Origin of the sequence: Rhodococcus sp. PvR044 (assembly GCF_040548995.1) — a bacterium.
GTDB lineage: Bacteria > Actinomycetota > Actinomycetes > Mycobacteriales > Mycobacteriaceae > Rhodococcus_G > Rhodococcus_G oryzae.
Genome location: NZ_JBEPSX010000002.1, coordinates 111,294 through 224,200, shown reverse-complemented (window position 1 = coordinate 224,200; position 112,907 = coordinate 111,294). Strand labels below are relative to the sequence as shown.

The following is a 112,907-nucleotide window of genomic DNA, read 5'->3' as shown; positions in this document are numbered from 1 at the left end:
GTGCCGGAGGTGTCGGCCCTGCCGGTCCGCAGGCGCCGGTCGATGTAGTTGACCAGGTGGGTGAGCGGGATCGTCAGCGCCAGGTAGAACAGGCCGGCGGCCACCAGCGGCGACAGGTTCCCGGTCTGCGCGTTGAGGTCGCGCCCGACGGCGAAGAGTTCCCGCTGGGTCGCCAGCAGGCCGAGAAAGTAGATCAGCGAGGAGTCCTTGATCAGCGAGATGAACTGGTTCATCAGCGCGGGCAGCACCCGGCGGACGCCCTGCGGGATCACCACCAGGGTCATCGCCCGGCGGTAGCTGAAGCCGATCGCGCGGGCCGCCTCCAGCTGCCCCGGCTCCACGCTCTGGATGCCGGAGCGGAAGATCTCGCCGATATAGGCGGCTGCCAGCAGGGCCAGCGCGGCGGCGCCGAGCCAGTACGGGTTGTTGCCGGTCAGGCCCTTGACCACCGGTCCGACGCCAAGGCCGATGATCAGGATGATCACCACCGCGGGCAGCCCGCGGAAGACGTCGGTGTACACCCGCGCCGGCCAGCGCAGCCAGCGGGTGCGCGAGATGCCCGCGACCGCGAGCAGCATGCCAGCCACGGTGCCGATCACACCCGAGGTGACGGCGAGGATCACCGTGTTGGGCAGGCCGGTCTTGAGCAGGTCCGGGATGGCCTGGCGGTACAGATCCCAGTCGAAGAAGGTGGCGCCGAGCTGGGCGAGCGTCGACTGCTGGGCGGTCTGCGACTGCTCGGATCCCGGTGTCTCCGGCTTGGCCAGCGCGGCGAAGTCAGGCAGCTCCGGCTCCGGCGCCGCCTTGCTGCCCGGCTTCCAGCCCTCGGGCAGCTCACGGGGCACCCAGTCCGAGTACAGCGACGCCCAGGTGCCGTCGGCGATCACCGCGTCCAGCCCGGAGTTGAGCGCGTCGATCAGGGGCTGGTTGTCCTTGTTGACGGCCCAGCCGACGAAGTTGTTGAGGCTGAAGGTGTTCTGCACGATCGAGGTGGGGTCGCCGGGCTTGATCGCGCCCTCCGCCTGCTGGGACGGGGCCACCCACGCGTCGATCTGGCCGGTCTTGAGGTTCGCGTACGCGGTGTTGTAGTCGGGGAACTTCACCGGGTCGAGCCCAAGCGTGTTCACGACGTAGTCGTCCTGGACGGTGCCCTGCACGACCCCGATCCGGGTGCCGGCGTTCAGGTCGGAGAACCCGTGGATGGCGCTGCCGTTCGGCACCACCAGTGAGAAGTAGCCGAAGTCGTAGCCATTGGTGAAACCGACGGTCTTGCGCCGCTCGTCGGTGGTGGTGATCGAGGACGACCCGACGTCGAATCGGTTCGTCGCGACCTGGGAGAGCAGCCCGGCGAACTCGGTGCCGGAGAACTCGATCTGCAGGCCGAGCTTGGCGGCGACGGCCTTGAGCAGCTCGTTGTCGTAGCCGGTGAAGCTTCCGGAGGAGTCGACGCAGATGCTCGGCGGCGCGTCGGACAGGGTGCCGACGCTGAGCTTGCCGGGGGTGGCCAGGCCGAGCGCGCCGGTGTCGATCTGGTCGAGCGGCTTGGTGGTCGGTGTGGTGTACCGATCCTCCGTGGCAGTCGCGGCGGCGGCGTCCAGGTTGGTGGGTGCGGCCGAGGCGCTGCCGACGCCGGGCGGGGCGCACAGGTCGGTGGCCGAGGTGGCCGAATCGTCGCCACCACCGCACCCGGTCAGCGTCAACGCGAGCAGCGCCAGCAGGGCGATGAGCACCCGACTCTTCACGACATGTGGACGAACCATGCTGAGGAGCCTAGCGGCGCCGGGGTCAGGGACCCGGGAACCTTTCTGTTCGGTGAAGGGGGCTGCTCAGGCCAGGCCCTCGATCGGCTCGGGCAGCCGGTCGGCGCGCCAGCGCAGCGCCTCCATGACCGTGGACAGGTCGTAGTCGGGTCCACCGGTACCGACGGTGAACAGGGTGACGCCCGCGTCGAGGAAATCCTGCGCGGCCTCCGGGCCGGGCCAGGCGACCGACCGCTCGATCCGCGCGGGTTCGCGGCCGACGGCCGCGCAGTGCTCGGCCAGCACCTGCGACTTGTGCCGCAACGCGTCGAGGTCGGCGAAGCTGTGCCACACGTCGGCGTACTCGGCGACCAGGCGCAGCGTCTTGCGTTCGCCGCCGCCGCCGATGAGGACCGGGATGTGCCGGGTGGGGGCCGGGTTGAGCCTGTCCAGCCGTGCCGAGATCCGCGACAGGGTCTCGCCGAGCAGCTTCAATCGGTGCCCCGCGGTGCCGAACTCGTAGCCGTACTCGTCGTAGTCCTTCTCGAACCAGCCCGCCCCGATGCCGAGGATGAGCCGCCCGCCGCTGATGTGGTCGACCGTGCGGGCCATGTCCGCGAGCAGGTCCGGGTTCCGGTAGCCGCCGCCGCTGACCAGCGCGCCGATCTCCACCCGCTCGGTCTGCTCCGCGAAGGCGGCGAGCATCGTCCAGCACTCGAAGTGGGCGCCGTCGGGGTCGCCGTAGAGCGGATAGAAGTGGTCCCAGGTGAAGACGATGTCGACGCCCGCGTCCTCTGACCGCAGTACCGCGTCGCGGATCAGGCCGTAGTCGGGGGCGTGTTGCGGCTGGAGCTGGACGCCGATGCGAAATCCGTGGGTCATCTGCACTCCTGACTCGTCGAGGAAGGCCGGATCCCACGGTAGTCCGAAGGGCCCGACCCCGCAGTCCTCCGCGACCGTTCAGGCGCAGCGCGTCAGAGCTGCGTTTCGCGCCGCGCGATCCGTGGCAGGCGAAGGAGCGGGAGCGGCCGGTGGGTGGTGACGATCCAGGCCTCGTATCCGTTCAGCGCGAGCAGGACCGCGAGGACCAGCGCGGCGGTGGCGATGGCAGGCAGCAGCGGCGCCGCCACCGCGATCGCGCAGCAGGCGAGGGCCGCGGCGGACCGCTGCAGGGTGGCCGCCCCGAACATCCGCCACCGGGCGTAGCAGAACCCGAACAGGTACAGCGCCACGCCGGGGGCGAGCAGCAGCTCGGGGAACGAGTGCGGCACGGACAGCGGATAGGCGAGCAGTTTCTTCAGGCCAACGGCGATCATGATGATCGCGGTGACGTAGATGAGGTGGGCGTAGCTGAAGACATCGGTGACGATGCGAGCCTGCTCGGGACTGTGCTCCAGGCTGTGGCGCACGGCGGGGGCGCCGTAGTGGAAGTACGTCCACCACAGCAGGACGATGATGAGGAACGCGAGCGCGAAGGCGGCGTAGGTGGGCCCGTCGAGGTCGATCCCGGCGGCCTGGCCGCCGACCGCGACCACCGTCTCGCCCAGCGCGATGATCAGGAACAGCCCGAACCGCTCCGGCAGGTGCGCGGTCTCGATGCGGACGTGGTTCATGCCCGCGGGCAGCACCCGCGGGGCGATCAGTTCGATCAGGGCGGCCGCGGTCCACGCGGCGATCCGCCATGGTCCGTCGAGGAAGGCGCCGAGCAGGAACAGCGGCGCGGCGACGAAGGCGGCCACGGCGAAGGGCTCCAACCGGAGTCGGGCGGACCCGCCGGGAAGTCGGCAGGAGAAGGCCCACAACAGGAGTCGGAGCACGACATAGCCGGCGGCGAAGACAAGGGCGCGGTCGCCGAACGCCCCTCCGACGGCCACCGACATCAGGAGCCCACAGCCGGCGACGCTGAAGAGCGCCACCCGGCCCAGCGCCCGATCCACGAGGTCGCCCGCCCGGTTCGCCAGCAGCGTCGCGCCGACCCACCCCCACCACAGCGGCATGAACAGCAGCATCAGGCGAGCCGCCTCGCCTATGTCGTGCGCGCCTGCCAGGGCGGTGGCGATCTGGGTGACCGCGAAGACCCAGATCAGGTCGAAGAACAGCTCGGCCCACGCGACCCGCTGCTCGGGTGGAGGTTCGGTCGGAGCGTCGGCCACCGAATCGGCGCCGTCGAGTGCTGGCTGGTCCACGCGGTCTCCCCCATCGCCGACTGGTACGGCGACGAAGTTTAGGTGCCACTCATCCTGGGCGGCAACGGCTCTCCGATTTGTCGACGGACGCCTACTGTGTCGGGATCAGCACGGGCGGGCGATCGTGTCCGCAACCGACGGGGAGGTCACAGTGAACACGGAGCGTGTCGAGTTTCGCGCGGAGGACGGCACCGGCCTGGTGGGAATCCTGCGCCGCCCGGCCGGGGCGACCAGGGCGGTGACCTTCACCGGCCCGTTCACCGGGGTGAAGGAACAGGTCGTCGGCACGTACGCCGACGCCCTCGCGCGCGCCGGATTCGCCACGCTGGTCTTCGACCATCGGAACTACGGCGAGTCCGGTGGTGTGATCCGCAGGCACGAGGACGCCGCGGGCAAGCTGACCGACCTGCGCGCGGCCGTCGGCCACCTGGGCGCACTGGGATTCGGACGGATCGGCCTGACGGGCGTGTGCCTGGGTGGCGGGTACGCACTCAAGGCCGCCGCCCAGGATCCCCGGGTGGCCGCGCTGGCCTGCGTGGCGGGCGCGTACCCCGGTGCCCCGGGCAGCTTCGCCCGTCGCGGCGGTGCCTACCGAGAAGCGTTGCGGGACATATGGGATCACGCATGGACCGAGGACGGACAGCCGGTCTATCAGAAGGCGGTGACCGATGACGGCGGGCCGGCGGCGATGGCGGGTGCGGAGCCGTTCGAGTACTACGGCACGGAACGCTCCTACAGTCCCCACTGGGAGAACTCCGTCACCGTCGCGTCGGGGTATCAGACGATGACGGTCGACACCCTCGCCGCCGCCGACCTGATCTCCCCAACCCCGCTGCTCGTGGTGCACGGCACCACCGATGAGTTCTGCAGTCCCGAGGGCGCTCAGGCGGTGTACGACAGGGCCGGTGATCCGAAGAAGATCGTCTGGCTGCCGACCACGAACCACATCGACCTCTATGACATCCCGGAATTCGTGAACCCGGCCGTCGACGAGCTCACCGCCTTCTTCTCGGAACACCTCTGACGCACGGGTCAGCGCGCGGATCAGGCGCCGAGGTCCCCCTCGTGTACCGCGACCGCCCAGCGTTCGATCAGGCTTCGGATCTGCTCGGAGTCATCGGTCATGATCAGTCCTTCCCGTTGAACCGCTGTGTGAACCGCGGTGCCTGCTCGCCCCGCAGCCGATCGTGTGGAAGCCTCCGTCCGCAGAGGGCGAGGAGGATGTCCTGCGCGTGTCCGGTGACGGGCGTTCCCGACCCGATGGCGAAGTCCAGGTCGGTTGCCCGCAGCTCGACACCGCGCAGGTCGGTGCCGAAGTACTTCAGGTTCTTGGTCGACAGGCTGCCCAGGACGACGCGCAGACGGTCGGCGGGCACCGTGCGGTCGAGCCCCAGCGCGGTGGTGATGTCGAGGCCGTGGATCATGTCGTGCGACAACGCGCCCTCGTAGCCGCCACCCGGCGGCTTCCATGGATGGTCCACGTTGTCGCGGAGCGAGGCCACGAGTTGCCCCGAGGTCAGCTCCGCCGCGTCCCTCCTTGCCGCCCGGTCGGCCATCCGGTTGAAGTTGCCGCCCGCCTTGGCGATCCCGAACACCACCCGCAGCATCGAATACCGGTACGCCATGGTCATGTGCGAGACGACCTCGCGGACCCGCCAGCCCTCGCAGAGCGTCGGGGAGTCCCAGGCCGCCTCGGGCAGCCCCGCCAGCAGGTCCGCCAGCTCCGTCCGCTCCGCCGCGATCATCGGGCGGATCTGCTCCTGCGTCAGGTCGCCACCGGTCATCGCACAATCTCCTGCCATCGGGCCCATCGGGCGTGTGAACAGGTAGACCAGCCTCGACGGCGGAACTCATCGGCGCGCTCTGCGATACTGGCCGCGCACCACCCTCAACTCGGATCGTCCGGCACGTTCCTGCCGGTGAAGGGATCGATCGACACCCATGGCGACAGTCACCTACGACTCCACCAGCTGCGTGTTCCCCGGCTCCACCACGCCGGCCGTGGACAAGCTGAACCTGCACATCGAGGACGGCGAGTTCCTCGTCCTGGTCGGCCCGTCCGGCTGCGGCAAGTCCACCTCGCTGCGCATGCTCGCGGGGCTGGAGGAGGTCGACTCCGGCCGCATCCTGATCGGCAACAAGGACGTCACCGGCACCGAGCCGAAGGACCGGGACATCGCGATGGTGTTCCAGAACTACGCGCTGTACCCGCACATGTCGGTCGCCGAGAACATGGGCTTCGCGCTGAAGCTGGCGGGCACCCCGAAGGCGGAGATCCGCCAGAGGGTGGAGGAGACCGCGAAGCTCCTCGACCTCTCGCAGTACCTCGACCGCAAGCCGAAGGCGCTCTCCGGCGGCCAGCGGCAGCGCGTCGCGATGGGCCGCGCGATCGTGCGCCAGCCGCAGGTGTTCCTCATGGACGAGCCGCTCTCCAACCTTGACGCGAAGCTGCGCGTGCAGACCCGCACCCAGATCGCGCAGCTGCAGCGCCGGCTCGGCACCACCACCGTCTACGTCACCCACGATCAGGTCGAGGCGATGACGATGGGCGATCGGGTCGCGGTGCTCAAGGACGGGCTGCTGCAGCAGTGCGCCTCGCCGCGCGAGCTCTACTCCCGGCCGGCCAACATGTTCGTGGCCGGCTTCATGGGCTCGCCCTCGATGAACCTGTTCACCCTGCCCGTCACGGACGGCGGCGTGCTGTTCGGCGAGACCGTGATCCCTGTACCGCGCGGCGCCCTCGCCCTTGCGCACGAGCCGGAGGTGGTGCTCGGCATCCGCCCCGAGCACCTGGAGTTCTCCGACCGGGGCATCCCGATGGAGGTGGACGTGGTCGAGGAGCTCGGCTCGGACGCCTACATCTACGGCCGGACCACCCTCGCAGGCGCCCCGCACGAGGTCGTCGCCCGCGCCGACTGGCGCAACCCGCCGCAGAAGGGCCAGCAGGTCCGGCTGCACGTCGACCCCTCCGAGCTGCACTTGTTCTCCGCTGCGGACGGCCGCAGGCTCGACTAGATTCCTGACCGATTCAGGTTCGACGTAATGTCTCGGTTCGGCGGTGTTCCGTGCCACAGTAGGCAACGACACGGGCATCGGCGTCGCGCGTTTCGTGCTGCGCCGAACCGACCGATCCGATCCACCGACTACCGGGGAGATACTCCATGGTTCTGAATACGAAGGCGGTCCGCCGTGCGGCGGTCGCGGCAACCGCCGCATCGCTGCTCGCGATCACCGGTTGTTCGAGCGACAGCGGCTCGGGCTCCGGCGATGCCTCGGCTGAGAACACCGGCGGCCGTGGTCCGATCTCGTTCGCGATGGGCAAGAACGACACGGACAAGCTCACCCCGGTCATCGCGAGCTGGAACGCCGCGCACCCGGACGAGAAGGTCGAGCTCAAGGAACTCCCCGGCGAGGCCGACGACCAGCGCGACAAGCTGGTCCAGTCGCTGCAGGCCGGCAACTCCGACTACGACGTGATGGCGCTCGATGTCACCTGGACCGCCGAATTCGCCGCCAACGGCTGGCTGCAGCCGCTCGAGGGTGACCTGGCGATCGAGACGTCCGGTCTGCTGCCCGCGACCGTCGCCAGCGCGACCTACCGCGACAAGCTGTTCGCGGCCCCGCAGAACACCAACGCGCAGCTGCTCTACTACCGCACGGACCTGATGCCCACGGCGCCGGCGAACTGGCAGGCGCTCACGGACAGCTGCGCCACGGCCACCGCCAAGTCCGTTGACTGCCTGGTCACCCAGCTCAAGCAGTACGAGGGCCTGACCGTGAACACCACGCAGGCGATCAACTCGTGGGGCGGCTCGGTCGTCGGCCCCGACGGCCAGACCCCCGAGGTCGAGTCGCCGCAGGCCAAGGCAGGCCTGCAGTCGCTCGTCGACGCCTACGCGAAGGGCCAGATCGCCAAGCGCTCCACCGGCTTCACCGAGGAGGAGACCAACCTCGCGTTCGTCGGTGGCGAGTCCATGTACGCCTACAACTGGCCGTACATGTACACGAACGCCGAGAAGGACAGCTCCAAGGTCAAGGGCAACGTCGCGGTCGCGCCGATCGTCGGCCCCACCGGCCCCGGCGCGTCCACCCTTGGCGGCTACAACAACGGCATCAACGTGAACTCGAAGAGCAAGCAGACCGCACGCGACTTCGTCGCGTTCGTGCAGAACCCGGAGAACCAGCAGTCCTTCGCGGACGCGTCGTTCCCGCCGGTGCTCGCGTCCGTGTACGACGACGCCGCGCTGATCGCCAAGTACCCGTACCTGCCCGCGCTCAAGTCCGCGCTGGAGAACGCCGTGCCGCGACCCGTCACGCCGTTCTACAACGCCGTCACCAAGGCGATCCAGGACAACGCGTACGCCGCCATCACCGGCAAGATGAGTGTCGACCAGGCGACCGCGGACATGTCCGCGGCGATCTCGGCCGCGTCCAAGTAAGTCAGTAAGGCCAGGGCCCGGCTCGGGCCCTGGCAGTTCGAACACGAAGAGAACCAGGTACACCAACGATGGCTGACTCTGCTGGGCCACGGCAGGCAGACGAGGCTCGCGCCGCGGCCGGAGTCCTCACCGACTCCGGCCGCGACGTCAGCGCCTCCGGGCGCGAGGTACCCGACAGCGGGTATCCGGGTCACGACGACATAGCACCACCACCGCGCAAGAGAGACCTGCGGGCGGTGTGGCTGATCGCGCCGACGATGGTGATCCTGGCGATCGTCATCCTGTACCCGGTCCTGCGGGCCATCTGGCTCTCGTTCCAGGCCGACAAGGGCCTCGACCCGGTGACCGGCACGTTCACCAAGGGCGGCTTCGCCGGCTTCGACCACTACCTGATGTGGCTGACCCAGAACTGTGGTTCCGGGATGGGGTCCTGCCCGCCCGGCACCCTGGGCGCGGACTTCTGGCCGTCCGTCGGGATCACCTTCTTCTTCGCGGCCGTCACCGTGACCATCGAGGTCCTGCTGGGCCTGTGGATGGCGACGATCATGGGCCGCACCTTCTTCGGCCGTTCGCTGCTGCGGGCCGCGGTGCTGATCCCGTGGGCCATCCCGACGGCGGTCACCGCCAAGCTGTGGTTCTTCATCTTCGCGGAGAACGGCATCGCCAACAAGATCCTCGGGACCGACATCGCGTGGACGACGGATCCGTGGGCATCCCGGTTCGCGGTGATCGTCGCCGACGTCTGGAAGACCACGCCGTTCATGGCGCTGCTCATCCTGGCCGGTCTGCAGATGATCCCCCAGGACGTCTACGAGGCCGCCAAGGTGGACGGCGCCAGCGCCTGGCAGCGGTTCACCCAGATCACGCTGCCGCTGGTCAAGCCCGCGCTGATGGTGGCGGTCCTGTTCCGCACCCTCGACGTGCTGCGCATGTACGACCTGCCCGCGATCCTCAACGGCGACAGCGGCGCCACCCCGACCACCACGATGTCGATCCTGGTGGTCGCGGACATCCGCAACGGCAACTTCAACAGTGCGTCCGCGCTGTCGACGCTGGTGTTCCTGATGATCTTCGCGGTGGCCTTCATCATGGTGAAGTTCCTCGGCGCCAACGCGGTGCGCACGCAGGACGAACAGCGCAAGGGAGACAAGTAGTGATGGCGGGACGGCACCGCAGCGACGAGCTGGCGAAGTCGCCCTTCGGTCGCGGCGACGCGCTTGCGAAGTCGCCCATCGGGCGGGGCCCCGAACAGGCCGCGCCGATCGAGCGCCGCAGGCGGTCCCCCTGGCCGAGCGTGCGCACCTACATGGGTGCGGCCATCATCCTGATCTGGGGGCTGGCCCCGTTCTACTGGATGGTCATCACCGCGTTCCGGGACGTCGACCACACCTTCGACACCACCCCGTGGCCGACCTACGTCACGCTCGACAACTTCCGGGACGCGCTGGCCACCGACAAGGGCAACGACTTCCTCGGTGCCATCGTCAACAGCCTCATCATCGGCGCCGCGACCACCGCGGTGGCGATGATGCTCGGCATCTTCACCGCGTACGCGCTGGCGCGGATCGAGTTCCGCGGCAAGTACGTCGTGACCGGCATCATCCTGGCGGCCTCGATGTTCCCCGGCGTCGCGCTGGTGACGCCGCTGTTCCAGCTCTTCGGTGACATCGGCTGGATCGGTCACTACCAGGCGCTGATCGTCCCGAACATCTCGTTCGTGCTGCCGCTGACCATCTACACGCTGACCTCCTTCCTTGGCGACCTGCCGTGGGAGCTCGAGGAGGCGGCCCGGGTCGACGGCGCCTCGCGGGGGCAGGCCTTCCGGAAGGTGATCCTGCCGCTGGCGGCGCCTGCGTTGTTCACCACCGCGATCCTCGCCTTCATCGCGACGTGGAACGAGTACATGCTGGCGAACATGCTCTCCACCCGCGCGACCGAGCCGGTGACGGTGGCGATCGCCCGGTTCGAGGGCCCGGACTCCTTCTCTCAGCCGTACACCGCGGTGATGGCGGCGGGCACCCTGGTGACGGTCCCGCTCGTGATCATGGTGCTGATCTTCCAGCGCCGCATCGTGTCGGGTCTGACCGCGGGCGGCGTCAAGTCGTGAGCCGCGGCTCGTGAAGAACCGGGCGCGGCGTCGCCAGCAGGTCGAGATGCTGATCGGGATCCTCGGGTTCTTCACGGTCATGGCGTTCATCGCGGCGGTGGCCGGGATCGTGCGCGGCGAGGCTGGTGTCACCGAGTCGCTGGTGCTGGCCGGCTGTGCGGTGTTGCTCGGGCTGGCCGTCGCGGTGTGGCGACGGGTGCGCTGACCCTCATCCGTCGCGGGTGAATCTGGTGGCCCGTCCAGTTCGGCTCGGCGGAATTGTGGCGCGTCGATGGCCACGCCTGTTTACGAATGTCAGGATGCAGGGAAGACTCGGTCTCCCAGACAGGAATCCTGCATGTGAGCTCGCCCGCCAGCAATGCCCCGACGACCCCGCCGCCGCCCGAAGAACCGGGTGGTGGCGACCCGCCGGGTGATGAGCCCACTCCCCCGAAGCGGAGCAGGCGCCGCCTGTTCCTGTGGATCGCGGCCGGGCTCGTCACGCTGCTGGTGGTCGTGCCTGCCGCGGTGTTCGCTGTCGGCTACTGGCAGGCCGAGGTGCCGCATCCCTCGGACATGCGTACCAACCAGGTGGCGACGATCTTCGCCACCGACGGTTCGACGATCACGAAGGTCGTGCCGCCGGAGGGCAACCGCACCGATGTGGAGCTCGCGCAGATCCCCGAGCACGTCCGGCAGGCGGTCCTGTCCGCCGAGGATCGGGATTTCTACACCAATCCCGGTTTCTCCGTCTCCGGCTTCGCCCGGGCAGCACGCGACAACATCCTCGGCAAGGCCAGCGCGGGCGGCGGCTCGACGATCACCCAGCAGTACGTCAAGAACACCCTCGTCGGCGCGGACCGGAACGTCGTCCGCAAGATGCGTGAGCTGGTCATCTCCTCGAAGATGGCCCGGCAGTGGTCCAAGGACGACATCCTCGCCGCCTACCTGAACACCATCTACTTCGGTCGCGGCGCGTACGGCATCGCGGCCGCGTCGAAGGCCTACTTCAACAAGCCGGTCGAGGAGCTCACGGTCGAGGAGGGCGCCGTGCTCGCCTCCGTCATCCAGAGCCCGTCCAGCCTCGACCCCGAGACCAACCGCGCCAGGCTCGAGTCCCGCTGGCGGTACGTGCTCGACGGCATGGTCAGCCAGGGCCAGCTGTCGAAGGAGGCGCGGTCCGCCGCGCTGTTCCCGGCGGTGGTGCCGGCGAGTCAGCTGGTGGATGCGAACGCGGCGCGCGGACCGGAGGGGCTGATCCGGGCGCAGGTGCTCGCCGAGCTGGCCGCGGCCGGGATCAGCGAGCAGCAGCTGAACACCGAGGGGCTGCAGATCACCACCACCATCGACCCGAAGGCGCAGGACGCGGCGCTGGAGTCGGTGCGCGAGACGATGGCGGGCGAGCCGCAGGAGCTGCGCGCTGCGGTGGTGTCCATCGATCCGCGCAGCGGTGCGGTCCGCGCCTACTACGGCGGATCCGACGGTGCCGGTTTCGATTTCGCGCAGTCGCCGCTGCAGACCGGGTCCGCGTTCAAGGTGTTCGGGCTGGCCGCCCTGCTCAAGGAGGGAAAGGGCCTGCAGACGATGTTCAACAGTGCCCCGCTCACTGTCGGTCAGGTGGAGATCACGAACGTGGGCGGCGACGGCTGCGGGACCTGCACCATCGCGCAGGCGCTCAAGCAGTCGCTGAACACCAGCTTCTACCGGCTCACGCTGTCGATGGAGAACGGCTCGCAGAAGATCGCCGACGTCGCGCACGAGGCCGGCATCCCGAAGCAGATCCCCGGCGTCGAGGGCGAGAGCCTGACCCAGAACGGCGGCCCGCCGGAGAACGGAATCGTGTTGGGGCAGTACCAGTCCCGTCCGATCGACATGGCATCCGCGTACGCGACGCTTGCCGCATCCGGGATCTACCATCAGCCCTACTTCGTGCAGCGGGTGGTGACCGCGGACGGCGCCGTACTGCTGGATCGTCCTGCGCCGCAGGGGGAACGGCGGCTCGATGCCGCGGTGGCCGACAATGTCACCCAGGCGATGCTCCCGATCGCGGTCTACTCGAACGGGCACGCCCTGTACGGAGGGAGGCCGTCGGCCGCCAAGACCGGGACCGCGCAGTTCGGTGACACCGGGATGAACAAGGACGCGTGGATGGTCGGCTACACGCCGTCGCTGTCCACCGCGGTCTGGATCGGTACCGAGCAGTCGCAGGCGATCGTGAACCAGTGGGGCGGATCGATTTACGGGTCCGGGCTGCCCTCGGACATCTGGAAGGGCACGATGGACGGCGCGCTGGAGGGCACCGACTTCGAGTCCTTCCCGTGGCCGCAGCCCATCGGTGGCCAGTCGGGTGTGCCCGCGTACTCGGGTGGCGGCACCGGTGATGGTTCCCGCACCAACACGGGTGGCTCGGGACAGCAGGCGCCGCTGCCGCAGGCCCCGGCGGCCCCGGCTGTCCCGGATGGCGCACCCCCGGTCGAGGCCCCGGCCCCGCCGGTATTCGTGCCGCCCGCGCCGCTTCCGCCGCCGCCCCCGCCGCGGAATGTGGAGATCCTGCCTGGCATCGTCATCCCGCTGCCGGGGTAGGCGCTTCGCACGGGCGCGCGGGTGCCCCAAAGGCCCCCCGAACGGAATTCGTTCGGGGGGCCTTTGGATGGCTGCGGTGTTTAGTCGTCCGCTCCGATGATGAAGGCCTCGAGCTCGGCGCGGGCCTTGTCGTCGGCCATCTGGACCGGCGGGCTCTTCATCAGGTACGCCGACGCCGGGTAGACCGGTCCGCCGATGCCGCGGTCGAGCGCGATCTTGGCGGCGCGGACGGCGTCGATGATGATGCCTGCCGAGTTCGGCGAGTCCCAGACCTCGAGCTTGTACTCCAGGTTCAGCGGGGCGTCACCGAAGGCGCGACCCTCGAGGCGGACGTACGCCCACTTGCGGTCGTCGAGCCACTCGACGTAGTCCGAGGGGCCGATGTGGACGTTGCGGTCGTGGACCTTGCCGGCGAGTGCACCGGTCAGGTTCGACGTCACGGCCTGGGTCTTGGAGACCTTCTTGGACTCCAGACGCTCGCGCTCGAGCATGTTCTTGAAGTCCATGTTGCCGCCGACGTTGAGCTGGTAGGTACGGTCCAGCACGACACCGCGGTCCTCGAACAGCTTCGCCATCACGCGGTGGGTGATGGTGGCGCCGACCTGGCTCTTGATGTCGTCGCCGACGATCGGGATGCCGGCGTCCTTGAACTTGGCGGCCCACTCCGGGTCGGAGGCGATGAACACGGGCAGGGCGTTGACGAACGCGGCGCCCGCGTCGATCGCGCATTGGGCGTAGAACTTGTCGGCATCCTCGGAGCCCACCGGGAGGTAGGACACGACGACGTCGACCTTGGCCGCCTTGAGGGCCGCGACGACGTCGACCGGCTCGAGGTCGGAGACCTCGATGGTCTGTGCGTAGTACTTGCCGATGCCGTCGAGGGTCGGGCCCCGCTGCACGGTGACGTTGCTCGGCGGCACGTCGGCGATCTTGATGGTGTTGTTCTCGCTGGCGAGGATCGCCTCGGAGAGGTCGAAGCCGACCTTCTTGGCGTCCACGTCGAACGCGGCGACGAACTCGACGTCGCGGACGTGGTACTGACCGAACTTCACATGCATCAGGCCCGGCACGGTGGCCGTCTCGTCGGCGTCCTTGTAGTAGTGGACTCCCTGGACCAAGGACGAGGCACAGTTCCCCACGCCCACAATGGCCACGCGCACCGAGGTGCTGTTCTCACCCATGGTCGGGTTCTCCTTCTTTCTTGGGTACTGCTGTCGATGTTTGTTCGGCCACGATCAGCTCGTTGAGCCAGCGCACCTCGCGCTCGCTCGACTCGAGACCGAGCTGATGCAGCTGCCGGGTGTAGCGGTCGAGGGAACCGGTGGTCCGCCCAACGGCCTCACGGAGCCCCTCGCGGCGCTCCTCGACCTGACGTCGCCTTCCCTCGAGGATCCGCATCCGCGCCTCGGCGGGGGTGCGGCTGAAGAAGGCGAGGTGAACGCCGAAACCGTCGTCCGTGTAGTTCTGCGGACCGGTGTCGGCGACCAGTTCGGCGAACCGCTGCCTGCCGGCAGGGGTCAGCTCGTATACGCGGCGGGCACGTCGCATGGAGGCACCCGTCGGCCCGGCGTCCTCGGCGATCAACCCGTCGGTCTGCATGCGGCGCAGTGTCGGGTAGAGCGAACCGTAGGAAAAGGCGCGGAACGCGCCCAATAGGCCGGTCAGCCGCTTGCGCAGCTCGTATCCGTGCATGGGTGATTCGAGGAGCAGCCCGAGAATCGCGAGTTCGAGCATTACTGCACCTCCTGAGTCACCTATCGATTGATGCGACAGCAAACTATATCGCGCCGATATATAGGAGCCTACGACAAGGCGCGTTTGTGTGACAAGGCGTCACGGCTAGACGTACGCTCCGGGCCGGGCTAGTCCGTCGCGGGGTAGATCGAGAAGACCTCCCCGTCGAACCCCGCGGTTATGTGTCCGGACGTGCCCATCCGCCCGTCGGACAGGTACATCGACACCTCGGGGCCCTGGTCCCCGTTCTCGACGGACATGTGGATCGAATCCGGTGTTGCCACGCCCAGCGTCTGCGGGGCGCCGAGCAGCAGCCCGACCACGGCCGGAATGTCGAGCCGGGCCAGATCGACCGGGATCGTCTTGGGGTCCCGACCGGTGCGGGAATCGGGCTCCTGGAGTCCGTCCCGATAGTCGATGTCCTGGGACATGCCGGGCGCCCCCGGCTGGGCGCGCTGAATCCGCGCGTACTCGGGATAGATCGTCGCCTCGTCGACCACCGCGTCGCCGTATCCGGCGCGCAGCTCGTCGATCATCTGGGCGAGCCCCGGAGCGGACAGCACGTTCTCGGGGCGGTCGGGAGCGTCCGCGTCGCCGTCACCGCCGCCGATCGCGAAGAAGACGACGGCGCCGAGCGCCGCCACGGCCCCGATGGCGATGGCGAGGCGCGGGCGGAGGTGCAGGCCGAGGCCGGGGCCGGTCGGCGGGAGGGGCAGCGACCCCTTCAGCTTGTCGGGGATCTGCAGGTCCGACACCAGCGCGTCGAGCTCGGCGAGGGTCCGGGCGGCCATCGCCGCCTTGGTGCGGTCGCGGTGCTCGAAGTCGGAGAGCTGGCCGTCGTCGTGGGCGGAGTCGAGGAGCCCGCACACGTCGACGCGGTCGGTGTCGCGGGCGCGCATGCGCAGCGAGGAGTTGCTCGGCACCCGCCGAGCATAGGAGCGCGCTGCCGATCAGCTGGGCGTGGACACGCGGGTTACCTCCCCCGTGGGACTCAGCTCCAGGTAGCCGCTCGCGCCGGTCTCCTCGTTGTCCACGTAGATGGACACCGTCGGGTCGCCCTGTTCGAACTGCATCCCGATGTAGTTGATCGCCCCGCCCGGGACCCGCACCGACTGGGCGGCGCCGAGGAGGTGGCCGGCCAGGGCGTCGAGGTCGACGCTCGCCAGGTCGAACGGCGGATCGTCGCTGGTGTGGCTCGACACGCTGTCGGGGTCGAAACCGCCGCGGAAGGTGTAGTCCTGCTCGCGGTCGGGTTGGTCGGGCATCATCCGCGTGATGCTGACGTAGTCGCTGCGGAAGTTCGCGTCGTAGACGAGGGTGTCACCGAATCTCTCCCGATATTTACGGATGAACTCCTCGATGCCGGCCGCCGTGAGGGTGTCGATCGGCGCGATGACCCTCGGTGCGACGTCGGCGTACTTGTCGGGCGCGGGCGCTGCGGGGGGAATCGGTGCCAGCGGCGCGACCGGCGGGGCGGCCGTCGCGGGCGCGGGATCGGGGCCGTCCTGGTTGATCAGGATCAGCGCGACCGCTGCGGCGACCACCACGGCGATGCCTGCCACCAGCGCCCCACGGCGCGGCGGCGCGGGCCGGTCCGCCGCGCTGAGCGTGTCGGTCAGGGCCGTCGGCAGCTGCAGGTCGGTGACCAGTGACTCCAGCTCTCTGAGAGTTCTGGCGGACATGGCCGCTGCCGTGCGCGACTTGTGCTCGTCGAAGTCGAGCTGGCCCTCGCCGTACCCGGCGTCGAGCAGCGTGCAGGTGTTCGAGCGGTCGATGTCCCGCGCTCGGGTCGTATTGCGGCTGGCCACGGTCGAAATGATAGGAGAAGCGGCGCGACGGGGTCCGGCAGCCGGGTAGTGGCGCGATCGACAGTGCCGATTCGCGATCCGGCACTGGCACGGCGCAGCCACTGGTCGGGCGGGGTGCGCCGCGGGTGTCGGCCCGGCGTGTCGCAGCTCGCGCCGCCGCCAACCCGAGACCTCGCACGATTGCCCACGTACTCTGGTCACGTGCGATTGCAGCGGCAGGTGGTGGACTACGCGCTACAGCGGCGATCCCTGCTGGCCGAGGTCTACTCCGGCCGGACGGGTGTCGCCGAGGTGTGCGATGCCGGTCCCTACCTGCTGCGCGCGGCGAAGTTCCACGGCAGGGGCTCCGACGCGACCTGTCCGATCTGCAGGAAAGAACAGCTCACCCTCGTCTCGTGGGTGTTCGGCGACAGGCTGGGCCCGATCTCGGGTTCGGCACGTACGTCGGAGGAGCTGGTTCGGCTGGCGACGACCCAGGAGGAGTTCTCCGTCCACGTCGTCGAGGTGTGCCGCACCTGCAGTTGGAACCACCTGGTGCAGTCGTATGTGCTCGGAGCGGCCCCCGCCCCGAAACGGGCTCGCCGCCCCTCGGGTGCGCGTGCGCCGAGTCGCCGCATTGCGAGTGAGTGAGCACCACCAACCCGCCGAACGATGTAACTGACACAGCCGTGTCTACGTGAGCACTGGAGATTCCTACGTGAGTTCCCCCTACGACAACATGCAGGGTGGTCGACCCGCCGGACAGCCGCGGCCGAGTGGCCCGCCACCGGGGGGCCGACCGCCGGGGTACTCACAGCCCAACGCTCAACCCGGATACCCGCAGGCCCGGCCCAACCAGGCGCCCGGGTATCCGCAGGGCGCGCCGCCGCGCCCCAACCAGGCCGCCGGGTACCCGCCGCCGAACCAGGGGCAGGTCAACTACGCCGCACGTGGCCAGGCGCCCCGCCCCGCGGCGCAGCGGCCTCCGGCTCAGCGCCCCCCGGCACAGCGGCCCGCCGCGCCCCGCACCGCGTCGGGTAGCGGTAACGGGCCCGGTGGTCGTCCCCCGGCGGGCCCGCCGCCGAAGGGCAGGGGTGGCTCGTCGGGCGGTCAGCCGCCGAAGCCGCCGAAGAAGAGCAGCTCGAAGCGCTGGAAGATCATCCGCCGCACCGTGATCAGCCTCGTCGCCCTCGGACTGGTGGTGCCGCTGCTGACGTTCATGGTCGCCTACACGGGCGCCGACGTGCCCAAGCCCGGCGACATCAAGACGAACCAGGTCGCCACGATCTACAACAGTGACGGCACCTCCGTGATCAGCACGATCGTCCCGCCGGAGGGCAACCGCACCGACGTCACCATCGACCAGATCCCGCCGCACGTGCGCAACGCCGTGCTCTCGGCCGAGGATCGGGACTTCTACACCAATCCCGGGTTCTCCGTCTCCGGCTTCGCCCGGGCCGCGCGCGACAATGTCCTCGGCAGGGAAGACGCGGGCGGTGGCTCGACGATCACCCAGCAGTACGTGAAGAACGCGCTGGTCGGTGACGAGCGCGCTCTCACCCGCAAGATGCGCGAGCTCGTCATCTCCTCGAAGATGGCCCGGCAGTGGTCCAAGGACGACATCCTTGTCGCCTACCTGAACACCATCTACTTCGGCCGCGGCGCGTACGGCATCGCGGCGGCATCGAAGGCCTACTTCAACAAGCCGGTCGAGGAGCTCACGGTCGAGGAGGGCGCCGTGCTCGCGGCGAGCATCCAGCTGCCGTCGCTGCTCGACCCCGAGACGAACCCGACCGGCGCCGAGAGCCGGTGGGGCTACGTCCTGGACGGCATGGTCAGTGCGAACACCCTCAGCGCGGGCGAGCGGGCGGGCGCCAAGTACCCGCACACGATCTCGCAGTCCGAGGTCGACAACGGCGTCTCGGCGAAGGGTCCTGACGGCCTGATCCGTAGCCAGGTGATCAAGGAACTCGCCGCGAACGGCATCAACGAGCAGGTCCTCAACACCGAGGGACTGCAGATCACCACGACCATCGACCAGCAGGCCCAGCAGGCGGCGGTCGACGCGGTCAACAACAACATGGAGGGCGAGAAGCCCGAGCTGCGCACCGCGGTCGTCTCGGTCGACCCGAAGACCGGCGGGGTGAAGGCCTACTACGGCGGCGCCGACGGCGCCGGCTTCGACTTCGCCCAGTCCGGGCTGCAGACCGGTTCGTCGTTCAAGGTGTTCGGGCTCGCGGCGGCCCTCGATCAGGGCATCCCGCTGTCGAAGATGTACGACAGCGGGCCGCTGACGATCGGCGGCATCACCATCACCAACGTCGAGGGCGAGTCCTGCGGCACCTGCACCATCGCCGAGGCGCTCAAGCGGTCGCTGAACACCAGCTTCTACCGGCAGATGATGTCCATCGAGAACGGCCCGGAGAAGATCGCGGACATCGCGCACAAGGCCGGTATCCCCGAGGAGATCCCCGACGTCAAGGGCATCACCCTGCAGGAGCCGAACGGGTCCTCCGAGTACGGAATCGTGCTGGGCCAGTACCAGTCTCGTGTGATCGACATGGCATCCGCGTATGCGACCCTGGCCGCCTCCGGCGTCTACCGCGCGCCGCACTTCGTGCAGAAGGTCGTCACCGGCGACGGCACGGTGCTGCTCGATCGCGGGCCCGCGCCGGCAGGCGAGGCCCGGCTCAAGCCGGCGGTCGCCGACAACGTGACGTCCGCCATGCAGCCGATCGCGGGTTACTCCCGCAACCACGGCCTGGCAGGCGGGCGTCCGTCCGCCGCGAAGACCGGCACCGCGCAGCTCGGCGACACCGGCCAGAACAAGGACGCCTGGATGGTCGGCTACACCCCGTCGCTGGCCACCGCCGTGTGGGTGGGCACCGAGCAGGGCCTGCCGCTGCAGAACAGCTACGGCGGACTGATGTACGGCTCGGGGCTACCGTCCGACATCTGGAAGGCCACGATGGACGGCGCGCTGAAGGGCACCGACGTCGAGACCTTCCCGAAGCCCGAGGCGATCGCCGGTCAGGCAGGCGTGCCCGCGTACACCGCGCCGTACGTGCCGCCGAAGACCACGGCCGTCACGCCGAGCCCGACGCCGGCACCGGGGCTGACGCTGCCTCCGGTCATCATCACCCCGCGCCAGGTGGAGGTCCTGCCCGGCGTGACGATCCCGCTGCCGGGTCTGGCGCCGAGGCCGACCACACCGCCCGCGACGGTCGATCCGGGTCCGTCGCCGGGCCAGCCGACGCAGGACGAGGTCGAGGCCGAGGACGGTCTGAGCCCGGGAGCCAACGCGCAGGGAGGCAGCCCGCAGGGAGCGCCGATCCGGCCGAACCGATAGCCGATCGGTAACGTCACTGCGGTGGCCGAGCAACCTGACGACAGCACCGTGACGGTCGTTCCGCATGCTCCACCACAGGAGCCTGCGGGCGGCGCGGTCATCGCCTCGCCGGGCCCGTTGGCGGACGACTGCCGGTCAGTCGTGGACCGGGACCTGCCCGGGCGCACCGATCCGATGGTGGCCGAGCTCAGCGGCGTCATCGGCGGACCGGTCGGGCGGCACGCGCTCGTCGGCCGGACCCGCTTCCTCACCCCGCTGCGGGTGATCCTGCTGCTGGCGGTCGTCTTCCTCGCCCTCGGCTGGTCCACCAAGGCGGCGTGCCTCCAGCAGGCCCCGAACGGGCCCGGCGGTGCGCTCGGCCTGGACTGGAGCGGCAGCCGCCAGTACACCGCGCTGTGCTACTCGGACACGGTGCCGCTGTACGGCGCGGAACGGCTCGACGAGGGCGCCTTCCCGTACAAGAAGTCGTGGGAGGAGAAGGCGGGCGACGGGTCCACGCAGGTGCGGTACATGGAGTACCCGGTGCTCGCGGGGCTCTACCAATACGGCTCGATGAAGGTCGCCAAGGCCTGGGACGCGGTCTCCTGGTTGCCAGGGGCGCTGCAGGTGGTCCTCTACTTCAACGTGGTCGCGCTGGGATTGTCGCTGGCGTGGCTGGTCACGGTCTGGGCGACGGTGCTACTGGCAGGCAGGCGGGTCTGGGACGCGGCGCTGGTCGCGGTGTCCCCGCTCGTGGTGGTGCACGCGTTCACCAACTTCGACCCGCTGGCGACGGCGTTCGCGGCGGGCGGCCTGCTCGGCTGGGCGCGCAGGCGGCCGGTGCTGGCAGGCGTGCTGCTCGGGCTCGGCGGTGCCGCCAAGATGTACCCCCTGCTGCTGCTCGGTCCGCTGCTGGTGCTGTGCCTGCGCGCGGGCAGGATGCGGCCGTGGTGGCAGGCCGTTGCGGGCGCGGCCGCGGCCTGGCTGGTGGTGAATCTGCCCGTCGCGCTGCTGTTCCCGGCCGGCTGGCGGGAGTTCTTCCGGCTCAACTCCGAGCGGGGCGCCGACCCGGACTCGATCTACAACGTGATCTCCTCGTTCACCGGCTGGCCCGGTTTCGACGGCCCGCTGGCCGGCGGTGAGACCCCGACGAATCTGAACGCGGTGTCGCTGGTGCTGTTCGCCGCCGCCTGCGTCGGCATCGGGTACCTGGCCCTGACCGCCGCCCGCAGGCCCCGCGTCGCGCAGCTGTGCTTCCTGGTGATCGCGGCCTTCCTGCTCACCAACAAGGTGTGGAGTCCGCAGTACTCGCTGTGGCTGGTTCCGCTCGCGGTGCTCGCGCTGCCGCATCGTCGAATCCTGTTGGCGTGGATGACGATCGATGCCCTCGTCTGGGTGCCGCGGATGTACTACTACCTGGGCGTCCAGAACAAGGGGCTGCCCGAGCAGTGGTTCACCGCGACGGTGATTCTCCGGGATGTCGCGGTCGTCGCGCTGTGCGTGCTGGTGATCCGGCAGATCCGCCGCCCCGAACTGGACCTGGTGCGCGAAGCCGGGGTGGACGACCCGGTCGGTGGTGTCCTCGACGGCGCCCCGGACCGGCCGCCGGGGTGGCTGCCGTCCTGGCTGCGCCCGCGGGACCGGCGCGGCACGCAGGCGTGGTCGGAGGCGCCGGTTATTCGCTGATCCGCGCCTCGAGCTGGGCGCGGGCGAGCGGCCAGTCGTCGTCGATCATCGAGAAAAGTGCTGTGTTGCGCCAACTTCCGTCCTGGCGGCGGCGGTGTTTGCGGAGCAGCCCCTCGAACTCGGCGCCGAGCTTGGCGATCGCGCCGCGCGAGTGTGCGTTGAGCTCGTCGGTGTGCCATTCGATTCGCACCGCACCGAGATCCTCGAAGGCCCGGCGCAGCAGCAGCAGCTTGGCCTCCGGGTTGATCCGGCCGCCCTGGGCGGAGCGGGAGAGCCAGGTGTAGCCGATCGCGAGCGACTGGTGCAGCGGGTCGATCTGGTAGTACGAGGTGGTGCCGACCACCACGCCGGTCGCGGTGTCGATCTGGACGTACGCCAGCCGCTGCGGGTCGTCGAGCGCGTGGGAAATGTACTCGGTTGCGTCCGAGACGCTTTCGATCGGGCGCCAGGTCCAGTGGAACAGTGTCGGGTCGTCCGCGGCCCGGTACAGGTCCTCGGCATGCGCGAGGGTCAGCGGCTCGAGGCGGACGTATTCGCCGGTGAGCGTGGGCTGCTCGAACCAGGGTCCGGTCATGACGCCGCCGTGAGGGCCGGATCCCGATGACCGAGGCCGTGCCGCGGGCCCGCGTCGGCGCCCGCGGCGTCCCATCGCGGGCGTGCACGGAGGAAGACGAAGAACAGCACCACCAGCAACGCCGCGCGCCCCCAGACGCCGAACTGCACGACGAACTCCATCACGGACGCGTCCGATCCGCTCGCGAGCTCGTAGAAGTAGCGGAACACCCCGATCCCCATCGCCAGGTCGGCGAGCAGGTAGCCCCCGATCAGCGCCCACGGCACCCGCAGCAGCACCAGGAAGGGGATCAGCCACAGCGTGTACTGCGGCGAATGCACCTTGTGCAGCAACATGAAGCCGCACAGCATCGCCGCGCTCACCGCGATCCAGGGGTAGCTGCCCTCGCGGCGATACCGGCGCAAGCCGAGCCAGAGCGCCAGCGCGAACGACGCGGCGATGAGCAGCGGTGAGGCCAGGCCGACGAAGGACGCGTAGGCGCTGTCCGGGCCCTCGACGCCGCCGAACAGCTGCCGCACCCCCCAGTACCAGATCGAGTTGGTGGTGATGTCGGCCTGGCGATCGGACTGGAAGGTGAACGAGGCGAGCCAGCCGGGATAGCCGGCGAGCGCGAACGGCAGGTTGATCGCGATCACCGTGCCCGCCGCAGCGGCGGCCACCATCAGCGCACCCTTCGGATCGAACCGGCCCCGCACCGAGGAGGGCAGCTCGGCGCCGTCGGCCCCGCCGGTGAACACGAAGGCCATCAGCGGCAGCACGAAGGCGCCGGGGTAGATCTTCAGGCACAGGCCGATCGCGAGCAGGACGGCGGCGCCGATCGCCCTGGTGCGCAGCGGGATCCGCTGGTAGTACACGACCACGAAGATCGCCGCGGTGGCGGCCGCGACGACCGGCAGCTCCCAGTTGTGGAAGGCGTAGAGGACCAGTGGCGGGGCGGCCGCCCACAGCAGCGCAGGCCAGCCCGCGAGCCGACCGAGCATCCACGCGGTGGCGAGCCCGAACGGCACCAGGATCAGCGCCGAGTTCAGCAGGAACTCGGCATCGTTGTGTGCACCGATCCCGCCGAGCCACATCAGCAACCCGCTGAGCACGGGGTACTCGACGGTGCCGCCGGTCAGGAATCCGTCCGGCGTGATGCCGCCCGTGAGGTAGGGGAAGACGTGGTTGTCGATGTCGCGGCCGAGCCAGAGGAACTGGATGTCGGAGTAGCAGAAGTTGCTGTCCTTGAGCCGGTCGAAGACGAGGCTGCGGCCGTTCTCGGCGAATGGGGCGCCCGCGCACCTGGCCTTGTTCAGATAACCGAGGGCAAGGGTGAGCCCGCACAGCAGCGTCACGGTGACCGCCACCGCCGGTGTCCCTGCCTGGGCGCGCGTCCGCATGGTTGTCAGCCTAGGTGGTCCAGGCCGCGGGAGGGATTCCTCCGCCCTCGTAGCCGTCGCCCGGACGGACGCGATTTCGCAGGTCAGGGGCCGCTCGTGTAACCTGCATGGGTTGCTGACGCAACGACCCTCCTGTCACGGATAGTCCGTGGCCGTTTCACTAGTCCATAGGAGGTGATGAGGTCTTATGCGTCATTACGAATTGATGGTCATCCTTGACCCCAGCCTGGACGAGCGCACCGTCGCTCCGTCGCTGGATACGTTCCTCAATGTTGTTCGCCAGGACGGCGGCAGTGTCGACAAGGTCGACGTTTGGGGTAAGCGCCGTCTCGCCTACGAGATCGCCAAGCACAGCGAAGGCATCTACGCGGTGATCGACATCAACGCGACCCCTGCCACCGTGAACGAGCTGGATCGTCAGCTCGGCCTGAACGAGTCGGTGCTCCGCACCAAGGTTCTGCGCCACAACAAGTGATTTCTGTCTGCGCCTGGCCCTAGGCTCGGCGCAACAGGATTCCACACACTGCAGGAGGAACCCACATGGCAGGCGACACCGTGATCACCGTCATCGGAAACTTGACGGCTGATCCCGAGCTTCGATTCACCCCCGCGGGGGCCGCGGTTGCGAACTTCACCGTCGCATCGACGCCCCGCACCTTCGACCGTCAGTCCAATGAATGGAAAGACGGCGAGGCGCTCTTCATGCGCTGCAACATCTGGCGTGAGGCCGCAGAGAACGTTGCCGAGTCCCTGACTCGCGGTTCTCGGGTGATCGTGAGTGGACGGCTCAAGCAGCGGTCCTACGAGACTCGCGAGGGCGAGAAGCGCACTGTCATGGAACTCGAGGTCGACGAGATCGGCCCCTCGCTCAAGTACGCCACGGCCAAGGTCAACAAGGCCAACCGCGGTGGCGGCGGAGGCGGCGGAGGGTTCAGTTCCTCGGGCGGTTCGGGCGGCGGACGCCCGGCTGCCAACTCCGGCGGCGACGACCCGTGGGGCAGCGCCCCGCAGTCGTCCGGCTCGTTCGGTGGCTCCGGTGGTGGAAACGACGAACCCCCGTTCTGATCTCCGCTCTGGCGACAGCGCCGGGATCTGATGCGAACGAACATTGAAAGTACGGAGAAAGACAATGCCGAAGCCGCCGTTGCGCGACAAGGTGATGAAGAAGAAGGTCTGCTCCTTCTGTAAAGAGAAGAACACGCAGATCAACTACAAGGACACGACGCTGCTGCGTAAGTACGTCAGCGACCGCGGCAAGATCCGCGCGCGCCGTGTCACCGGCAACTGCGTCCAGCACCAGCGGGACGTGGCCGTTGCCGTGAAGAACTCGCGTGAGGTCGCTCTGCTTCCTTACGTCTCGACGGCTCGCTAAGGAAAGGGAAGACATGAAGCTGATCCTCACTGCAGACGTGGACAACCTCGGTGCGCCCGGCGACACCGTTGAGGTCAAGGACGGTTACGGCCGTAACTACCTGCTGCCCCGCGGTCTCGCGATCGTCGCCACCCGTGGCGCCGAGAAGCAGGTCGACGGCATCCGCCGTGCGCAGGAAGCCCGCGCCGTGCGCGGACTCGACCACGCCAAGGAGATCAAGGCCGCGATCGAGGGCCTCGAGAGCGTCTCGCTGACCGTCAAGACGGCCGGCGACACGGGCAAGCTGTTCGGCTCGGTCACCGCCGCCGACGTTGCCGGCGCCATCAAGGCCGCCGGTGGCCCTGTCGTCGACAAGCGCAGCCTCGAGCTGCCGAAGGCGCACATCAAGGCGACCGGCAAGCACGCCGTGGTTGTGAACCTGCACCCCGACGTCGTTGCCAAGTTCCACCTGAACGTGGTCGCCGGCTAGTCCGACCCACGTTCGCCCTCGGGGCCCCGCGGACCTATGGTCTGCGGGGCCCCGAGTCGTTTGTGGATAACTTTCCGCGCGTTGTGACGGGGTCCCAAGACAAGCGTCCAGTTCGTGTGATCGATCACTGTGATGCAACTCATATTGCGAGGTCAGCGCGTTTCGGCAACACGCCCGGATGCCCAACCCGTGGGACACGCCGAAAGTATTTTCATCCACAGGTGCGTGAATAAGAAAAGGTACGATCACCTGCGCAGATGGGAAGTAGTCACACAGTTATCCTCAGGTTGTCCCCAGGGCGCTAACACTGGTCAACTGCGGTTTCCACAATTCATCCACAGTTGTGTACACAGCCCGTGTTGAACGAGCCGGTCCGGATGCCTAACGTCGTGCGCGCGCGTCCTGCGGCGGCTGTGCCGGACCCCGATTTCGGGGGTCGGGATCAACCTGTCGGTCCGGGCGCGTATGTATTGCGTGTGGACGCACCGGACGGCGTGGCCGACCGGGCGTCGAGGTTTGCGGGAGAGGACGGTTATCGCGTGGCGGTTGTCGATGATCGGGGTCACTCGGACTACTCGGAGCCGGCTGAGCCGCCCCGTGAGGATTTCGGGCGCCAGCCGCCACAGGACATGGCGGCCGAGCAGTCCGTGCTCGGCGGCATGCTGCTGAGCAAGGACGCGATCGCGGACGTGCTCGAGCGGCTGCGGCCCGGCGACTTCTACCGGCCCGCCCACCAGAACGTCTATGACGCGATCCTGGACCTGTACGCCCGCGGCGAGCCCGCCGACCCCGTGACCGTGTCGGCCGAGCTGGAGCGTCGTGGCGACCTGCGCCGGGTGGGCGGCGCGCCGTATCTGGTGACGCTCACCCAGACGGTGCCCACCGCCGCGAACGCCGGCTACTACGCCGAGATCGTCGCGGAGAAGTCGATCCTGCGCCGTCTGGTCGAGGCCGGCACCCGGATCGTGCAGTACGGCTACGCCGGGTCCGAGGGTCAGGACGTGGCCGAGGTGGTGGACCGCGCCCAGGCCGAGGTCTACGACGTCACCGAGCGCCGCACCAACGACGACTTCGTTGCGCTCGAGGAGCTGCTGCAGCCGACGATGGACGAGATCGACTCCATCGCCAGCCGCGGTGGTCTCTCGCTCGGCGTGCCCACCGGGTTCACAGAGCTCGACGAGGTCACCAATGGCCTGCACCCCGGGCAGATGATCATCGTCGCGGCCCGCCCCGGTGTCGGTAAGTCGACCATCGGAATGGACTTCCTGCGGTCCTGCTCGATCAAGCACGGCATGGCCAGCGTCATCTTCTCCCTCGAGATGGGAAAGACCGAGATCGTCATGCGTCTGCTGTCGGCGGAGGCGAAGATCAAGCTCGCCGACATGAAGTCCGGCAAGATGAACGACGAGGACTGGACCAAGCTGGCGCGGCGGATGAGCGAGATCAGCGAGGCGCCGCTGTTCATCGACGACTCCCCCAACCTGACCATGATGGAGATCCGCGCCAAGGCGCGCCGGCTCAAGCAGAAGCACGACATCAAGCTGATCGTGCTCGACTACCTGCAGCTGATGTCGTCCGGCAAGAAGGTCGAATCGCGTCAGCAGGAGGTCTCCGAGTTCTCCCGAAGCCTCAAGCTGCTGGCCAAGGAGCTCGAGGTCCCGGTGGTCGCGATCTGTCAGCTCAACCGTGGTCCCGAGCAGCGAACCGACAAGCGCCCCATGGTGTCCGACCTCCGCGAGTCCGGCTCGCTCGAGCAGGACGCCGACATGGTCATGCTGCTGCACCGGCCCGACGCCTTCGAGCGGGACGACCCGCGCGGCGGAGAGGCCGACATCATCCTGGGCAAGCACCGTGGTGGTCCCACGGCAACGATCACGGTCGCGCACCAGCTGCACCTGTCGCGGTTCGTGGACATGGCGCGGGGCTAGCCCTTTTGCGTCGTGTAGGTCCCGGAGCTAGTTGGCCTTTTCCGGGCCTATATGTCCAGCACTTGTGTTGTCGCCGAGCGTGCGGGGTTTTGGGGAAGCCGAAGCCGCAGTCGGGTGCCGCCCAGCGGACTCTCGGACAGGTCGGCGGTGCCGCCGTGCAGTGCGGCCTGTTGAGCGATCAGCGCCAGACCGAGCCCGGAGCCCTCGGCATGCGCGGTCGACCCCCGGGCGAATCTGCCGAACAGCGCCGCCCGTTCATGCTCGGGAATGCCGGTGCCGTCGTCGTCCACCGTGATGTCGACGCCCTGAGCACCGCTCGCGGCGAGTGTGATCCGTACCCGGTCCGCGTTGCCGTGGCGGACGGCCATTGGTGATCGCGTTGTCGAGCACCAGTCGCAGCCCGGACGGAATGCCGCGCACGACCATCACATCCGGACCGCACAGTTCGATGTCGACGTCGGGCAGCCGGCGCGCCGACTCTTGCACGCAGCGATCGGCGAGTTCGACAAGGTCGAATTCCTCGTGGTCGGCGGCGTCGGACAGTTCGCCCACGGCCAGTCGCTCGAGGTCCGCGAGCGTCGTCTCGACCTCACGCTGCGTGACGAGCAGGTCGCGCACGACCTCGGTGCGCTGCTCATCGGACAGTGGCATCGTTGCGAGCACCTCGAGATCGGTGCGCATCGAGGTGAGCGGCGTGCGCAACTCGTGCGCGGACACCGCGGCGAAGTCGCGGGCGGACCCCAACGCATCCTCGGTCCGCTTCTGTGCCACGGCGATCCGGTCGAGCATCAACCCGATCGCATCCGAGAGCTCCTCCGCCTCCCGTGCTCCCCGCACATCCGGCCGCCGCGCGCCCGGATCGCGGCCGATGGTGTGCGTGGCGGCAGCGAGCCGCTGCAATGGCCGCACGGCGCGGCCGGCGAGCAGCCAGCCAAGCCCCGCCGCCACCGCGATCGCCACCCCCGCGGCCGCCGCGACCTGCCACTGTTGTTTCCGGATCGCCACGGTCAGTGCATCCTCCGGAACGGAGACGGCAACGTAGGTGTCCGCGGCACCGCTGACCGGGACGTCGCGGGCACGTACGGTGGTCCCGTCCACAGATTCCGTTCGCAGTGTGTCGGGTTCGGCGGCGTGGTCGCCGGGTGCGGTCACCGCCGGTTCGGGGAACGTCGTGCTCGGGAGCACCGCGGTCGTAACCCCACACCAGGCGCATCAGCTGCGTCCGGCTGAGCACGATTCCCGTGTTCTCGGCGAGCACACCGAGCAGGTCGAACTCGCGTTTGGTCAGGTCGATTCGGTGTCCGCCGACGTGGGCACGGCGCCCCGGCAGGTCGACCTCCAGGGCTCCGACGCTGACGATGCCTGCCGGGGTCGGTGTGCGGGGTGCCCGCCGCAGCAACGCGCGCAGCCGCGCCACCAGCTCGCCCAGCTCGAACGGCTTGGTCAGGTAGTCGTCCGCGCCAGCCTCCAGTCCCGCGATCCGGTCGCCCACCGAGCTGCGGGCGCTGAGCACGCAGATCGGCACCTCGTTGCCCATCGCCCGCAGAGCGGTGACCACACCGACGCCGTCGAGCCCGGGCATGTTCACGTCCAGCACGAGCGCGTCGGGGCCGGTGGCGACCACAGCGCGCAGCGCGGAGGCCCAGTCGTGCGCGGTCTCGATCTCGAAACCGGACAGGCGGAGCCCCCGCGTCAGGGATGAGAGGACCTTGGAGTCGTCGTCGACGATCAGGATGCGGGCGCTGTCAGTCACCTGATCCATCGTGCCCGAGCGCGGTACAGCGAGGCCCTGCCGTCCGCGGGCACGCACCGGCCAGCAGGCCTGCAGGCCTGCACCGCGAGTGTGACGCCGCCGTCCTACCCGTCCGTGCCCACGGGCTGCCTAGCCCTCGCCGCGGGTCTCGGCGGGGGTTGTGGCCGTGGCCTCCGTCACGGTGAGCTCACCCTTCGCGACCAGCGCGTCGATCTCCTCCTGGCTCAGTTCGGGGGCGATCGAGGCCTCCCCGATGGTCGGTGTGTCGGACTGCGTGGCCGGGACGGGCTCCGCGGCGGGGGTGCCGACCGAGGTCGGTGCGGTCTCGGAGAAGGAGCCGCTGGCCCAGGCAATGCCGGGCACAGCGATCGCGGCGGCAGCAGCGATTCCGGCGGCGACGATGGCTGCTCGCCGACGGGTGGGGGTGTTGGCGATGATCTTGCGCACGGGTGATCTCCTCGTTCGGGTCGTGGCTCTGGTGGCCTCGACATCAACGAACTTATGAGCGGAAAACTCGGCGTTGCTTAGCGAAGTCTTAGAGGTTGGTTAGAGAGTCGTGCCCCGTACAGGTTCCGCGCTTGCGGGTGCAAGAAGCGACCCTTGATCCCGGTGCGCAGCAGCGCATTTCCTGTGATGCCGACCGGGCACGCCCGTCGCTGGTCCACCAGGTCCGGGGGCGGGTGAGGCACGATCCCGAGCCGGGACCCTCCTCATCGACAACGGAACCTGCTTCAACTCCTTTTGGCCGGGCAACGCTCCCACGGGATTCAGCTACCGGCCGTGGACGCCGACCACTGCCGGTACCCACATGATTAGTGTCACCCAGAACGACAGGCCGGGGTCGGAGACCGTCACGATCAATCCGTGCCCCCACGACGCCCCGGTGCCGACTCCGGAGACGCCAGGGTGCGGGAGCGGCGGTAGCCTCGCCGCCTTCAACTTCGGCAGGCTGGGCAGGATTCTGACAGCCCGGGCCACGAACCGGAGTAGCACAGGGTGAAGGTGCGCTGGCGATCGTTGCCAGGGTGCCCGACGGGGTGATCCTTGGATACCCGGTTCCCGAGGGGCCTGCGGAAAAGGACATCTGCAGCCGGAATTTCGGGGACAAACGTCGTGGAACTTCTTGAAAGTCGCAGGCCGATCGGACAAGTAGATCCGGAACCTACATTTGCAACACTGCTTGTAGCTTCCGGATCTAGTTGGCCTTTTCCGGACCCAGATATCCCGCACTTGTCATGATTCCAGCCTATTTGTCCCTTGGAACTGCAACTCTTCCTATGTCGGCAAGCCAACGAGGCGATCGTCATTGTCTTCCTTGCGGAGGGATGCGAGAAGGCACAGTATTCCGGGCATGGGATTCTCGCTGATCTTTGTCCGCGTCCAGGGAGACGAGAAGCGCGACGCGGATCGCGATGCCGTCGCCGCCTTCCTCGAGGCGCGCGGCCTGCGCGCGATGGACAGCGACGGCCAAGGTTCGCTTCTGGTCGATGCGGACGGGCAGGCGCTCTTGTTCGACGGCCACCGGACCGACCTGTACCTCGACCCGCTCGATCAGGAGGAGCCGCTGAGCGGTGGGATCGATCACGCCTCGCTGTCGGAGGAGGAGACGACGTTCATCTATGAGCTGTGCGTCGCGGCGGGATTCCTCATCGTCAATCCGCAGGGCAACCCGACCTATGTCGTCGCCGGCGCCAACCATGCCCCGGGAGACGTTCCGGATCAGGAGGACATGGACTGGGTGAACAGCGCTGCCGAGCTGCGGCAGGCTCTCGCCGGCAAGTTCGACGACTTCCGCGATTGGCGTGACCGCGTGGTCGCGCAGTACTCGGACGGGCGGGCCGACGGCGAGTAGCGAGCGCCAACCCGGCGGCGTACGGCGGCTACTCGATCCGGGGATCCGCCGTCCCCGGTCGCTAGGCTGTCGCAAATGTCGATGAACTTCATGCTGGGCTTCGTGCCGAACACCGACCTCTCTGCCTTCGGCGTGGACGCCGACTCGACCATCGACTTCGACGACGCGAGCCGCAGCACCGCGGCCGGCCCGTCGGCCGCGCAGGTCGGCGCGCACGTGGTGCTCGTGGATCCCGGTCTCGATCTCCAGCAGCTTCCGCAGCTCTCCGAGCCGCCCGCGGGAACGGTGCTCGTCACCCTCGGTGGCACGAGCGACGTCTACGTGGTCCAGTCGTTCGGCGACGACCCCCGCCTCCGAGTACTTGCCGAGCGCGAGGTCGCCGAAGACCTCGGCGCCCCGATCGACGCCGAGGCGGTGTTCGAGACCGAGGACGACCCGGAGGACGCGCACCTGGAGTTCGTCTGCCGCCTCGCCGGAATCACGGTCGGGGAGCTGTGGAATCTCGAGTGGGCGCCGCTCGCGTCGGGTAGGGGCGGGTTCTTCGGCCGTCTCTTCGGTCGCTGAGGCTCAGTGCGGATCGCGCTCAGGCACGCGGCCGGGGTCTGCCCGCGGTAGTCGGCGCGAGGCGGCGATCACCTCCCGGATGACGCGGTGATGAGTCGAATTCCCGGTTGATTCGGTGCATTCCGGCTTGACCTTCACGTAGCGGCAACTTCTACGGTCGAAGACGAGGCCGGACGGACCGGCCTCACGGAAGATGGGAAGCGCCATGAGCTGGTCGATCGCGGATGTGGCGAGGATGTCGGGCGTCACCGCCCGCACCTTGCGGCACTACGACGACATCGGACTGCTCGAGCCCGCCTACGTGGGCACCAACGGCTACCGCTACTACGAGGATGAGCAACTGCTGCGCTTGCAGCAGATCCTCGTCCTGCGCGAACTCGGCCTGGGCCTTGCCGAGATCGCCGAGGCGGTCGACTCCGAGCCGGACACACTCGCCGCCCTCAAACGGCAGCACATCCGCCTACTCGGAGAGCGCAACCGCCTGGCGCGGATGGCCGACACCGTGGCGCACACCATCGCCGAACTCGAAGGGAAGACGGAAATGACAGTCAAGATCAATCGCCCGGAGAACCTGTTCGAGGGCTTCGACAACACGCAGCACGACGACGAGGCCCGCGAACGCTGGCCGGAGGAGTTCGAACAGTCTCAGCGCAACGCCGCGACGATGACTGCCGAGGACGTCGAGCGCATGCAGCGTGAGATGACCGCGGCGATGATCCGTATGGCCGAGTTCATGGCCGCCGGCACCCCGGTCGTCGACGTGGCGGTCCAAACGGAGATCCACACGCAGTACCAGGGCATCTGCCGCTTCTGGACCCCGAACCGGGACGCGTACAAGTGTATGGGGCAGATGTACGTGGACGACGAGCGGTTCAAGGCGAACTACGAGAAGATCGCCGAGGGCCTGGCCGAGTACCAGCGGGACGCGATGGTCGTCTACGCGGACGAGCGGCTCGGCGAGTAGCCCTCGGCCCGGAAGCCCGGGGTATCCCGGAGAATGCAGCGTCCCCTCCGCGGCCAGTGCGGAGGGGACGCTCCCATTGTCTCGGCAATCAGGCCGGAACCGACGGCGTGGGCCGTCGACATCTGGAAACCCATCATCTCCCGTCCTGCAATGCGTCCACTCGGCCCGTAACGCCAAGGCGCTCAGCAGAATCGGCAAACACGCCCCCGAACTTTTGTCGCCGTCGTCTGAGGCGGTTACTTGTCATCGGGTGCGTCGGAATCGCGCACCGTATAGCCCTGTTCGCGCAAGATCTTGATGACCTCGGCGAACGACGAGATCCAGTGGTGCAAGGGCGGAGGCAGCATCGGCAGCGGCAGCGCCGGTACCGGCCGCCTCGGATTCTGACCGCCCGGGCCGCGAACAGGAGCAGCATATGAGCACAAGCAGCAATGCCCGCCGAATCGGCTGGGGCACAGTCTGTTTGAGGGCGGCAGCCGCCACGGCCGGGCTCACGGCGGCGACCACGTCGGCGGATTCGATCATGACCATCAACACCCCCCGCCGGTGGCTTCGTGGTGGGTACCGGCGTGTACATCGATGGGACGGTTTCCCCACGGTGCTTTATCTCCCGTGGGAGCGGGTGACCTTCCGTGACAACGGGACCTAGTCCGGGAGCCCATACCGACCGTGTGCCTCGGCATCGAGGGCCGGCGCCCCTCCGCCCCAGAACCATGCGGGTGGAGGGACGGCAACGATCGCTGCTCAGGTGCCCGAGAGGGTGATCCTTGGATGCCCAGTACCCGAGGGCCTGCGGAATAGGACATCGGCAGCCGGAATTTCTAGGGCATTTGCCGTGGAAGATCTTGAAAACCGCAGGCCGATCGGACAAGTAGATCCGGAACCTACACCCACTGCCGCGGACACGGAAACTTGAGATAGAAATCGGACATTTCCGGATTGTTGAGACAAGGCCTCGGTCGCCATCGCCCGAATCGCGAGGGTCACGAAATCGAAAGATTGTGTGAGGGCGTTCTCGGGGGGTCGGTTGGCCAAGTCTGGCTCTGGGACGTTGTGGTGAACTTGGGACCGAGTGGAAGTGGGTCCTGGATAGGGAGCCCTCGCAAGATCAGCGTGCAGGACGGGTAACCAGGACTAGTTGATGGCAGTTGACTGACGTATCCGATCGGCTCGCTCACCGGAGTCCCGCTCTGTTTGCTGATCGTCAAACAGGACAGTCAGTAGGGGTCTTCGTCCATACGTTTCCACCCGGCGATACGCGCCCGGCACAGCGCCTCCAGTGCCTCGTGCTCGGCGCGCCAGCGGGCATGATCTTGCGCTGTTCCTGGCCACGTCTGTGAGCGCCGATCTACCTCGGCACGGAGTGTGTCGATGGTGCCGCCATGCCAACATCCGACCGATAAGTTGTGGCCGGCGGCGGTGCGGGTGAGAGTCGCGGTGACGGACTGGGAGCCGATGGGATATACGACGAGGATGTCCTGGCGCTCGGTGACAGTTGCTCGGCCGTGCACCTCCGCGCGGCCGGATACCCGCGCGTCGCCGGACACGTCCGCGTTGCCGTACACGCTGGCATTGCCTTCGACCTCCGCATCGCCGAATATCCTCGCCTCGCCATGCACCGTCGCATCTCCAGACACGTCCGCGTTGCCGTACACGTTGGCGTTGCCGTACACCTCGGCGTCGCCGTATACCCGCGCGTCGCCGTGCACCCGCGCGTCTCCGGAGACCTCCGCGTTGCCCGACACCCTCGCGTTGCTCGAGACCTCCGCGTTGCCTGAGATCTCCGCGTTGTCAGATACCGACGCGTCGCCAAACACCCTCGCGTCGCCTGACACCCACGCGTACCCAGACACATTGCGCTCGCATTCAACCCATCCTCCGACGTCGCCCTTGCGGACGCAGTACCGTGTCATGTCGCGTGTGGCGCGGATGCGATGCAGGTTGTGGCCGAAGTAGTTTCGCGTTTCGTCGGTCAGCTCGAAGTGCTTGCCGGTCATGTCGTCCTTCGCTTCTGGTCTCAGTCCCCACGCACAGCCGGGGCACAAGACGACTCGCTGGCATGAGGAGGCTGGCGGTGAACATTCTCCCCGGGGCCTCCATTCCGCAGCTCTCGAACCCGTGTCGCGTTCAGCGATCGTTAGACAGGACGGCCGGTAGAAGGGGAACCCGAGAGTTCAAGCGCCCTCGCGGCCACCGCCAGTAACGATGCGCCTGCCCCAGCGGACATACAGACTGTCCGTTTCTTTCGCAGGGGGTAGATCTGAATGAAGCGCTCATTTCTCGTCCGAGCTGGCGCAGTGGCCGTCGGACTCGCGGCGCTCGGCGCGGGTGTAGCGGCGCCGCAGGCGAGTGCGGCGGAGGCGTACGTTCCGCCGCCCGGGTACGAGCTGAACATGAGGTGGTTCAAACTGCCGTGGGAGCCCAGCAGGTCGTGGGACAACAACTCGAACCTGCTCAGTCCGTTCGGCACTATCGACATCTACTGCTACACCTACCCGGGGGCCGTGACCGGCCCGCTTCCGCTCGACTGCTTTCAGCTCGATCCGTGGCGGCAGACCCATCAGGTGATGCGGGTCCCGTTCTCGCAGAACTTGCACACCATCAATCCGGTCCCGACCCCGCCTGGCCTGCTCCCAGGGACGCTGGGATCGTCCTGACACGTGAAGCGCCCAACCGTAATCGGTTGGGCACTTCACGGTTCGCCCTGAGCGCCGCGGCCGGAATTCTCTCACCAGCTCCGGCACGGTCGTCTATGACTCTCAGGGTGCCGTCAGCCGTCCTGTCCGGCGATCGTCAAACAAGGACGCACGTTGAGGCCGCGAATCCGGGGCGTGCACGGGTGGAACCGCTACTGGTATGCGAGGCGGAGTACCGCGAGCATACCGGCGGAGCCTTCGTCATCCGAGCTGGAAGGGGCTGCGCGACAAGGCACCCGGGGAGGTCAAAGTGCCATGCCCGGGGCATGCCCGGGGCGTCCATGGTCAGCCGACGCTCGCATAGAAGGGCTCGAGTCCCGTCAGTAAATCGTCGATCAACGCGGCAACAGCGTCCACCTCGTTCAGGTGGATCACCTTCCGTGTCGTCGTCGGCTTGTCGAGCTTGTAGGTGAGTTCGGTGTAGGGATGCTTCGACATCCCCATGTAGACGCAGTACGGCCGATCTTCGATCCGGGTGTAGGTGACGTCGATGAAGAGCTTCCCACGAGTCGCCGAGAAGACCAGTTCCACGTCGTGGTGCGCAGCTTCTGTTTCAGTCAGATTGTTGACGACAACCGTCCAACTGGAGAGCCGGAGAGGAATCAGGTCCTTGTTGAGTGGGTTGAGGAACCGGAGGAGCAGGCCATAGATGGCCTCGATGTCGTGGCCGGCTGCGATCGTCGTGTGGACACTCCTGTCTTCGTCGTACATCCATCGGCCCAACGATCTCGACAGCAGAATCTGCTCGAGCGAGTAGCCGATGGCTGCGTTCTCATAGGAGAGGGAAACCGTCTCGCCGGTGATGCTGTTCACCGCGGTGAACAGCACGGTGTCATCGAACGGCACGTCCTGTGCGTTGTAGTGCTCGTCGACGAACGCATTGGAGTCGACACTCCACCCGCCGTCGACCTGGATCCCTCTTGTCCTGCTGATCTTCGTCACCGAGCTCCCTTGAGTCCGTCCTGCGTCCGCGAGCGTAGCGGCGCCCGGCGCTCTCCACGGCTGCATCGACGGTCCCACGCCTAGGGCATGCGGCGGGCGGCCTGCTCAGCGATCGTCAAACAGGACACAGGTTCACGAGTGTTCGTTGTGATGACGGGTCAGCCCGCAACAGATAGCAAGTGAAGGCTTGCAAACCCTGGTTCGTCTCACCATGTGGGGCGACTTCTATCTCATCCGCATTGTTATCTCAGGTACTCGTCTCAGATTTCCGCGTCAGCGGCACCCACTGCCGCAGACACCGAATCTTGAGACAGAATTCGGACATGTTGAGATGTTGAGACAAGAACCTGGGGTTTTGTGATCCGATGAGACGGACGCATCCCGAATGATCTCGAAGTTGTTCTGGTGCGGGCTCAGCACCACCAGCGCCTTGCCGTCACCAGCGCACGGCTGCGCAGCCTGCGCCTGCGCGAGCAGTTCGAGTTCGTCCTCGAAATCCGCGAGGCCTCCGGAGAGACTGAACAGTCCGTAGTCCATCGCCAGGACCACGGCCTGCTCACTGATCTGACTCGCGCTGCTCATCTCTCGATTGTCTGTGAACCTCAAGCGACGTGCTCGTACACAGCTTGCTCAGTGGCCAGCATTCGCGAAGGCGTGCGCCTCGCTAGAGCTGGATGCCGTCGTCAGCGGCGTCGTTCGCGGCTGCGAGCATGGCCTGGAGTAGTGCTGGCTGAGGTTCGCTATGCCAGGGTGCTGGCGATCGAAGACTGTCGCGCCGTCGGGGAGGGCTCCGTCAGATTCAGTCATGTCGCGATCGGCATCGGTCCGCGTATCTCTGGTGCCGCCTACCTCAGACCCGCACTGCACCAGGTCCAGTCGTCCCCGATGGCGATGCCGACCGGTCTACGACGATCCCGACGGTCATAGCGAAGATGACGAGGACCAGGCCGACAATGGTCGGTCTGGGAGTCCTGCGGGTCTTCGGTCGTGCTGCGGTCTGGCCCATACTGCTCAATCAAGGCAATGCGCTGTTGCCAGCCCGAAGGCGATTTTTGATACGCCGGCGATATACGCGGCCGCCTAACATGGCGAGCATGCGTGTGTTGGTCGTCGAGGACGAGCGGTTCATGGCGGAAGCCATCCGCGATGGGCTGCGCCTGGAAGCGATCGCGGCCGACATCGCCGGTGATGGGGACACTGCCCTGGATCTGTTGGGCGTCAACGCCTACGACATCGCCGTCCTCGACCGTGATATCCCCGGCCCCTCCGGTGACGAGATCGCCCAGCGCATCGTCGCTTCCGGTGGCGGCATACCAATCCTGATGCTCACTGCCGCGGACCGGATGGACGACAAGGCCTCCGGGTTCGAGCTCGGTGCCGACGACTACCTCACCAAGCCGTTCGAGCTGCAGGAGCTCGTGCTCCGTCTCCGGGCCCTCGACCGCAGGCGCGCGCACAGCAGGCCGCCCGTGCGGGAGATCGCTGGTCTGCAGCTGGACCCGTTCCGTCGCGAGGTCTACCGGGACGGCCGGTACGTCGCGCTGACCCGGAAGCAGTTCGCGGTGCTCGAAGTTCTCGTCGCTGCCGAGGGCGGTGTGATCAGCGCCGAGGAGTTGCTGGAGCGGGCGTGGGACGAGAACGCCGATCCGTTCACGAATGCCGTGCGCATCACGGTCTCGACGTTGCGCAAGCGGCTCGGCGAACCGTGGCTGATCGCCACGGTGCCGGGGGTCGGGTACCGCATCGATACCGAACCGGACGCCAGAGGCGGCGGCGACGGTGGATAGAGCGCCTGGGTTGGGCGTTCGCCTCAAACTCACTCTCAGTTATGCCGGGTTCCTCATGCTCGCCGGTGTCTTGCTCCTTGCGGCGGTTTGGGTCTTCCTGCTGAGAGGGCGGTCAACGAATTTCCAATTCCCTGATCTGGCCGACTTTGCCCGGGTCTTCGACCCGAGCAACTTCGGTCCCGTGGTGTTTGTCCCAGCAGCGATCTTGGCGCTCGGGTTCTTGCTGGTGTTCGGCCTTGTCGGTGGTTGGATTCTCGCGGGCCGAATGCTTGCCCCGTTGACGCGCATTACGCGCGCCGCGCGGGAGGCGGGGAGTGGCTCGCTGTCGTACCGGATCGAACTGGAGGGACGCAACGACGAGTTCCGTGAACTTGCCGATGCCTTCGACGCCATGCTCGCACAGCTCGAAGCACGAGACGCCGCGCAGCAGCGATTCGCCGCCAACGCCTCCCACGAGCTGCGCACCCCGCTGGCGATCACACAAACCCTTCTCGATGTCGCCCGCAACGATCCGAACCGCGACGGCGGCGAGCTCGACGAACGCCTCCGCGCTGTCAACGCACGGGCGATCGAGCTCACCGAGGCATTGCTCCTGCTCAGCCGTACCGACCAACGGTCCTTCAGCCGAGAAGACGTCGATCTGTCGCTCATCGCGGAAGAAGCCGCCGAGACGCTCCTCCCGTTCGCGGAGAAGCACGGCGTCAGCATCGAGACCTCGGGGGACATCGCGCCGGTCATCGGCTCACACGCACTCTTGCTGCAGTTGACTACGAACCTTCTGCACAATGCGATCGTCCACAACGTCCCCGAGCACGGCAGCGTGCAGATCAGCACCGCCATCGGCCCCGAGTCCGTCATGCTCACGGTCGAGAACACCGGCGACAAGCTCAGTCCACAGTTGGTCTCGACACTCACCGAGCCGTTTCAGCGCGGCACTGCTCGCACCCGCGGGGACGATGCGAGGGTGGGCCTTGGCCTGGCGATCGTCAAGAGCATCACTCAGGCACACGACGGATCCCTCACGCTCAGCCCCCGAGCTGCCGGCGGGCTCTCCGTCGCAGTGCGACTGCCCGCCGCTCAGCGACGACCGTAAGCACGTGCCGGGCCAGCAGCGAACCCACGTCGGGTGCGCCGGTGGCCAACGCATGAGCCGACATCACCGCTCTCCGCTCGGTATCGGCGAGCAGCGGGATCAGAGTGGTTTCGATCCATCCTGCGTTGAGATCGGAATCGTCGACGATCACTGCCCCGCCGGCAGCAACGACCGCCTCGGCGTTCAAGCGCTGCTCACCGCCGCGCAGCGGCAGCGGCACATAGGCGGCCGGTAAGCCGACAGCGGCGAGTTCGGCGCACGTCATCGCCCCCGAGCGGCAGATCGCGAAGTCGGCTGCGGCGTAGGCGTACTGCATCTCATCGACGTACGGGACGACGACGTAGGGCGGGTCGCCGGGGTCGCCGTCGGGCGGCTCGACCATGCGCTGTGGCCCGGTGATGTGCAGCACCTGCACGCCGGCCGCCCGCAACGCTGTTACAGCGCCGGCCACGGCGGCGTTGATCGCTTGAGCTCCCTGCGAACCGCCAGTGACCATCAGTACCGGCTCGTCCAGGCGCAGGCCGAACCGTTGCCGAGCCGCCTCGCGCAGCGCGGCCCGGTCGAGCCTGGTGATCGCCGGCCGCAGCGGGATGCCGATCGCGCTGGCGTGAGCCAGGTGGACACGGGGCGCGGCGGTAAATACGTGGGTCGTCATCCGGGCCGCCAGTCGGTTCGCCACTCCAGGCCGGGCATTCGCCTCATGGACGACGATCGGTATTCCCCGCTGGCGTGCGGCAAGATAAGCGGGCATGGCCACGTAGCCCCCGAAGCCCACCACGACCTCGGCCCGCACGCGGTCGAGTACGGCTCCGGTCGCCCGGACGGAGTCGCGCAGTCTGCCCGGCGTGTGCAGCAGGTCGCGGCTCAGCTTGCGCGGCAGTGGCACGGGCGGGATAAGTTCGAGTGAATAGCCGCGGGCAGGGATGAGCGTGGTGTCCAGGCCACGGACAGTGCCGAGCGCGGTGATCTCGGCCGTGGGCTCCAGCAGGCTCAGCGCGTCGGCGAAGTTCATCGTGGGCTCTATGTGCCCGGCCGAATGGCCGCCCGCGACAACGACGCGCGGTGCGGGTTCGCCAGCCAGCATCACGATGCCCCTCTGACCAAGATTCCTCGGTTGGCATGAAACCGCTCGAACACATGCATGGGCAGCGATGCAGAGTCTGAATTGTGGGAGTAGCCCGACGGATTATGAAACCGCACCACTCCATCATCGACTGCATAGATCAGCACAAGATGGCCTCCTCGTCGCGGCTCGTAGGTGTTGGGATCGCGAATCTCGGGTGATACCGAAGCGATCATGACCTGCCCGGGCAGCAGCTCTCGGGCCGATACCTGAATCGGGGTGTGCTCGACCAGTTGGCAGTCGAATCCGAATTGTGTGCTGACCCACGCCATGAATGGCCTGTAGAGCAGGCCGTGGACCTTGCCCGAAGGCTCCACCACATAGCAACCCCACTCGACGGCCAGCGCAAGGAGTTCGCCCATCGACAGTCGGACGTCAGTCCAGCCGTGGAGCAGGGACTGGAGACACGCCAAGCCGCAGACCTTGCGGGACCAGAACAGGTACTCCTCGCTCGAGGGGTATCCGTCGGAGGCCCAGTCGTACAGTTTCGATGGATCGGTGTGTCGCAAGAAGACCTCCAGCCCCGATGGGCGTGTGCGCCGCATCACGACCTCGTCGTTGGTCGCCAAACGCCCCCACTGCGAGACACAATGGAGACCCATCACGTGATCGGAAAGTCGAAGTAGACATCTGGATATGGTTCGCGTTTCAGCGTGTAGTGCCACCACTCGCAGTCGTACCGATCAAATCCGCAGTCCTCCATGATGGAACGAAGAAGCTCACGATTCTTGGACTCGATTGGCTTGATTCCTCGCGCTCGATGACGTGAGATCGGGTCCATGAGGTCGTGGTCGCCACCCATAGGAGCAAGTTCACCGGTCGCAAGGTGATAGAGCGTCAGGTCAACGGCGCCGCCCCTACTGTGGCCCGACTGGGTTGCCACGTATCCCTTTTCGAGCATCTCGGGTCTGTCGATGTTGGGATAGTGCCGCTGCTTCGTCTGGCCATCCTCCGGCTGTTCTGACCAGCGTAGGAAGCTGTCGACGGCGCGTCGAGGACGATAGCCGTCCCAGAGAAGCAACCCGAAGCCGAGGGAAGCTGCCTTCTCGCGTGCTTGCTCAAGGGCCGCGCACAAAGCCCGGGTGCCGACGATCCGATTCGCGAGGTAGCCGTCTACCGGTTTGCCGGTGAAGTTGTCCCACGTGGCGTACTTGGCATCCCAGCGGACTCCGGGCACCCAGTCGTCGACGTAGACGAAGTCGTCGTTCATCGCTTCTTCCCGTGCATTGTCATCGAGATGAGCCGGTCGATCACGTCGGAGATCGGCAGCCCCGCGGCGGCCATCATCCGCGGGTACCGGCTGTACGACGTCATGCCGGGCATGGTGTTGACCTCGTTGAGGACCACCCGCCCGTCGTCGGTGAGGAACATGTCAACGCGGGCAAGTCCCTTGCAGCCCAGGGTGCGGTAGATGACCTTGGCGGTCTCTTGGACGAGCCGGCGCGATTCGTCGGAGATGTCGGCGGGAACGATGAACGTCGAGTTCTCCGATCCCGTTTCGGGTGAGTCCTCCTGGTGGATCCTGAAGAATCCGTGCGAGAGGTCGACGCGGTCTACCTCCCCAGTGATCAGGCCGAATAGTTCACCCATGACCGCGCAGCCGATCTCGCTGCCGGCCACGGCTTCTTCGATCAGGACCTTCGAGTCGTACTGTCGCGCCGCGCTCAGCGCGTTCGGCAGCTCGTCTTCACGGGTGACCTTGCTGACGCCGAAAGATGAACCCGAACGGGCCGGCTTCACGAAGACCGGATAGCGAAGATGATCGGCGTCGACCTTCTCGTTCTCCGCGACAACCCAAAAGGTCGGCGTGGCGATTCCCGCGCTCTTGGCCACGGTGTAGGCCAGGGCCTTGTCCATGCACACAGCCGAGCCCTGGATGTCGCAGCCGACGTAGGGGATGCCGGCGAGCTCCAACAGGCCTTGGATCGCGCCGTCTTCGCCGAGCTTGCCGTGAAGTACGGGGAAGACGAGGTCGAGGCGCACGGTTTCGTAGCCCCCCTGCTCCATGACCAGCAGGCCGTGCACACGTCGATCGGGTGACAGCACGGCGGGACGGGCGCTGCGATTCTCCCAATCCGCGTCGGGGCCGTCACAGAGCTTCCACTCGCCGCCGGTCGTGATGCCGATCCAGAACGGTTCGTACTTCTCCGTGTCGAGATTTCTTGCCACCTCTCGCGCCGACTTGATGGAGACGGGATGTTCTTCGGAAGCCCCTCCGAAGATGACCCCGACCTTCAATCTGCTCATGCTGTTCTCCCACTTTCAAAGTTGAGGCAGTTGACGAGGCTGTTTTCGACGGTGTCGTTCAGGGCGTGGTCTGTGTAGTAGGCGGAGTGCGGACTGATCAGCACATTCGGCAGGCGCTGTAGCCGCACCAGGGCCTTGTTCTCGATGAGCTTTTTCCTGCAGTCGGCGTAGAAGATCCCTTCCTCTCCTTCGACGACATCGAGCGCCGCGCCGCCCAACCGGCCGCTCTCCAAGGCGGAGAGGAGGGCCTCGGTATCGAGCAGCGGTCCGCGACCCGTGTTGACGATGTACGCGCCGTGCTTCATCTGGTCGATGCGTTGGCGATCGAGGAGATGGTGTGTGTCCGCGGTGAGTGGAGTGTGGAGCGTGACAATGTCGCTCTGCCGCAGCAGTTCATCGAGCGGAACGTAGTCGGCGGAGGCGTGAGGCCCGCTGTCATGTGCCAGCACTTGGCAGCCAAATCCCTGCAGCCGGTCGATGACTGCTGTGCCGATGCGCCCTGTTCCGATCACCCCGACGGTCAAGTCGCGCAGCTCCCTGCCGCGCGTCTCATTCAGCCGGTAATCATGCGTATCGGCGCGGCGGACAATTGATTTCGCGTGGCGTACGGTCATCAGCATCAACATCAGTGTGTAGTCGCCCACGCTGTCGGGCGAGTAGTCGACGTTGCCGACCGAGATGCCGATGCTCGCCGCGAATTCCACGTCGATGTGGTCGTACCCGACGCTTCTGGTGGAGATGTACTCCACTCCGACTCGGCTCAGCGCCAGCAGCGTGGAGTTGTCGATCTGCGTCTTGTGGCTCACGCTGATGCATCGGTTGCCACGCGCCAGTTCAGCGTTGGTTTCACTGACCGCTTCCTCGGTGATGCTTGGCGTTAGCCCGAGGCGGGGTCCCATCTCGCGGAACAAAACGGCTTCGTCGTGACCGCATCCGAAAACTCTGACCCCAGTGGTCGGGACGGCCGAGGGTGACGAATCGTCGAGCGCTCGGACGCGTCGCTCCGCGATCACTTCGCTGTCGATCAAACCCAGGTCGCTGTAGGACATGCCGAAAGTCAAGACAACGCGGTGTTGCCAGCGTGTATGCAATTTTCGATATGCGGACGATATGCCGCCCGTGGGGTTGCGTTCGGAAGCGGCATGCGCGGAACGAAACAGCGGCAAGATGTCCGCGCCGGCGCCACTAAAAGAAGGTAACTGAGCCTTACTTTATGCACCGTGTCTCAACGTGGGATATCGATACCGTCTCAACCGCCGCGTATCCCATGGTCGTTGTCTCATCTTTCGGCGCGGGCGGCAACATTTGCCGCGGACACCGAAACTTGAGACAAAATCGGACATCTGACGGATTGTTGAGACGGGCGTCATGTGACAAGTCGTAGATCCGGTTCGCGGCCGGTGCGACCTCGCGTGTGGATCCGCATGCGCTGTAACCCCTGGCCGCACCTGGTGGGCGTTGTACAACACGCACCGGCGGGCCGCTCAACAGGTCGCAGCACGGCCCGCCGGTGTGATCGCGAGCTAACTTTCGTTGTGCATCCGGCGTGCCTGACGGAGGCGTCGTCGAGAGAGCCCGCGATCGCGAGATCTGCCGATGGGACCAAGCTGAAATGGGTCCTGGATAGGGTGCTCTCGCAGGATCAGCGAGCAGGACGGGTAACAAGGACTGTTTGATGGCAGCGGGCCGACTGCTGAAATGAGTCAGGCGTAGTCGGCATACGCGCGCCCGACAGTGTGCGGTGATCGAACTCCGTGGTGTCGGTTCAAGTGCGGCCTGCGCCTAGCTCTACGAATGACCTGGTTCCGGTATCCACACGTCAGGTGGTGTACGGGGTCGAGGACGGCTTCGGTATCGGAGAACCTGCCGCGCAGGGATGACTGAACGCCGTCCATTGGCGGTTCTGAAGGAGATTCCGGTGAAACAGGAACCCGCCGAACAGACCTCGACCGTCCAGCCGAGGCTGCGTAGGAAGCCCGGCCGCTCACGACTGGGAGGAGTGCAATAGCGATCACGTCATCCGTTCACCGCCGGCGCCGGCGCCGTTGCCAACTTGCGGCAGCCGGGGCGTCTGGCAGCGGTCGACGAGCCGTCAGCGCCCTTCGGCAGAGAACGAGGCGTTGGGGTGTGTCATCGCCCGTACCCGATCCGTTTCCGGTCGGCGGCCGGAGCGCATTGATCGGCGATCGCAAAGAGTTCAGACCACTGCTCGGGGGAGAGATCCCGCGCGCCGACCCCATATCAGGGTGGCGTTCGCGTGGGCCCATCGCGCGAATAGGCTAACGATGTCGGCGGCGAGCGATTGGCCGAAAAGCGTTCGCGCGCAGTACCGTCGTGGATGTGCTGAACTTGGGGAACAGTATTCGGAAGTCGCAGTCCCGCACTGGTCGGGGTGCTCGCTTCGGTGTCGTCGCGATCGGTGTGACGGTCGGATTCGCTTCCGTCGCAGTACCGTCGGCTGCCGCCGACCCGGTCGGCGGGGAGCTGGCCTGGGGCCCGTGCCCCGTCGAGTACGCGCTCGATCCGGACACCGACCAGTGTGGAACCGTGACGGTGCCGCGCGACTATGCGAATCCGACGGCCGGATCGATCGATGTCCTCGTCACCCGTCACCGCGCCGAGGATCCGGTCGCCCGGCGGGGCGTGCTGTTCACCAACCCCGGTGGGCCCGGCGGCGACGCGATCGCGTCCAACAGCATGTTCGCGCAGGCGCTTCCCGAACAGATCCGCCGGCAGTGGGACTTCATCGGTGTGCAGCCGCGGGGTCTCGCGCATGCTGGGGCGGTCGAATGCGCCGTCACCCCGGAGCTTTTCGCCGCGATGAACGTCGGCTTCGCGGGTGGGGCGGCGCGGCTGGCGTGCGACGGCGCGACGCCCGGCGCCACCGCGCACATCACGACGGAGAACACCGCCCGTGACTGGGAACAGGTGCGGATTGCGCTCGGTGTCGGTGTGATCGACGTCTACGGCCTGTCGTACGGCACGATCCTCGCCTCGACATATGCCACCCTGTTCCCGCAGCACACGGGACGCATGGTGCTCGACTCGGCGGTCGATCGCGACTGGATGTGGAACGACGTCCTGTGGCACCAGAACGACGGGTACAAGACGCGCTTCTACGACCTCATGGACTGGATCGCGGCCAACGACGCGACCTACGGCCTCGGCGACACCCCGCTGAAGGTGTACCAGCGCTGGTCCGACCGCATCGTCGAGGAAGCGGGCGGCAATCCCACCCTGGCGCCCCCGCCGGCCAGGATCGGGGACGTCCCACCCGGCCTGGAAGGCGTCGCCGCCGCGTACCGGGCCGGTGTGGACCTGACTGGCCCTGCCCGGGTGCAGTTCGAGGCGTTCCTGCGACGACTCGGCGATTCGGCCCACACCCAGGCCGCGTCGAGCACCTATGCCCTCACACGCCAAGTGCTGCCCGCCCGGAACACTTGGCCGATGGTCGCCCGCGTCATCCGGGACGGCACAGGGGCGCTTCCCGAGGGTGTGTCCGGCGACTTCACTGCCGACCAACTCGACTCGATTGTCCGGACCCAGATGATGCAGGCGGTCGTGCTCTGCAACGAGAACGCGGTCGCGCCACGCCCGGAGCGGCTCCCGGGCTGGCTCTTCTCGACGTTCGTCACCGGCGATCTGTTCGACGCCATCGGCTACGGCTACAGCGCGGGGCCGGGGTGCGCAGGGGCGCCGCCGGTGACCGCGCTACCGGAGATCGGCAACCATGGTTTGGCCACGGCGCCCCTAGTGCTGCAGGGATTGCGGGACCCGCAGACGCCCTACGACGGCGGAGCCCAACATGCCCGCGACATGGACGCGCACCTGGTCACCGTGGAAGGCGGGGACCACGGCGCCGCCATCCAGGGCGGCAACACCACGGTCGATACGGCAATCACGGACTACCTGCTGACCGGGACCACCGCGGTCACCCGGGCGCCGGAGGCACCGATAACCACGCCGCTGTAGCGCGGCGGCGGTCCCGCCACCACAGCCTGTGGCGGGACCGAGCTGCCTGGGAGGTTCTCGCGCGCCGCTGTGACTCCGGCGTCATGCCTTCTTCCTATCGCAGCGAGCTGGGGCCACCAGTCAATCCAGCGGCGCGATTCGCCAATCCTCGCTGCAAGTCGTCACCACCGCGCAACTCGCGTCCCACGGGCCGCGCACCTACTTTGACGGACTTCGGCGACTCGCCCGAGATCCGTCAAAGTAGCGGGGCGTGTCCCGCTAGTCTGCGCTGCATCTCGATAACGATTATTGCCCTGGTGGACCGATCAAATCGAGTCGGCGCTATTTGCCGACTCGACGAACCGTGACCAGAACGGCACTCGCACGACGATAGGTGAGAGCGCTTTTCGTCCCTGGCCGAATGGCAGTTCGTTGGTCAAATACTCGACGAGGTTGGCCCCGTAGTAGATGATGTCGGTTTGCCACGCGGAAAACACCGGCGATCCCGCCGGGGAGGGCGCTGCGGGGGTGAACCGGTGCCCGAAGATAGGGACGAGGCGAGGCCACATCGCTAGTTCTCGGTGCACGGTCGTGGCTACATCCTCAGGTGCGCAGGGTAACTCGCCCCAGGATGCAGGCCAGAAGGGTGGATTTTGGTTCAGTGCGTCGAAGATGAACCCTTCGGCCACGCTGTCCAGCCAGGTCCTTAACTCGAGGTCGCTACCATTGCGCCAATCCGGCCAGCGGTCGCCCAGCGGTAGGGCTGTCGCGAGGAGACTGTGGTGGTCCGGGTTGAATCGGAATCCGAAGCGTTCGTCGATCGAGTCGAATTCGGCGTCGGTCAAGCCGGGACTAAGTTCGATCCCTGCATCGTCCAGCAGTGTCGCCGCGTCGTGCCCGGGTTGTCCCACTCGAAGATTATCGCAGAGCATTGGCCGGACAAGTGCGGAGTTCTTCCTCGATCGAATTTTCTTTGCAGGAAGCCGTCGACTCCCGTACTCACTCCGGCAGTCAGGTATTCGGTCTTGTCTGCGAGGTCTGCGGAAGGAACGACGCATCGCGTAGGAGACACCGGAAGCACACCGCAGCGACTTGCATGCAGGACTGTTAGGCGGGACCCCGGGCGGGCCGTTCGTCCAGCTGTCGAGATGCAGCGAAGATTGACGGGACGCGCCCGCTACTTTGTCGGATCTCGGGAGGGTCGGCGAAGCCCGTCAAGATAGGTGTACCGCCGGATCGAAAGGTGGCGAATCTGCTACGCCATGACCCCACAACAGGCTCGTTCACGGACCGCACAGCAATGGATCCCACTCCTGGTCGATTGCATCGCGTCGACACGGCGAGAGACGATGCGCCTGTGAGTATCTCCGACAAGAAGGCTGCCGACCTCAATGCACGCGCGGACGATGGCGAACAGAACGTAGAAAGTGCATCTCGTCCAATCCCGTACGTGCCCAATCACTTTCGGACATCGATCTTCGCCATGTGTGACCACCGCTGAGAAGGCTGTGTTTAGTCGGGGGGCGATGGGCAGACCCTGCGGTCATACGTCAACGGGGCATCCGGGTACTTCGAGCACTCCCTGGACGCCTACGGACGCGCCGGCAAGCCGTGCCCGCGTTGCGGCACGCCGATGGTGCGCGAGACCTTCATGAACCGCGGTTCGCACTGCTGCCCGAGGTGCCAGCGACGGCGCTGACGCTCGTGTTCAGTGCCGGGACTCAAGCCCTCGTAAGTGCTGTCCCGTTTGACGAACGAGCTACAGGACTTCCGCCAGCAATAAGGAGCCGTTCTCTTCAGTGTTCGTGTTCTGTGTGATTCGCTGAGGTTCGATGCTTCCGCGGATACCTTCGGCTGCATGAGTGTTGAGTCAAACTGGGCCCGGATCGTCCGATGGTGCGAGCAGCATGCCCCGACGACCACAACGAGGTTGCTTCCGCCGGCCGACCCGCAGGCCGTGCTCGCGGCCGAAGCGGCAACGGGCCAGACCTGGCCTGGGGAACTACACGAGTGGTTCGCGCTGCATAACGGCGGTCATCCAAACCCCCCAAGCCCTTGGGTCCTTCCCGCCAACCAGCCGATCTCCGTTGCTTGGGCTGTCGAGCTCCACGACGAGATGGTTCGGTCATCGCAGGACAACACCGACGATCTCGGTGGCACCGACGTGCTGATGGCGGAACCGGCGGGAACTAGGGTCGAGACCTACCTGCCTGCCTTCATCCCAATTGGAGAGGACGGCGCCGGGGATTACCTCGCGGTCGACACCCGTGGCGGCGACCGCAGCGGCTGCGTCATCGTGTTCTACAAGGACGGGGGTGCAGCCTTCCAGTGGGACTCGATCGAAGCCATGCTCGACTGCACTGCTTCGGCGCTTGAACAAGGAACGGACTGTGCGGGGTGGGTGCCAGTCGTTGAGGACGGCGAGATCCGCTGGGACTATCCCTGATAGCGACGTCATGACGCTGTCTTCTCCGGGGCGCGTTGGATTGAGCGCTATACCGCACTCCTACTGGAAGCCCGTTCGATCGGCTCGGTCGACTCGCCGCGAGAGTCAAGATCCGGTGTCCTGTTTGACGATCGTCAAACAGGACACTCGTTGGAATGGTTCGCATCCGACGATTCTCGGACTTGCGGTGTGGAGAATTAACCGATGAACATCGTCCAGTTCCTCGAGGCAAGGCTCGCCGAAGATGAGCGCGCGGCGATCACCGAGTTGAACGGGGGAAGTCAGTCGGCGCGCGCGTTACGGGAGGTCTCGTTCAAGCGGGGGCTGGTCGACCGCGTGTATCGAGAATCGAACTGGGATCTTCGCCCGGGCGCTGACGAGGAGAACCACGGGGGCAAGCCACTTCTAGTGCAACTTGCGGCCACGTACGCGGATCATCCGGACTTCGACCCCCGGTGGGCCGACTAGGCGAACCGTGCTAGTTCTGGCTTGCCCTGGTCAGACCGAGCGTTTCCCGCTATGCGGGTCGATGCAGCGGATTCGCCGGCCACTCCAGCGATTCGAGCTGCGCACGACGCCCGCCGTGAGGCGCCTCTGAACGGCCTCGGCGCTGGGGCGGACGCGGTCCCCCGTCGTCTCAGGCCACCACAAACCGGGTCATCACCCGATTCGGGTCGAAGCTGCCGGTGCTGAACGCCTCGGTGGTCACGGTCAGGCCGGCGGGGCCGGAGCCGATCGGGATGCTGATCTGCTGATTCCAGTTCCCGCGGGGAGTGGCGAGGCCACTGGATTCATTGGTCAGGTTCGCCAGCATCGTGCCGCCCTGATGGGTGGCGGTGTTCCAGAAGTTCACGTAGGCCGTGATCGCGCAGGGGCTGGTGAAAAACGGCGTCCAGGACAGCGTGACCAGCGCGATTCCCGGCCGATCGTGTGGCGTCTGCACGGTGCCGGTGATCTGACCGCTGCACGGGATCGAGTTGCCTCGGCCGAGGGTGTGTGCCGTCGGCAGGGGTGTCCACTCCTGGTGGTGGGCGGAGGCAGTGGGGGCCGACAAGACAAGTGCTGAGGCCGCTAGGGTCGCCGGAATCAGTGCTCTGCGAAGCCGTCTCATCACTCGGCGGCTGCTGTCGGAGCCACGACGGTGCCCAATCCGATGGCCAGTACACCAGATATGACGAACATTGAACGCTTCATGCAGATCTACCCCCGTGAAAGTAATGGACGGTCTGTTTGTCTGATTCGGTGTAGCTGGCGTTACAGGCTCAGGTCACGCCACTGCACCGGAGGGTGTCGGTCACGATGATCGTGACCGACACCCTCCTGCGATGTACGACCGGGCCCCGGTCCTCACACTCGTCGAGATGGAGGACCTTCGGCTGCGCGAGGTCGCGCGATGGTGCGCGAGCAAGGCGTACGAGTTCGGGACATCGCCGACCTGCCCCGGGTTGCACCCGCATTGGCGGCCCTGCACGCGGGCGGGCCACTGCCGTTGCCGTTCGACGACCCTGCCTCGGCATCCAAGAACCTCGGCGCCGATCGCCGCAAGGAAGCGACGGCCGCGAATGCACCGGTAACCCCGCGCCGGCCGACACGACCATCACCTAGATCGACTGCGCCGCCCCAGCCACCGACTAGTCGCGTGAGATCAGTGTCCCGTAAGACGATCGACAAACAGGACCCCAGGCATCCGCCTCAAGGGTGGGTCAGTACGTCGTTCCCATCGCGGTGCGAACTTCGTCGAGTGTTCGCTCCGCGATCTCGACGGCGCGTTGGTTTCCGTCCCGAAGGACGCTGCGGATGTGCCCTGGTTCTTGGGCCAGGGCCGTTCTGCGTTGGCGGTGTGGAGCGAGGAACTCGTTGACGGCGGCGGTGGTGAGCTTCTTGAGTGCGCCGGCGCCGGCGTCACCGATCTCGTCGGCGAGTTCGTGTTCGTCTCGGTCGGAACACAGTGCGGCGGTGGTCAACAACGCGGAGACACCCGGTCGACCGATGGGATCGAAGGTGATGCGTCGTTCGGAGTCTGTCGGGGCGCGCCGAATCGCGGCCGCCGTCTCGTCGGAGGTCATCGACAGCGTGACCGCGTTGCCGTAGCTCTTGGACATCTTTCTGCCGTCGAGGCCGGGGACTTCTGGCGTGGACGTGAGCAGTGCTTGCGGTTCCGGGAAGACGTGGTCGTAGCGGTCGTTGAAGCGCCGGGCGATCACCCGTGTCATCTCGACGTGCGGCAGGTTGTCCTTGCCCACGGGCACGAGATTCCCCTTGCAGAACAGGATGTCCGCCGCCTGGTGAACCGGGTACGTGAGTAACAGGCCACTCAGTGCCCGACCGGACGCTGCGTGCTCGGCCTTGACGGTCGGGTTGCGGTGCAGCTCGGCCTCGGTGACCAGGCTCAGGAACGGCAGGAGCAATTGGTTCAGCGCCGGCACCGCGGAGTGGGTGAAGATCGTCGCCCGCTCCGGGTCGATGCCGGCGGCGAGGTAGTCCAGCACAGCGTTGTGCACGTTCTCTTGGACCTGGCCGATGGCGTCGCGGTCGGTGATGACCTGGTAGTCAGCGAGGATGGTGAAGGTGTCGACGCCGAGGTTGTGCAGGCGGACCCGTTCGGCGATGGTCCCGAAGTAGTGCCCCAGATGCAGTGGGCCGGTGGGTCGTTCGCCGGTGAGGATCCGGTATCGATGCGGGTGTTCTGCGACGTCGGCGCGCAGCTGCTCGCTGCGTTCGACGGTGGTGGCGAGGGAAGTCACGTACGGCTCCTGGATGGTCAGGGACTGTACGAACCTCGTTCAAGTCGGATGACGTCGCGGGCTGCGTACAGCCCGTGGATATGGTTAGACGGGCTGCTGGAGCAGCCACCGCCATGCCTGTCGGATCTCGATCATCAGTCGACCATAGCAACCGTCTCATTTACCTTTCCCTAAACAGGACAGCTGCCGGAGCTTGATGACTGAGTCTGGCGTGGCGGCTTTCCGGGCCGGACTACTCCCGGCGGAGAATGCTCGCAGCGGGAGAACATCGCCCGCCGCGTCGATCTCGGCCTGGCGGGGCGGAAAGGTTCGTCACCGACACAAATCGATGTTGCGACACATTGATCGTAGGGTAAGCACCGTGGGGCTACACAACGAGACGCGCACGTCCGACTCGCCGTGGATATCGTCGGTATGGACCAGTCGCAGCGAAGACGTCAACGAAATGACGGCAGTCGCGTGCGAGACGTGGGGACTGGTGTTCTGGGAGCAAGACGGGGTGCGTTCCGCGGCTGTCGTCGGCCCCGAAACCCGATCCAGCACCGCTCCGGTTCCCGAGAACGCCCAGTTCACTGGCATCCAGCTCGCCGTCGGCTCCTCTCTGCGGATGACGCCGACTTCGACGTTGGTCGATTCCGGCATTGACCTACCCGACACCACCTCTCGACGGTTCTGGCTCGACGGCAGTCGATGGGAGATCCCCCACCCCGACGACGCTGAAACGTTCATCGGCCACCTCGTACGAAACGGGACACTCACGAGAGACCCACTGGTGTCGGCTTATCTAGCCGGCAATCCCTCGTTCGCCACCAACCGCACCCTCGAGCGGCGGTTCCGCGCCGCAACCGGCCTCACCCGCGGTGGCGTCGAGCAGATCCAACGTGCCCAACGCGCTGGCGAACTGCTCGTGGCCGGTCGGCCGGTCGCCGACGTGGTCGCGTCGTTGGGCTACTACGACGAACCACACCTCGCCCGCGCTCTGCGTCGTTTCGTGGGCCGCACAGCCGGTCAACTCAGGGGCGGCATCGGCGGTGCGATCGCGCTGGGCGGATCAGTGGACGACGTCGTAGACGACCTTGACCACACCGTTCGAATAGGCAGCTGAATCACGTAGTTCGAGCCGCTGCTCAGGCCGACTCATGTGCCCGAACAAGTTCTTGCCAGCGCCGAGCACCACCGGAAACACCAGCAGGTTGTAGCGATCGATCAAACCTGCGTCGGCCAGCCCGCGCGCTAGTTCGCCGCTGCCGTGAATGAAAATTGCGCCGCCGTCGGTTTCCTTCAGGCCAGCCACATCCTCGACCGAACGCAGGATGGTTGTGTCCCCCCACCCCTCGACGAGTGCTGTGTCGCCCAGCGTCGTCGACACCACGTACTTGGGCAGGTCCTTGTAGCTCACGTGATCCTCGGACTCCACCCAGAGCGGGGCGAACGCCTCATAGCTGCGCCGACCGAACAGCAGCGCCGTCGTCTCCTCCAGTTCCTCACCCTTCAGAGAGAAGGCCTCAGGCACGAAATTCGTACGGGCGACCCACCCACCGCTCGGGTGCCCCTCCGCCTCGCCGCCCGGGGAGTCCACCACACCGTCAACCGACATGAAACCCGTCCATACCAACTCGCGCGTCATCACATTCCCCAACTCTCAGAAAGAAACAGGCCTTCTCGGCCCGCGAGGACCCGTTGTCCTCGGCTGATTTCACAGTAGAGAGCGATGACGACCGGAGTCTTGGACGAAAACGACATCGACGACGCTCCCCCGGACCGCGGGGCACTGATGTCTGGCGAGCTGAACGAGGACGATGGCATCGTGCGGGGCCGCTCCAGAGCGCAGCCCAACTGAGCTTGGTCCAGTTGAACAACGGAAAAGACAAGGCGTTGCCGACACGCAGTACCCCCTTCTCCTCGGGCGGGCGGGCGGGCAGGCAGGCACGTCGCGATAGCGCCTCAATCCCGACGCGAGGTGGCCTGTTCGACGATCGGCGAGCAACACGGATCAACTCGGAATGAGAGCGTTCAGGGCAGAGATTTCACTCGCATGACAGGAGCGAAGCATGAATGCTGACGAACACAACGAGCCGTCAGGCGCACGGCGCCCGACGGCAAACGATGGGCCGTTTACCCTAACGGTCGACGGGGAGGTCTTCGCTGCGAAACTGCGCCCGGAGGAACCAGGCGCCTGTGACTATGACTGGGTATCCGGACCGAACAAAGGGTACGGATTCTCAAGCTTTCAATGGGTGGCCTACCCCAGCATTCAAGATCGAGCAGGCAGCCCGTCCGCACTTGAGCCGATAACGGTTGACGAACATCGCGAGTCAATCCGCGACTTCCTCAGCCAGATCAACCCTGAGACTGGGTATCTCGGCGGCTAGCTGGGACCTTCGCCCTGTTCCATGGTCGCCTCGCCGATCTAGCCGTTGCTCTGTCCTGTTTGACGACCAGTGAGCGGGACGGATTCAGGTCCGCACCGCATCGCCGGTTCTACCTGGATCAGGACAGTGGTCAGCTGCTGAAGTCGAGATTGACTGGTTCGGTGATTGTGGGGCCGGTCGTCGGTACATCGGTTCCGACCTTCTCAAACGTCAAGCCTGAAATATCGACTGCTCCCGCACCTGATAGCAGTACACCGAAGGCGATGCCGCGGGCCTGCGGGACAACATCCAACACGATCTCCACGCTCATCCACCCGGTAGAGCCGCGCACCGCACGGTCCTGCATGTTGTCGAATGCCTCGACCCCGGCGGGCCCGTCGATGCGCAGCCACAGTGCCGCCCACCCTCCAACATCACCGCCGCGGAGGGAGCCGGCGAACCTGATCCGACACCCGACGTACTCGTCGGCGGCGATGTTCTGCATCGCGGTACCGAAACCCTGTGGCGAATCAGCGGTGCACCGCAGTCGAGCAATGGCTTTGCCACCGACAGATTCGGTCGTCTTGTCGAACGAGTAATCGGCGGGGTGGCTACCCGCAATGGTCCAGCCGTTCATCCTTGTGCTCCTGTCTCGTGTGGGGTGGGGCAAAACGGTCGCAAGCGTCGCGCGTGCTCGATGCAGGGTGCTTTTCACCGTGCTCACCGAGATCCCTAGGCGGGCAGCGATATCAGCGACGCTCAGATCGCTGTAGTAGTGCAAGACGAGTACCTGTGCCTGTCGCGGCGGAAGCGCCTTGACCGCCTCCGCTACCTCGTCCAACCGCGAGAATCGATCCGCGTCGACGACCGGCGACTGCGCATACAGCGCGGCACGCCGCAGCGCAGCCTCTTCCCTTCTGCGGCGACGCAGCTCGTCCAGGCCCGCATTGTGTGCGACGGTCGTGATCCACGGCGCCAACGAACCGATGGGACTTCCACGCTCGGTGCTCAGCCAGGCTCGGACCAACGCCTCCTGAACCGCGTCCTCGCCATCTGCCCAACCACCAAGCCGAACCTGCAGCCGGTGCGCCGCCCCAGCGAACTGTCCCGATACCCACGACTCCAGATCTTCGACACCCATACAACCCTCCCTTCAACCGTCCTCATTCATGTAGACGTTCGAGAGCATGTGAAAGGTTGCTTCACTCGCCTGTCCTGTTTGACGATCGTCAACCAGGACGGCCGATCGCGTCCTGAGAGCAGATCCGGTGCTGGTGTCGACTTGCGGCGAAGATTTAGCGAAACGCGACGCTAGTTTAACTAGCGCGGTTCGACGCGATCCTGAGCTCTACCTGCGATGTCTACGGTCAACTGGCGTCCGATGTCGGGCGAGGAGTACTGCCGGATCCCTGCAGTGTCCGGACACGAACGCGTCGTGTTCCTGGTGTGGGACTGACGGTCGCCGCCTTCACTCCATCTGGCTCCAGGGGTGTGGCTCCCGCAACCCGACCATAATCGAGTCATGAGTGTCCCCGCGCCTGAATCCCCCTCGTTCGAGCATGTCGACTTCGAGGCACTCGATTCGTTCCGTTTCCCGGACGGCGGCGGGTACCCCCAGAGCTACCGCGAGTTTGTTCGCTCCTGCGGCTGGGCCCGCACGTTCGGCCTGTGGCTCATCTACCCGCCCGTGCAACCCGGTTTCGCAGACGGGCGGGCCCGTGCAGCGAACCTCACCGAGCACTTCCACACGGTGTTCCGCGACGGCGAAGAGGAGGAATTCGACTGGATGATCGAGCCCGACGGTAGCTGGGACCTCGCCGAGCGACTCGAAGTCTTCGGCTGGAGCGAGAACGGCGACCTTCTCCTCTGGGACGTCGCAAGCCGCAATGCCGACGAGGAGTTTCCGGTGTGGGAATCGCGCGGCATGAACACCCTCCACCTGCTCGGCTCGAGCCTTGACGAGGCGCTACTCAAGCTGCGCGAGCGCTCCGAGGCCCAGGTCATTGAGCCGCTGAGACCTGCCCGTCTCTGACCCACAGCTCATCCGGATCCGCTCGAGGTTGAGATCCGCCGGGACGCCACCGCGACCCGAGGCGCTCCGGCGTCAAGCAGCAGCGCCTGCAAGCCACGGACACGTTCACGTCGCGCTACACGCCGATCGCTCGCTCACTCCGCGTTGACGTAGACCTGAGCCACAGAGCCAGAAGCGACTGCGCTCACGCGCCAAGTCTCGACATCCTTCCCGGCATTGAACACGAGCGTCAGCGCCGTCGCTGGCACCTCGGGCAGCAGTGCGAACCGCGGTTCATGAAGGTCTCGCGCACCATCGGCGTGCCGCAACGCGGGCACGGCTTGCCGGCGCGTCCGTAGGCGTCCAGGGAGTGCTCGAAGTACCCGGATGCCCCGTTGACGTATGACCGCAGGGTCTGCCCATCGCCCCCCGACTAAACACAGCCTTCTCAGCGGTGGTCACACATGGCGAAGGTCGATGTCCGAAAGCGACTCGGGCACGTACGGGATCGGACGAGATGCACTTTCTACGTTCTGTTCGCCATCGTCCGCGAGTGCATCGCGGTCGGCAGTCTTCTTGTCGGAGATACTCACAGGCGCATCGTCTCTCGCCGTGTCGACGCGATGTAATCGGCCAGGTGTGGGATCCATTGCTGTGCGGTCCGTGAACGAGCCTGTTGTGGGGTCATGGCGTAGCGGATTCGCCACCTTTCGATCCGGCGGTACACCTATATTGACGGGCTTCGCCGACTCTCCCGAGATCCGACAAAGTAGCGGGCGCGTCCCGTCAATCTTCGCTGCATCTCGACACCCGTCGTCTCTTGTAGGTTCCGCACCTGGATGACGGCGCCGCGACGCGGCGGGCACGGATCACGAACGCCGACAGTGTCGCGGCGTTGCGCGCGATGAGTTCCTCGTGAACGGGCAACGGTGGCCATTCGGTCGGTGGGTGGGTGCGGTCACCGGTCGGGTCGTAGCAGCTTCGGGTGTTGTTGCGCGGCGAATTGACCGCGGTCGAGACCTCTACGGCGGACGTCATGTTCGTTGAGCGGGCCGGGTAGCGGCGAGTTCAGCTGATTGGAGCACTTCCGTGTCGGTGAGCTCGGCGAGCAGCGGAGACGGCGGAGTGCTCGCGGCGAGGTTGTGGCGGAGTTGGAACATCAGGCGCGGCACGTCATCTGGTGGGTCGATACGGTGGTAGGGCCGAGGGTCGTGAGGCTGTCCGGGTTGCCAACCCCGTAGGAATATCACCTCGCCCGGGTGGGTGGTCCACTGCTCGATGACATCTCTGTGATTGCGGGACGCATGGATCGCGAACGTCGCAGTGCCCTGCAGGGTGACGATCGCGATGTACGACGCGTAGTAACGCTGGTCGCGATGAGGTGGAATCCCGTTGCCGCCTGGTAGGTAGCGCTGGTAGCTCGCCTCGTTCGGAGCGAAGGGACCCAGGCCCACAGCGCTCGCAGCGTCGCCGATCCATCCGCTCGCTCGGCTCGGCGCGCGGTCCTGGTGTTCGAGTGAGGTCATAGCGAAGGCGCCACCGACGTGAGCGTGAGGCGTCGTGAAAGTGTGTCGGTCCGCATCCGCGATAAGGGCGGCGCGCAGGTCCTCAGGGAGCTCGCTGCGCATCACGCAAAATCCGTCGCGTGCCAAGCGAGTCGCATCTGGCACGTGCGAGGTGTTGTGCATTGTTTGCTTCCATTCTGAATGTTCGTTGGTCGCTTGGCTACCGAAGTATCGCTTTCCGATGACGGAGGAACCCCCGCGGCCCGCAAAAACTATCGGGCAATTGTGAACCGTCCCGGGCTTCTTGCCGCTCCTATGCTGGCGACAACTCCGGCTGGAGGATCGATGGTCGAGTGGCGCTGTGCCGCCGGACGCTCGGGCCGGTGACCTTGGAGAGAGTCGCTGCTCACGCAGTGGAGTCAGCCGGACTCGCGTCCAAGCGTTCGACATCCGCGATCAGGTCGCGCACCGCCTCGTAGCAATGCGAGATATCATGCGTCGCAGCACATTTCTCGACGATCCGACTCGCCTCGTCGCTTCCGATTTCAGCGACTCCTTGCCCGTGAAGATATAGGAGAGTACCCAACCGATTGAGTACATCTCGTTGTGAAGATCGTAGTCACGGAGTTCGTGTGCCGCCTCGCCAGGATCACGGTCGGGGAGCTGTGGAACCTCGAGTGGGCGCCGCTCGCGTCGGGTAGGGGCGGGTTCTTCGGCCGTCTTTTCGGTCGCTGAGGCTCAGTTCGGATCGCGCTCAGGCACGCGGCCGGGGTCTGCCCGCGTAGTCGCGCGAGGCGGCGATCACCTGTGCGCTCAGCTCGCTCAGCTCTGCGAGTCGGTCGCCTCCCAGCGCGGCCCCGACATGGTCGGCTCAGGCATGCTGCTCGACGGCCATGGCGCTCAGGAACTCTCCGTTCAGCGCGAAGGCCGGGAGCACCAGCGCTGTCAGCGCGTCGCCCCAAAGAAGGGGGCGTCGCAGATGTGGCGAGGAACAGCGGGGGATCATGCCCGCTGGCGCGCCGAGTATGAGGGGGAATCCGTTCTCGAGCATGGTTTTCCGTCACGTGCCAGATCTGCTGTCGACCGATGCTGATGGCGCTGTGACCCTCTGGGACGTACGGAATCCTCGACGGCTGGATGAAGAGTTCACGCTGCAGTCGGACAGGACCCGCTCAGTGTGTGCGGCTGACGGATCGCGGTACGAGGTCTTGACCGGTCTTGGCGAGGTCGAACGACTCAACCTGTTGTGGCTACACGGATATCGGAGAAGGCCGAAGTGGCAGGGTGGCGTCGAGGCAGCCATCCTGGCCGCCGCGGCGGGCCATGGTGTGGTGTTGGACGATCTGTTTGCGCTCGACGACGGCTCGGGGCGGACGAAGTCATCGGTATCCGCTCCGCACACGTGGCGCTCTGCGCGGATTCAGGCGGTAGCCCCGCGGTCGTCAGTCCGGCACTCTCGCCTCCCGGCGACGTACTGAACTACTTCCGACGGCCACCTCGAGTGCACCCCCGCGATGACTACTGGCCGCAGAACTCGCCGATTGCGCAGGAGGACAAGGGGCCGCATCGCCCCTGGCTGAAATGTCGTATTCGCTCGATAGGCTCTGTCCCCGATGACTACTAGAGCAGACGGCGACAGCCGTCCATTTCAGGTACACCTCGGCGGGATCATCGAGCTTCTCAGCGCGAGCATCTACACCGGGCCGCAGGTCTTCATCCGTGAGCTCCTGCAGAACGGGTGCGATGCGATCGCGGCTCGTCGCGACCACGAGCCCGGCCACGTCGGCACCATCCGGGTGCTGCCCGCAGACGAGGCCGGGGCCGTGTTCGCGGTCGAGGACGACGGCGTCGGACTGACCGCGGCCGAGGTGGGTGAGCTGCTCGCGACGGTGGGCCGCAGTTCCAAGCGCGACATCCTCGATCTGCCCCGCACCGACCGTCTCGGCCAGTTCGGGATCGGACTGCTCAGCTGCTTCATGGTGAGCGACGAGATCCGGGTCCGGTCCAGGTCGGCCACCGGTGCGCCCGCCGTCGAATGGGTCGGGCGCGCCGACGGCACGTTCACGGTGACCGAGCTCGCCGACGAACTGCCGGTCGGAACCCGGGTCGAACTGTTCCCCCGCCCGGACTCCGCCGGACTCGTATCGCGCGTGGGGGCGCACGAGCTGGCCGACCGGTTCGGCCGGCACCTGCCGGTGCGGGTGACCGTGGCCGGCGAGACGGTGACCCGACCGGCGCCGTTCCTCGAGCGCACGACAGTCCCGTCGCCCGAGCTGCGCGAGCTCGGCCGGGAGATCGTCGGTGCCGAGCCCTTCGCCACGATTCCGCTGCATGTCCCGTCCACCGGCACGCGGGGCACCGCGTTCGTGCTGCCGTTCCAGCTCTCCCCCGGCCAGCGGCAGTCGAGCCGCGTCTACCTGGGCGGCATGCTGCTGTCCGAGCGCATGGACGACCTCCTGCCGGACTGGGCGTTCTTCGTGCGGTCCGTCGTGGACACCACCGGGCTGCACCCGACGGCCTCCCGCGAGTCCCTGATCGAGGACTCCGCGCTCGAGGAGACTCGCGCCGAACTGGGGGCCGCGGTTCGCCGCTGGGTCATCGGTCTGGCGGCGGAGTCGCCGCGCCGGCTGGCGGCGTTCCTGTCCGTGCACCACCTGGCGTTGCGGGCGCTCGTCCTCCACGACGACGAACTGGCCCGGTTCATCGTCCCTCACCTGCCGATCGAGACCACCGAGGGGCAGACGACCTTCGGCGAGGCCGCCCGCCGCGGCACGGTGCGGTACACCCGGACCGTCGACGAGTTCCGGCAGCTGGCCGGGATCGCCCGCCCCGGCGCTCCGATCGTCAACGGCGGCTACGTCTACGACGCGGAGATCGCGGCCCGGCTGCCGGAGTTCGTGCCCGATGCCGCAGTCGAGATCGTCACCGTGGCAGACGAAATCGACCACCTCGACGTGCCGCCGCTGTCCGAGCGGGCTGCGTCCCGCCGCCTGCAGGAGCGTGCCGACGCCGCCCTGGCGGACCTCGACTGCGCGACCGCGGTGCGGGCGTTCCAGCCGGAAACCGTCCCTGCCCTGTACGTCGCGGACGAGGCGGTGCTCCGGAACCTGCGGCGCGAGCAGGCCGGCGAGTCGGTCGGTGGATTCTGGGCCGATGTCCTCGGCCGGGTGGAGGATGCAGCTGCGGCCTCCGGTGCCGACGCCTCCGGTCGGCTGGCCCTGAACTGGCGAAATCGGTTGGTGCGTACACTCGCCGCCGTCGACGACGATGCGGTGCTGTCGCGGGCGGTGCGAATCCTCTACGTCCAGGCACTGCTCGCCGGGCACCGGCCGCTGCGGGCGGCCGATCGTTCGGCCCTGACCGACGCCATGACCGACATCGTGCACCTGTCCGTCGGTCTCGACGCGGGCGTCGTCACCGATCCCGGACCGCACTCCCCCTCCACCATCGACAAGGACGACCATGCCGACTGAGACCACCCTCGACGCACTGATCAGCGAGATCGACTCGACGTCCTACGGACCGGCGGAACGCGAACTCATCGAGCGGGCGATCACGCTCGCCGAGGAGAACGGCGACGAGGCCGCCGCCTACGCCGTGCGGATGCGACTGATCCAGTCCGCCTCCATCACGGGCGACACCGACGCCCTGCTCACCGCTTTCGCGTGGTGCGTCGGGCGAAACGCCGCCGACCCGGCCACCTTCCCCACCGAGGTCGACGACCACGACCTGCTGTGGTTCCACAAGTGGATCGCCGACGCGCTCGCCTCGAACCCGATGTTCCCGCGGGCGACGATCGCCGAGTCGATCGAACAGATGGAGACCGCGTACCGGCAGGCCGGCGTCGGCCTGTCCGGGGTGGTGCAGACCCGGTTCTGGCAGGCATTCGAGGCGGGCCGGATCGAGGAGGCCGCCCGTTACCTGGAGGAGCTGGGACGGACCCCGCGCGACGACTACAGCCACTGCGAGGCGTGCGTTCGTTCCGAGGAGGCCCAGTTCCGGCTCGCCACCGGGGACCTCGAGGCCGGACTGGCCGTCGTCCAGGAGATGCTGGACCAGGACATGGGGTGCGCCGACGAACCGGAGCGGGCGATTGCCCACACGCTGGTGCCGCTGCTCGAGGTCGGTCGTCTCGACGATGCCGAGCAGATGCACATGCGGGGCTACCGACTCGCGCGCCGCAACGTCGACAACATCGACATGATCGGGCAGCATCTGATCTTCCTCTCGGTCACCGGGAACGCCCAGCGCGCGCTGGAGATGCTCGAGCGGCACATCGGCTGGCTGGCGCACGACAACCTCAACGCGGTCGCGCACCTCGACGCCCTCACCGCCTTCGCGGTGACGTGCACGGCCGCAGACCGAGCCGGGATCGGCCACGAGCACGTCCGCGGGGCCGACGCGGAGCCCCTGCGCCGGTTCTTCGGCGCGCACACCGGCCCCTGGACCGTCGCCGAACTGGCACAGGCGTCCTGGCGTGCCGCCGAGGAACTCGCGACCCGTTTCGACGAGCGCAACGGAACCGCGCGCCGCAGCGAGAAGGTCTCCGCCGCAAGGACTCTGGCTGGGCAACGCTGGGACCTGCCGATCGGCACGACACACGCTGTGCCGGCCCCTCCGGCCTCGGCGGACCCGGCCGCGACGACGGCCTTCGTCGACGAGGTGACGGGGGCGGGCCCGCTGGACGAGCAGGTCGACACGATCCTGGGCGCCGAGGGCGGGGATGCGGCGCTCGCCTGGCTCGAGTCCGAACTGACTCCGTCGACCGCCCCCGGACGCCGAACGGTGCTGTTGCGGTTGCTGGCCCAGCTGCTGGCGGGCGGCGGCCGGTTCGAGGAGGCGCTGACCGCAGTCGATGCCGCACTCGACCTGTCCGTTGCCCACGCGGCCCGGTCCGTGACCGCTCCGCTGGCTGCCCTGAGCGCCCAGATCTGCGACGACCTGGGCCGGCTGGACGAGGCGGCCGGCCGACTGCGCCTGGCCATGCGCGAGGCGGATCTGGCCGGTACCGAGTCCGTCGGCCACCGCTACCGGCTCGGCGTGACGCTCGTGCGGTCCGGACGCCCCGACGAGGCCGTCGACGAACTCACGACGGTGGCGGAGATCGAGAAAGCCAGGGACACCGAGCCCGCATCTCGTGCCCTGACCCTGCTGTGGCTCGGCTACGCGAGGCGCGATGCCGGCGAGCCGGGGGCAGCGGTCGCGGTGTGGGCCGAGGGCCGGGAGCTGGCCCGGGCGGGCGAGGACTACGCGGTGGCGGCACGGGTCGGCAAGGAACTCGGGCTTCTGATGATGCAGTTCGACGACGAGGACGCCGTCGAAGCCCTCGACGGCGCGGTCCAGGACGCCCGGAAACTCACCGATCAGCCGGACGCGCTCGCCGACCTCCTGCACGCACGTGGGCGGGCTCGGTGCCAGTTCGCCGATGAGGACGGGCTCGAGGACCTGCGGGCTGCGGCCGAGCACGCCGAGCCGTGGACCCGTGCGGACATCGAGGACTCGACGGCTCGGGCACTGTCCCAGCTGGGCCGGTTCGAGGAGGCGGTACGGACGGGGCTCGCCGCCTCCGACGCCTACGCCGCAGCCGAGGACGTCGTCGGTTCCGGCAGCGCACTGATCGTCGTCGCGCAGGCGTTGCTGTCGACCGACCGCCACGAGGAGGCCCTTGCGGTGCTCGCCGACGCCGCGCCGCGGGTGACCGAGGCACCGCGGCTCGCGGTCCGGGTCGCGCTGATGGAGGGCGACGCCCACGAGGCTCTCGGCCGGCACGACGCCGCAGCGGCCGCGCGGGCGCGGGTCGACGGCTGACGCGATCTCGCCGCTGCGGATCTGGATCACGCCCGTCAGATCCGCGGCGGTGAGCTGCCGGAGCACGCTCAGCCCCCTTCGCGTCATCGGCACACTGCCGCGACGGCGTCACACCAGGGCCTCGCGGTCGGGATCCGATTGCCTCTGCTGCCCCGGAAATCTGGGCCAACCCGAACCAATGGAATCTCCTCATTTCACACACTGCGAACGTTAGTGTGCGTAAGGCCCCAACGCGGGGCCCGAACAGGAGATTCAGATGACTGCGAGCAGGATGCTTTTTCGCCGGATCGGTTGGGGTGCATCGGGTTTGATGATGGTGGCCGCGGCGGTCGGCATGTCCGTCCCGGCCGCGTCGGCGGCCACGTCCCCCGACGGCCGGCTGGCCTTGGATGTCTTCCCGCCGCCCGGCGGATACGTCGTGGGTGTGAGGGCGGACATCACGGTGGAGGGGGTCGGCGGCTCGATGTTCCCCCTCCCCCAGTCGCGGGTGACCCTCAGCGACAACGGAACCTGCGTCTACTCCTTTTTGCCGGGCCAAGCCCCCTCGGGATTCAGCTACCTGTCGTGGGTACCGACCACGGCCGGTACCCACACGATCAGTGTCACCCAGTACGGCACAACGGTGTCGGAGGCCGTCACGGTCAACCCAGCCCCCGACGGCGCCCCGGTGCCGACTCCGGAGACCCCGGGATGCTCGGGCGGCGGCAGCATCGATACCGGCAGCCTCGGATTCTGATCGACCGGTTCGAACAGAAGCAGCGCATGAGCGTGCTTCCGCCCTCTTGATCACGAACCTCCCCGAGATACATATCGATGTCGCGGGTCGGCGATGTCGCGGGTCGGCTAGAGGGCGTTGAACGCGGTGCGCAGGGCGGCGGCATAGGCGCGGGGGTGGGTGGTGTTGCCGTTGTGGCCGCCGGGGAATTCGTGCAGTTCGCTGCCGACCAGGTCGGCCAGCGCGAAGGCGCACTTGTTGTCGAAGACGGTGCGCGGGGTCGTGCGCCCAACGGCCGCAACGATTCGGGTCGGGGTGTCGGCGAGCGCGGTGACGTCGAGGGTGTCGCCGATGACAGCGGTGAAGTCGTGCTCGACGAAGAAGTCGAAGTTGCGCGTCCGCTGGGGTGTCATGGGCTGCGGGGTGAGGCCGGGCTCGGCGTCGGGGTTGGCGGGGTCGATGCCGAGCACCTCGGCGACCACCTTGAAGGTGGCGGCCAGTCCGTCGCGGCGGTGGACCCGCTGAATGTGCGCCAGTTCCTGCTCGTGGTGGGCGTGCCGGTCGGGGGGCAGTAGCCGCGGCGTGACGGGCTCGTGGGCGATGAGCGTGCTGATCTGCCCGGGGTGGTCGACAGCCACGTGGAACCCGATGGAGGCGCCCAGGCTGCAGCCGAGCATGAGCACCGGCTCATCGCTCAGGTGGGACAACAGGCGGTGCACGTCATCGGCGTGTTCGGCCAGGCTCACCCCTTGCGCGGGGTCGTCCAGCGTGCTGCGGGACAGGCCGCGGCGGTCGTAGGTCACCACGGTGTGATCGGCGACGAGGTGGTCGACCAGGTCTTTGCTGCGCCCGGCGTCTCCCTCGCCACTCTGGGAGATCAACAACATCGGTCCGGTGCCGCGCACCTCGTAGTAGAGCGTGGCGCCGGCAGCCCGGAGCATGCCGGTCGTCAGGCCCGGGGCCGTGGTGGTGTTCATCGAAGGTCCTCTCGATTGGGGCGACTCGGCCCGTTCGAGAACCACCGTAAAGCATCAGTTTTGATGAATCAATATTGATACATCAGAACTGATGTAGATTGTGGGCATGGATGGAGTCGAACTGTTCCTGCTGGGAAGGACCTTGATGAAGATCGGCGAGGAGGCCCTGCCCACCGACGGCATCGGTCCGCACTCCACCAGCGTTCGGTCCGTGCTGATCGTGGTCAGCGACGTGCGCGCACATCCCGGTAGTGCGGTCGGAGAAATCGCACAACGCACCGGCCTTCCCCAGAGCGCGGTCTCGGCAGCGGTCGCCCGGCTGCGCGACGCGGGCGCCGTCGTCACCGCGCCCGACCCCCGCGACCGACGGCGCCTCCTCATCGACGCCGCACCCCAGCCCTCCGAGAGGGTGGAGGAGGTCAGGTCGAGCCCCATCGACGCGGCCGTCGCGACCGCCATCGACACCGACGACCCGCAACGGGTCGCCGAGGTCGTCAGCCTCCTCGAAGAGCTTGCGCGGCACCTGACCCCGCACGCGATCACCCGCCTGCGGGGCTAGACACTTCCGAGGACCAGCAAATCGGGTCGAGCCGTCCCCTTCCGTGACGTTCGCGCGCGTGATGTTCTGGATGGGCGTCACCGACCCCGGCCTCAGGGCCGGATCGGATCATCCACGTGTCAGGGAAGGCGCCATGACCACGATTCATCTCCACCAGACGACCACCGCGACGCCTGAGCAGGTCCTTGCAGGCCTCACCGACTTCGGGCCGGGTCGCGAGGAAATCTTCGGCAGAAGCGCAGACAGTTACCTCAAGGTGCATCAGGAAGGCCCTCATGACGCCGATGTCACGGAGGGCTCGAGCGGTATCTGGGAACGACTCCACTACGACTGGACCGACCCCCATCGTGTCGTGATGACGACGACCGACTCCAACTTGTGGGGTGGTGCCTCGGGCCACACCTACACCCTCACGCAGGAGCCCACGGGTGTGACCGACGTGGACGTCGTCGTGGTCCGCGACGGTAAGAACCTCAAGGGGCGGCTGCTCGCGAGCGTGCTCGGGATCGTTGGCTCCCGCGTCCTGGGTAAGGGGCTCAGGAAGTCCGTCGAGGCCATCGAAGCTCGCAACGACGGCGAGCGCAGAACGGCCACGCAGACGCCAAAAGGGTGAACTGGTCAGAGAAGTCGCCGGTCGACCGGGCGGCCGACCCCTATGGGGCGACGTGCGTCAGGGGACGACCACTTCAGTCGAAACCGGAATGCTCGGGCGGTCGGTCCGCATGGTGAGCTGAACCCGTCCCGGGCCCACCCGAGCTGGCAAGGATTGGCCGCGTCTGCGGCGCCGGCTACGCCCGGCACCGCAACGAACATGGCAGCGCCAACGAGTCCGGTAACTGCGGCCGTCCTGGGGTTCAGTGTCGCGCGGTGTAGCGGTGAATGTGGATCGCCCAGGCGACAAGGTCCCGCTGTAGCGGTTCCACGTCGCTGGGACCCGGTATCTGGGCGGCAAGGATAGGCTCCAACGCGCTCCGCAGCGATTCGATGTCGTCGTTGTTGAGCGCCCACCACATCTGTTTGCTGGTCGTTTCCGCGATTCGGTGTGGGATCACGCTGGTCCACTCTGCTTCGAGTCTGGCCACCGTCTCCTGGTCAATGCTGCCGTACCCGGCGTCCTCACCGAGTACGTCGCGGCCGATGGCGGACAGCGTCGTAGCCAGACCGTCGACCGAACTGAGCCAGCCGAAGAGGTCTACGGTCACCACAGCCACCATGCGTCCTCCCCTCGTGGATCCACGGGCGCAACATGAATCGGGTCCACTGTCCTCATACCAGCCCCTGCACGCACTCGCATTCAGTACCGAACAACGAACGTGATGCCGCCGACCGCTCATGCAGCATTGAGACCAGTCCGGCCGCAAACTGGTCGGGCTCTCGAATGAGCACCATGTCTCCCGGCAGGAAGAAGCGGCCGAACCTCATCTGGCTGACGCTGGGAATCTCGAGTTCCAAGTAGAAGCAGCGCTGTGTCCGGATTCGCTGAAAGGTGAACTTGACGATTCCGCCGTGTAGCCATTCGAGCGCTATGGGTCTGAGGTTGCTTCTGATGGCGGATCTGCGCGACAGAGCGCCCAGCGTTGCATCGAATGCCTCACCGAGCCCTGAGTTTTCGGGCGGCGGGGTGACGTGCAGCTTCCAGTACCTGCCTCGTCCGTCCATATACGAGTGGTAAAAACTCCTGTTCATCGAGCGGTATACCGACGTCAGCTGGTCCTGGGCACCGTCTGCTCGGTATACCGAGAATTCTCCGAATACGTTCGCGTACTTCCGCCAATCGAAATTCGGCGGAGCTTCGAGCATGGATCCCGAACCCGAGAAGAAAGCGGTAACCAGATATCTCGACCACGTAGCCCCGGCTTCGGGGACGTATACGTAGACAGGGCCCAAGTTCACTGGCGCCGCGAGTCGCACGACACGAACGGCGCTACAGGGGCGCATGGCGATATCCACGACGCCAAACCGGATCATTATGTTTCCGGCCTCGGGAACGAATGTTCCGTCGTCGTCGACGCAGTGTCGGCCCACCGTGATCCGGATCGGCTCGCCGCCGACTTCTGTCGAATACCCTCCGATGGGAATTCGGCTTCCCTGCAGGATTGCCGGGACGTCGATGCCGCGCTCCCCGGCGGGTACTGGGTCGAGGTATCCATTTCCGTGACCACTGCGCTCGTGCGCCGGATGGGTCCGTTCGCGATGTCTCGTCACGTTACGTACTCCTGAGGACTCCATCCGGAGACGAAGAGAGGGACTCTACACCGCCTCCTTCTCCGACGAGACGATTCATGCCGGCGTCAGTAATCGGGCGGCTACTTGCAGGTGCGGATCACCACTTGTTGCAGGCGCGGATCACCACCCGGCCGCCGTTCTTGGTCACATCGTTCGGGTGCGGGGCCAGGCAGAGGCCGGTCCACTGGTTGCTGAACGTGTATTTTCCGTCCTTTGTCGGATTGACCGACCACATCTGGTTGCCTGAGTCCCAACGACTCTCGCAGCCCCACCACATGAGCTGGGTGTTCGCGCCGGGCGGGGTTCCGTTGTTGTACGGAGTGGTGAGGCAATAGCCGTTGTCGTTGCGGATGGTGAAATAGCCGTTGCTCGCCTTGACCGCGTTCCACTTCTGCCCGGCCTTGCCGTCGCAGGTCTTTTGCACGACGAGCCCGCCGTTCGGGATCGTGCCGCCGAGGGCGAGGCATTTGCCGCTCAGCTCGTTCTTGTAGGGAGCTCTGGAACCGGCCGACCAGATGCCGTATGCGTTGTTGGCCGGGGTCTTGCCGCAGATGTCCCTCTGCTCCGTGTCGGTCATCGGACGGCTCTCATACTGCCAGGCGAACGACCGGCTGGTATCCGGTACGAAAATGGTTACTCCCCTGGCGCTTTCGTGCCTGTTGCCGTCGTAATCGGCGTCGATGTCGATGACCGCCTCGATCAGAGGCTCACGCACCGTGATCCAGGCCACGCTCCCGAGCGGGACCACGGCGGTGTGGGTGTGGGTGTCGCTGGTGCTCCAGGTCCAGCTCCAACCGAGCTTGGGTCCAATCGACCCCTCCCAGTCGCCGAACTTCTTCTTCGCGCCCAGGTCGAGGCCGAAGGAGAAGCTGGTGGAGGAGGACTTGGTCCCGGACACGGCCACGCTGCCACTGGTAGTGCAGCCGTAGGCCATTGGGCTGTTGCTCCCGCCGAGCTTGTTGGGAATGGTGGCCTTGCCCCAGACCTGCTTGCTGCTCTTGTAGGTGAGATGGCACTCGGGGTCTTCGTAGATCATGTCGCCGGCCTGCTTGAGCATGGGCGCGGCGCAATCCTTGGCAACCTGTTCGGGCGACGCTCCTGCAGCGAGCGCAGCGGGGGCCGCGTTGAGATAGCTCGCTATCAAGAAGAGCAGGACGGCTGCCGCTCGAAGGCTGAATTTCATTCGGCGAGCCTAGGGATCACGGATGAAGCGCGCGGGAACGCCGCATGTATGTTCCGCGAGAAATGCGGGGCGGCTCAATCGATTTGGTTGATAGTTGAACTTCTGCCGTGGCGTCATTTGCGGTCGCAACCTTGGGTGAGGACAGAGGGTACGCACCGAAGTTGCGATGACGCGGACCTGATGTCCGGAACTGGCGTAGGTGCTCTCAAGCCAAGGGAGGTGTGGCTGGCCCCACCCCAAATGGGTGGCGAACCCCAGTGACGGACCGTTGCGGGTGCTGAATGGTGATCGGGTGTAGACAGCGTCACGCCACCCGAGCGCACAGCTCGAACCAGCTGAAGGAGCCTTCTTGCACCGCTACGCCGCCCCGCCGCGACCCGCGGGAGTGTCCGGTCGCGTCCTCGCCCTGCTCGTCGCGCTCGCCGCGGCGCTCGTCGCCGCCTTCGTCGTCGCCCCGCGCACCCTGGCGGCGATCGGGCCCGGCGAGGGGTTCTCCGACCAGAGCAGCCTCCTCGACGCCGTCCGAGAGACGTTCGTTGCGTATTGGAGCACCGGCGACCGGGACTTCTCGCCCGGTATGGAGGGGGTTGTCGACTACTGGGTCCGCTACCACATGGCCAAGGGTGCGATCGCTGCGATCCTGCTGGTCGCGCTCGTTGTGCTCGGTGTTCTCCTCTGGAAGTCGTTCGCGAATTCAGGCGGCACCGGGGCGGTGAGGCGTGCCGCGCTCGCGGCGGGCGGCGTTCTGGTCACGATGCTCGCCCTGTTCTCGTTGGTGGTGGTGATGGCCAACGTCCAGGGTGCCGTGGCGCCCTTCTCCTCGCTGATGTCGATGTTGCCGGTCGGCGAAACCGACGGAGAGCTCGCCGATACTCTCAGCCAGGTCAGGCAGCAACTGGCCGACCCCCCGAGTGCGGGTGGTGACCGGATCCCGCCTGCCCTCGATGTGATGATCAGCGACTTTTCTCGATATCACGCGGTGATGGCCGTGATCGCCGCGATGGTGGCCGCCGTCCTCGTCGGCCTGAGCGTGGTGTTGTGGAAGTGGTTTGCGAGCACGGAGTCATCCGCCAGGGAAACGAGGCGCATCTTGGGGTCGTGCGCTGTCCTCTCGGCGGTGGTGTCGCTGGGCATGATCGTTGTCGGCTTGGCAAACACGACCACCGCGACAGATCCGACGCCGGCACTCTTGGCGTTCTTCGATGGCGGATTCGTCTGAGCGCCAGTCAATTACCGGGCCACTAGATCCCGGCGAGCGCAGATTCCAGATCGCGCCTGCTCGGCAGACTCTCCAGATCCTGCACGGGTATTCGACCAAACGCGCACCTTTGGTCGAATCAGGTGTGGGCCTGGCCATCCGATAGCGTTTCTCTTGGTACGTATGGAGGGCCGCGTCGTTCTCGCGAGCGCCCGAGCGGGATCTGTCTGTGTGGGGGTGGGTAGCAATGCAAGCCGGTCAGCTCCGCAGTCGCGCAACTGAGGCCGTAAGCCCTGCACCGAACGGACATTCGCGACGTCGAGCGGTCCGGTCGGCGGGATCTGTTCTCGGAGGCGGTCGTTACCGTCTACTCCGGCGTTGGGGTGTCACCGCCGATTTCGAGTTCTGGCATGCGATGGATCGGGTCCTGGATCGCGAAGTCGCGCTGACCATCATCGATGGTGTCAGTACGCAACTCGGCCGCTCGTCCGTCAACGAGGTCTTTGCGCGAACGGTGGTGCTGGGTCAGGTCAGGACTGCCGCTGTCGCTTCCGTTCTCGACATGGTCGACGGGGCTTCGTTCAGCGCGGTGGTCGCAGAGTGGATACCCAGTGTGTCAGTGGACGAGGCGTCCGCCGGCTCGACGTCGGTCCTGGGTGTGGCCCGCGCGGTCGTCGAGCTTGCCGACGCCATGCGCAGTTTTCACGAGTCCGGGGCGGTACTGGCGATCGGAGACGCCGGGCGCGTGCGGGTTAGCCTGGATGGCATCGCGTACGTCGCCTTTCCCGGAACGCCCGCGTCCAGCGAGCGCGACGGTGACGTTCGGGGCTTCTGCCGCGTGGTCCAGACGTTGGCCGCGGGAGTCCAGAGTCCCGACGCCTTGGGCCTCATGACGAGGCGCGACGGCCCGGAGGTGACCGCGGTCGCCATTACCGACACGCTGCGGGGGATTGTCGATCAGCCACTCCCCCCGGAGGCTCCGGTTCCCGAACCGATCTCCGATGCAGAGCCCGCGACGCAGGATGACCCGACGCGACCGGGCGCTCTGGCCGCATTTGCCGGCATCGCAGCGGTCGCCGTGGCGATGCTCGGCGCGATCGGGTGGCTCATCGGGACGGCCATCGCCGATCCGCCCACCTTCGAGGCCGTCGCCTCGGCCGATGAAACGAACGGAGTTGGCGCGCCGCCACCGCCGCCTCCACTGATCCCCGTCGCTCCGGGCGGAGCGGCCGTGTACTCGCCCCAGCAATACCCGGACAACGCGCTCGCGGGCGGCCTGGCCATCGACGGGAACCTGGAGACGGCCTGGTCGACGGACACGTACATGCAACAGTTCCCGCAATTCAAGAACGGTGTCGGGCTGACGGTGGCGCTGCCCGTGGACACCACGCTGAGGGGGGTGTGGATCGCATCGCCCTCCGCGGGAGCCCGCGTCGAGATACGAACCCTCCCCCCGGTCGGCGGAGCTCTCGAAGAGACCGCGGTGCTGGGAGCAGCGACCCTGCAATCGGGAGTGACGCCCATTGCCCTTGTCGCCTCGGCGCCGTACTCCGGGTTGACCGTCTGGATCTCAGCTCAGGCGGGCAGTGAGGGAGGCTTCCGGACCGAACTGTCGGAGGTCGGGTTCCTGAGCTGAGGGCGCGGACGTCCCGGGTTCATCGAGTTCGGCCAGGGCCTGCGGCAACGGGCCCTGGTGCAGCACCCCGAGACGTTGGGTCGCCCGGGTGAGGGCGACGTAGAGCTCGGCCGCGCCGCGCGGGCCGTCGGCGAGGATCCGTTCCGGCTCCACGACCAGGACGGAGTCGAATTCCAGCCCCTTCGTCTCCGACGCCGCCACCGTGCCCGGCATGTCCGCCGGCCCGATCACGATGCTGGTGCCTTCGCGCCCGGCTTCGTCCCGAACGAATTCTTCGATGGCAGAAGCCAGTTCGCCCGTCGAGACCCGCCTGGACCAGGGCTGGACGCCGCAGGCTCGGACGGATTCCGGGGCCTCGACTCCGGGAGCGAACTCCGCGAGCAGCGCGGCGGCGACGGTCATGATCTCTGCCGGGGTGCGGTAGTTCACTGTCAGCGACCGGTAGACCCAGCGGCCGGGCACGTACTGCTCGAACATCGTGTCCCACGAGATCGCGCCAGCCGCCGACCGGCGCTGGGCGAGATCGCCCACCACCGTGAAGGATCGGTCCGGGCAGCGCCGCATCAGCACCCGCCAGTCCATCTCGGACAGCTCCTGGGCCTCGTCGACCACGACGTGCCGGTACGTCCAGTCTCGGTCCGCCGCAGCGCGTTCGGCGAGCTCCCTGGTGTCTCGTTCGACGAATCGATCGGCAAGGTCCTCGGCGTAGAGCAAATCCGTCGCGAACAGATGGTCGTCGTCGTCCATGTGGTCTGCACGGCCGACCATGAGGTCGAGCACGCCGGCGGCGTACGCCGCCTCGGCCTCGGCCTCGGCTTTCCGTTCCCGCGCGGCGGCCTGCTCGGCGCGCGGGTCCGGGCCGAGCAGGTCGACCAGTTCGTCGAGCAGCGGCACGTCCGATACCGTCCAGGCATCGCCCTCGGCGCGAAGCAGTGTCTGGCCAGCGCCCGCCGCGCGCAGCCGTTCGGGTGACGTGTACAGCTGTGCCAGTAGTGTTTCCGGCGTCAGGATCGGCCAGAGTTCGTCGAGCGCGGCGGTGAACGCGTCGTTGTCGGCGAGTTCGGCGACCAGGTCGGCCCGCAGCTCCTCCCACGCCTGCTCGTCCTTCCGGGTCAGCCAGCCCCGGCCGATCCGGCCTATCGCCCGTTCGGTGAGTACGTAGGCCACGATGTCAGCGAACACCGCGCGGGCCTCGTTGTGCGGCAGCCCACTCGCGCGCGCCTCCTCCCTGGCCCACTCCGCGGTCTCGGCGTCGATCCGCACCGTGACGTCCGACAGATCGACCGGCAGCGGATCCCCTGGCAGTCGCTGCCGATCGGCGATCGCGGCGGCGAGGATGTCCAGGATCTTCAGCGAACCCTTGAGCCGGGCGGCCTCCGGGGCGTCCTCGGCGGTGACGCGCAGACCGGGCACGAGATCGCCGGTGGTCATGAACACCACGTCGGACTCGCCAAGCGACGGGAGAACGCGGCCGATATGGTTCAGGAAGGCCGGGTTCGGCCCGACCACGAGCACGCCGTGGCGTTCCATCCGCTCCCGCTGGGTGTAGAGCAGGTAAGCGACGCGGTGTAGCGCCACCACGGTCTTCCCGGTGCCGGGGCCGCCCTCGATCACCAGCACCCCGGGGTGGTCGAGCCGGATGATCCGGTCCTGCTCGGCCTGGATCGTCGCCACGATGTCGCGCATCCCCTCACCGCGCGGCGCGTTGACCGCCGCGAGCAGGGCGGAGTCTCCTCTGTCATCGTCGGCGGCACCATCCGGGCGGCCGAGCACCTCGTCGGTGAAATCGACGACCTCACGCCCACGAGCATGGAACTGGCGGCGCCGGCGCATGCCCTCCGGACTGGCGGCGGTGGCGACGTAGAACGCGCGCGACGCGGGTGCCCGCCAATCGAGCAGCAGCGGTTCGAGCTCGTTCTCCTCGTCGAAGATGCCGACCCGGCCGATGTACGAACGTTCGCCCGACAGGGCGTCCAATCGGCCGAAACACAGCCCGTTGTCGGCGACCTCCAGCCGATTCACCTCCCTCGCCAGCGCGCGCACCTCGGCATCGCGGTCGACGAGTGTCCCGCCGTTCTCGGCGTCGATCGGGCCACGGAGCGCCGCGCTGTGCCGGCCCTTCACCCGCGCGCGCTCGGCGTCGAGCCGCGCGTAGAGCTCGGCCACGTGGCTCCGTTCGGCGCGCAACTCGTCCTCGTATCCCTGAGTTGACATGTGCCCCCCATTTCCGCAGTTCCTGGCTTCGGCCAGCGATTCTGCGGCACCACCCGGGTCTTGCCGCAAGCCCCCCGGTGCGCTATACATTGAAAGCGGAAAGGGGTACGGACTCCTTTCCATTCTTCGTCCGGACGGACAAATCCCCTCGAGAAGTGGCCTCGCGGTGTGCGCGGCACGAGCAGTTTCGTGCTGTAACGGAACGTGCTTTGCCGCCGACAGTTCTGTTGTATTGCAAACAAACAGGGAGGGAAGCGCATGGGTTCGGCGACTGATGCTTTGGAATGGATCCGCGAGGGATACCTGGCCGGTGATCCGCTGCGATCGGCGCTCTTCGTCGGCGCGTCGTTCATCACGATGCCGCTGCAGCTGATCGCGACGATGCTGGGCCGGCCCTTCTGACCCGCGTCAGCACCAGATCTCGAAGCCGCCCCTCCCATCGCGGAAGGGGCGGTTTTTTGACCCCGGCTTTGGCACACGCCGGCACCGCCTCGGATCAGGCGCGCGGGTCACGCCCGAGGTAGCGAAGCAGCTCGGCGACGGTGGTATCGCCCGACTCGTCCTCGAGCACCGCGGCGTATGCGCCCCACTGGCGCAGCGGTTCGACGATCTCCGCCTCGATGCCACTGCCGGGCGCCGGATGCGCGGTGCGTGCCGCGGTCAGGAGGTATCCGGCGAGTTCATCGGTCAGCGGCGACGGCTGGCCGGTCGCGATCGCGATATCCCAGGCGTGCACGGCGGCGTCCAGCGCGGCCATGACGGCGGCGACCGGGGTCGCGAGCGCGCCGTGCGGAAGTGGGGTCGGAACGGAATCGGTGTCGTCGGCGACGGTCGCCCACGCGGCGCCGGTCTGTTCGATCGCCTCGCGCACCAGTGCCGCTGCCGAGCCGTCGATGGCACCGGAGGGGTCGAAGGGGTTGTAGGCGGGTCCGGCCCCGACGCCGAGGGCCTGGGCGAAGGCGAGCTGGTCGCCCGCGGCGTGCTGGATCACCTGCGTGACATTCCATTCCGAGCACGGGGTCGGCAGCTGCCACTGCTGGTCGCCGACTCCTGCGACGACGCCTTCCAGCGCCGAGTAGGAGGTCGAGAGCACGTCGCGCCAAACGGGGCGCAGGGTCGCGGTCGCGTCGGCGTTGGTGATGTGGTTCATGGCGGACCTTTCGTCGTACTTCCTGGGTGTGACCTGAGCCTATGAGGCCATTAGGCTGGATTCGTTCCTAATAATTTCGGAGGTGAATGTGGCGCCAACCACAACGCGTGTCCTGCGCCTGCTCTCACTGCTGCAGGACCGCGCGCACACCGGCAGGGAGCTGGCCGAACGGCTCGACATCACCGACCGCACCCTCCGCAACGACATCCAGCGACTGCGCGAACTCGGCTACCCGGTTCACGCCGAACGCGGCGCCATCGGCGGCTACCGGCTCGGCCGCGGTTCGACGATGCCGCCGCTCCTGCTCGATGACGACGAGGCGGTGGCGGTCGCCGTCGCGATCGACCTCGCGGCGGACGGCTCCACCGGCATCGCGGACATCACCGAGAGCGTCACGCGGGCCCTGGCGAAGCTCGAACAGATCCTGCCGAAGCGGTTGCAGCGTCAGGTGACAGCACTACGGAATGCCACCGCACTCGGGCCGGCGACCACCGGTTCGCGGGAGCCGGACGCACCGGTGCCTGCCGCGGTGCTCACCGCCCTTGCGGGGGCGATCCGCGACACGACCGCGGTGTCCATCGAGATCGAGAGCGACACCGTAGAAGTCGAGCCGTACCGCCTGATCAACTGGCAGCGTCGCTGGTACCTGGTCGCCTACGACATCGGAACCCATTCCTGGCGAGCGATTCCCGTCGCACAGGTGCGCCAGGCAGCCGCGGGCAGCCGCCGGTTCGGGCCCCGCGCACTGCCCGACGAGGACCTGGTCGCGTTCGTCATGCGCCACATCGCGAGCACCGGCTGGAAGGTGCACGCCCGCGTCACCGTGCTCGCGCCCGCCGAAACGGTGATCGCCCGCATCAATCCGGCCGTCGGCGTGGTGGAGGCCGTCGACGCGGACACCTGCGTCCTGCTGACCGGCGCGGACGCCCTCGAGACCATCGCCGTCTACCTCAGCATGCTGATGATGGACTTTCGCGTCGACGGACCGCCGGAGCTGGTCGCGCATCTGCGCACGCTGGCCCGGCGGTATGCCGCCTCGGTGGAATCGGCACCGTAGCGGGAACCGGTTCAGCGACCCGAGCTGGGTTCGCCGAACCAGGACGAGAGCGCCTCCCGCAGCGCGGGCCCGGCGGCATCGGCGGGCTCGTCGATGGTGGCCGCCCAGGCGATGTGGGCGTCCGGTCGGATCAGCAGGGCGTCGGCCGGGCGATCCTCGGTCTTGGCGGGGTGGATGTCGATGCGGTGCTCCCAATCCCGCGCGACCTCGCGGAGGTCGGGGCGGTCGGCGAGGTCGAGGAGGGTGGGCCGACCGGGGTGCATGATTTCCGCGACGCTGGTGATGCCCTGGTCGGTGTGCAGGGTGAGGTTCGGTGCGAAGGTGCCGGCCATGGCGTGGTGATCGGAGCCCGGCATCGGGTAACGAATGTCGGTGTGGCCGACGAGGGATCCCATGCGGCGCAGCGCCGGCTCGTCGGCGACCAGTTCCTGGAAGACCTGCCGAAGCGCGTCGGCGGCTGCGTCGTGCCCGCGCCGCAGCGCCACCTGGGCTCGGGTCTGGAGCCGCGCACGCCCGCCGGCGTAATGGCGCTCGTCCTGATAGGTGTCCAGCAGTCCGGCCGGTGCCCAGCCATGGATATCGGCCCCCAGCTTCCAGGCGAGGTTGACCGTGTCGAGCATGCCGACGTTGAGCGCGGTGCCGGTGGCGGGAAACAGATGGGCCGCATCGCCTGCCAGCAGGATGCGCCCGGCGCGGTACTGCTCGGCCTGCCGATCCTTGAATGTATAGCGCGACAGCCGAATCGGGTCTCCCAAGGGGAGATCCGCGCCGAGCACCCGTCGGGCACTGTCGCCGAGCTCGGTCAGGGTCAGCGGCTCGTCATCGTCGTATTCGGTGGATTCGCCTTCGGTGGTTTGCAGCGACAGAACGCCGGAGCCGGCCGCGAACGCGAACACGCCGCGGTCGGTTCGGGTGAACCCGGCCTGGATTCTGCCCAGCCCCGGGACGTCGATATCGCCGTTGCCCTGCACGGTCACCGATTCGTGCACGGCGACCTGGGCGAGCCTGTTGACCTCCGGATAGGTGGTGCCGGGGAACGGGATACCGGCCATGTCCCGGACCCGGCTGCGTCCGCCGTCGCACCCAACCAGGTATCGGGCGGTCACCCGGAACGGCCCGTCCGGCCCGCGCACGTCCGCGGTGACCGTGGTGTCGTCCTGACTCACGCCGACCACCTCGTGTCCGCGGCGGATGTTGGCGCCGAGCCCGCAGGCGTGCTCGTCGAGCAGTCGCTCGATCTCCATCTGTGGGATCGGCAGCGCCCGCATCGGCGGATCCACCATGTCCGTGAAGTCCAAATACAAACCAGCGAAGGGGAATCGGGGTGCAATATCGGGGTCGCTGCTGGCTGCTTCGAACCGTTCCAGCAGACCTCGGTAGCGCAGCAGGTCCAGGATCCGCCCGCCGATGCCGCTGGCCTTCGGGATGTCGCGAATCTGCGGCTGTCGCTCCAGCACCAGAGTTCGCACCCCGGCCAGGCGCAGCTCACCCGCCAGCATCAGGCCGGACGGGCCTGCGCCCACGATGATCACGTCGGTGTCCGTCACTGGCATTTTGTTGACTCCCGTTTCCTCAGTTCTGACTCAGGCCAGCGATTCTGCGGCATCACCCGGGTCTTGCGGCAAGCCCCCCGGTGCGCTATATCTTGAAAAGGGGAAAAGCCGTGAGTGATCGCTTCTTCCTCGTTGGGGCAAAATGGGCCGGTGTTCCGTTTTGCTCGTCCCAGACGCTCCGGTGGTGCTCATGCGCCCTACGAACCGCGAGACCTGTTGCGCGCCTACGAGCATCATGCGACACGGGAGGTTCGGCCGAGCTCCGGCGAGCTGCTGATCGTGATCCCGCTCGGCGATGAGGACACCCTGGAGATCACCGTCGTCGATCCCACGGCGGACTGGATCGAGTCGCGAATCCGCGGCCTCTGCGCCTCGCTGGCCGAGATCGACCGGCGAGCCCAACGTGTCCTGCGCGGAGGGTTCCGCATCGGCTGGATCGAACTCGATTCAGCGCATCATGGCATCGTGGACTATTGGGCCACCGGGGTGAACAGTGAATATGCCATCGAGATCTCGTGGACCGGAGATGCCTGGGAGGAATCGCCTGCCGCCCGCTGACCTGGCACCCGATCGTGTAGCCGACCCGGGCTCTACAAGGCCGGAGAGTCCTTATCTCGGCCGCGGGCCGAGGTCACGTTCCCTGGCAGCCCAGGCCGTGGGACTCAGGCCGAACTGTCGGCGGAACCAGCGCGAGAAGGCGCTCAGATCCGAGAATCCGAGTTCGCCTGCGATGTCGGTGAGGTTCCTATCACCGCGCGTGATGTACCGGCGCGCGAGGTCTCCGCGTACCGAATCGACTACGGACGAGTAGGTTTCGCCCGCCTGGGACAGGTGTCGATGCAGGGTCCGCCTGTCCATTCCGAGACTGCGCGCAATACGGGCCGCGGTGCAGCTTCCGCCGGGGAGGAGGGCTTCGATGATGTCGCGCACCCGTCCGACGACGGAGGCATCCTCCGGTGGCGCGAGCAGATCCAGGTACTGCCGTGCATAGGGCTGGAACATCGGGTCCGACAGCGGGTTGACGGAGTCCAGATCGCTCGAATAGAGCACGAAGCCGTTGAAGTCTTGCTCGAACGCGATGTCCGTCCCGAACGCGCGGTGATGGACGTCGAGTGTGGGCGGTGCGTCGTGGACGAAGCACGTGGACAGTGGTCGCCAGTCCTCCGGAAGGAAGGCGCTGAGGATCCGGGCCAACGATGCGATGACCAGTTCGATGGACTGGCGACCGAGTGTCATCCCTGGCGCGGGCTCGATCCGAAGGGATGCAAGCCCGTTCAACTCGACGAGCCGAATCCGAATCGCCTCGTTGTGTACCCGCATGTGGCGCAGGATGAGCGCGATCGCACTCCGGACGTCGGGCTCTTCCCTGGCGGCCAAACCCACAGCTCCGAGAATCGACACGCCCCTTCCGTCCGCCATCCTGACCGCGAAGGCCGGGCAGGCCGTTGCCAGTGCGGTGCGCTCCAACAGCTCGTCAACGCGCTCCGCGGGAAGCCACGTGTTCGGCTGGGCCAAGGCCGTCGGATCGATGCCGACGGCACGCATGAACGGATCAGGGTCCGAGCCGAGGGACTGCGTCAACTCGACGTACCCGGTCAGAGCCGAACTCCGCACCTTCAGCGCCGTCATCGATTTCCCCTGTCCCAAACTGCCAAAGAATGTGTCCCAATGGGTCAAGTGATGTCGACCCAATCCGTATAGCGTGACCTGAGTCACCCGCACTTGTCGAATCCGTCCACACGGTCGCTTCTCGCGGGCAGACCCCTGGTTCAGGACCGCAGCGAGCTCTCCGAACCGGCCATATCCGAGACGCGTCGCCCCAACGCGATCTTTCAAGAACAGGAGCACGCATGGAACTGGAGCCCCAGGAGTCCGCGCCGTCCCGAGAGGTTCCCGGCGCAGGCAACCGCTCGACGATCTATCCGTGGGTGGTCTTCGCCCTGATCCTCGGCCTCATGATGTCGGACTACATGTCCCGCCAGGTTCTCAGCTCGGTCTTCCCGGTACTGAAGGCCGAGTGGCACCTGTCGGACTCGCAACTCGCGGGTCTGACCAGTGTCGTTGCCCTGACCGTCGGTGTGTTGGCGTTGCCGATTTCGCTGCTGGCCGACCGTTGGGGTCGCGTCAGGAGCGTGGTGGTCATGGCCGGCATGTGGAGCGCTGCCACGATCCTGTGCGCCGCGGCGGGAAACTACGCGCAGTTGTTCGGCGCACGATTCCTGATCGGGTTCGGTGAGGCCGCCTACGCGAGCGTGGGCATGGCCGTGATTCTGGGAGTCTTCTCCCCACGACTGCATGCCTCGCTCAGTGGCTCCGTCATCGGCGCAGGGTTTCTCGGCTCGGTCGTGGGTGTCGCGCTCGGCGGGATCCTCGCGGATCGGCTCGGCTGGCGAGGGGCGTTCCTGATCATGGCGGCCTTCGGTCTGTGCCTGGTCATCCTGTTCCGGATCCTCGTCAACGAGCAGCGACTGGCGCGTCATGCCGCTGATCAGCAGATTCCCGGGACACGTGCTCCAGGGAATGGACGCGCCCCCATCTCGAGTCTGTTCACCAACGCGTCTCTGACCTGTGCATATGTCGGTGCGGGAATGCAGTTCTTCGTCGCGGGTGTGCTGCTCGCCTGGCTTCCCAGCTACTTCAACCGCTACCACGACATGGCGGCCGCGGATGCCGGATTGGCGGCCTCGGTCTTCGTGCTCTTGATCGGTGCGGGAACGGTCCTCTGTGGTATCGCTGCCGACCGGATCGGGCGACGGCGACCCGAACGCAGGTGGAGTGCCGCGATCGCGTACGGCGCCATCTCGATGGTGTGCCTGATGATCGGCTTCCAACTCGACAACGGGCCGGCGCAGCTGACGTTGATCGGAATCGGGGCATTCTTCTGCTCCGGATTCACCGGTGCCACAACGGCGGTCGTCGCCAGCCTGAGCCACCCGTCGATCCAGGCCTCGGCCTTCGGCGTGGGCACCCTCGCGAACAACGTCTTCGGACTGGCGCTCGGCCCGCTCGTCGTCGGGATGATGTCCGATCGACTGGGTCTGCTCGGCGCGTTGCAGTGGGTTCCGCTCGCCTCCGTCCTGTCGATCGTGGTCTTGGTCCTCGGCGTGAGGCTCTACCCCGCCGGTCTCCGCAAGCTTGCTTCGGTGGCGCTGAAGACCTCCGGCGAGACATCGGAAGCCCCGGCAGACGCGCTCGTGTCCCCGGCCTAGATCACCACGCTCATCGGAGCCTGTCGTCGCCAGGGGCGTCGAGACGGCTCGTCTATCCACCCACTGAAGGAGAGCAGAAAGTTGCAGCAGCTACTCGACAAGGTTGCCGTCGTCACCGGGGCAGCACAGGGCCTCGGCAGGTCGATTGCCCTGGCCCTGGCGCAGGAAGGCGCAGATCTGGTGCTCTGCGACGTGCAGGAGGACAGGCTGAACGAGGTCTCCGCGGAGATCGAGGCCCTCGGCCGCAAGAGTCTGCCCATCCGGTGCGACGTCTCCTCGCGGGAGGAGGTCTCGGCGATGTTCGCCCGCGCAGGCGAGCAGTTCGGGACCGTCCACATCCTCGTCAACAACGCCGCCCGCGTGCCGAACTCCCCGGCCGACGAGGTGCGTCGCAACAAGCACTACGCCTACATCACCACGCCGATGGAACGCCAGTCCCTCGGCATTACCAGCAGCCTCACCGACGACGACTGGCTCAAGTGGTGGGGCGTCAACGTGCACGGCGTCTTCTATTGCATCCGTGAAGCATTGAAGTTCATGGAGCCCCAGGGCTACGGGCGCATCATCAACATCGCATCGATCGCCGGTACCTCCGCGGCCAGCACCCACAGTCCCGGCTACTCCGCCAGCAAGGCCGCTGTGGTGAGCCTGACCAAGACTGTTGCGCTCGACGTCGCAGGCGCAGGCATCTACGTCAACGCCATCGCCTGCGGAGGCGTCTTGACGCCTCCCTTCCAGGAGTACCTCGACGGGGCCACCGAGGAGCAGAAGCGCAGCCTCTACCAGATCGTTCCCGTTGGCCGACTCGGTACTCCCGAGGAGTACGCCTCCCTCGCCGTCTACCTCGCAGGCGAAACCCACTACCTCGTCGGCCAGGTCATCAGCCCCAATGGTGGCGCCGTCATCTGACCGCCGCCGCCCCGCGGTTCCATCGAAAACCACATCCCACCAACTCTTTCCAGAGTCACCGACAGGAGCAACACATGCACTTCCACGACGACGCCCTCTTCCCGGAGAACCAGGAGAAGCTGGTCATCACGGCTGCGCCGTACGGGCCCGAGTGGGAGCCCAACGACTTCCGTGAGGACCTTCCGCTGACCATGGACGAGCACGTCCAGCAGGCCGTCGACTGCTACGAGGCCGGCGCGTCGGTGCTGCACATCCACGTCCGTGAGCTCGACGGTAAGGGCAGCAAGCGTCTCTCGAAGTTCAACGAGCTCCTCGGTCGGCTGCGCGAGGCCGTCCCGGAGATGGTCCTGCAGGTCGGCGGCTCGATCTCGTTCGCTCCGGAAGGTGAGGGCGCCGAGGCCAAGTGGCTCTCCGATGACACCCGGCACATGCTCGCCGAGCTCGACCCCAAGCCGGACCAGGTCACGATCGCGATCAACACCAGCCAGATGAACATCGCAGAGCTGTTGACCGCGGACGATATCGCGGGCACATCCCTGGCGCGTCCGGAGCTGCAGGAGACGTACCGGGAGATGACGATCCCGGCCGGCCCGGGTTGGGTCGAGGAGCATCTGCGCCGCCTGCAGGCCGCCGGTATCCAGCCCCTGTTCGCGCTGACCGGCATCACCGGCCTCGAGAGCGTCGAGCGGCTCATCCGTCGCGGGGTCTACACCGGCCCGCTGAACGTGACCTGGACCGGCATCGGTGGCGGCATGGAGGGCCCGAACCCGTACAACATCATGAACTTCATCCAGCGTGTCCCGGACGGCGCGGCCCTTACCCTGGAGTCCCTCATGCGGAGCGTGCTGCCTGTCAACACGATGGCGATCGCGATGGGCCTGCACACCCGCTGCGGCAACGAGGACACCATCTGGGGCCGCAAGGGCGAGAAGATGACCTCGGTTCAGCAGATCCAACAGTTGGTCCGCATCGCCGGTGAACTCGGACGCGAGGTCGCCACCGGCAAGGACGCCCGCGACATCTACAAGATCGGCACCACCTATGCGGACGCCGACGAGACCCTCGCCAAGCTCGGCTACGCGCCGAACCGCCGCCCGGGCCAGGTCGGGTTCACCCACCACGCCTGATCAGCGACAGCGCCTCGCCGAATTCTGCCCCCATCTAGGAGTGTTACGTGATCAACGGCCTGACCATGGATGACTATCCGCTCTCGCTGACCGCGGTGGTCGAGCGAGCCGAGCGATTCCACAGCGGAAAGGATGTCGTCTCACGCCGCCCCGACGGCAGCATCGCCCGGACCACTCTCGGGGCGTGTGCCCGGCGGGCGCGCCGGCTCGCCACCGCGCTGGCCGAACTCGGCGTCGGCGACGGCGACCGGGTCGCCACGCTGCTGTGGAACCAGGCCGAGCACCTCGAGCTGTACTTCGCGGTCCCGGCGATGGGGGCGGTCGTGCACACGCTGAACCCGCGCCTGCACTCCGACGAGCTCGCGTTCATCGTCGGCGACGCACAGGACCGGGTGATCGTGGTCGACGAATCGCTGCTCGATGCGTTCGAAGGCTTCCGCGATGCTCACCGTTTCGAGCACGTCATCGTCGTCGCGCACGGCGAGTCGGCGCCGGAGGGGATGCTCGACTACGAGGCGCTGATCGACGGGGCCGAGTCGATGGAGTGGCCGGTTCTCGACGAACGACGCGCCGGCGCAATGTGTTACACGTCCGGCACCACGGGGCGCCCGAAGGGCGTGGTGTACTCGCACCGGGCGCTGGTGCTCCATTCGCTGACCGCGGCACTGCCCGACGCGTTGGGGGTGTCGACGCAGGACACCCTGCTTCCGGTCGTGCCCATGTTCCACGCCAACGCCTGGGGTCTCCCGTACGCGGCCGCGCTGCTCGGCGCGCGGCTGGTCCTGCCCGGGTCGAAGTTGGACCCGGTCAGCGTGCTCGACCTGATCGCGGACGAGAAGGTCACCATGACCGCGGGGGTGCCGACGGTGTGGATGGCGATGCTCGACGCTCTCGACTCCCAACCGCAGCGCTGGGACCTGCGCCACCTCGACCGGCTGATCGTCGGAGGGGCGGCGGTGCCGCGCAGCCTGCTCGAGGGATACGACCGCCACGGTCTGACGGTGGTCCAGGCCTGGGGAATGACAGAGACCGCACCGCTGGGCACCGTCAGCCGGCTCCCCGCGGACCTTGACGAGAGCGAGAAAGACGACCAGTACGCGTTCCGAGCCAGGCAGGGTGTCGCGATGCCGTTCGTCGACATCCGAGCCCGCAGCGAGGACGACGGGTTCATCGAGTGGGATGACCGCGCCATGGGCGAGCTCGAGGTGCGCGGGCCGTGGGTGGCGGCCGGCTACCACAACGGCAAGGGCGCAGACAGTTTCACCGATGATGGCTGGTTCCGCACGGGCGACATCGTCCGCATCGACCATCGCGGCTGCATCCGGATCTGCGACCGCTCCAAGGACCTGGTCAAATCCGGGGGCGAGTGGATCTCGTCGGTCGATCTCGAGAACCATCTCATGGCGCACCCGTCGGTGGCGGAGGCCGCGGTGATCGCGGTGCCCGACCCGCGTTGGGGCGAGCGTCCCCTTGCGGTGCTCGTGCTCAGGGACGGTATGACGGCGGATCCGGCGCTGCTGCGCGAGCATCTGTCGACCGAGTTTGCGCGATGGCAGCTCCCCGAACGGTTCGAGTTCGTCTCGACCATTCCGAGAACGGCCACCGGCAAGTTCAAGAAGCTCACTCTGCGCGAGCAGTTTGTCACAGCCGACGGACTCTGACGGTGTCTGCGGCCGGTGGTCGACTGACCGCCGGCCGCCGGGTCTGCGAGCATGGTCGAATGGAGCATCCGTCCGCTGAACATGCCTTTGCCACTCTTCTCGGTGAGAGTGCTGTTCCGCTACTGAAGGAGCAGGGATTCCGGAAGCGAAAGCTGACTTTCACGCGGGAGCGGGATGGTCTGGTCGACGTCATCAACCTGCAGCGGTCGGCGGGGAACAGCCACGAGTCGATCCGGTTCTACGTCAACTGCGGTGTCTACTCGGTGGAGTTCGACCGGGTCATCGGACGGACACCCCAGCAGCGACCGTCCGAGGTCGACTGCCAGTACCGGCGCCGGATCGAGAGCATCGCGACCGGGATCGGGCCGCACGTGACCGTGCACGCCGACACCGACGTTCCCGCGGCCGCCGACGAGCTCCGCGCGGCACTCACCAGTGCGTTGGCTGTGATGGGTCAGCTTCGCGGCCCCGACGATATCGCCCAGTCCGTGGGGTCTGACATCGACTTCGACGTCCTCCGCTATCGACTCGCCACCCGCGACGAGTCCGGTGCACGCGAGCAGTACATCAGAGCGCGGTCCCGTTTCGGTGCGGAGGACCGCTGGCCGCGCCTCGAGGAGCAGTTCCGAAAAGCGGCGGACTCCTACGACGTGGCCATCCTCGACCGCGAACGAGGGTAGGGAGCGGTAGGCCAGCGCCTGTGCTCGGCGTCCATGACGTACACGTGGGTGTGCCGGTAGAGACGCTCCCCCACGCGGACGGCGTCGGCCAGCCGGGCGTCGTCGATGGTCCCGGCCTCGTGCAGGTGGGTGATCTCCGCCGGGTCATGACGCGGCCACATCCGAGCGGCCACGGTGATCCCGATGCCTGCGATCACGGCCAGCGTCATCCAGGTGGTGGTGAGACCGGCGGCGGTCAGCCACCCTGCGATCGGGTAGGTGAGCAGCCAGGCCAGGTGCGACAGCGAGAACTGGGCGGCGAAGAGCGCGGGCCGGTCGGCGGGTTGCGACGAGCGCCGCAGTACCTGCCCGGTCGGGGTGAGCACCGCCGCGGTACCCGCGCCGACCACGGCCCACACCGCGATCGCCGCGCCCCAGCGCCAGTCGCCCGCATCGGCGACCGACAGGGCGACAGCTGCTCCGAGTCCCGCGATCAGGGTGGCGGCACCGGTCAACATCACCGGCCGGGCGCCGAGCCGGTCGAGGAACCGCGGCAGCGACAACGCGACGAGCATCGTGCCGAACCCATTGGCGGCCAGGAGCATTGCCACTCCCGACTGGGAACCGCCGAGCGTGTCACGGACGTAGTTGACGGTGTTGACCATGATCACCGAACCGGCCGCGGCGACCACCAGGTTCAGGCCGAGCAGACCGCGCAGCCGTGGCGTGGCGGCGAAGATCCGCATGCCCACCGCGATCCGGTCCCGGAAGGTGTCCGCGGTGGCGGAACGGGCGTTCGGGATGCGGGTCGCGATCACCAGGACGGCCGATACCGCGAATCCGATTGCGGTGCCGACGAACAACCAGTGGAAGCTGATGAGGGTCAGGACCGCGGCGGCCAGCATCGGGCTCAGCAGGGTCTCCATCGTCGCGGCGAGCTGTGCGGCCGAGAGCGCTCTGGTGTACTCGCGCTCGTCCGGCAGGATGTCGGGGATGATCGCCTGGTAGGTGGGGGTGTACGCGGCCGAGGCGGTTTGCAGCACCGCGATCAGCACATAGATCTGCCAGATCTGGTCGATGAACGGCAGCGCCAGCACGACCGCGGCGCGAATAAGGTTGAGCTCGACCAGGAAGAGCCGGCGGGGAAAGCGGTCGGCGTAGGAGGCGACTATCGGCGCGACCGTGACGTACACGAACATCTTGATTGTCAGCGCGGTGCCCAGCACGGCGGCCGCATCGGCACCGGCGAGCTCATAGGAGAGCAGTCCCAGTGCGACGGTGGTCAAACCGGTACCGAACAGGGCCGACACCTGAGCGGTGAACAGTCGCAGGTAGTCGCGGTTGGTGAACAGAGATGTGATCAACGGCTTTCGCATCGCGAACACTTTCTTCGAATGTCTGAAATGGGCAGGGGTGGGTCACGGGTTCGCCGACAACTGCAGGTGAACATGGGCCTCCTCCGGGGCTGGGTTTCAGTGCTGGTGGGCGGTGGCCACGAGGGTGAACGCCGCGGTGCGGACGGTGTCGCCGTGCTTGAAATCGAGGAACAGTCGGTAGGTCCCGGGACCGGGCACCGCCGTGTGGAAGGTGACGTCGGGTCCGGGAGCCGTGACCCCATCACCGGGTTCGCCGTTCGGGTGAACGTGGATGTATGCCAGGTCACCGGCTCGGAGCACCACCAGGTGACCAAAGGCGGCCAGGTAGGGCTGCAGATCGGTGACCGGCCGGCCGTCCTTGCGCACGGTGAGTGACAGCAGTTCGCCGTCTCCGGGGGCGAGATTTCCCTCGAGGATGACCTCGTAGCCGTCGACGACCGCGGTGCGAGTCTCGCTCGGCGTCGGTCGCGGATCGTAGGCGCCCGCGACGGCGAGATCCGCGCCCAGGGTGATCGTCCGCCCGAGCGGCGTGGGCGAGATGTCGGTGAACACGCGGTAGGACCCAGCCTCCGGCAGGTTCAGTCGAACCGACCAGGTGCCGTCGGCCGCGAGTTCGGGGTGCACGTGCCAGAACCCGGTCAGCTCGCGCTGCACCACGATCAGGTGCAGGTCACGGTCATGGATCGGGGTGTAATCGGTGACCGGTCGGCCGTCCGGGCCGAGGACGCGGAACCGGAAGTCGACGTCGCCCCGGCCGACGATGGTCTCGGCGAGGTCGAGTGTGTATCCGTCCTGTGTGATCTGGAGACCTCCGGGCCCGCTCGCGCCGTGACCGTGGTGGTCGGCCGGGGTGTGGTGTGCGTGGGCGGTGTGGTCGCCCTCGCCGTGGCCGGCGTGCGCCGCGGCCGCCGGATGCCCGTGGTGGTGGTGAGCAGTGTGATCGGTGTGCGCAGCCTGGTGGTCGCCATGCGTGTTGGTGCTCATGTCTCGGCCTCTCGTCGTGTGGTGTTCCGTCGACCAAGTTAGTACCCCCTGGGGGTATGTGCAAGGAGGCAAAGTGTGGCGCAGGTCATATGGGAAGCTATCGCGGATCGCGGATCGGAGCCGGCCGGACGAGGTCAGCCCGCCTGACGCTGACTCCGCTCCGCCCTGAATCGGGGCGGAGCGGAGCCTTCGGGTGGGATCGGCGGCGTCACCAGTGACGCGCCCCGCCCGGGTGCGGGTGCCCGCCCATCGAGGCGGTGATCACCGCCACCGGTGTTCGCGACGCGTACAGGTTTGCGCGTTCCTGCGGGGTCAGGTTGCGCCGGCCCCACAGTCGGGTTGCCGCGCGTCGAATCGTGTGCAGCATCGCGGACTCGCGTGCCGACGAAATAGGTTGCGTGATAACAAAAGCCGCGGTCTTCTCCTGTCGGAGGAGCCGGCCCCACGGCAGAGACGATGCAGGTCCGTCGAATTGGCGCCGTGCCGGAACTCGGTCGAGGCAACTGGAGTACTCACGCCCAGGCCGGGATCGGGCTACGAAGGCGTCAGGTCGCAGAAGGCTGATGCTGCGCCGGGGCCGGTTCGGAACGAAATGAAAGTCCTACACGGATACGGACTATCTCTGATACTCACTGCGTTCCTCACCTCCTCGCAGACCGGACGCACGCGGGCGTCGACTCGCACACGGGGAGGGCGCCGGGTCGACAACTGTCCCGGTCGGGCACCCCTCTCGTCAGAGCTTCGGCACTGCATGACGTGTCCCGATACGATCGAGAAGCCACTTGGGATAGACCCTTAATCCGGGAATACCTGTCCTAACCTTGGGCGTCTGTCGACGTCGTCAGATCAGTGGCCTGTGTTCATGCAGGAGCCTCGCCTAGCGAGGTGCTTACGCCGACCATGGTGCCGACACCCGCGATATATGTCAAACCGCAAGCACGACGGTGCACCAAGATCATTCCGATTGCGGAAAATATTGCTGCGAAATGTATTTCGATTCTTGCTTGTTCAATTCTACAGTTGCACAACAATATTTGGATCAACATAGGACCTGAAGCGTGCGCCGGTGCGTCGTGCAGAGCGGTGATCTGTGGCACGCAGGTTGACATCCTCCGCCCGCAATGATTGCCTGTCGGCGCAGCACCTCGTTAGGTGAGGCGTCTGCACGAACACAGGCCACTGATCTCACGACGTCGAGAGACGCCCAAGGTCAGGACAGGTCTCCCCGGCTTAAGGGGTGACCCAAAGTGGCTTCCCGCAGTGGGGTGGGACACGTCGTGCAGTGCCAAAACTCGTACGTGGGGGTGTCGAATTCGGCAGCGCGACTCGTTCGTGTCGGTATTCACACGCGGTCGCGTCGCGACCTCGATCCTGCCCTTCTGTGCTGTGGAAACACCATCGCGGAGCTTCGTCCCTCCTGGACGTGCCCGCGTCCGAGCCCGGGAGGTGACCACCGTGGACGAACCGCCGAGTCGATATCCGGCCCCGCCCGGATTCCTCACCGCCGGTGTCCATCGCGCCCGCTAGTCGCGGACATCGCCGGACCTCCACGCGCGGCACCTTGCCGCGATCATGCTCGCGACAGTCGTAGTCGCAGAGCCTATTTCGTCGTGCCCGAACACTAGCGAGTTCGTGCACGACCGAGAGATCTGTCATGTCAGAAACCAGTGTCTCGGCGCCACCGAGGCGTCCGGGCAATGCTGCCAAACGAAATAGTCAAGCTGTTCTCCCCGACCGTCAGATGGCGGCACTCGCCGGGATCACCCGCCTGCGTCAGCCGGGCGTGTACGCCGAACTGCACACCACTCCAAAGGGATTGAGAGCGGACCAGATCGACCCGCTGCGCCGCAGGCATGGCAGCAACGAGGTTCGTCACGACCGACCTGCGCCGGCAATTGTGCAATTCCTCGCCACCTTCAAGAATCCGTTCATCCTGATCCTGCTGTTCATAGGCGTGATCATGTACATCACCGAGGTCTACCTGGCCGACCCCGAAGAGGGCCCCGACTACATGGGAATCAGCACGGTCGGCGTGATGATCCTGGTCAGCGTGTCGTTGCGGTTCTGGCAGGAGTACCGGTCGGGGCGGGCCTCTGAGGCGCTCAAGGCGATGGTGAGCACCACGGTCTCCACCACCCGCCAGATGGGCGAGACGGTGGTGACCGCCGAGATCCCCATCGAGCAGTTGGTGCCAGGGGACGTGGTCCAGCTGGCTGCCGGCGACATGATCCCCGCGGACATGCGGGTCGTGCGCGCCAAGGATCTGCAGGTCAACCAGGCGATGCTCACCGGCGAGTCGATGTCCGCGGAGAAGACGGGCGATCCGGTGGCCGGACTCGAACCCGATCGGATCCTCGAGGCCGGGAACCTCGCGTTCATGGGCACCTCGGTGGTGTCCGGCTCGGGGACCGCGGTCGTCGTCCACACCGGGGACGACACCTACTTCGGCGCGATGACCGAGGGGCTGGGCACCAGCCGTCCCGAGACCAGCTTCGACATCGGGGTGAAGAAGGTCAGCTTCTTGCTGATCCGCTTCATGGTCATCATGGTGCCTGCGGTCTTCATCATCAACGGGCTCACCAAGGACTGGAGCCAGGCGCTGCTGTTCGGTGTCGCGACCGCGGTCGGGCTGACGCCGGAGATGCTTCCGCTGATCGTCACCGCCAACCTTGCCAAGGGCGCGCTGTACATGTCGCGGCACAAGGTGATCATCAAGCAGCTCAATGCCATTCAGAACTTCGGTGCGATGGACGTGCTGTGCACGGACAAGACGGGAACTCTCACCGAGGACCGAATCGTGCTGGAGGAGCACCTGGACACGGCCGGCAGGCTCAGTGCCGACACGCTGCGTCTGGCCACGATGAACTCGGTGTTCCAGACCGGGCTGCGCAATCTCCTCGACGGCGCCGTCGTCGAGGCCGCGGGCCCGGACCTGGTCGAGCGGATCCGCCGCGAGCACGGCCTGGTCGACGAGATCCCGTTCGACTTCGCTCGCCGGCGGATGTCTGTGGTCGTCAACGACGACGACGCCGACCTGATCATCATGAAGGGCGCCGTCGAGGAGGTGCTCTCCGTGTGCACCTCGGTCGAGATGAACGGCGCAACCCACGAGCTGACGCCGGGCCTGCTCTCGGCCCTCGACCGGCTCGTCGCCGAGCAGAACGGGCTCGGCAAGCGGGTCCTGGCCCTCGCCACCCGGCGTCTGCCGGCTGCCCCGGGCGGTGCCATGCGCGACTACTCGACGGCGGACGAGACCGAGATGACGATCGTCGGCTTCCTGACGTTCCTCGACCCGCCGAAGGACTCGGCCGCCGCCGCGATCGAAGCGCTTCGGGCCCACGGGACCGCGGTGAAGGTTGTCACCGGCGACAACGAGCTGGTCGCCGAGACCGTCTGCGGGAAGGTGGGTCTCGATGTCGGGTCCATCATCACCGGCGCCGAGATCGACCGGTTGGATGATGACGGCCTCGATGCGATCGTCGGAGAGACCACGGTCTTCGCGAAGACCAACCCGCTTCAGAAGGCACGGATCGTGGACGCGCTCAAGCGGAATGGACACACCGTCGGATTCCTCGGAGACGGGGTCAATGACGCACCGGCCCTGCGCACCGCGGACGTCGGCATCTCGGTGGACACCGCCGCCGACATCGCCCGCGAGTCGGCCGACATCATCCTGCTCGAGAAGGACCTCGGTGTGCTCGAGCGGGGCGTGGTCGAGGGGCGCCGCACCTTCGGCAACATCCTCAAGTACATCAAGATGACCGCCAGCTCGAACTTCGGCAACATGTTCTCGGTCCTCGTCGCGAGCGCACTGCTTCCGTTCATCCCGATGATCCCGGCCGTGCTGCTGGTGCAGAACCTCGTCTACGACATGGCGATGCTGACGATCCCGTGGGACAAGGTGGACCGCGAGTTCGTCGAGAAGCCGCGCAAGTGGGAGACCCGCAGCCTGACCCGGTTCATGGTCTTCATCGGTCCCATCAGTTCGATCTTCGACATCACCACGTTCGCGCTAATGTGGTTCGTCTTCGCCGCGAACACCCCCGAGCAGGCCGCGCTGTTCCAGTCCGGGTGGTTCATCGAATCCATCATCTCGCAGACGCTGATCGTGCACATCATCCGGACGGGACGTATTCCGTTCATCCAGTCGAGGGCGTCTCTGCCGGTCCTGATCTCCACCGGGCTCGTCTGCGTCTTCGGATTGGTGTTCCCGTTCATCGGATGGGGTCAGGCGCTGGGCCTGGTTCCGCTGCCGTGGTCCTACTTCCCGTGGCTGATTCTGACGCTGACCGCGTACTGCGTGCTCACCCAGGGCGTCAAGGTCTGGTTCATCCGCCGCTTCGGCGGCTGGCTGTGAGCCGCAACGGCCGTCGTGCCAACCCGACGCCCACGATGTCCCATCAATGTCCGTTCTGCGGACCGTCAAGAGGAAATCCATGAACACGAACAACTCTCGTGCGCGCCGTCTCGCCCACCGGGCAGGCGTCGGTGCCGCCGCAGCCATCGCGATCGGACTGATGTCCACCGGTGCCGCCCATGCCGACACCTTCGTGCCGCTGCCCGACGGGCAGAAGGCAGGTCCGGGTGCGGTCATCACCCGGACCGAGGAGAGCGCCCTGATCTCCCCGTCGCTGGCCGCCAACGGTGCCGGCCGCACCGCGTGGGTCTCGGGCACGGTCACCGCCGATGTCACCGGCGCCCCGGACGACGGCGAGGCCGGACCCTCGAACGGTGCGACCAACGGGAAAGGAACCAACAACTCGTCCACGCACGGGGTCTCCCGTGTCAGCACCGGCTATATCGTCGGGTGCCAGGTCGACATCACCGGCCTCGGCGGCTCCATCGGCGCAGGCATCGACCTCTCCGGTCCCTCGATCTCCGGTTCGCTGACCGTCCCGGTCTCGGCTGGCCAGGTCAAGTTCGTCGGTGTCGCGGGCAAGGACATCAAGAAGAACGGCAAGTACGCCGTCCAGTACAAGGACACCCAGCTCGAGATCCAGAACTGCGGCGGCTTCGCCCAGGCCCGCTCCTACACCGTGGTCGAGATCGTCGGAAACGACTACTCCAAAACCACCCTGTACGGCCAGCCCTTCAGCATCGGATAGCGCCTGCGGCGCGCACAGTCCACACCTCAACTCGATACCTGAACCCTCAGAGGAAAATTCATGAACTCCAGCACGATCGGCCTGCGTCGCGGGCTGCGGATCTCCGCCGTCGGCGCGGCCGCCGCGATTGCGGTCGGCTTCTTCTCGGCGGGTGCGGCGAATGCCGACACCTTCGTGCCGCTGCCCGGCGGCACCGTCACCAAGACGCTCGCGGACGGCACCGAGGTGACCGTCACCATGACCGGTGAGTCCGCGACGGTGTCGCCGTCGATGGGGTCGACTCCCCTGCACCGCAACGTGTGGGTGTCGGGCTCGGCGAAGGTCGAGATCTCCGGTGGCTCCGGCGCCGAGGGTGGCTTCATCGAGCCCGGCTACATCGTGGGATGTCAGCTCACCCTCGGCGGCGAGACCGGAGCGGACGCCGGTATCGGGGCCGAGTGGACGGGCGCAGCCGAACCCACCGCAGGCGGCGCGGGCACCGTTTCGATCGGACCCGGCGAGGCCGCGAGCTTCCCGATCCTCGACCTCGAGTCCGCCGACGACTTCGGTGGCGAGTCGCACTCCGGCGAGCACTCCTTCGAGGGCGCCACCGGCAGCGTCACCTGGGCCGACTCCACCATGGGCGTCGAGGGCTGCGCCGGCTACGCGCAGGCCCGCTCCTACGTCAACGTCACCGTCGACACCGAGAACGTCAAGGGCACCGTCACCCTCTGGGGACAGCCCTTCAGCATCGGCTGACCGAACGGCGGGTTGCGAACACGACCCCGGGGTGGGAGGCGATGCAGCTTCTACCCCGGAGTCGTGCGCTCAACCAAACAGGTAGTGCTCCAATGATTCTAGAGTTCAGGCGGTCGTCGCGACGAGTTGGCCCGCCCCGGACGGAATCGTATTCGGCTAGCATCGGGAGCATGCGTAGCGACCTGATGAAGAACGCGGAACGTAGTGGTGAGCCGGGGACTTTCGTGCTCCAGAACTCCCGAATGCTCAAGGTGGACCTGGCCGGAACGGGTGGGCACTTCCTCGCCCGCCAGGGGTCGATGGTCGCCTACCAGGGTGACGTCGATTTCGCCTATCAGGGCAGCGGCGGCCTCGGCAAACTGTTCAAGAAGGCACTCACCGGCGAGGGCATGTCGCTGATGAAGGTGTCCGGCAGCGGCGACGTCTTCCTCGCCCGCGACGCCGACGAGATCTTCCTGCTGGAACTCGAGGACGAGTCGGTGACCGTCAACGGGACGAATGTTCTCGCCTTCGAGAGCTCGCTGAGCTGGGACATCAATCGGGTCGAGGGTGCGTCGATGCTCAGCGGTGGGTTGTTCAACACCACCTTCAGCGGGCGCGGTGTGCTCGCGATCAACGTCTACGGCACGCCCGTGGTGCTGAACGTGGACACCCCCACGTTTGTCGACATGCAGAGCGCGGTGGTGTGGTCGACCGGGCTGCAGTCGACCATCCGCAAGACCGCGAAGATGTCCGCCGCGATCGGTCGCGGTTCGGGTGAGGCGTACCAGTTGTGTCTCACCGGCAACGGATTCGTCGTCGTGCAGGCCTCCGAGGGCCACCCCATCCCGCAGCACTGACCCGGACCTCCCCGGTCGGCCGCGGCCCCGCCGTGCCGACCGGGAGATCGTGCTCAGGCGGCTGCATATCCCAGCGCAGCGGCGACGAGCACCGGCGCCAGGTACAGCAGTGGGAACGGGATGTGGGCGTACGAGCGCGCCCGGATCACGGCGATGACCGCCCCCGCGAAGTAGAGGAACAGGCCGATCGTGGCCAGGACCCCGATCACCGGCACGAACAGGCCGACCAGCAGCCCCGCCGCCCCGGCGGCCTTGGCGGCGCCGAGCCACGGCCACCACGACTCGGGGACGCCGTAGTCGGTCAGGGCTTCCACGACCCATCCGGTGCGGAAGAAGACGGCGGCGGCCGAGTAGCCGACCCACGCTGCGGCCAGGATGGTGACGATGACAAAGGCGGTGTTCATCGGATTGTCTCCTCATCGGGTTCGAATGGACTCACCACCATGACGGCCCCCACGCCGAGAATGTGACAGCGCCCGATGAACGAATTGCAAGGAGCCGACCGGCCATGAAGATGATCGCCGTCCCCGCGGGGGACGTCACCCTCTCGGATCGGCGGACCAGCCGCAGCTGGCGCGTCGATGTCGGTGCCTTCGAGATCGCCGCCACTCCCGTGACCCAGGGCGAGTACGCCGAGATGACCGGCGAGTGGCCCGGGGCGACCCGGGGTGCGCGACTGCCGGTCGAGGGCGTGTCGTGGTGGGACGCGATCACGTTCTGCAACACCATGTCCGAGCAGGCCGGCCTCGCCGCCACCTACCGCGTAGTCGATGACGACGTCACCTGGGACACAAGGGCCGACGGGTACCGGCTGCCGACCGAGGCCGAGTGGGAACGCGCCTGCCGGGCCGGGACGACCGGTCCGCGGCACGGACCCCTCGACGAGATCGCCTGGTATCGACAGAATTCCGACGGCGCGCCGCACGAGGTGGGTGGGAAGCAGCCGAACGCGTGGGGCCTGCACGACACCCTGGGCAATGTCTGGGAATGGTGCTGGGACCTCTACGACGCCGAGGTGTACGGAACCTATCGGGTGCTGCGCGGAGGCGGCTGGTTCGACGAGCACTGGAGCTGCCGGGCGTCAGCCCGGCGGCGGAGTCACCCCACCTACCGGATCGACGATGTCGGGTTTCGCGTCGCTCGCGGATAGCCGCGACGGCCCACCGAGAGCATCCTCGACGGAACTGTCGACTCAGGCCTGCCCGGGCTTGAGCACGATGAACAGGCCGTGTGCCTCGGCGCAGAGCCGGTCGCCGTCGTGCATGGTGGCGCGCACGTAGACCTTGCGACCGTCCTGGCGCTCGGCCCAGGCGCGGACCGTCAACTCGGTGTTGAGCGGGGTGACGGATCGGTAGTCCACGGTGAGGGACGCGGTCCTGGTCACCGACCCCGCGTGCATCGCGGCGGCCATGCCGAGCAGGTCGTCGAAACCGACGGCCACCTGCCCGCCGTGCGCGGCATTGTTGCCGCCGAGGTGGTACGTGCGGAAGGTGATGCGGGCGTCGACGCCGCTCGCGTCGGCGTGATCGATCATGAAGGGCGGGAGGGTGATGTTCCCGCGACCGGGCAGATCGAACCTGGTCCATGTCGGCGCGGACCACTCGTTCACAACGGCGGCGTCCAGCTTGTCGTTGAGTTGCTTGAGCGCGCCGATCGTCTCCAGCGCCAGCTCGTCGGAGGGGCTGGCCAGCCGCGCGCGATCCATCAGGCCGCGCACCTGCTCGATGAACTCGCCGTAGTGCGGTCCACCCCGGGTGATGTCGGCACCCTGTTCCTCGCGGGCGTTGATCAGCTCGGACATCGGCCGGAACCCGCCCTCGTGATGCTCTTGATCGGGTAGCGAGTCGCCGACCTGCTGTTCGTTCATGAGAACACGTTATCGGTTGCCGGCGGAATGCCGGCCCAGCGGGTGCGTCAGCGTCGGTACGAGGTCAGCAGCGTGCGTGCCGTCGCGGCCAGGTCGGCGTCGAGCCACTGGGGCAGCTCGGCGGCGTGGGCGTGGCGGCGCAGCGCGGCGTACGGGAGGTCGACAACGGCACGGCTGACGGCGTCGATCTCCCGGTCGCCGTCCGTGCCGAGGAGGTCGCGCGCCAGGCGCCGCAGGTGCTCGAACAACGGCGCGTTCATCCGGTCGAGGCGACCGCGGAACTCCGCATCGGGGCCGCCGTCGAGCAGATCGCTCGGACGCAGGTTGAGCAGGAGCTTTGCATCGTCGGGCAGCTCGCGACCGAACCGGACGGCTGCCACCGCCATCGCGACGCCCGCCTCGACGGGGTCCTGGTCGCCCGCGACACCCATCACGCGCTCTTGGAAGCGGGCGAGCGCGCGCAACCACGCTTCGGTGAGGACGCCGTTGCGACTGCCGAAGCGGTGGTACAGCGTGCCGACGGGTGCGCCACTGGCAGCGGCGATCGCCGCGACTCCTGCCGCGCGGGGGCCGTCGGCGAGCACGAGTGCGCGTGCGGCGTCGAGGATCGTATCGGTGTCGTGCTTGCGGGGTGGTGCCATTACTAGTACGTTCCTTCTATATGGAGCGATTGCCCTACATCGACCAGCATGCCAGAACGATCGACGCGAATCGGGATCGGGCATGGACGGCGTTGCTCGAGGTCATGTGCAAGGACCCGGACGACCCGTCCGCGCCGAGGGGCTTCCGGCTCGATTCGGCCGAAGCGCCTGCCCGGTTGGCGCTGTCGGGCAGGCACTGGTTCTCGCATTACGCGCTGATCTTCGAACTCGACGAAGAGGGCCCCGGCCGTACTCGGGTCCGGGCGCAGTCGTGGGCAGAGTTCCCCGGCCTGCACGGCAAGATCTACCGGGCGCTGGTGATCGGCAGCGGCGGTCACCAGGTGGTCGTGCGTCGGTTGCTGCGCCAGATAGCGGTCGCGGCATGATCCCCGGGCTCGTCTGGGGCGCCACCGAGGCCGAGCGCGGGCAACCCCTGCCGTGTGACGAGCTGGCCTTCGGCGGGGTGCAGGCGGACCGGGCCATCAGCATCGACGCATCACCTCAGGTGGTCTACGCCTGGTTGTGTCAGCTGCGCGTCGCGCCCTACAGCTACGACCTGCTCGACCGATTCGGCCGCCGCAGCCCGCGCCGACGCGACCCGGAGCTGGCCGAACTCGAAGTGGGGCAACGCTTCATGTCCCAGTTCGATCTGGTGTCCTTCGTTCCCGATCGGCACATCACGCTGGTCACCGGCAAGATATGCGTCACCTACGCGGTCCGGCCCGAGGGAGGCGGAACCCGCCTCGTGGTCCGGATGCACTGCGGTGCACCGTGGGTCGTCGCGCGGGTGCTGGCGCTCGGCGACCTGGTCATGATGCGAAAGCAGTTACTGATTCTGAAGAAGCTGGCCGAAGCGGAGCAGCGCACCCTGGCGTGAGGCGCGGGTGTCGGAGGGACGCCGGACCGGGTCCGGCGTCCGCCGCCTCAGTCCTTGAAGTAGACCAGCTGATGGGTCGTCGCCAGCAGCGTGCCGTCGCGTCCCCAGAGCTCCGCGCTCTGATCGAAATAGCCCCTGCGGATCTGCTGGGCGCGGGCGGTACCGAGCAGGGCGTCCTCCGCCTGCTCGGCGAGCACCTCGGCGTCGGCGTGGAAGTACACGGTCATCGAGACGGTGCCAGCAGGCATGAACTGACCGCGGCGCAGGAAGATCCGGGGGAAGAACACGTCGCTCAGGGCGGTCAGGGCCGCGAAGTCGAGCGGACGGGCGGGGGTGTCGCGCACCCAGAGCGTCGAGACCGTGTCGGGGTGCGGGGCGGCCTCGGCCGTCGGAATTCCGCCCTCGACGAACCGCATCTCGTAGTTGCGGGACCAGGCGATGAACTCGGGGAAGGCGCCTGCCTCGACGTCATCGACGGCAGGAACGTCCGGGCGGGCGATCTCGGTGGACGACCAGGTCTCGCGGCGGGTGCCGAACACCGCCGTCGCGGTCGTCGCGACGACCCCGTCCTGGGACAGCTCGAGGGCCCAGTGCTGGGTGCTGCGGTTGGTCCGGACCGGCCGGGCGGAGATCTCGAATGCGCCCTCGGCGATGGGGCCGGCGTAGTTGACGGTCAGCGAGAGCGGGTCGCCGAGCCGGTCCGGGTGCTGCTGCACCGCCCGCAGCAGGGTCGCGGCGGTGATCCCACCGAACGGGCCGACCATGTTGGCGTAGGCCGGGGAGGTGTGACCGCTGAAACGTCCCTCGCCTGCGGGAGTGAGCTCGACGGCGGAGTCGAAGGGGTGCGGCGGGGCGATGGTCCGGGTCACGGTGGCTCCTCGTAGGCGATGACGGATCGACCCCAAGTATGACGCTTGGCATAGAAGCCGTCGGTACCGCCCTGGCGCGCGGCCCGCCTGGCAGGATCGATCCGTGACCATCGCGAACCTGACCCGCACCGAAACCGCCGCCCGATCGGCGGTGGTCACCGTCCACCGTTATCGCGTCGAACTCGACCTCCTGGCCGCGCCCGACCACTCCCGGCCGGGCTTCCCGACGACCACGACCCTCGAGTTCGACGCCACCACCGCCGAGACGTGGATCGACTTCATCGGGCAGTCGGTCGAGTCGGTGACCGTCAACGGGACGGCAGCCCCCGTCGAGTACGACGGTGCCCGCATCCGGGTCCGGGATCTGCGGGCGACGAACCGGGTCGTGGTCGAGGCGACCGGCGAGTACAGCCGTTCCGGCGAGGGTCTGCACCGATTCCTCGACCCCGTCGACGGCCAGACCTACCTCTACACCCAATACGAGCCGTCGGACGCGCGCCGCGTGTTCGCCTGCTTCGAGCAGCCGGACATGAAGGCGCCGTTCACCTTTACCGTCACAGCCCCGGTCGGGTGGGAGCTGGTGTCCAATTGCCCGGTCGCCACCCGCGAGGACGACGGCTCCCGGCAGACGGTGGAGTTCTCCCCCACCCTGCCGATCTCCACCTACCTCACCGCCGTGGTGGCCGGGCCCTATGCCCGGGTCGAATCAATCTGGAGCCGTGGAGATCTCACGGTTCCGCTCGGTCTGCTGTGCCGCGCCTCGCTCGCACAGTACCTCGACGCGGACACCCTCTTCGAGGTGACCGGGCAGGGCCTCGACTTCTTCGCCGAGCACTTCGGCTACCCCTATCCGTGGGGCAGGTACGACCAGGTGTTCGTGCCGGAATACAACCTCGGCGCGATGGAGAATCCCGGCTGCGTGACGTTCACCGAGGCCTACGTCTTCCGGGGCGCGGCGACGGCCGCGCAGTACGAGGGTCGAGCCAACACCGTCCTGCACGAGATGGCCCACATGTGGTTCGGGGACCTCGTCACGATGGTGTGGTGGGACGACCTGTGGCTCAAGGAGTCGTTCGCCGACTACATGGGCGCGCTCGCCAGCGCCGAGGCCACGCAGTGGACCGACGCATGGGTCGCGTTCGCGAGCCGTCGCAAGGCCTGGGCGTACTCGCAGGACCAGCTGCCCACCACGCACCCGATCGTCGCGGACATCGTCGACCTGGAGGCGGCCAAGCTCAACTTCGACGGCATCACGTACGCGAAGGGCGCGAGCGTGCTCAAGCAGTTGGTCGCGTACGTCGGGCGCGATGCCTTCTTCGAGGGCTCCCGCCGCTACTTCCGCGCGCACGCCTTCGGAAACACCACCCTCGCGGACCTCCTGGCGGAGCTGTCGGCGGCGTCGGGTCATGACCTCACGGAGTGGGCGCGTGCCTGGCTACAGACCTCGGGGATGTCGACGCTGACGCTCGAGGAGACCAATGGCGTTCACGTGATCGTCCAGACGGACCCGCGTCCGCACCGTCTCGCGGTCGGGCTGTACGACTTCGACGATGCCGGCGACCTGGTCCGTCGCGGGCGGGTGGAGGTGGACCTCGTCGCCGAACGCACGCCGATCGTGCTCGACCCCGCTCCCCTTCGTCTGTTGAACGACGGGGACCTCACCTACGCGAAGGTGCGCCTGGATCCCGGATCGATTGGCACCGTGGAGCGTTCACTCGACCGCGTCATCGATCCGCTCGCGCGCGGGCTGATCTGGTCCGCGCTGTGGAACGCGACCCGAGACGGCGAACTGGCCGCCGACCGCTATCTCGCGATGGCCCGAGCGTTCGCGCCGGCGGAGTCGAACACGGCGCTGCTGGCTGCGGTGCTGTCGAATGCGTCTTATGTCATCGGCCACTACCTGCCGATCGTGGAGCGGGATCGGTGGCGCGGTGACTGGCTCGAGGCGACCTGGGCCGCAATGCAATCCGCCGCGCCCGGCTCCGGCGCCCAGCTCGCCTGGGCGCGCGCGGCTGCGACCGCGGCCGCCGTCGACGATCGCATGGCCGCCGACATCGGGGCGATCCTCGACGGGCGGGCGCCCGCGCCCGACGGGTTGGCGCTCGACCCCGACCTGCGCTGGGCGCTGTGGACCGCGTTGGCCGCCACCGGCCACGCCGACGCGGCGGAGCTGGACGCCGAGCTCGGCGGCGACGACACCGCCTCCGGCCGAACCGCCCACCTGCGGGCGCTGGCGGCGCGGCCGGAGGCGGAGGTGAAGGTGAGCGCCTGGGAGTCCGCGCTCAGTGACACGTCATTGACGAACGAGCACCTCGACGCCGTCATCGCCGGGTTCCGTACCGGGGACCGCCGCGACCTCATCGCCCGCTACGACGACGAGTACTTCGCGGCGATCGGCGAGGTATGGGCAGGGCGGAGCATCGAGATCGCGCGGCGCATCGTGCTGGGACTCTTTCCTGCGGCCGACTCACTCGGCCCCGTCGACGCCTGGCTGGCCGCGAATCCGCACGCACCGAACGCGCTGTGCCGGCTGGTGATCGAGCAGCGCGACCACCTGGCACGGGACCTGCGGGTGCGGGCCGCGTTGGGGTAGCCGTGCACGCCTGCCGCGAGCGGGCACAATGACACCCGTGCCCACCGATCACGCCACACCCTTCGACCAGGCGCAGCGCCGCGCCCGGCTTGCCCGCCGACACCGGCTCGCGCCCGAGGCCCGCGCCGAGAGCGTGACCGAGGCGGCGACGAGCCTGGTGTGCCTGCACGGCACCGACCCCGCGACGATCTTCCTCTCCGCAAGGGCCAGGGTCGACGACATGATGGTGGCGGACCTGGAACGTGCTCTGTACGAGGAGCGTTCGCTGGTCAAGCACCTCGCGATGCGGCGCACCCTGTTCGTGTTCCCCAGCGAGTCGCTGCCGTTCGTCCAGGCCGGTGCCAGTAACCGGGTCGCCGACACAGAGCGGCGGCGCCTGATCCGGGAGGTGGAGAAGGCAGGCCTGTTCGAGGACGGGGCGGGCTGGCTCGGGGCGGCCGAGGATGCGGTCCTCGACGCGCTGGAGGGCAGCGCGCCGATGGCGTACACGTCGCTGCGTGATCAGATCCCGCTGTTGAAGGGTTCGATGACCTACGGCGAGGGCCGGAGCTGGGGCGGACAGGTGTCGGTCGGTCCCCGGGTGCTGACGGTGCTGTCGGCGGAGGGCCGGATCGTGCGGGCGACCAATGACGGACCCTGGAGGGCGTCGCGGAACCGCTGGGCGACAAGCGAATCCTGGCTGGGCATGCCGATCGATCGCCGCACCGAGACGGAAGGCGCGTCCTGGCTGATCGAGGCGTGGTTGCGTGCGTTCGGCCCCGGCACCGAGGCCGACCTCAAGTGGTGGCTCGGGTCGACGGTGTCCATCGTGCGGAAGGCGTTGTCGGAGTTGGACGTCGTCGCGGTCGACCTGGAGGGCCAGACCGGCTACCTGATGGCCGACGACCAGGAACACGACGATCCCGTCGAACCGTGGGCGGCACTGCTGCCCGCCCTCGACCCCACCACGATGGGCTGGCGGGACCGGGACTGGTACCTCGGGCCGCACAAGGACCTGCTGTTCGACACCAGCGGGAACGCAGGCCCGACGGCGTGGTGGGACGGACGGATAGTCGGGGGCTGGTGGCAGGACGAGGCCGGGCAGGTGGTGGTACACCTGCTCGAGGACGTCGGTGCCGAGGCGCGATGCGCGTTCGACGACGAGGCGGCGAAGCTGACGGCCTGGCTCGAGGGTGAGAAGGTGCTCCCCCGCTTTCCCTCGCCACTGGCGAAGCTGCGCGCCTGACCGTTCGCCCTGATGGCGCGAACGGGCGGTTATCGGATCATCGGCCGAGCGGGTCGCCCGAGAACCGCCGGTTCGTGCCCCGGCGTGGAGCCCGCCGGCCGCTACGGTGACTGGGTGACGAGAGCCGACGACGTCGAGCGGGATCAGCGGAACAAGCCGCCGGGCCCGATCGTGCTGGCCATGACGGTTCTCCCGATTGCGGTGCTGCTCTGCATCCAATACGACTGGCAGCCCGCCCGCTACGGGAATCTGACCGGTGCTGACGCCTTCCTATACGGCGTCCCGGCGCTGCTGGTCCTCGCGCTGACGGGGCTGATCTGGGCGATCCGCAGCCTGTACGTCGTCGGGGAGGACCGGCGGTGGTCTTGGTGGATCGTGGCGGCGCCGAGCGTAGTGGTCGCGGCCGTCGCCGTCGGGATGACCTGGCCACCACCGACGTTCGACGAGGCGCGCCCCGAGTTCGAACGCATCGCACGTCAGGTACTCGCCGAACCCGATACCCGGCTCGCGGACATCGAGATCGACGGCTTCGAGATCAGCTACGTTCGGAAGATCGCTGCGGATGAGGTCCAGTTCACCGATGCCGACGGGTTCGGGGCCTCCAGTGGGTGGGTATACGCGCCGAACCGGACGCCCAACGGATCCGACAGCAGGGAGTTCTCCTCGACTCATCTCGGCGGCCCCTGGTACGAGTTCACCTATACCTGGTGATGTCGCGGGTTCATATCTGCGACAACGGCTTTCGGGTGCCATTCCGTCGCCCTTGACCTGCACGTGCACTGCGAGTACGCATAGATGCGAGGCGTTTTCGACCCCCGCTACGCGAGTGCAGCCGAGTGGTGCACCCGGTGAGGGTGTGCGCGCAGATCTGGTGAACGCAGGGTGCTGTCATGGCTGACGTCGACGTCGACTATTGCGTTGTCGGTGCGGGATTCGCGGGGCTGACGGCGGCGCTGCGGCTCAAACAAGGCGGCCAATCGGTGGCGCTGCTCGAGGCGAGGGACCGGGTCGGCGGGCGAACCTTCACAGAAGTGCGCGAGGACGGGTCGTGGATCGACCGTGGCGGTGCCTGGGTAGGGCCAGGTCAGGACCGGATCTACGCATTGATGGACGAGTTCGGTGTGCCGAGCTATAAGCAGTACACCGACGGCGAGGCCATGATGGTGGTCGGCGGCAAGCAGCACCGCTACGAGGGCACCATTCCGTTGACGATGAGCCCGTGGGTGACGGCGAATCTCGGTGCGGTCTTCCTGGAACTGGGTTCGATGTGTAAGACGATCCCGCTCAACGCCCCGTGGGAGGCGAAGAAGGCCGCCGAGTGGGACCGGATCAGCCTGGCCAAATGGCTGGACGACAACGTCCACTCAAGGCCGGCCCACGATCTCCTCGAGACGGCGATCGCCGGCTGCTACACCTCGGCAGCCTCGGAGGTCTCGCTGCTCTTCGTTCTGTACCAGATGGCGACGGGTGGAGGTCCGAGCTTCGTCCTGGGGGTCAAGGACGCGGCCGAGGACGAGCGACCGGTCGGCGGCATGGGCGCCGTCTACCGGCCGATGGCGGCCGAGATCGGGGACGCCCTCCATCTCGGGCAGCCTGTTCGCGATATCGAGCAGGACGGGAACGGCGTGACCGTTCGCTCCCAGAACATGACCGTGCGTGCCCGGCGGGCGATCGTCGCGGTGCCGCTCGCGATCGCGAGCCAGATCCTCTACGAGCCGATGCTGCCCGTCGACCGCTCCTTCCTGCACCAGCGGATGCCGAGCGGTGCGATCTTCAAGATCGCGGTCGTGTACGAGGAGCCGTTCTGGCGGGCCGATGGGCTGTCAGGTCAGTCGGCGGCACCGGGCTCCCCCGCCACCATCACCATCGACGCCTGCACGGACGCGGCCACGCCAGGGGTGCTGTGCGTCATCGTCGAGGGCCCGATTGCCCGCGAGATCGGGCGCCTCGGCGAGGCCGAACGCCGCAAGTCGGTCCTCGGCGAGCTCACCGGGCGTTTCGGCGACAAGGCCGGCACACCGATCGACTACATCGAGCAGAACTGGTCCGTGGAGCGATACTCCGGCGGTGCCATGCTCAGCCACGCGCCGACCGGGGTGCTGACGGAGTTCGGCCACGCGCTCCGCGAGCCCTGCGGTCGCATCCACTGGGCGGGCACGGAGAGCTCGGCGCAGATGTGCGGCTGGGTGGACGGGGCCGTCCGCTCCGGTGAACGGGCCGCGCGCGAGGTGACCGAGCACGACGGGCTGATCCGGGGCTGACGATGTCCTCTTGCCCGCGCGGTCGGCCCATCAGCGACCGGCGGTCGCCCGCCTGAACTCGGTGTCGGCCCGACGCAAGACGGCATTGCAGGCGTTGCACGTGTACTGGGGTTCGAGCAGGTGCTCGCCTGCGTTGTGCACGATGGTCAGGCCGGATCGCCCGTCTTCGGACAGATGCCGCGCCGCCCACGCGTTGAGCGCGGCGAACACGGGAAAGAAGTCGAGGCTTTTTGGCGTGGTGCGGTATTCGTGCCGCCGCGCGCCATCCGTGATCGGCGTACGGACCAGCATTCCGTTGTCGGCGAAGTAGGCGAGGCGGTCGGTCAGGGTGACCGGCGAGATCGACCCGAGCCGGTTCTGGAAGTCGCCGAACCGGCGGTTGCCCTCGAGTGCGGCGGCGAGCAGGAAGGTCGACCAGCGATCGGCGAGCACGCTGGTGGAGTCCATCCCCGGCGCGTCACCCTTCGCCGTGCGCCGAGATCGGCGGTCGGCGATGTCGACGAGGAGCGGCGCGTCGACCTCGGTCCGCACGTCGCGGGCGGTCACGCCGATCGCCGCGCAGGCGGCGCACCCGAAAATCGGCGTGATGAGGTGCCCGCACGGCAGGTGACGAAGGTGAGTGGTCGGCCGGTCGGGTGCCCACGGTGCCCAGTGGCGGTCCCAACTCCACAACGCGACGAAGACCAGCCACAGGTCGTCACCGAGGTCGGTGAGGCGGTACTCGTTACGCGGCGGCGCGGTCGAGTACGGGTGCGCATCGAGGATTCCGTCCTCGATCAGGCGACCCAGACGATGCGAGAGGACTGCGTCCGAGATTCCCAGTTCGTCACGTAGTTGCGAAAAGCGCTCGGCGCCGTCGAAGACCGCCCGGATGATCTGCAGATTCCATCGGTCACCCGCGATCAGCAGGGCGTGCCCCAGCGCGGACGATGCCGGGTGCGTCGGGACTGGGGACATGCCGTCAATCATTGCAAACAGCATGTGGCCGGGAACCGCGGCGCTCCGGTTCCATTCCCGGACCTTCGGCTTCTCATTGAGAAGTGATATCGGCATACAGCACCCATTTCATAGGGGTATGTCCGCGTTCCCTACGTCTAACTGTTGTACCGCTGGTTGATTCACTGTTGAGCCCAGTCGTGGGAGCAACTATGGATCTTGTAGTAACGGTAGGCCGTGGCTAACCTGAGATGCGACAACAAGGAGGAAAGATGACGAACCCCGTTTACGTGCTCGGAGGAGCTCAGACCGACTTCGCCAGGAACTGGTCGAAGGAGGGCCTCGGCCTGGTCGACATGTTTGCCGAGACCGTGCCTGCCGCCCTGGCCGACGCTCGAGTCGACGACCGTGAGGTCGGTGTCATTCACGTGAGCAACCTCGCTGGAGAGCTCTTCGCGGGCCAGGCGCAGCTCGGCGGCATGGTGGTTGCGGCCGTCCCGGGCCTCGACGGCCTGCCGAGCACACGGCACGAGGCGGCGTGTGCCTCGGGGAGCACCGCGATCCTCGCCGCGTGCGCGGACATCGAGTCGGGTCGGTACGACGTGGCGCTCGTGGTCGGGGTCGAGCTGATGCGCAACGTGTCCGCGCAGACTGCCGCCGAGTACCTGGGTACCGCGGCGTGGGCGGGGCGGGAGGCGCTGGGCGTGAAGTACCCGTGGCCCGCGCTCTTCGCCGACATCGCACAGGAGTACGCACGGCGCTATGGCCTCGACCACGCACATCTCGGTCGTTTCGCCGAGATCGCTTTCGGCAATGGATCGCGCAATGGTCTTGCGCAGACCAGGGACTGGGACTTCCCGGCGGGGTCGTTCGACGAGAACGACGAGGTGAACCCGATTGTGGAGGGGATGCTCCGCAAGACCGACTGCGGGCGCATCACCGACGGAGGTGCAGCCGTGGTGCTGGCCGGGCCGAAGTTTGCGCAGGCGTGGGCGCAACGGACCGGAGCCGACCTGGACCAGGAGGCCACCATCGCCGGATTCGGCCACCGTACGGCGACCCTGCTGCTCGCGGACAAGCTCGCCCAGAGCGCCGACCGAGACTACCTCTTCCCACACCTGCGCGGAGCCGTCGAGGATGCGTACCGGCGCGCGGGACTGGATGGGGTCGCCGACCTGGATGTCGCCGAGATCCACGACTGCTTCACCATCAACGGGCTGGTCACGCTCGAGCACATCGGACTGGCGGACCCGGGCAAGGGCGGCGAGGTGGTGATGGACGGTTCGATCGAGCGCGGCGGCCGGCTGCCGGTGAACCCCAGCGGTGGGCTGATGTCGCAGGGGCACCCGGTGGGTGCCACTGGCGTCCGCATGGTGCTCGATTCCGCTCGCCAGGTCACCGGCCGGGCGGGGGACCATCAGGTCGACAACGCCAGGCGCGCCCTCACCGTCAACATCGGTGGTTCGTTCACGACCGCGGTGGCCACGGTCGTGGTCCGGGGAAGCGGAGCGTAGCCACGCAGACGACGAAGGTCTCCCGGGCGGAGCGGCTCTCGGACCGCCCCGCACCGGGAGACCTACGTTCTTCTACGCGCGGGCCTCGATGAGCTGATCGGCGCGCACCCAGGTGGCATGGAAGCCGGAGGGAACCCGGCGCGGCAGCAGCACCCGCGCGATCGGTCCCGCCGCGACGTCCTCGGCATCGAAGATGTTGATCTCGCCCTTGTCCTCGGCCTCGTCGTTGACGAAGCAGACCAGGTAGCCGTCGGTCTCACCCGTCGATCCGTCGCGCGGGGCGAATGGTGCCTCCGAACCCCAACGCCCGGAACCGAATTTGTGCTCTTCCTTGATGCCCGTCTGTGAGTCGAACCGCACGAGCCCGTCGAAGAGCAGCGTCGGCTCGTTGCCGAGGCTCATGCTGTACGAGTACCGATGCGAGCGGCCCATGACACGCGAATCCACGCTGGGGAATTCGATGTTGGCATTGTCGAGCTCGGTCTCGATGGTGGTGCCGGTGCGAAGGTTGAAGCGGTACCGGTAGAGCTGGGCGTCGAGCCGCATGTACGCGAGCATGTTGGACAGCGGCGAAGCGAAAGTCGTCTGGTGCTGAGGGTTCTTCACCCGGCACACGTCCATGATGATCTCGTCGCCCTCTTCCCACGAATTCACGACGTGGTAGATGTAGCAGGGCTTCACCTCGAACCAGCGCACCTCGCTGCCGTTGCCGTGCCGGGGAATGACCGCGAATCGAGCGGGAAGCTCCTGATCGTAGAAGATCCGGTACTTGCCTGCCCGGCGCGCATCGTGATCCTGCACCAGCGGCAGGTCCATGAGGATCGAGTAGTTCTCGGTGATCCCGATGTCGTGCGGGAGTCGTGGACCCGGCAGATCGATCTGCGTGAGGTGCGTCTGACGACCGTCGGCGCCGATGATGCCGTAACGGAGGAAGTCCTGGTCGGGGCCGTAGTCGAACCAGATCAGTTCGCCGGTGGCCTCGTCGACCTTGGGGTGGGCCATCATGTCGCCGGCAAAGGTGCCCAGGAAGTCCTGTGCACCAAGCGTTTCCAGGGACAGTGGGTCCACGGCGTAGGGTGTTCCGCAGAGGTACCAGGTCGCCAGGACCTGGCCGCGGTGGTAGATGACGTCGGTATTGGCGGAATCCTTGATCCCGAGGCCGTGTCCGTTCCCCCACGGATTGTCCTGCGGGTTCTCCATCAGACCGGTCCACAGGGCACGGCCCGCCTCGGACTCGTCCTGGAAGGCCTTGGTCTGGACGTACCGATTGCGGTACCGCACCTTGCCGTTCTCGAAATGTGCGGCATGGATCATGCCGTCGCCGTCGAACATGTGATAGCGGCCCGGTGCCTCGAACTGCCGGTTCGGGCCGTTGCGGAGGTACACACCGTTGAGGTCCTTGGGGATCTCACCGATGACGGTGAGATCGTCGAGGGTGAGTTCGTCGTGGACCGGCGCGAACACCCCGAGGGTGTACGGATTGTCGTCGGTGGCGTCGACCGGGCGAGCGACGGCGATGGGGTCGCCGTTCGCGCGGGGCTGGGTGGAAGTCATGCCTGCTCCGTTTCGGTGTTGCTGTGTTCTGATCGCGAAGTTGAATGTTGTTGCGATGCTGAGGGGTACAGCACCATCTGGGTGCAGCGGAAGAGGGCGATCGCCCTCCCGGCGCCGTCGCGGACGGTGGCGTCCCACAGCTGGGTTCGCCGCCCACTGTGGACGAGCGTCGCGTCCACGCTGACCGTCCCGGACCGCGCGGTGCCGAGATAGTTCGTCTTGAGTTCGAGTGTGGTGAATCCAGATGCCTCGGCGGGCAGCGCCAGCCGTGCGCCGACACCGCACACCGTGTCGGCCAGTGCCACGACGGTGGCCGCGTGCAGATATCCGTTCGGTGCCAGCAGCTCCTCGCGAACCTGCAGTTCGCCGGTGACCTCCGACGCCGACGCCTCGAGGATGCGCATGCCGACCAGGCCAGGGAACCGCCCGTCCAGCATCGCCGTCATCTCGTCGGCGATGGGTCGGCCGGACCCGGTCGGTGTCTCGCGTGGCCTGCCGACCGGTGCACCGTCGCCATCCGGTGATGCCATGTCAGCCGACCTTCTCGACCGCGCCGCGAATGTCGCGCCGCTGCAGCTTTCCGATCGGGTTCCTGGGAAGCTCGTCGACCGTCACGATCCGTTCCGGCAGCTTGAACGACGCCACCTCCTTCGCGCGCAGGAAGTCCACGAGGTCCTCGAGTGCGACCCCGTCACTGTTGGCGGGAACAACTACCGCACAGCACTTCTCGCCGAGGACGTCATCGGGATACCCGACGATGGCCACATCGGCGACGGCGGGGTGGTCGATGAGAATCCCCTCGATCTCGGCAGGAGCGATGTTCATGCCTCCGCGGATGATGATCTCCTTGCTGCGGTCGACGAACTTGAGGTACTCGCCGTTGTCTCCGCACAGCTCGAAAATGTCTCCACTGCAGAGGTATCCGTCCTCGTCGAACGGGCTCGATGCTGCGGTTCCCTCCAGGTAGCCGGCGAAGATCGTCGGTCCCTTCAGCCTGAGCTCGCCGCGTCCGCCGACCGTAGTCACCTCCTCGCCCGTCGCCAGGTTCACCAGGCGCACCGAGGTGCGCTCGGCCACCCCGGTGGCCCACGACCTGTCCGGTGCGCCGTAGTTCGGCAGGTACTCCGCGCGGATCAGCGGGTCGGGCGTGTCCGACGGAGCGCCGAGCAGGCATACTCCCTCGTTCGAGCCGAAGAAGTTGAGCACCTCGACACCGAGCGAGTACTGCCAGTCGCGCACCACGCCGGGGGGCAGCGGGGCGCCACCCGAACCCACCCGGCGGAGCGCGGACAGGTCGTATGCGGTCCGAAGGTCCTCCCGCTGCAGCAGCATGGTGAGAATCGCGGGCGGCATGCTCGTGTGGGTGACGCGGTAGCGCTGGAGCTGATCGAGATAGACGGCCAGGTCCAGTGGGTGGTGGTGGACCACGTGACCGCCGCCGAGCAGCCACGGCAGCAGCGAGGTCGCGAACCCGGCCATGTTGACCATCGGGAACGGGTTGAGCATGACCGTTGCCTCGTCCGTTTCCAGTCCGTCCTGAACCGCCTGCCCGACCGCGATCCAGTCACCGTGACACCGGGGTACGCCCTTGGGCGCCGCCTCGGTGCCGCTGGTCCAGCAGATCGTGATGCAGTCGTTCACCGATCGGGGCAGCGCCGTATAGGCGCGACGCACGGCATCGAGCGATCCGTCGGTGGCGGGGGCCGCGTCCAGCGGCCGTCCTCCATCCGATGCGGGCGGGCCGAAGGTGAACACGGTGCGCAGGGAGGGCAACTCGCCGATCAGGCCGAGCGCCTCCTCGGACGGCGACCGGTCGCCGAAGCTGTTGACGGTGACAACCGCAACGGCCGCAGCGGATTCGACGATCCGCGTCAGTTCGTACCGTCGGTACGAGGCCGGCATCGGGGCCGCGATCGCTCCGAGGCGCCACAGGGCGAAGTAGGTCGCGGTCAGGGCGACGGAGTTGGGCATCAGCACGGCAACGACATCGCCTGGACCGATTCCCGACTCGTGCAGCTTCGCGGCCAGGTCGTCGACGCGTGCGTCCAACTCCTGCCATGTCAGTGACTCCGGCTCGATCCCGCACAGCGCGGGCAGATTCGTCGGATCGGTCACCGCCGGGGCGTCTCCGCGGCTTCGCACCTGGCCGTCGAGGAGGTCCAGCACGGTCAGCGGCGACCACCACTGGTGTTCGAGGTAGTCGTCGACACGGCTGTCGGGATGGCACGGGCGTAAGCGGTTGGCGGTGTGGCCTGCCGAGATGGCGTTCATGGCGTCCTTTCGTGCAGTGGTCTGGGGGCAGTGGGTCAGCGGAGTCGGCGAACGACGACGGCGGCACCGAGCCCGAGCGCTGCCGGGATGGTGACCAGGGCGTACTCGCCGTCGATGCGGGTGAGCTGATCCAGGGCGTTGACGAGGAGGGCTCCACCACCCGCGCCCAGTGGGTGGCCGGTGGCGAGCGATCCGCCGAGCGGGTTGACCCTGGTCGGATCGAGCCCCAGCTCGCGGGTCATCACCAGGGCGGATGCGGCAAAGGATTCGTTCGCCTCGATCACGTCGAGCTGCCCGGCGGTGATCCCCGCGTTCTCGAGGGCACGCCTGGAGGCGACGACGGATGCCGTCAGCAGCGGTGAGCGCACGGCGGCCTGGGCGACGCCAACCACCTCCGCGATCGGTTCGCGGCCGATCCGATCGCGCGCGGCGGAGGAACCGAAGACCGCCATCGCCGCACCGTCCGCCATCTGCGGGGCGGTGGCGGCGGTGTGCAGCCCGCCATCCGGACGCCGGACGGCGGGCAGACGCATCGCCACCCTGCTCCACGACGGATCCTCCCCGAAGAGGGTGGCGAGTTCGGCGAGTGACTCGAGACTGATGTCCGGTCGGGGTCCCTCGTCCGACTCGAGGATCGTGGTGGCGCCCGAGCGGACCGGAATCACGGACCGGGACGCCGGGGCCGCGGCGGCGCGGCGATGCGAGGTCACCGCGTAGGCGTCGAGATCCGTTCGTGTCAAACCGTATTCGGCTGCGGTGAGGTCGGCGGAGACCCCGATGGTCACGTAGCCCGTGCGGTCGCCGAGCTCCTCGTCGGAGACGAAGGCCGGCCTGTCCGAGAGCATCGGTACCCGCGACATCGACTCGACGCCGCCGGCGACGACGACATCGGCGATGCCGGAGGCCACCTTGGCCGAGGCGGACTCGATCGCGTCGAGCCCCGAGCAGCACAGTCGGGAGACCACCCCGGCGCCGACCTGGTCCGGCCAGCCCGCCCAGAGCACAGCGGCACGCGCAACATCGCCGCCCTGGTCGCCGACAGCCGTACTGGTGCCGACGATGACATCGTCGACCGTGTCGGCGGGGAGTCCGCGTTCCTGCAGGGCGGACAGCAGTTGGGCGAGGAGTTCGTGTGAGGGTACGTCGGCGAACGTGCCGCCCTGGCGCCGGACCCGCGCCTTCGGGGTACGAACCGCGTCGTAGATGTAGACGCCGGATGTGAACTGGGACATGGTTACTCCCCTTCGATCTGGCGACGATCCTGGACGATGCGGAATCGCCCGGCGATGAAGGACTCGTCGGTGAGGGTCGCATTGCCGGCAGGGTTGAGGCCGGTGACGTGGTAGTCGCTGTAGGCGGCCGCGAACTGCATGGGCATCGAGGACACCAGGTTCGCCGAGAGGGAGGCCCCGGCGTCGGCGTATGCGTCGGCCACCTCGTCGATGATGGCGTCGTCGGTGCAGTAGAGGTACGAGCTGATAGCGCCGTGACTGCGGACGCTCGCGGTCGCGTGCTCCACCGCGGAGGCGGTGTCGGCGGCGTCGACGAGGAACGCGACCGGACCGAACTGTTCGCCCTCGGGAAGGGTGTCTCCCCGGCGTGGGTCGACCCGGATGACCAGCGGGGTCGCCGCCCGGGCCTGGGGGTAGTCCGGGTGCGCGTACGGCAGCGGCCTGCGGACCAGGGTCCCGCTCGCCTCGGCCGCGTCGGCGAGCGCGGTGATCGAGTGCAGCGTCGCGTCGGACTGCAGCGCGCCGCAGACGGCACCGGCGCGGCGAGGTGCGCCTGCCAGATCGTCGATCGCCGCGAGGAGTGCGGTGATGACGTCGTCTCGTGCGATCACACCCTGGTCCGTGCGCACACCGGCGTCCGGGATGTAGATGTTCTGCGGAGTGGTGCACATCTGACCACTGAAGAGCGAGAGACCCCCGGCGAGCGTGCGCATGGCTGCTGACAAGTCGGAAACGGAGTCCAGGACAACGGTGTTGACGCCCGCGGTCTCGGTGAACACCAGGGTGTTCGGGAGGTTTCGTTCCAGCCACGACCCGAACGTTGGGCTGCCGGTGAAGTCGACGATCCGCACCTCGGGGCTGGTCG

The 112,907-nt window shown here is 67.2% G+C and carries 104 protein-coding genes, 3 pseudogenes and 2 riboswitches (2 of these 109 cut by a window edge); of the genes and pseudogenes, 56 read left to right on the top strand and 51 right to left on the bottom strand.

Going from position 1 to position 112,907, the window contains the following annotated elements; genetic code table 11:
• From ABIC28_RS07215 to ABIC28_RS07205, 3 genes are all read right to left on the bottom strand, one after another.
• On the bottom strand, positions 1-1,760 hold the 5' portion of the coding sequence (locus tag ABIC28_RS07215; RefSeq protein WP_209928040.1) for an ABC transporter substrate-binding protein/permease. The gene continues 43 nt to the left of window position 1, outside the view; only the first 1,760 of its 1,803 coding nucleotides appear in the window; the start codon lies at positions 1,758-1,760; its stop codon lies off the left edge, out of view.
• A gap of 66 nt (positions 1,761-1,826) precedes the next feature.
• Positions 1,827-2,621 carry an LLM class F420-dependent oxidoreductase gene (locus tag ABIC28_RS07210; protein WP_209928042.1) on the bottom strand — a complete coding sequence of 265 codons (795 nt, stop codon included), beginning with the start codon at positions 2,619-2,621 and terminating at the stop codon, positions 1,827-1,829.
• A 92-nt stretch (positions 2,622-2,713) separates the two neighbouring features.
• Positions 2,714-3,925, bottom strand: a complete 1,212-nt coding sequence (locus ABIC28_RS07205) for a low temperature requirement protein A (protein WP_209928043.1) — start codon at positions 3,923-3,925, stop codon at positions 2,714-2,716.
• Between the two features lie 151 nt (positions 3,926-4,076).
• Between ABIC28_RS07205 and ABIC28_RS07200 the strand changes: the two genes are divergently transcribed.
• Positions 4,077-4,949 carry an alpha/beta hydrolase gene (locus tag ABIC28_RS07200; protein WP_354578170.1) on the top strand — a complete coding sequence of 291 codons (873 nt, stop codon included), beginning with the start codon at positions 4,077-4,079 and terminating at the stop codon, positions 4,947-4,949.
• 103 nt (positions 4,950-5,052) lie between these two features.
• On the opposite strand, the gene ABIC28_RS07195 is transcribed toward ABIC28_RS07200, so the two are convergent.
• Positions 5,053-5,709, bottom strand: a complete 657-nt coding sequence (locus tag ABIC28_RS07195) for a maleylpyruvate isomerase family mycothiol-dependent enzyme (RefSeq protein WP_354578168.1) — start codon at positions 5,707-5,709, stop codon at positions 5,053-5,055.
• A gap of 157 nt (positions 5,710-5,866) precedes the next feature.
• Between ABIC28_RS07195 and ABIC28_RS07190 the strand changes: the two genes are divergently transcribed.
• From ABIC28_RS07190 to ABIC28_RS07165, 6 genes are all read left to right on the top strand, one after another.
• The gene (locus tag ABIC28_RS07190; RefSeq protein ID WP_209928045.1) at positions 5,867-6,940 is read left to right on the top strand and encodes an ABC transporter ATP-binding protein; all 1,074 of its coding nucleotides are present in this window, start codon (positions 5,867-5,869) and stop codon (positions 6,938-6,940) included.
• Between the two features lie 146 nt (positions 6,941-7,086).
• On the top strand, positions 7,087-8,364 hold the full coding sequence (locus ABIC28_RS07185) for an ABC transporter substrate-binding protein (RefSeq protein WP_097210820.1): 1,278 nt from the start codon (positions 7,087-7,089) through the stop codon (positions 8,362-8,364).
• A gap of 68 nt (positions 8,365-8,432) precedes the next feature.
• On the top strand, positions 8,433-9,518 hold the full coding sequence (locus tag ABIC28_RS07180) for a carbohydrate ABC transporter permease (RefSeq protein ID WP_097210821.1): 1,086 nt from the start codon (positions 8,433-8,435) through the stop codon (positions 9,516-9,518).
• Between the two features lie 152 nt (positions 9,519-9,670).
• Positions 9,671-10,471, top strand: a complete 801-nt coding sequence (locus ABIC28_RS07175) for a carbohydrate ABC transporter permease (RefSeq protein WP_097210921.1) — start codon at positions 9,671-9,673, stop codon at positions 10,469-10,471.
• A gap of 10 nt (positions 10,472-10,481) precedes the next feature.
• On the top strand, positions 10,482-10,676 hold the full coding sequence (locus ABIC28_RS07170; protein ID WP_097210822.1) for a hypothetical protein: 195 nt from the start codon (positions 10,482-10,484) through the stop codon (positions 10,674-10,676).
• A gap of 86 nt (positions 10,677-10,762) precedes the next feature.
• Positions 10,763-13,033 (top strand): transglycosylase domain-containing protein, encoded by a 2,271-nt coding sequence (locus tag ABIC28_RS07165; protein WP_097210823.1) that lies wholly within the window; start codon positions 10,763-10,765, stop codon positions 13,031-13,033.
• A gap of 80 nt (positions 13,034-13,113) precedes the next feature.
• Here ABIC28_RS07165 and ABIC28_RS07160 read toward each other — a convergent pair whose 3' ends face one another.
• The 4 genes from ABIC28_RS07160 to ABIC28_RS07145 form a co-directional block, all read right to left on the bottom strand.
• Positions 13,114-14,214 carry an inositol-3-phosphate synthase gene (locus tag ABIC28_RS07160; protein ID WP_097210824.1) on the bottom strand — a complete coding sequence of 367 codons (1,101 nt, stop codon included), beginning with the start codon at positions 14,212-14,214 and terminating at the stop codon, positions 13,114-13,116.
• Positions 14,207-14,767: a PadR family transcriptional regulator gene (locus ABIC28_RS07155; RefSeq protein WP_027502104.1), complete on the bottom strand. Its 561-nt coding sequence runs from the start codon at positions 14,765-14,767 to the stop codon at positions 14,207-14,209. The genes ABIC28_RS07160 and ABIC28_RS07155 overlap by 8 nt, the downstream gene beginning before the upstream one ends.
• 128 nt (positions 14,768-14,895) lie before the next feature.
• Complete coding sequence (locus tag ABIC28_RS07150; protein ID WP_097210825.1) at positions 14,896-15,690, bottom strand: DUF1707 SHOCT-like domain-containing protein; 795 nt, start codon at positions 15,688-15,690, stop codon at positions 14,896-14,898.
• A 27-nt stretch (positions 15,691-15,717) separates the two neighbouring features.
• Complete coding sequence (locus tag ABIC28_RS07145) at positions 15,718-16,575, bottom strand: DUF1707 SHOCT-like domain-containing protein (RefSeq protein WP_143548395.1); 858 nt, start codon at positions 16,573-16,575, stop codon at positions 15,718-15,720.
• Between the two features lie 201 nt (positions 16,576-16,776).
• Between ABIC28_RS07145 and ABIC28_RS07140 the strand changes: the two genes are divergently transcribed.
• The 3 genes from ABIC28_RS07140 (at position 16,777) to ABIC28_RS07130 (ending at position 21,568) form a co-directional block, all read left to right on the top strand.
• On the top strand, positions 16,777-17,205 hold the full coding sequence (locus tag ABIC28_RS07140) for a DUF5318 domain-containing protein (RefSeq protein WP_027502101.1): 429 nt from the start codon (positions 16,777-16,779) through the stop codon (positions 17,203-17,205).
• A gap of 88 nt (positions 17,206-17,293) precedes the next feature.
• Positions 17,294-19,903, top strand: a complete 2,610-nt coding sequence (locus tag ABIC28_RS07135) for a transglycosylase domain-containing protein (protein WP_257017228.1) — start codon at positions 17,294-17,296, stop codon at positions 19,901-19,903.
• Between the two features lie 174 nt (positions 19,904-20,077).
• Positions 20,078-21,568, top strand: coding sequence for a glycosyltransferase family 87 protein (locus ABIC28_RS07130; protein ID WP_354578407.1), 1,491 nt, complete (start codon positions 20,078-20,080; stop codon positions 21,566-21,568).
• Here ABIC28_RS07130 and ABIC28_RS07125 read toward each other — a convergent pair.
• Together ABIC28_RS07125 and ABIC28_RS07120 are read right to left on the bottom strand one after the other, a co-directional pair.
• On the bottom strand, positions 21,558-22,142 hold the full coding sequence (locus tag ABIC28_RS07125; RefSeq protein ID WP_209928048.1) for a GNAT family N-acetyltransferase: 585 nt from the start codon (positions 22,140-22,142) through the stop codon (positions 21,558-21,560). The genes ABIC28_RS07130 and ABIC28_RS07125 overlap by 11 nt on opposite strands.
• Positions 22,139-23,521, bottom strand: a complete 1,383-nt coding sequence (locus ABIC28_RS07120; RefSeq protein WP_245221100.1) for a glycosyltransferase family 87 protein — start codon at positions 23,519-23,521, stop codon at positions 22,139-22,141. The genes ABIC28_RS07125 and ABIC28_RS07120 overlap by 4 nt, the downstream gene beginning before the upstream one ends.
• Positions 23,522-23,708: 187 nt before the next feature.
• Between ABIC28_RS07120 and rpsF the strand changes: the two genes are divergently transcribed.
• From rpsF to dnaB, 5 genes are all read left to right on the top strand, one after another.
• Positions 23,709-23,996 carry a 30S ribosomal protein S6 gene (gene rpsF / locus ABIC28_RS07115; RefSeq protein WP_027502097.1) on the top strand — a complete coding sequence of 96 codons (288 nt, stop codon included), beginning with the start codon at positions 23,709-23,711 and terminating at the stop codon, positions 23,994-23,996.
• Positions 23,997-24,061: 65 nt separating this feature from the next.
• Complete coding sequence (locus ABIC28_RS07110; protein ID WP_097210828.1) at positions 24,062-24,586, top strand: single-stranded DNA-binding protein; 525 nt, start codon at positions 24,062-24,064, stop codon at positions 24,584-24,586.
• Between the two features lie 64 nt (positions 24,587-24,650).
• The gene (gene rpsR / locus ABIC28_RS07105; protein WP_027502095.1) at positions 24,651-24,893 is read left to right on the top strand and encodes a 30S ribosomal protein S18; all 243 of its coding nucleotides are present in this window, start codon (positions 24,651-24,653) and stop codon (positions 24,891-24,893) included.
• A gap of 13 nt (positions 24,894-24,906) precedes the next feature.
• Positions 24,907-25,362: a 50S ribosomal protein L9 gene (gene rplI, locus ABIC28_RS07100; protein WP_097210829.1), complete on the top strand. Its 456-nt coding sequence runs from the start codon at positions 24,907-24,909 to the stop codon at positions 25,360-25,362.
• Between the two features lie 539 nt (positions 25,363-25,901).
• Positions 25,902-27,290, top strand: a complete 1,389-nt coding sequence (gene dnaB / locus ABIC28_RS07095; protein ID WP_077043362.1) for a replicative DNA helicase — start codon at positions 25,902-25,904, stop codon at positions 27,288-27,290.
• A 47-nt stretch (positions 27,291-27,337) separates the two neighbouring features.
• On the opposite strand, the gene ABIC28_RS07090 is transcribed toward dnaB, so the two are convergent.
• The 4 genes and pseudogenes from ABIC28_RS07090 to ABIC28_RS07075 all read right to left on the bottom strand — a co-directional run bounded on the left by ABIC28_RS07090 (position 27,338) and on the right by ABIC28_RS07075 (position 29,490).
• Entirely contained in the window at positions 27,338-27,658 is a 321-nt protein-coding gene (locus tag ABIC28_RS07090; RefSeq protein ID WP_209928062.1) for an ATP-binding protein, read from the bottom strand.
• Positions 27,546-28,388, bottom strand: coding sequence for a histidine kinase dimerization/phospho-acceptor domain-containing protein (locus ABIC28_RS07085; RefSeq protein WP_354578160.1), 843 nt, complete (start codon positions 28,386-28,388; stop codon positions 27,546-27,548). The genes ABIC28_RS07090 and ABIC28_RS07085 overlap by 113 nt, the downstream gene beginning before the upstream one ends.
• A 1-nt stretch (position 28,389) precedes the next feature.
• Positions 28,390-29,052: pseudogene (locus ABIC28_RS07080) on the bottom strand (response regulator transcription factor); the annotation flags it as partial.
• Between the two features lie 120 nt (positions 29,053-29,172).
• Positions 29,173-29,490, bottom strand: coding sequence for a hypothetical protein (locus ABIC28_RS07075; protein ID WP_209928064.1), 318 nt, complete (start codon positions 29,488-29,490; stop codon positions 29,173-29,175).
• A gap of 904 nt (positions 29,491-30,394) precedes the next feature.
• On the opposite strand from ABIC28_RS07075, the gene ABIC28_RS07070 reads away from it, so the two are divergent.
• Positions 30,395-30,895 (top strand): hypothetical protein, encoded by a 501-nt coding sequence (locus tag ABIC28_RS07070; protein WP_354578157.1) that lies wholly within the window; start codon positions 30,395-30,397, stop codon positions 30,893-30,895.
• A gap of 75 nt (positions 30,896-30,970) precedes the next feature.
• Positions 30,971-31,459 (top strand): hypothetical protein, encoded by a 489-nt coding sequence (locus ABIC28_RS07065; protein WP_354578155.1) that lies wholly within the window; start codon positions 30,971-30,973, stop codon positions 31,457-31,459.
• A 3-nt stretch (positions 31,460-31,462) separates the two neighbouring features.
• Here ABIC28_RS07065 and ABIC28_RS07060 read toward each other — a convergent pair whose 3' ends face one another.
• Positions 31,463-31,708 (bottom strand): hypothetical protein, encoded by a 246-nt coding sequence (locus ABIC28_RS07060; RefSeq protein ID WP_354578153.1) that lies wholly within the window; start codon positions 31,706-31,708, stop codon positions 31,463-31,465.
• Here ABIC28_RS07060 and ABIC28_RS07055 point away from each other — a divergent pair.
• Entirely contained in the window at positions 31,695-32,423 is a 729-nt protein-coding gene (locus ABIC28_RS07055; RefSeq protein WP_245221102.1) for a MerR family transcriptional regulator, read from the top strand. The two genes, ABIC28_RS07060 and ABIC28_RS07055, sit on opposite strands and share 14 nt — an antisense overlap.
• Before the next feature lie 1,217 nt (positions 32,424-33,640).
• Here ABIC28_RS07055 and ABIC28_RS07050 read toward each other — a convergent pair.
• The gene (locus tag ABIC28_RS07050; RefSeq protein ID WP_354578151.1) at positions 33,641-34,420 is read right to left on the bottom strand and encodes a polymer-forming cytoskeletal protein; all 780 of its coding nucleotides are present in this window, start codon (positions 34,418-34,420) and stop codon (positions 33,641-33,643) included.
• A 267-nt stretch (positions 34,421-34,687) separates the two neighbouring features.
• On the opposite strand from ABIC28_RS07050, the gene ABIC28_RS07045 reads away from it, so the two are divergent.
• On the top strand, positions 34,688-35,080 hold the full coding sequence (locus ABIC28_RS07045) for a hypothetical protein (protein ID WP_354578149.1): 393 nt from the start codon (positions 34,688-34,690) through the stop codon (positions 35,078-35,080).
• 324 nt (positions 35,081-35,404) lie between these two features.
• Here ABIC28_RS07045 and ABIC28_RS07040 read toward each other — a convergent pair whose 3' ends face one another.
• Both ABIC28_RS07040 and ABIC28_RS07035 read right to left on the bottom strand, forming a co-directional pair.
• Entirely contained in the window at positions 35,405-36,139 is a 735-nt protein-coding gene (locus ABIC28_RS07040; RefSeq protein WP_269588816.1) for a hypothetical protein, read from the bottom strand.
• Positions 36,140-36,334: 195 nt separating this feature from the next.
• Entirely contained in the window at positions 36,335-36,643 is a 309-nt protein-coding gene (locus tag ABIC28_RS07035) for a hypothetical protein (RefSeq protein ID WP_097210856.1), read from the bottom strand.
• A gap of 512 nt (positions 36,644-37,155) precedes the next feature.
• Between ABIC28_RS07035 and vanR-O the strand changes: the two genes are divergently transcribed.
• Both vanR-O and vanS-O read left to right on the top strand, forming a co-directional pair.
• Positions 37,156-37,848 (top strand): vancomycin resistance response regulator transcription factor VanR-O, encoded by a 693-nt coding sequence (vanR-O, locus tag ABIC28_RS07030; RefSeq protein ID WP_077043363.1) that lies wholly within the window; start codon positions 37,156-37,158, stop codon positions 37,846-37,848.
• Positions 37,841-38,941: a vancomycin resistance histidine kinase VanS-O gene (vanS-O, locus tag ABIC28_RS07025; RefSeq protein ID WP_097210857.1), complete on the top strand. Its 1,101-nt coding sequence runs from the start codon at positions 37,841-37,843 to the stop codon at positions 38,939-38,941. The genes vanR-O and vanS-O overlap by 8 nt, the downstream gene beginning before the upstream one ends.
• Here vanS-O and ABIC28_RS07020 read toward each other — a convergent pair.
• Genes ABIC28_RS07020 through vanH form a run of 5 tightly spaced genes read right to left on the bottom strand, consistent with a single transcriptional unit; the run spans position 38,874 to position 43,360 of the window.
• Entirely contained in the window at positions 38,874-40,025 is a 1,152-nt protein-coding gene (locus tag ABIC28_RS07020) for a UDP-N-acetylglucosamine--N-acetylmuramyl-(pentapeptide) pyrophosphoryl-undecaprenol N-acetylglucosamine transferase (RefSeq protein ID WP_354578146.1), read from the bottom strand. The genes vanS-O and ABIC28_RS07020 overlap by 68 nt on opposite strands.
• Positions 40,025-40,633, bottom strand: a complete 609-nt coding sequence (locus ABIC28_RS07015) for a hypothetical protein (RefSeq protein ID WP_209928073.1) — start codon at positions 40,631-40,633, stop codon at positions 40,025-40,027. The genes ABIC28_RS07020 and ABIC28_RS07015 overlap by 1 nt, the downstream gene beginning before the upstream one ends.
• A gap of 32 nt (positions 40,634-40,665) precedes the next feature.
• Positions 40,666-41,274 carry a D-Ala-D-Ala dipeptidase VanX gene (vanX, locus tag ABIC28_RS07010; protein ID WP_097210860.1) on the bottom strand — a complete coding sequence of 203 codons (609 nt, stop codon included), beginning with the start codon at positions 41,272-41,274 and terminating at the stop codon, positions 40,666-40,668.
• Positions 41,271-42,311 carry a D-alanine--(R)-lactate ligase VanO gene (vanO, locus tag ABIC28_RS07005; protein ID WP_097210861.1) on the bottom strand — a complete coding sequence of 347 codons (1,041 nt, stop codon included), beginning with the start codon at positions 42,309-42,311 and terminating at the stop codon, positions 41,271-41,273. The genes vanX and vanO overlap by 4 nt, the downstream gene beginning before the upstream one ends.
• Positions 42,308-43,360 (bottom strand): D-lactate dehydrogenase VanH, encoded by a 1,053-nt coding sequence (gene vanH, locus ABIC28_RS07000; protein ID WP_097210862.1) that lies wholly within the window; start codon positions 43,358-43,360, stop codon positions 42,308-42,310. The genes vanO and vanH overlap by 4 nt, the downstream gene beginning before the upstream one ends.
• Before the next feature lie 1,372 nt (positions 43,361-44,732).
• On the opposite strand from vanH, the gene ABIC28_RS06995 reads away from it, so the two are divergent.
• On the top strand, positions 44,733-46,283 hold the full coding sequence (locus tag ABIC28_RS06995) for an alpha/beta fold hydrolase (protein ID WP_307861305.1): 1,551 nt from the start codon (positions 44,733-44,735) through the stop codon (positions 46,281-46,283).
• A 305-nt stretch (positions 46,284-46,588) separates the two neighbouring features.
• Here the strand turns inward: ABIC28_RS06995 and ABIC28_RS06990 are convergent, their stop codons facing one another.
• Positions 46,589-47,107 (bottom strand): hypothetical protein, encoded by a 519-nt coding sequence (locus ABIC28_RS06990; protein WP_245221104.1) that lies wholly within the window; start codon positions 47,105-47,107, stop codon positions 46,589-46,591.
• Between the two features lie 704 nt (positions 47,108-47,811).
• On the opposite strand from ABIC28_RS06990, the pseudogene ABIC28_RS06985 reads away from it, so the two are divergent.
• The 3 genes and pseudogenes from ABIC28_RS06985 to ABIC28_RS06975 all read left to right on the top strand — a co-directional run.
• A pseudogene (locus tag ABIC28_RS06985) lies at positions 47,812-47,961 on the top strand (zinc finger domain-containing protein); the annotation flags it as partial.
• 159 nt (positions 47,962-48,120) lie between these two features.
• Positions 48,121-48,708, top strand: a complete 588-nt coding sequence (locus ABIC28_RS06980; protein ID WP_269588812.1) for an SMI1/KNR4 family protein — start codon at positions 48,121-48,123, stop codon at positions 48,706-48,708.
• Between the two features lie 204 nt (positions 48,709-48,912).
• On the top strand, positions 48,913-49,176 hold the full coding sequence (locus tag ABIC28_RS06975) for a DUF6221 family protein (RefSeq protein ID WP_097210866.1): 264 nt from the start codon (positions 48,913-48,915) through the stop codon (positions 49,174-49,176).
• Positions 49,177-49,345: 169 nt separating this feature from the next.
• Here ABIC28_RS06975 and ABIC28_RS06970 read toward each other — a convergent pair whose 3' ends face one another.
• Positions 49,346-49,762, bottom strand: a complete 417-nt coding sequence (locus ABIC28_RS06970; protein WP_097210867.1) for a hypothetical protein — start codon at positions 49,760-49,762, stop codon at positions 49,346-49,348.
• 649 nt (positions 49,763-50,411) lie between these two features.
• On the bottom strand, positions 50,412-51,452 hold the full coding sequence (gene trpS / locus ABIC28_RS06965; protein WP_097210868.1) for a tryptophan--tRNA ligase: 1,041 nt from the start codon (positions 51,450-51,452) through the stop codon (positions 50,412-50,414).
• A gap of 361 nt (positions 51,453-51,813) precedes the next feature.
• On the opposite strand from trpS, the gene ABIC28_RS06960 reads away from it, so the two are divergent.
• Positions 51,814-52,557, top strand: coding sequence for a helix-turn-helix domain-containing protein (locus ABIC28_RS06960; RefSeq protein WP_257017208.1), 744 nt, complete (start codon positions 51,814-51,816; stop codon positions 52,555-52,557).
• On the opposite strand, the gene ABIC28_RS06955 is transcribed toward ABIC28_RS06960, so the two are convergent.
• Complete coding sequence (locus tag ABIC28_RS06955) at positions 52,504-53,079, bottom strand: dihydrofolate reductase family protein (protein WP_097210870.1); 576 nt, start codon at positions 53,077-53,079, stop codon at positions 52,504-52,506. The two genes, ABIC28_RS06960 and ABIC28_RS06955, sit on opposite strands and share 54 nt — an antisense overlap.
• An 84-nt stretch (positions 53,080-53,163) precedes the next feature.
• Between ABIC28_RS06955 and ABIC28_RS06950 the strand changes: the two genes are divergently transcribed.
• A complete protein-coding gene (locus ABIC28_RS06950; RefSeq protein WP_269588810.1) occupies positions 53,164-53,292 on the top strand; it encodes a hypothetical protein in 129 nt (42 codons plus the stop codon).
• A 211-nt stretch (positions 53,293-53,503) separates the two neighbouring features.
• On the top strand, positions 53,504-53,824 hold the full coding sequence (locus ABIC28_RS06945; RefSeq protein WP_354578140.1) for a hypothetical protein: 321 nt from the start codon (positions 53,504-53,506) through the stop codon (positions 53,822-53,824).
• A gap of 130 nt (positions 53,825-53,954) precedes the next feature.
• Here the strand turns inward: ABIC28_RS06945 and ABIC28_RS06940 are convergent, their stop codons facing one another.
• The gene (locus ABIC28_RS06940; protein ID WP_209928081.1) at positions 53,955-54,944 is read right to left on the bottom strand and encodes an RNA polymerase sigma factor; all 990 of its coding nucleotides are present in this window, start codon (positions 54,942-54,944) and stop codon (positions 53,955-53,957) included.
• A 381-nt stretch (positions 54,945-55,325) separates the two neighbouring features.
• Between ABIC28_RS06940 and ABIC28_RS06935 the strand changes: the two genes are divergently transcribed.
• Positions 55,326-55,835 (top strand): hypothetical protein, encoded by a 510-nt coding sequence (locus tag ABIC28_RS06935; protein WP_097210873.1) that lies wholly within the window; start codon positions 55,326-55,328, stop codon positions 55,833-55,835.
• Between the two features lie 229 nt (positions 55,836-56,064).
• Here ABIC28_RS06935 and ABIC28_RS06930 read toward each other — a convergent pair.
• The 3 genes and pseudogenes from ABIC28_RS06930 to ABIC28_RS06920 form a co-directional block, all read right to left on the bottom strand.
• A pseudogene (locus ABIC28_RS06930) lies at positions 56,065-56,214 on the bottom strand (zinc finger domain-containing protein); the annotation flags it as partial.
• A 58-nt stretch (positions 56,215-56,272) separates the two neighbouring features.
• Positions 56,273-56,407: a hypothetical protein gene (locus tag ABIC28_RS06925; RefSeq protein ID WP_280923549.1), complete on the bottom strand. Its 135-nt coding sequence runs from the start codon at positions 56,405-56,407 to the stop codon at positions 56,273-56,275.
• 441 nt (positions 56,408-56,848) lie between these two features.
• Positions 56,849-57,502 carry a hypothetical protein gene (locus ABIC28_RS06920; protein WP_143548401.1) on the bottom strand — a complete coding sequence of 218 codons (654 nt, stop codon included), beginning with the start codon at positions 57,500-57,502 and terminating at the stop codon, positions 56,849-56,851.
• A 1,430-nt stretch (positions 57,503-58,932) separates the two neighbouring features.
• Here ABIC28_RS06920 and ABIC28_RS06915 point away from each other — a divergent pair.
• The 3 genes from ABIC28_RS06915 to ABIC28_RS06905 all read left to right on the top strand — a co-directional run bounded on the left by ABIC28_RS06915 (position 58,933) and on the right by ABIC28_RS06905 (position 63,863).
• A complete protein-coding gene (locus ABIC28_RS06915; RefSeq protein WP_097210878.1) occupies positions 58,933-60,792 on the top strand; it encodes an HSP90 family protein in 1,860 nt (619 codons plus the stop codon).
• Positions 60,782-63,127 carry a hypothetical protein gene (locus tag ABIC28_RS06910; RefSeq protein ID WP_354578136.1) on the top strand — a complete coding sequence of 782 codons (2,346 nt, stop codon included), beginning with the start codon at positions 60,782-60,784 and terminating at the stop codon, positions 63,125-63,127. The genes ABIC28_RS06915 and ABIC28_RS06910 overlap by 11 nt, the downstream gene beginning before the upstream one ends.
• A 256-nt stretch (positions 63,128-63,383) precedes the next feature.
• Positions 63,384-63,863, top strand: a complete 480-nt coding sequence (locus ABIC28_RS06905; RefSeq protein ID WP_354578134.1) for a hypothetical protein — start codon at positions 63,384-63,386, stop codon at positions 63,861-63,863.
• 107 nt (positions 63,864-63,970) lie between these two features.
• Here the strand turns inward: ABIC28_RS06905 and ABIC28_RS06900 are convergent, their stop codons facing one another.
• A complete protein-coding gene (locus ABIC28_RS06900; protein WP_354578132.1) occupies positions 63,971-64,819 on the bottom strand; it encodes an alpha/beta fold hydrolase in 849 nt (282 codons plus the stop codon).
• A gap of 106 nt (positions 64,820-64,925) precedes the next feature.
• Between ABIC28_RS06900 and ABIC28_RS06895 the strand changes: the two genes are divergently transcribed.
• Complete coding sequence (locus ABIC28_RS06895; RefSeq protein WP_354578130.1) at positions 64,926-65,378, top strand: MarR family winged helix-turn-helix transcriptional regulator; 453 nt, start codon at positions 64,926-64,928, stop codon at positions 65,376-65,378.
• Positions 65,379-65,511: 133 nt separating this feature from the next.
• Complete coding sequence (locus tag ABIC28_RS06890; protein ID WP_354578405.1) at positions 65,512-65,991, top strand: hypothetical protein; 480 nt, start codon at positions 65,512-65,514, stop codon at positions 65,989-65,991.
• A 241-nt stretch (positions 65,992-66,232) separates the two neighbouring features.
• On the opposite strand, the gene ABIC28_RS06885 is transcribed toward ABIC28_RS06890, so the two are convergent.
• The 3 genes from ABIC28_RS06885 to ABIC28_RS06875 form a co-directional block, all read right to left on the bottom strand.
• Complete coding sequence (locus ABIC28_RS06885) at positions 66,233-66,592, bottom strand: hypothetical protein (protein WP_354578128.1); 360 nt, start codon at positions 66,590-66,592, stop codon at positions 66,233-66,235.
• 52 nt (positions 66,593-66,644) lie between these two features.
• On the bottom strand, positions 66,645-67,583 hold the full coding sequence (locus ABIC28_RS06880) for a hypothetical protein (RefSeq protein WP_257017211.1): 939 nt from the start codon (positions 67,581-67,583) through the stop codon (positions 66,645-66,647).
• 118 nt (positions 67,584-67,701) lie between these two features.
• Positions 67,702-68,787, bottom strand: a complete 1,086-nt coding sequence (locus ABIC28_RS06875; RefSeq protein WP_097210884.1) for an RICIN domain-containing protein — start codon at positions 68,785-68,787, stop codon at positions 67,702-67,704.
• Positions 68,788-69,136: 349 nt separating this feature from the next.
• On the opposite strand from ABIC28_RS06875, the gene ABIC28_RS06870 reads away from it, so the two are divergent.
• Together ABIC28_RS06870 and ABIC28_RS06865 are read left to right on the top strand one after the other, a co-directional pair.
• A complete protein-coding gene (locus ABIC28_RS06870; protein ID WP_354578125.1) occupies positions 69,137-70,006 on the top strand; it encodes a hypothetical protein in 870 nt (289 codons plus the stop codon).
• A 394-nt stretch (positions 70,007-70,400) separates the two neighbouring features.
• Positions 70,401-71,621, top strand: coding sequence for a protein kinase family protein (locus tag ABIC28_RS06865; protein ID WP_354578123.1), 1,221 nt, complete (start codon positions 70,401-70,403; stop codon positions 71,619-71,621).
• Here ABIC28_RS06865 and helR read toward each other — a convergent pair.
• Positions 71,556-73,835 (bottom strand): RNA polymerase recycling motor ATPase HelR, encoded by a 2,280-nt coding sequence (helR, locus tag ABIC28_RS06860; RefSeq protein ID WP_354578121.1) that lies wholly within the window; start codon positions 73,833-73,835, stop codon positions 71,556-71,558. The two genes, ABIC28_RS06865 and helR, sit on opposite strands and share 66 nt — an antisense overlap.
• A 258-nt stretch (positions 73,836-74,093) precedes the next feature.
• Between helR and ABIC28_RS06855 the strand changes: the two genes are divergently transcribed.
• Positions 74,094-74,237, top strand: a complete 144-nt coding sequence (locus ABIC28_RS06855) for a hypothetical protein (RefSeq protein WP_179800479.1) — start codon at positions 74,094-74,096, stop codon at positions 74,235-74,237.
• Positions 74,238-74,331: 94 nt separating this feature from the next.
• On the opposite strand, the gene ABIC28_RS06850 is transcribed toward ABIC28_RS06855, so the two are convergent.
• On the bottom strand, positions 74,332-74,985 hold the full coding sequence (locus ABIC28_RS06850; RefSeq protein ID WP_097210887.1) for a TIGR03086 family metal-binding protein: 654 nt from the start codon (positions 74,983-74,985) through the stop codon (positions 74,332-74,334).
• Between the two features lie 88 nt (positions 74,986-75,073).
• On the opposite strand from ABIC28_RS06850, the gene ABIC28_RS06845 reads away from it, so the two are divergent.
• A complete protein-coding gene (locus ABIC28_RS06845) occupies positions 75,074-76,042 on the top strand; it encodes a helix-turn-helix transcriptional regulator (protein WP_097210926.1) in 969 nt (322 codons plus the stop codon).
• 11 nt (positions 76,043-76,053) lie between these two features.
• On the opposite strand, the gene ABIC28_RS06840 is transcribed toward ABIC28_RS06845, so the two are convergent.
• Complete coding sequence (locus ABIC28_RS06840) at positions 76,054-77,595, bottom strand: FAD-dependent monooxygenase (RefSeq protein WP_354578118.1); 1,542 nt, start codon at positions 77,593-77,595, stop codon at positions 76,054-76,056.
• Between the two features lie 114 nt (positions 77,596-77,709).
• On the opposite strand from ABIC28_RS06840, the gene ABIC28_RS06835 reads away from it, so the two are divergent.
• On the top strand, positions 77,710-78,153 hold the full coding sequence (locus ABIC28_RS06835; RefSeq protein WP_354578116.1) for a hypothetical protein: 444 nt from the start codon (positions 77,710-77,712) through the stop codon (positions 78,151-78,153).
• A gap of 51 nt (positions 78,154-78,204) precedes the next feature.
• On the opposite strand, the gene ABIC28_RS06830 is transcribed toward ABIC28_RS06835, so the two are convergent.
• Positions 78,205-79,224 (bottom strand): AraC family transcriptional regulator, encoded by a 1,020-nt coding sequence (locus tag ABIC28_RS06830; protein ID WP_209928094.1) that lies wholly within the window; start codon positions 79,222-79,224, stop codon positions 78,205-78,207.
• Between the two features lie 221 nt (positions 79,225-79,445).
• Between ABIC28_RS06830 and ABIC28_RS06825 the strand changes: the two genes are divergently transcribed.
• The 5 genes from ABIC28_RS06825 (at position 79,446) to ABIC28_RS06805 (ending at position 85,181) form a co-directional block, all read left to right on the top strand.
• Positions 79,446-80,804 carry an MFS transporter gene (locus ABIC28_RS06825; protein ID WP_354578114.1) on the top strand — a complete coding sequence of 453 codons (1,359 nt, stop codon included), beginning with the start codon at positions 79,446-79,448 and terminating at the stop codon, positions 80,802-80,804.
• Positions 80,805-80,885: 81 nt separating this feature from the next.
• Positions 80,886-81,713, top strand: a complete 828-nt coding sequence (locus ABIC28_RS06820) for an SDR family NAD(P)-dependent oxidoreductase (protein ID WP_097210892.1) — start codon at positions 80,886-80,888, stop codon at positions 81,711-81,713.
• A gap of 74 nt (positions 81,714-81,787) precedes the next feature.
• Complete coding sequence (locus tag ABIC28_RS06815; RefSeq protein WP_097210893.1) at positions 81,788-82,840, top strand: beta-keto acid cleavage family enzyme; 1,053 nt, start codon at positions 81,788-81,790, stop codon at positions 82,838-82,840.
• A 47-nt stretch (positions 82,841-82,887) separates the two neighbouring features.
• On the top strand, positions 82,888-84,501 hold the full coding sequence (locus ABIC28_RS06810; protein ID WP_354578111.1) for a long-chain fatty acid--CoA ligase: 1,614 nt from the start codon (positions 82,888-82,890) through the stop codon (positions 84,499-84,501).
• 59 nt (positions 84,502-84,560) lie between these two features.
• Positions 84,561-85,181, top strand: a complete 621-nt coding sequence (locus ABIC28_RS06805) for a DUF4304 domain-containing protein (RefSeq protein WP_354578109.1) — start codon at positions 84,561-84,563, stop codon at positions 85,179-85,181.
• On the opposite strand, the gene ABIC28_RS06800 is transcribed toward ABIC28_RS06805, so the two are convergent.
• Both ABIC28_RS06800 and ABIC28_RS06795 read right to left on the bottom strand, forming a co-directional pair.
• Positions 85,145-86,536, bottom strand: coding sequence for an MFS transporter (locus ABIC28_RS06800; RefSeq protein ID WP_354578107.1), 1,392 nt, complete (start codon positions 86,534-86,536; stop codon positions 85,145-85,147). The two genes, ABIC28_RS06805 and ABIC28_RS06800, sit on opposite strands and share 37 nt — an antisense overlap.
• A gap of 96 nt (positions 86,537-86,632) precedes the next feature.
• The gene (locus ABIC28_RS06795; protein ID WP_354578105.1) at positions 86,633-87,520 is read right to left on the bottom strand and encodes a DUF8832 domain-containing protein; all 888 of its coding nucleotides are present in this window, start codon (positions 87,518-87,520) and stop codon (positions 86,633-86,635) included.
• A gap of 718 nt (positions 87,521-88,238) precedes the next feature.
• Positions 88,239-88,412: riboswitch (M-box (ykoK) riboswitch) on the bottom strand.
• A 245-nt stretch (positions 88,413-88,657) separates the two neighbouring features.
• Positions 88,658-88,831, top strand: a riboswitch (M-box (ykoK) riboswitch).
• 430 nt (positions 88,832-89,261) lie between these two features.
• Here ABIC28_RS06795 and mgtA point away from each other — a divergent pair.
• The 4 genes from mgtA to ABIC28_RS06775 all read left to right on the top strand — a co-directional run bounded on the left by mgtA (position 89,262) and on the right by ABIC28_RS06775 (position 94,202).
• Complete coding sequence (mgtA, locus tag ABIC28_RS06790; RefSeq protein WP_257017219.1) at positions 89,262-91,877, top strand: magnesium-translocating P-type ATPase; 2,616 nt, start codon at positions 89,262-89,264, stop codon at positions 91,875-91,877.
• Positions 91,878-91,956: 79 nt separating this feature from the next.
• A complete protein-coding gene (locus tag ABIC28_RS06785; RefSeq protein ID WP_354578102.1) occupies positions 91,957-92,625 on the top strand; it encodes an MspA family porin in 669 nt (222 codons plus the stop codon).
• A gap of 60 nt (positions 92,626-92,685) precedes the next feature.
• On the top strand, positions 92,686-93,363 hold the full coding sequence (locus ABIC28_RS06780) for an MspA family porin (RefSeq protein ID WP_354578100.1): 678 nt from the start codon (positions 92,686-92,688) through the stop codon (positions 93,361-93,363).
• Between the two features lie 170 nt (positions 93,364-93,533).
• Positions 93,534-94,202: an AIM24 family protein gene (locus tag ABIC28_RS06775; protein WP_077040034.1), complete on the top strand. Its 669-nt coding sequence runs from the start codon at positions 93,534-93,536 to the stop codon at positions 94,200-94,202.
• 53 nt (positions 94,203-94,255) lie between these two features.
• On the opposite strand, the gene ABIC28_RS06770 is transcribed toward ABIC28_RS06775, so the two are convergent.
• The gene (locus ABIC28_RS06770) at positions 94,256-94,606 is read right to left on the bottom strand and encodes a DoxX family protein (RefSeq protein ID WP_354578098.1); all 351 of its coding nucleotides are present in this window, start codon (positions 94,604-94,606) and stop codon (positions 94,256-94,258) included.
• Between the two features lie 110 nt (positions 94,607-94,716).
• Between ABIC28_RS06770 and ABIC28_RS06765 the strand changes: the two genes are divergently transcribed.
• Complete coding sequence (locus tag ABIC28_RS06765) at positions 94,717-95,352, top strand: formylglycine-generating enzyme family protein (RefSeq protein WP_209929191.1); 636 nt, start codon at positions 94,717-94,719, stop codon at positions 95,350-95,352.
• A gap of 42 nt (positions 95,353-95,394) precedes the next feature.
• On the opposite strand, the gene ABIC28_RS06760 is transcribed toward ABIC28_RS06765, so the two are convergent.
• Together ABIC28_RS06760 and ABIC28_RS06755 are read right to left on the bottom strand one after the other, a co-directional pair.
• Positions 95,395-96,069 carry a PaaI family thioesterase gene (locus ABIC28_RS06760; protein ID WP_354578096.1) on the bottom strand — a complete coding sequence of 225 codons (675 nt, stop codon included), beginning with the start codon at positions 96,067-96,069 and terminating at the stop codon, positions 95,395-95,397.
• Between the two features lie 47 nt (positions 96,070-96,116).
• Positions 96,117-96,710, bottom strand: a complete 594-nt coding sequence (locus ABIC28_RS06755; RefSeq protein WP_269588786.1) for a TetR/AcrR family transcriptional regulator — start codon at positions 96,708-96,710, stop codon at positions 96,117-96,119.
• A 20-nt stretch (positions 96,711-96,730) separates the two neighbouring features.
• Between ABIC28_RS06755 and ABIC28_RS06750 the strand changes: the two genes are divergently transcribed.
• The gene (locus tag ABIC28_RS06750) at positions 96,731-97,096 is read left to right on the top strand and encodes a hypothetical protein (protein WP_269588785.1); all 366 of its coding nucleotides are present in this window, start codon (positions 96,731-96,733) and stop codon (positions 97,094-97,096) included.
• Positions 97,093-97,587 carry an SRPBCC family protein gene (locus ABIC28_RS06745; RefSeq protein ID WP_269588784.1) on the top strand — a complete coding sequence of 165 codons (495 nt, stop codon included), beginning with the start codon at positions 97,093-97,095 and terminating at the stop codon, positions 97,585-97,587. Before ABIC28_RS06750 ends, ABIC28_RS06745 begins: the two co-directional genes overlap by 4 nt.
• Before the next feature lie 47 nt (positions 97,588-97,634).
• On the opposite strand, the gene ABIC28_RS06740 is transcribed toward ABIC28_RS06745, so the two are convergent.
• Complete coding sequence (locus ABIC28_RS06740) at positions 97,635-98,456, bottom strand: acyl-CoA thioesterase (RefSeq protein ID WP_209928110.1); 822 nt, start codon at positions 98,454-98,456, stop codon at positions 97,635-97,637.
• A gap of 103 nt (positions 98,457-98,559) precedes the next feature.
• Here ABIC28_RS06740 and pepN point away from each other — a divergent pair, with 103 nt between their 5' ends.
• The 4 genes from pepN (at position 98,560) to ABIC28_RS06720 (ending at position 104,535) form a co-directional block, all read left to right on the top strand.
• Complete coding sequence (pepN, locus tag ABIC28_RS06735) at positions 98,560-101,049, top strand: aminopeptidase N (protein WP_354578092.1); 2,490 nt, start codon at positions 98,560-98,562, stop codon at positions 101,047-101,049.
• 28 nt (positions 101,050-101,077) lie between these two features.
• Positions 101,078-102,274 (top strand): winged helix DNA-binding domain-containing protein, encoded by a 1,197-nt coding sequence (locus ABIC28_RS06730; RefSeq protein WP_209928113.1) that lies wholly within the window; start codon positions 101,078-101,080, stop codon positions 102,272-102,274.
• 114 nt (positions 102,275-102,388) lie between these two features.
• Entirely contained in the window at positions 102,389-102,985 is a 597-nt protein-coding gene (locus tag ABIC28_RS06725; RefSeq protein ID WP_097213549.1) for a DUF1109 family protein, read from the top strand.
• Positions 102,986-103,164: 179 nt separating this feature from the next.
• Positions 103,165-104,535 carry a flavin monoamine oxidase family protein gene (locus tag ABIC28_RS06720; protein WP_136907629.1) on the top strand — a complete coding sequence of 457 codons (1,371 nt, stop codon included), beginning with the start codon at positions 103,165-103,167 and terminating at the stop codon, positions 104,533-104,535.
• A gap of 30 nt (positions 104,536-104,565) precedes the next feature.
• Here ABIC28_RS06720 and ABIC28_RS06715 read toward each other — a convergent pair whose 3' ends face one another.
• A complete protein-coding gene (locus tag ABIC28_RS06715; protein ID WP_354578089.1) occupies positions 104,566-105,492 on the bottom strand; it encodes a winged helix-turn-helix transcriptional regulator in 927 nt (308 codons plus the stop codon).
• Positions 105,493-105,743: 251 nt separating this feature from the next.
• On the opposite strand from ABIC28_RS06715, the gene ABIC28_RS06710 reads away from it, so the two are divergent.
• Positions 105,744-106,985 (top strand): acetyl-CoA acetyltransferase, encoded by a 1,242-nt coding sequence (locus ABIC28_RS06710; RefSeq protein ID WP_269588780.1) that lies wholly within the window; start codon positions 105,744-105,746, stop codon positions 106,983-106,985.
• 72 nt (positions 106,986-107,057) lie between these two features.
• On the opposite strand, the gene ABIC28_RS06705 is transcribed toward ABIC28_RS06710, so the two are convergent.
• The 5 genes in view from ABIC28_RS06705 to ABIC28_RS06685 are tightly spaced (at most 35 nt apart) and all read right to left on the bottom strand, a layout consistent with a single transcriptional unit that may run on beyond the window.
• Positions 107,058-108,539: a carotenoid oxygenase family protein gene (locus tag ABIC28_RS06705; protein WP_097213517.1), complete on the bottom strand. Its 1,482-nt coding sequence runs from the start codon at positions 108,537-108,539 to the stop codon at positions 107,058-107,060.
• Entirely contained in the window at positions 108,536-109,069 is a 534-nt protein-coding gene (locus tag ABIC28_RS06700; protein WP_097213516.1) for a PaaI family thioesterase, read from the bottom strand. The genes ABIC28_RS06705 and ABIC28_RS06700 overlap by 4 nt, the downstream gene beginning before the upstream one ends.
• Before the next feature lies 1 nt (position 109,070).
• Positions 109,071-110,810 (bottom strand): class I adenylate-forming enzyme family protein, encoded by a 1,740-nt coding sequence (locus ABIC28_RS06695; RefSeq protein ID WP_097213515.1) that lies wholly within the window; start codon positions 110,808-110,810, stop codon positions 109,071-109,073.
• A gap of 35 nt (positions 110,811-110,845) precedes the next feature.
• Complete coding sequence (locus ABIC28_RS06690; protein WP_097213514.1) at positions 110,846-112,042, bottom strand: thiolase family protein; 1,197 nt, start codon at positions 112,040-112,042, stop codon at positions 110,846-110,848.
• Between the two features lie 2 nt (positions 112,043-112,044).
• Positions 112,045-112,907: the 3' portion of an aldehyde dehydrogenase family protein gene (locus ABIC28_RS06685; protein ID WP_097213513.1), read on the bottom strand. 799 nt of this gene lie beyond the right edge of the window; only the last 863 of its 1,662 coding nucleotides appear in the window; the start codon falls outside the window, past its right edge; the stop codon is at positions 112,045-112,047.

Excerpts from the sequence above, each read along its gene's own strand:
- ABIC28_RS07210 (WP_209928042.1), bottom strand. The coding sequence starts at position 2,621 with ATGACCCACGGATTTCGCATCGGCGTCCAGCTCCAGCCGCAACACGCC.
- ABIC28_RS07195 (WP_354578168.1), bottom strand. The coding sequence starts at position 5,709 with ATGACCGGTGGCGACCTGACGCAGGAGCAGATCCGCCCGATGATCGCG.
- ABIC28_RS07190 (WP_209928045.1), top strand. The coding sequence starts at position 5,867 with ATGGCGACAGTCACCTACGACTCCACCAGCTGCGTGTTCCCCGGCTCC.
- ABIC28_RS07185 (WP_097210820.1), top strand. The coding sequence starts at position 7,087 with ATGGTTCTGAATACGAAGGCGGTCCGCCGTGCGGCGGTCGCGGCAACC.
- ABIC28_RS07180 (WP_097210821.1), top strand. The coding sequence starts at position 8,433 with ATGGCTGACTCTGCTGGGCCACGGCAGGCAGACGAGGCTCGCGCCGCG.
- ABIC28_RS07175 (WP_097210921.1), top strand. The coding sequence starts at position 9,671 with ATGGGTGCGGCCATCATCCTGATCTGGGGGCTGGCCCCGTTCTACTGG.
- ABIC28_RS07165 (WP_097210823.1), top strand. The coding sequence starts at position 10,763 with ATGTCAGGATGCAGGGAAGACTCGGTCTCCCAGACAGGAATCCTGCAT.
- ABIC28_RS07160 (WP_097210824.1), bottom strand. The coding sequence starts at position 14,214 with ATGGGTGAGAACAGCACCTCGGTGCGCGTGGCCATTGTGGGCGTGGGG.
- ABIC28_RS07155 (WP_027502104.1), bottom strand. The coding sequence starts at position 14,767 with ATGCTCGAACTCGCGATTCTCGGGCTGCTCCTCGAATCACCCATGCAC.
- ABIC28_RS07135 (WP_257017228.1), top strand. The coding sequence starts at position 17,294 with ATGCAGGGTGGTCGACCCGCCGGACAGCCGCGGCCGAGTGGCCCGCCA.
- ABIC28_RS07130 (WP_354578407.1), top strand. The coding sequence starts at position 20,078 with ATGGTGGCCGAGCTCAGCGGCGTCATCGGCGGACCGGTCGGGCGGCAC.
- ABIC28_RS07125 (WP_209928048.1), bottom strand. The coding sequence starts at position 22,142 with ATGACCGGACCCTGGTTCGAGCAGCCCACGCTCACCGGCGAATACGTC.
- ABIC28_RS07120 (WP_245221100.1), bottom strand. The coding sequence starts at position 23,521 with ATGCGGACGCGCGCCCAGGCAGGGACACCGGCGGTGGCGGTCACCGTG.
- rpsF (WP_027502097.1), top strand. The coding sequence starts at position 23,709 with ATGCGTCATTACGAATTGATGGTCATCCTTGACCCCAGCCTGGACGAG.
- ABIC28_RS07110 (WP_097210828.1), top strand. The coding sequence starts at position 24,062 with ATGGCAGGCGACACCGTGATCACCGTCATCGGAAACTTGACGGCTGAT.
- rpsR (WP_027502095.1), top strand. The coding sequence starts at position 24,651 with ATGCCGAAGCCGCCGTTGCGCGACAAGGTGATGAAGAAGAAGGTCTGC.
- rplI (WP_097210829.1), top strand. The coding sequence starts at position 24,907 with ATGAAGCTGATCCTCACTGCAGACGTGGACAACCTCGGTGCGCCCGGC.
- ABIC28_RS07090 (WP_209928062.1), bottom strand. The coding sequence starts at position 27,658 with ATGGCCGTCCGCCACGGCAACGCGGACCGGGTACGGATCACACTCGCC.
- ABIC28_RS07070 (WP_354578157.1), top strand. The coding sequence starts at position 30,395 with ATGGGATTCTCGCTGATCTTTGTCCGCGTCCAGGGAGACGAGAAGCGC.
- ABIC28_RS07065 (WP_354578155.1), top strand. The coding sequence starts at position 30,971 with ATGTCGATGAACTTCATGCTGGGCTTCGTGCCGAACACCGACCTCTCT.
- ABIC28_RS07055 (WP_245221102.1), top strand. The coding sequence starts at position 31,695 with ATGTCGGGCGTCACCGCCCGCACCTTGCGGCACTACGACGACATCGGA.
- ABIC28_RS07050 (WP_354578151.1), bottom strand. The coding sequence starts at position 34,420 with ATGACCGGCAAGCACTTCGAGCTGACCGACGAAACGCGAAACTACTTC.
- ABIC28_RS07045 (WP_354578149.1), top strand. The coding sequence starts at position 34,688 with ATGAAGCGCTCATTTCTCGTCCGAGCTGGCGCAGTGGCCGTCGGACTC.
- ABIC28_RS07035 (WP_097210856.1), bottom strand. The coding sequence starts at position 36,643 with ATGAGCAGCGCGAGTCAGATCAGTGAGCAGGCCGTGGTCCTGGCGATG.
- vanR-O (WP_077043363.1), top strand. The coding sequence starts at position 37,156 with ATGCGTGTGTTGGTCGTCGAGGACGAGCGGTTCATGGCGGAAGCCATC.
- ABIC28_RS07020 (WP_354578146.1), bottom strand. The coding sequence starts at position 40,025 with ATGCTGGCTGGCGAACCCGCACCGCGCGTCGTTGTCGCGGGCGGCCAT.
- vanX (WP_097210860.1), bottom strand. The coding sequence starts at position 41,274 with ATGAACGACGACTTCGTCTACGTCGACGACTGGGTGCCCGGAGTCCGC.
- vanO (WP_097210861.1), bottom strand. The coding sequence starts at position 42,311 with ATGAGCAGATTGAAGGTCGGGGTCATCTTCGGAGGGGCTTCCGAAGAA.
- vanH (WP_097210862.1), bottom strand. The coding sequence starts at position 43,360 with ATGTCCTACAGCGACCTGGGTTTGATCGACAGCGAAGTGATCGCGGAG.
- ABIC28_RS06980 (WP_269588812.1), top strand. The coding sequence starts at position 48,121 with ATGAGTGTTGAGTCAAACTGGGCCCGGATCGTCCGATGGTGCGAGCAG.
- ABIC28_RS06975 (WP_097210866.1), top strand. The coding sequence starts at position 48,913 with ATGAACATCGTCCAGTTCCTCGAGGCAAGGCTCGCCGAAGATGAGCGC.
- ABIC28_RS06955 (WP_097210870.1), bottom strand. The coding sequence starts at position 53,079 with ATGACGCGCGAGTTGGTATGGACGGGTTTCATGTCGGTTGACGGTGTG.
- ABIC28_RS06950 (WP_269588810.1), top strand. The coding sequence starts at position 53,164 with ATGACGACCGGAGTCTTGGACGAAAACGACATCGACGACGCTCCCCCG.
- ABIC28_RS06945 (WP_354578140.1), top strand. The coding sequence starts at position 53,504 with ATGAATGCTGACGAACACAACGAGCCGTCAGGCGCACGGCGCCCGACG.
- ABIC28_RS06940 (WP_209928081.1), bottom strand. The coding sequence starts at position 54,944 with ATGGGTGTCGAAGATCTGGAGTCGTGGGTATCGGGACAGTTCGCTGGG.
- ABIC28_RS06935 (WP_097210873.1), top strand. The coding sequence starts at position 55,326 with ATGAGTGTCCCCGCGCCTGAATCCCCCTCGTTCGAGCATGTCGACTTC.
- ABIC28_RS06920 (WP_143548401.1), bottom strand. The coding sequence starts at position 57,502 with ATGCACAACACCTCGCACGTGCCAGATGCGACTCGCTTGGCACGCGAC.
- ABIC28_RS06915 (WP_097210878.1), top strand. The coding sequence starts at position 58,933 with ATGACTACTAGAGCAGACGGCGACAGCCGTCCATTTCAGGTACACCTC.
- ABIC28_RS06910 (WP_354578136.1), top strand. The coding sequence starts at position 60,782 with ATGCCGACTGAGACCACCCTCGACGCACTGATCAGCGAGATCGACTCG.
- ABIC28_RS06905 (WP_354578134.1), top strand. The coding sequence starts at position 63,384 with ATGACTGCGAGCAGGATGCTTTTTCGCCGGATCGGTTGGGGTGCATCG.
- ABIC28_RS06900 (WP_354578132.1), bottom strand. The coding sequence starts at position 64,819 with ATGAACACCACCACGGCCCCGGGCCTGACGACCGGCATGCTCCGGGCT.
- ABIC28_RS06895 (WP_354578130.1), top strand. The coding sequence starts at position 64,926 with ATGGATGGAGTCGAACTGTTCCTGCTGGGAAGGACCTTGATGAAGATC.
- ABIC28_RS06890 (WP_354578405.1), top strand. The coding sequence starts at position 65,512 with ATGACCACGATTCATCTCCACCAGACGACCACCGCGACGCCTGAGCAG.
- ABIC28_RS06885 (WP_354578128.1), bottom strand. The coding sequence starts at position 66,592 with ATGGTGGCTGTGGTGACCGTAGACCTCTTCGGCTGGCTCAGTTCGGTC.
- ABIC28_RS06875 (WP_097210884.1), bottom strand. The coding sequence starts at position 68,787 with ATGAAATTCAGCCTTCGAGCGGCAGCCGTCCTGCTCTTCTTGATAGCG.
- ABIC28_RS06865 (WP_354578123.1), top strand. The coding sequence starts at position 70,401 with ATGGATCGGGTCCTGGATCGCGAAGTCGCGCTGACCATCATCGATGGT.
- helR (WP_354578121.1), bottom strand. The coding sequence starts at position 73,835 with ATGTCAACTCAGGGATACGAGGACGAGTTGCGCGCCGAACGGAGCCAC.
- ABIC28_RS06855 (WP_179800479.1), top strand. The coding sequence starts at position 74,094 with ATGGGTTCGGCGACTGATGCTTTGGAATGGATCCGCGAGGGATACCTG.
- ABIC28_RS06850 (WP_097210887.1), bottom strand. The coding sequence starts at position 74,985 with ATGAACCACATCACCAACGCCGACGCGACCGCGACCCTGCGCCCCGTT.
- ABIC28_RS06840 (WP_354578118.1), bottom strand. The coding sequence starts at position 77,595 with ATGCCAGTGACGGACACCGACGTGATCATCGTGGGCGCAGGCCCGTCC.
- ABIC28_RS06830 (WP_209928094.1), bottom strand. The coding sequence starts at position 79,224 with ATGACGGCGCTGAAGGTGCGGAGTTCGGCTCTGACCGGGTACGTCGAG.
- ABIC28_RS06825 (WP_354578114.1), top strand. The coding sequence starts at position 79,446 with ATGGAACTGGAGCCCCAGGAGTCCGCGCCGTCCCGAGAGGTTCCCGGC.
- ABIC28_RS06815 (WP_097210893.1), top strand. The coding sequence starts at position 81,788 with ATGCACTTCCACGACGACGCCCTCTTCCCGGAGAACCAGGAGAAGCTG.
- ABIC28_RS06805 (WP_354578109.1), top strand. The coding sequence starts at position 84,561 with ATGGAGCATCCGTCCGCTGAACATGCCTTTGCCACTCTTCTCGGTGAG.
- ABIC28_RS06800 (WP_354578107.1), bottom strand. The coding sequence starts at position 86,536 with ATGCGAAAGCCGTTGATCACATCTCTGTTCACCAACCGCGACTACCTG.
- ABIC28_RS06795 (WP_354578105.1), bottom strand. The coding sequence starts at position 87,520 with ATGAGCACCAACACGCATGGCGACCACCAGGCTGCGCACACCGATCAC.
- mgtA (WP_257017219.1), top strand. The coding sequence starts at position 89,262 with ATGGCGGCACTCGCCGGGATCACCCGCCTGCGTCAGCCGGGCGTGTAC.
- ABIC28_RS06785 (WP_354578102.1), top strand. The coding sequence starts at position 91,957 with ATGAACACGAACAACTCTCGTGCGCGCCGTCTCGCCCACCGGGCAGGC.
- ABIC28_RS06780 (WP_354578100.1), top strand. The coding sequence starts at position 92,686 with ATGAACTCCAGCACGATCGGCCTGCGTCGCGGGCTGCGGATCTCCGCC.
- ABIC28_RS06775 (WP_077040034.1), top strand. The coding sequence starts at position 93,534 with ATGCGTAGCGACCTGATGAAGAACGCGGAACGTAGTGGTGAGCCGGGG.
- ABIC28_RS06770 (WP_354578098.1), bottom strand. The coding sequence starts at position 94,606 with ATGAACACCGCCTTTGTCATCGTCACCATCCTGGCCGCAGCGTGGGTC.
- ABIC28_RS06765 (WP_209929191.1), top strand. The coding sequence starts at position 94,717 with ATGATCGCCGTCCCCGCGGGGGACGTCACCCTCTCGGATCGGCGGACC.
- ABIC28_RS06760 (WP_354578096.1), bottom strand. The coding sequence starts at position 96,069 with ATGAACGAACAGCAGGTCGGCGACTCGCTACCCGATCAAGAGCATCAC.
- ABIC28_RS06755 (WP_269588786.1), bottom strand. The coding sequence starts at position 96,710 with ATGGCACCACCCCGCAAGCACGACACCGATACGATCCTCGACGCCGCA.
- ABIC28_RS06750 (WP_269588785.1), top strand. The coding sequence starts at position 96,731 with ATGGAGCGATTGCCCTACATCGACCAGCATGCCAGAACGATCGACGCG.
- ABIC28_RS06745 (WP_269588784.1), top strand. The coding sequence starts at position 97,093 with ATGATCCCCGGGCTCGTCTGGGGCGCCACCGAGGCCGAGCGCGGGCAA.
- ABIC28_RS06730 (WP_209928113.1), top strand. The coding sequence starts at position 101,078 with ATGACACCCGTGCCCACCGATCACGCCACACCCTTCGACCAGGCGCAG.
- ABIC28_RS06720 (WP_136907629.1), top strand. The coding sequence starts at position 103,165 with ATGGCTGACGTCGACGTCGACTATTGCGTTGTCGGTGCGGGATTCGCG.
- ABIC28_RS06715 (WP_354578089.1), bottom strand. The coding sequence starts at position 105,492 with ATGTCCCCAGTCCCGACGCACCCGGCATCGTCCGCGCTGGGGCACGCC.
- ABIC28_RS06710 (WP_269588780.1), top strand. The coding sequence starts at position 105,744 with ATGACGAACCCCGTTTACGTGCTCGGAGGAGCTCAGACCGACTTCGCC.
- ABIC28_RS06705 (WP_097213517.1), bottom strand. The coding sequence starts at position 108,539 with ATGACTTCCACCCAGCCCCGCGCGAACGGCGACCCCATCGCCGTCGCT.
- ABIC28_RS06700 (WP_097213516.1), bottom strand. The coding sequence starts at position 109,069 with ATGGCATCACCGGATGGCGACGGTGCACCGGTCGGCAGGCCACGCGAG.
- ABIC28_RS06695 (WP_097213515.1), bottom strand. The coding sequence starts at position 110,810 with ATGAACGCCATCTCGGCAGGCCACACCGCCAACCGCTTACGCCCGTGC.
- ABIC28_RS06690 (WP_097213514.1), bottom strand. The coding sequence starts at position 112,042 with ATGTCCCAGTTCACATCCGGCGTCTACATCTACGACGCGGTTCGTACC.